At 55.6% G+C, this 114,628-nt stretch carries 107 protein-coding genes, 1 tRNA gene and 2 pseudogenes (2 of these 110 cut by a window edge); 56 read left to right on the top strand and 54 right to left on the bottom strand.

Annotation, left to right across the window (positions count from 1 at the left end; all coding sequences use genetic code 11):
• On the bottom strand, positions 1-414 hold the 5' portion of the coding sequence (locus JT51_RS01060; RefSeq protein WP_037309201.1) for a MarC family protein. The gene continues 225 nt to the left of window position 1, outside the view; only the first 414 of its 639 coding nucleotides appear in the window; the start codon lies at positions 412-414; its stop codon lies beyond the left edge, outside the window.
• 59 nt (positions 415-473) lie between these two features.
• Positions 474-926, bottom strand: coding sequence for an iron-sulfur cluster assembly scaffold protein (locus JT51_RS01055; protein ID WP_037306915.1), 453 nt, complete (start codon positions 924-926; stop codon positions 474-476).
• Positions 927-974: 48 nt separating this feature from the next.
• Between JT51_RS01055 and hisI the strand changes: the two genes are divergently transcribed.
• Complete coding sequence (gene hisI, locus JT51_RS01050) at positions 975-1,364, top strand: phosphoribosyl-AMP cyclohydrolase (protein WP_037306913.1); 390 nt, start codon at positions 975-977, stop codon at positions 1,362-1,364.
• Between the two features lie 5 nt (positions 1,365-1,369).
• Here hisI and gluQRS read toward each other — a convergent pair whose 3' ends face one another.
• The 4 genes from gluQRS to JT51_RS01030 all read right to left on the bottom strand — a co-directional run bounded on the left by gluQRS (position 1,370) and on the right by JT51_RS01030 (position 5,304).
• Positions 1,370-2,266 carry a tRNA glutamyl-Q(34) synthetase GluQRS gene (gene gluQRS / locus JT51_RS01045; protein WP_037306911.1) on the bottom strand — a complete coding sequence of 299 codons (897 nt, stop codon included), beginning with the start codon at positions 2,264-2,266 and terminating at the stop codon, positions 1,370-1,372.
• Positions 2,263-2,877 (bottom strand): class I SAM-dependent DNA methyltransferase, encoded by a 615-nt coding sequence (locus tag JT51_RS01040; protein WP_037306908.1) that lies wholly within the window; start codon positions 2,875-2,877, stop codon positions 2,263-2,265. The genes gluQRS and JT51_RS01040 overlap by 4 nt, the downstream gene beginning before the upstream one ends.
• Positions 2,878-2,913: 36 nt before the next feature.
• The gene (trmFO, locus tag JT51_RS01035) at positions 2,914-4,254 is read right to left on the bottom strand and encodes a methylenetetrahydrofolate--tRNA-(uracil(54)-C(5))-methyltransferase (FADH(2)-oxidizing) TrmFO (protein ID WP_037306906.1); all 1,341 of its coding nucleotides are present in this window, start codon (positions 4,252-4,254) and stop codon (positions 2,914-2,916) included.
• 264 nt (positions 4,255-4,518) lie between these two features.
• Entirely contained in the window at positions 4,519-5,304 is a 786-nt protein-coding gene (locus JT51_RS01030) for an enoyl-CoA hydratase (protein WP_037306904.1), read from the bottom strand.
• Positions 5,305-5,362: 58 nt separating this feature from the next.
• Here JT51_RS01030 and JT51_RS01025 point away from each other — a divergent pair, with 58 nt between their 5' ends.
• Positions 5,363-5,806 (top strand): PaaI family thioesterase, encoded by a 444-nt coding sequence (locus JT51_RS01025; protein ID WP_037306901.1) that lies wholly within the window; start codon positions 5,363-5,365, stop codon positions 5,804-5,806.
• Positions 5,807-5,866: 60 nt separating this feature from the next.
• Here the strand turns inward: JT51_RS01025 and JT51_RS01020 are convergent, their stop codons facing one another.
• Positions 5,867-6,094, bottom strand: coding sequence for a DUF1127 domain-containing protein (locus JT51_RS01020; RefSeq protein ID WP_037306899.1), 228 nt, complete (start codon positions 6,092-6,094; stop codon positions 5,867-5,869).
• Between the two features lie 99 nt (positions 6,095-6,193).
• On the opposite strand from JT51_RS01020, the gene JT51_RS01015 reads away from it, so the two are divergent.
• From JT51_RS01015 to JT51_RS01000, 4 genes are all read left to right on the top strand, one after another.
• The gene (locus JT51_RS01015; RefSeq protein WP_037306897.1) at positions 6,194-7,597 is read left to right on the top strand and encodes a PLP-dependent aminotransferase family protein; all 1,404 of its coding nucleotides are present in this window, start codon (positions 6,194-6,196) and stop codon (positions 7,595-7,597) included.
• 164 nt (positions 7,598-7,761) lie between these two features.
• On the top strand, positions 7,762-8,220 hold the full coding sequence (gene rplM, locus JT51_RS01010; protein WP_037309199.1) for a 50S ribosomal protein L13: 459 nt from the start codon (positions 7,762-7,764) through the stop codon (positions 8,218-8,220).
• Between the two features lie 5 nt (positions 8,221-8,225).
• Positions 8,226-8,711, top strand: coding sequence for a 30S ribosomal protein S9 (gene rpsI, locus JT51_RS01005; protein ID WP_037309196.1), 486 nt, complete (start codon positions 8,226-8,228; stop codon positions 8,709-8,711).
• A 163-nt stretch (positions 8,712-8,874) separates the two neighbouring features.
• Positions 8,875-10,368: a tyrosine-type recombinase/integrase gene (locus JT51_RS01000; RefSeq protein WP_037306895.1), complete on the top strand. Its 1,494-nt coding sequence runs from the start codon at positions 8,875-8,877 to the stop codon at positions 10,366-10,368.
• On the opposite strand, the gene JT51_RS00995 is transcribed toward JT51_RS01000, so the two are convergent.
• The 3 genes from JT51_RS00995 to JT51_RS00985 all read right to left on the bottom strand — a co-directional run bounded on the left by JT51_RS00995 (position 10,365) and on the right by JT51_RS00985 (position 12,340).
• Positions 10,365-10,835: a hypothetical protein gene (locus JT51_RS00995; protein WP_152563279.1), complete on the bottom strand. Its 471-nt coding sequence runs from the start codon at positions 10,833-10,835 to the stop codon at positions 10,365-10,367. The two genes, JT51_RS01000 and JT51_RS00995, sit on opposite strands and share 4 nt — an antisense overlap.
• Before the next feature lie 127 nt (positions 10,836-10,962).
• Positions 10,963-11,397 carry a hypothetical protein gene (locus tag JT51_RS00990; protein WP_037306893.1) on the bottom strand — a complete coding sequence of 145 codons (435 nt, stop codon included), beginning with the start codon at positions 11,395-11,397 and terminating at the stop codon, positions 10,963-10,965.
• A gap of 379 nt (positions 11,398-11,776) precedes the next feature.
• The gene (locus JT51_RS00985) at positions 11,777-12,340 is read right to left on the bottom strand and encodes a hypothetical protein (RefSeq protein ID WP_037306892.1); all 564 of its coding nucleotides are present in this window, start codon (positions 12,338-12,340) and stop codon (positions 11,777-11,779) included.
• Positions 12,341-12,801: 461 nt separating this feature from the next.
• Between JT51_RS00985 and JT51_RS00975 the strand changes: the two genes are divergently transcribed.
• Positions 12,802-13,614: a heparin lyase I family protein gene (locus JT51_RS00975; RefSeq protein ID WP_152563278.1), complete on the top strand. Its 813-nt coding sequence runs from the start codon at positions 12,802-12,804 to the stop codon at positions 13,612-13,614.
• Positions 13,615-13,643: 29 nt separating this feature from the next.
• On the opposite strand, the gene JT51_RS00970 is transcribed toward JT51_RS00975, so the two are convergent.
• From JT51_RS00970 to JT51_RS00955, 4 genes are all read right to left on the bottom strand, one after another.
• Positions 13,644-14,213 carry a tyrosine-type recombinase/integrase gene (locus JT51_RS00970; protein ID WP_037306889.1) on the bottom strand — a complete coding sequence of 190 codons (570 nt, stop codon included), beginning with the start codon at positions 14,211-14,213 and terminating at the stop codon, positions 13,644-13,646.
• Between the two features lie 148 nt (positions 14,214-14,361).
• A complete protein-coding gene (locus JT51_RS00965; RefSeq protein ID WP_037306888.1) occupies positions 14,362-14,658 on the bottom strand; it encodes a hypothetical protein in 297 nt (98 codons plus the stop codon).
• A 134-nt stretch (positions 14,659-14,792) separates the two neighbouring features.
• Entirely contained in the window at positions 14,793-15,404 is a 612-nt protein-coding gene (locus JT51_RS00960; RefSeq protein WP_037306887.1) for a hypothetical protein, read from the bottom strand.
• Positions 15,385-15,702 (bottom strand): hypothetical protein, encoded by a 318-nt coding sequence (locus tag JT51_RS00955; RefSeq protein ID WP_037306886.1) that lies wholly within the window; start codon positions 15,700-15,702, stop codon positions 15,385-15,387. The genes JT51_RS00960 and JT51_RS00955 overlap by 20 nt, the downstream gene beginning before the upstream one ends.
• Positions 15,703-15,825: 123 nt before the next feature.
• On the opposite strand from JT51_RS00955, the gene JT51_RS00950 reads away from it, so the two are divergent.
• From JT51_RS00950 to JT51_RS00930, 5 genes are all read left to right on the top strand, one after another.
• On the top strand, positions 15,826-20,676 hold the full coding sequence (locus JT51_RS00950; RefSeq protein ID WP_235216096.1) for a DEAD/DEAH box helicase: 4,851 nt from the start codon (positions 15,826-15,828) through the stop codon (positions 20,674-20,676).
• Between the two features lie 41 nt (positions 20,677-20,717).
• Positions 20,718-21,188, top strand: coding sequence for a GNAT family N-acetyltransferase (locus JT51_RS00945; RefSeq protein ID WP_037306884.1), 471 nt, complete (start codon positions 20,718-20,720; stop codon positions 21,186-21,188).
• Positions 21,189-21,290: 102 nt separating this feature from the next.
• A complete protein-coding gene (locus JT51_RS00940; protein WP_037306883.1) occupies positions 21,291-21,656 on the top strand; it encodes a hypothetical protein in 366 nt (121 codons plus the stop codon).
• The gene (locus tag JT51_RS00935; protein WP_037306882.1) at positions 21,653-21,838 is read left to right on the top strand and encodes a hypothetical protein; all 186 of its coding nucleotides are present in this window, start codon (positions 21,653-21,655) and stop codon (positions 21,836-21,838) included. Before JT51_RS00940 ends, JT51_RS00935 begins: the two co-directional genes overlap by 4 nt.
• A gap of 139 nt (positions 21,839-21,977) precedes the next feature.
• On the top strand, positions 21,978-23,018 hold the full coding sequence (locus JT51_RS00930; RefSeq protein WP_037306881.1) for an IS481 family transposase: 1,041 nt from the start codon (positions 21,978-21,980) through the stop codon (positions 23,016-23,018).
• A 178-nt stretch (positions 23,019-23,196) separates the two neighbouring features.
• Here the strand turns inward: JT51_RS00930 and JT51_RS00925 are convergent, their stop codons facing one another.
• Entirely contained in the window at positions 23,197-23,802 is a 606-nt protein-coding gene (locus JT51_RS00925; RefSeq protein ID WP_037306880.1) for a hypothetical protein, read from the bottom strand.
• Positions 23,803-23,925: 123 nt separating this feature from the next.
• Here JT51_RS00925 and JT51_RS22165 point away from each other — a divergent pair, with 123 nt between their 5' ends.
• Positions 23,926-24,354 (top strand): hypothetical protein, encoded by a 429-nt coding sequence (locus JT51_RS22165; protein WP_037306878.1) that lies wholly within the window; start codon positions 23,926-23,928, stop codon positions 24,352-24,354.
• A gap of 273 nt (positions 24,355-24,627) precedes the next feature.
• Here the strand turns inward: JT51_RS22165 and JT51_RS00915 are convergent, their stop codons facing one another.
• From JT51_RS00915 to JT51_RS00885, 6 genes are all read right to left on the bottom strand, one after another.
• Positions 24,628-25,296, bottom strand: coding sequence for a YrbL family protein (locus JT51_RS00915; RefSeq protein WP_037306876.1), 669 nt, complete (start codon positions 25,294-25,296; stop codon positions 24,628-24,630).
• A 333-nt stretch (positions 25,297-25,629) separates the two neighbouring features.
• Positions 25,630-26,658, bottom strand: coding sequence for an alcohol dehydrogenase catalytic domain-containing protein (locus JT51_RS00905; protein ID WP_037306873.1), 1,029 nt, complete (start codon positions 26,656-26,658; stop codon positions 25,630-25,632).
• Positions 26,659-26,889: 231 nt separating this feature from the next.
• Positions 26,890-27,414, bottom strand: a complete 525-nt coding sequence (locus JT51_RS00900; protein WP_037306871.1) for a hypothetical protein — start codon at positions 27,412-27,414, stop codon at positions 26,890-26,892.
• Between the two features lie 274 nt (positions 27,415-27,688).
• A complete protein-coding gene (locus tag JT51_RS00895) occupies positions 27,689-28,711 on the bottom strand; it encodes a HupE/UreJ family protein (RefSeq protein ID WP_235216095.1) in 1,023 nt (340 codons plus the stop codon).
• Entirely contained in the window at positions 28,711-29,547 is an 837-nt protein-coding gene (locus tag JT51_RS21130; RefSeq protein ID WP_051927378.1) for a peptidyl-prolyl cis-trans isomerase, read from the bottom strand. The genes JT51_RS00895 and JT51_RS21130 overlap by 1 nt, the downstream gene beginning before the upstream one ends.
• Positions 29,548-29,799: 252 nt before the next feature.
• A tRNA-Ser gene (locus JT51_RS00885) sits at positions 29,800-29,889 on the bottom strand.
• A gap of 123 nt (positions 29,890-30,012) precedes the next feature.
• Between JT51_RS00885 and JT51_RS00880 the strand changes: the two genes are divergently transcribed.
• From JT51_RS00880 to JT51_RS00845, 8 genes are all read left to right on the top strand, one after another.
• Positions 30,013-30,855, top strand: a complete 843-nt coding sequence (locus JT51_RS00880) for a DUF2059 domain-containing protein (RefSeq protein ID WP_037306867.1) — start codon at positions 30,013-30,015, stop codon at positions 30,853-30,855.
• A complete protein-coding gene (locus JT51_RS00875) occupies positions 30,855-31,655 on the top strand; it encodes a DUF2059 domain-containing protein (RefSeq protein WP_037306865.1) in 801 nt (266 codons plus the stop codon). The genes JT51_RS00880 and JT51_RS00875 overlap by 1 nt, the downstream gene beginning before the upstream one ends.
• A gap of 210 nt (positions 31,656-31,865) precedes the next feature.
• Entirely contained in the window at positions 31,866-32,474 is a 609-nt protein-coding gene (locus JT51_RS00870) for a 50S ribosomal protein L21 (RefSeq protein WP_037306863.1), read from the top strand.
• An 11-nt stretch (positions 32,475-32,485) separates the two neighbouring features.
• Entirely contained in the window at positions 32,486-32,755 is a 270-nt protein-coding gene (gene rpmA / locus JT51_RS00865; RefSeq protein ID WP_037306861.1) for a 50S ribosomal protein L27, read from the top strand.
• Positions 32,756-33,002: 247 nt separating this feature from the next.
• On the top strand, positions 33,003-33,539 hold the full coding sequence (locus JT51_RS00860) for a GNAT family N-acetyltransferase (RefSeq protein ID WP_037306859.1): 537 nt from the start codon (positions 33,003-33,005) through the stop codon (positions 33,537-33,539).
• A gap of 37 nt (positions 33,540-33,576) precedes the next feature.
• Positions 33,577-34,611 (top strand): GTPase ObgE, encoded by a 1,035-nt coding sequence (gene obgE, locus JT51_RS00855; protein ID WP_037306857.1) that lies wholly within the window; start codon positions 33,577-33,579, stop codon positions 34,609-34,611.
• Positions 34,599-35,705: a glutamate 5-kinase gene (proB, locus tag JT51_RS00850; protein ID WP_037306854.1), complete on the top strand. Its 1,107-nt coding sequence runs from the start codon at positions 34,599-34,601 to the stop codon at positions 35,703-35,705. Before obgE ends, proB begins: the two co-directional genes overlap by 13 nt.
• 45 nt (positions 35,706-35,750) lie before the next feature.
• Entirely contained in the window at positions 35,751-37,013 is a 1,263-nt protein-coding gene (locus JT51_RS00845; RefSeq protein WP_037306852.1) for a glutamate-5-semialdehyde dehydrogenase, read from the top strand.
• Here JT51_RS00845 and JT51_RS00840 read toward each other — a convergent pair.
• Complete coding sequence (locus JT51_RS00840; RefSeq protein ID WP_037309191.1) at positions 37,010-37,606, bottom strand: histidine phosphotransferase family protein; 597 nt, start codon at positions 37,604-37,606, stop codon at positions 37,010-37,012. The two genes, JT51_RS00845 and JT51_RS00840, sit on opposite strands and share 4 nt — an antisense overlap.
• Positions 37,607-37,648: 42 nt before the next feature.
• On the opposite strand from JT51_RS00840, the gene JT51_RS00835 reads away from it, so the two are divergent.
• From JT51_RS00835 to tsf, 5 genes are all read left to right on the top strand, one after another.
• The gene (locus JT51_RS00835) at positions 37,649-37,831 is read left to right on the top strand and encodes a DUF3553 domain-containing protein (protein WP_037306850.1); all 183 of its coding nucleotides are present in this window, start codon (positions 37,649-37,651) and stop codon (positions 37,829-37,831) included.
• 98 nt (positions 37,832-37,929) lie between these two features.
• A complete protein-coding gene (locus JT51_RS00830) occupies positions 37,930-38,685 on the top strand; it encodes a GNAT family N-acetyltransferase (RefSeq protein ID WP_037306848.1) in 756 nt (251 codons plus the stop codon).
• Positions 38,672-39,526 carry a lysophospholipid acyltransferase family protein gene (locus JT51_RS00825; RefSeq protein ID WP_037306846.1) on the top strand — a complete coding sequence of 285 codons (855 nt, stop codon included), beginning with the start codon at positions 38,672-38,674 and terminating at the stop codon, positions 39,524-39,526. The genes JT51_RS00830 and JT51_RS00825 overlap by 14 nt, the downstream gene beginning before the upstream one ends.
• Before the next feature lie 166 nt (positions 39,527-39,692).
• Positions 39,693-40,490 (top strand): 30S ribosomal protein S2, encoded by a 798-nt coding sequence (gene rpsB, locus JT51_RS00820; protein ID WP_037306844.1) that lies wholly within the window; start codon positions 39,693-39,695, stop codon positions 40,488-40,490.
• A gap of 76 nt (positions 40,491-40,566) precedes the next feature.
• On the top strand, positions 40,567-41,442 hold the full coding sequence (gene tsf / locus JT51_RS00815; RefSeq protein WP_037306841.1) for a translation elongation factor Ts: 876 nt from the start codon (positions 40,567-40,569) through the stop codon (positions 41,440-41,442).
• A 357-nt stretch (positions 41,443-41,799) separates the two neighbouring features.
• Here the strand turns inward: tsf and JT51_RS00810 are convergent, their stop codons facing one another.
• From JT51_RS00810 to JT51_RS00800, 3 genes are all read right to left on the bottom strand, one after another.
• A complete protein-coding gene (locus JT51_RS00810; protein ID WP_037306839.1) occupies positions 41,800-42,555 on the bottom strand; it encodes an autoinducer binding domain-containing protein in 756 nt (251 codons plus the stop codon).
• Positions 42,552-43,001: a type II 3-dehydroquinate dehydratase gene (aroQ, locus tag JT51_RS00805; protein WP_037306837.1), complete on the bottom strand. Its 450-nt coding sequence runs from the start codon at positions 42,999-43,001 to the stop codon at positions 42,552-42,554. The genes JT51_RS00810 and aroQ overlap by 4 nt, the downstream gene beginning before the upstream one ends.
• A 118-nt stretch (positions 43,002-43,119) precedes the next feature.
• Entirely contained in the window at positions 43,120-44,121 is a 1,002-nt protein-coding gene (locus JT51_RS00800) for an NADPH:quinone oxidoreductase family protein (RefSeq protein WP_037306835.1), read from the bottom strand.
• Positions 44,122-44,277: 156 nt separating this feature from the next.
• Between JT51_RS00800 and JT51_RS00795 the strand changes: the two genes are divergently transcribed.
• Entirely contained in the window at positions 44,278-45,096 is an 819-nt protein-coding gene (locus JT51_RS00795; RefSeq protein WP_037309188.1) for an SDR family oxidoreductase, read from the top strand.
• Between the two features lie 22 nt (positions 45,097-45,118).
• Positions 45,119-46,147, top strand: a complete 1,029-nt coding sequence (locus JT51_RS00790) for a phosphotransferase family protein (protein ID WP_037306833.1) — start codon at positions 45,119-45,121, stop codon at positions 46,145-46,147.
• A gap of 23 nt (positions 46,148-46,170) precedes the next feature.
• Here JT51_RS00790 and JT51_RS00785 read toward each other — a convergent pair whose 3' ends face one another.
• Complete coding sequence (locus JT51_RS00785; protein WP_037306831.1) at positions 46,171-46,776, bottom strand: 2-hydroxychromene-2-carboxylate isomerase; 606 nt, start codon at positions 46,774-46,776, stop codon at positions 46,171-46,173.
• A gap of 182 nt (positions 46,777-46,958) precedes the next feature.
• Here JT51_RS00785 and JT51_RS00780 point away from each other — a divergent pair, with 182 nt between their 5' ends.
• Both JT51_RS00780 and JT51_RS00775 read left to right on the top strand, forming a co-directional pair.
• Positions 46,959-48,188, top strand: a complete 1,230-nt coding sequence (locus JT51_RS00780; RefSeq protein WP_081894575.1) for a serine hydrolase domain-containing protein — start codon at positions 46,959-46,961, stop codon at positions 48,186-48,188.
• A gap of 50 nt (positions 48,189-48,238) precedes the next feature.
• Positions 48,239-49,102, top strand: coding sequence for an acyl-CoA thioesterase (locus JT51_RS00775; RefSeq protein ID WP_037306829.1), 864 nt, complete (start codon positions 48,239-48,241; stop codon positions 49,100-49,102).
• 1 nt (position 49,103) lies between these two features.
• Here the strand turns inward: JT51_RS00775 and JT51_RS00770 are convergent, their stop codons facing one another.
• Positions 49,104-49,871, bottom strand: coding sequence for an SDR family oxidoreductase (locus JT51_RS00770; RefSeq protein WP_037306828.1), 768 nt, complete (start codon positions 49,869-49,871; stop codon positions 49,104-49,106).
• Positions 49,872-50,066: 195 nt separating this feature from the next.
• Here JT51_RS00770 and JT51_RS00765 point away from each other — a divergent pair, with 195 nt between their 5' ends.
• From JT51_RS00765 to JT51_RS00755, 3 genes and pseudogenes are all read left to right on the top strand, one after another.
• A complete protein-coding gene (locus JT51_RS00765; RefSeq protein ID WP_037309183.1) occupies positions 50,067-51,428 on the top strand; it encodes an ISNCY family transposase in 1,362 nt (453 codons plus the stop codon).
• Positions 51,429-51,597: 169 nt separating this feature from the next.
• Entirely contained in the window at positions 51,598-52,554 is a 957-nt protein-coding gene (locus JT51_RS00760) for an IS30 family transposase (protein WP_037306826.1), read from the top strand.
• A gap of 136 nt (positions 52,555-52,690) precedes the next feature.
• Positions 52,691-53,670 (top strand): annotated as a pseudogene (locus JT51_RS00755) (IS30 family transposase); the annotation flags it as partial.
• Between the two features lie 43 nt (positions 53,671-53,713).
• Here the strand turns inward: JT51_RS00755 and phoB are convergent.
• The 10 genes from phoB to JT51_RS00705 all read right to left on the bottom strand — a co-directional run bounded on the left by phoB (position 53,714) and on the right by JT51_RS00705 (position 63,223).
• Positions 53,714-54,403, bottom strand: coding sequence for a phosphate regulon transcriptional regulator PhoB (gene phoB, locus JT51_RS00750; RefSeq protein ID WP_037306824.1), 690 nt, complete (start codon positions 54,401-54,403; stop codon positions 53,714-53,716).
• Between the two features lie 12 nt (positions 54,404-54,415).
• Entirely contained in the window at positions 54,416-55,117 is a 702-nt protein-coding gene (gene phoU / locus JT51_RS00745) for a phosphate signaling complex protein PhoU (RefSeq protein ID WP_037306823.1), read from the bottom strand.
• Between the two features lie 16 nt (positions 55,118-55,133).
• The gene (pstB, locus tag JT51_RS00740) at positions 55,134-55,931 is read right to left on the bottom strand and encodes a phosphate ABC transporter ATP-binding protein PstB (protein WP_037306821.1); all 798 of its coding nucleotides are present in this window, start codon (positions 55,929-55,931) and stop codon (positions 55,134-55,136) included.
• Between the two features lie 14 nt (positions 55,932-55,945).
• Positions 55,946-57,280, bottom strand: coding sequence for a phosphate ABC transporter permease PstA (gene pstA, locus JT51_RS00735; protein ID WP_037306819.1), 1,335 nt, complete (start codon positions 57,278-57,280; stop codon positions 55,946-55,948).
• Complete coding sequence (gene pstC, locus JT51_RS00730) at positions 57,277-58,749, bottom strand: phosphate ABC transporter permease subunit PstC (protein ID WP_037306818.1); 1,473 nt, start codon at positions 58,747-58,749, stop codon at positions 57,277-57,279. The genes pstA and pstC overlap by 4 nt, the downstream gene beginning before the upstream one ends.
• Before the next feature lie 90 nt (positions 58,750-58,839).
• Complete coding sequence (locus JT51_RS00725) at positions 58,840-59,880, bottom strand: PstS family phosphate ABC transporter substrate-binding protein (protein WP_037309179.1); 1,041 nt, start codon at positions 59,878-59,880, stop codon at positions 58,840-58,842.
• Positions 59,881-60,074: 194 nt separating this feature from the next.
• Positions 60,075-61,121, bottom strand: coding sequence for a sensor histidine kinase (locus JT51_RS00720; protein WP_037306816.1), 1,047 nt, complete (start codon positions 61,119-61,121; stop codon positions 60,075-60,077).
• Between the two features lie 31 nt (positions 61,122-61,152).
• Positions 61,153-61,677, bottom strand: coding sequence for a gamma carbonic anhydrase family protein (locus JT51_RS00715; RefSeq protein ID WP_037306814.1), 525 nt, complete (start codon positions 61,675-61,677; stop codon positions 61,153-61,155).
• Positions 61,674-62,315 carry a guanylate kinase gene (gene gmk, locus JT51_RS00710; protein WP_037306812.1) on the bottom strand — a complete coding sequence of 214 codons (642 nt, stop codon included), beginning with the start codon at positions 62,313-62,315 and terminating at the stop codon, positions 61,674-61,676. Before gmk ends, JT51_RS00715 begins: the two co-directional genes overlap by 4 nt.
• 17 nt (positions 62,316-62,332) lie before the next feature.
• A complete protein-coding gene (locus JT51_RS00705) occupies positions 62,333-63,223 on the bottom strand; it encodes a YicC/YloC family endoribonuclease (protein ID WP_037306810.1) in 891 nt (296 codons plus the stop codon).
• Between the two features lie 243 nt (positions 63,224-63,466).
• On the opposite strand from JT51_RS00705, the gene JT51_RS00700 reads away from it, so the two are divergent.
• Positions 63,467-64,141, top strand: a complete 675-nt coding sequence (locus JT51_RS00700; protein ID WP_037309176.1) for a PAS domain-containing protein — start codon at positions 63,467-63,469, stop codon at positions 64,139-64,141.
• A 66-nt stretch (positions 64,142-64,207) separates the two neighbouring features.
• Here the strand turns inward: JT51_RS00700 and JT51_RS00695 are convergent, their stop codons facing one another.
• Positions 64,208-65,578 carry a class II 3-deoxy-7-phosphoheptulonate synthase gene (locus tag JT51_RS00695; protein WP_037306808.1) on the bottom strand — a complete coding sequence of 457 codons (1,371 nt, stop codon included), beginning with the start codon at positions 65,576-65,578 and terminating at the stop codon, positions 64,208-64,210.
• 169 nt (positions 65,579-65,747) lie between these two features.
• Here JT51_RS00695 and JT51_RS00690 point away from each other — a divergent pair, with 169 nt between their 5' ends.
• Entirely contained in the window at positions 65,748-66,752 is a 1,005-nt protein-coding gene (locus JT51_RS00690; RefSeq protein ID WP_037306806.1) for a GlxA family transcriptional regulator, read from the top strand.
• A gap of 16 nt (positions 66,753-66,768) precedes the next feature.
• Here the strand turns inward: JT51_RS00690 and JT51_RS00685 are convergent, their stop codons facing one another.
• Positions 66,769-67,860, bottom strand: coding sequence for a PQQ-dependent sugar dehydrogenase (locus tag JT51_RS00685; RefSeq protein WP_037309173.1), 1,092 nt, complete (start codon positions 67,858-67,860; stop codon positions 66,769-66,771).
• 166 nt (positions 67,861-68,026) lie between these two features.
• On the opposite strand from JT51_RS00685, the gene JT51_RS00680 reads away from it, so the two are divergent.
• The 8 genes from JT51_RS00680 (at position 68,027) to JT51_RS00645 (ending at position 75,166) form a co-directional block, all read left to right on the top strand.
• Complete coding sequence (locus JT51_RS00680; protein ID WP_037306804.1) at positions 68,027-69,208, top strand: ABC transporter substrate-binding protein; 1,182 nt, start codon at positions 68,027-68,029, stop codon at positions 69,206-69,208.
• Between the two features lie 128 nt (positions 69,209-69,336).
• Positions 69,337-70,125 (top strand): ABC transporter ATP-binding protein, encoded by a 789-nt coding sequence (locus JT51_RS00675; protein ID WP_037306802.1) that lies wholly within the window; start codon positions 69,337-69,339, stop codon positions 70,123-70,125.
• Between the two features lie 108 nt (positions 70,126-70,233).
• Positions 70,234-70,947: an ABC transporter ATP-binding protein gene (locus tag JT51_RS00670; RefSeq protein WP_037306799.1), complete on the top strand. Its 714-nt coding sequence runs from the start codon at positions 70,234-70,236 to the stop codon at positions 70,945-70,947.
• A 445-nt stretch (positions 70,948-71,392) separates the two neighbouring features.
• A complete protein-coding gene (locus JT51_RS00665) occupies positions 71,393-71,716 on the top strand; it encodes a hypothetical protein (RefSeq protein WP_037306796.1) in 324 nt (107 codons plus the stop codon).
• Positions 71,717-71,937: 221 nt separating this feature from the next.
• Positions 71,938-72,291, top strand: coding sequence for a hypothetical protein (locus JT51_RS00660; protein ID WP_037306794.1), 354 nt, complete (start codon positions 71,938-71,940; stop codon positions 72,289-72,291).
• Between the two features lie 116 nt (positions 72,292-72,407).
• A complete protein-coding gene (locus tag JT51_RS00655; protein ID WP_037306792.1) occupies positions 72,408-73,418 on the top strand; it encodes a branched-chain amino acid ABC transporter permease in 1,011 nt (336 codons plus the stop codon).
• Positions 73,415-74,728: a branched-chain amino acid ABC transporter permease gene (locus JT51_RS00650; protein ID WP_037306790.1), complete on the top strand. Its 1,314-nt coding sequence runs from the start codon at positions 73,415-73,417 to the stop codon at positions 74,726-74,728. The genes JT51_RS00655 and JT51_RS00650 overlap by 4 nt, the downstream gene beginning before the upstream one ends.
• 186 nt (positions 74,729-74,914) lie before the next feature.
• Positions 74,915-75,166: a hypothetical protein gene (locus JT51_RS00645; protein ID WP_037306789.1), complete on the top strand. Its 252-nt coding sequence runs from the start codon at positions 74,915-74,917 to the stop codon at positions 75,164-75,166.
• 45 nt (positions 75,167-75,211) lie between these two features.
• On the opposite strand, the gene JT51_RS00640 is transcribed toward JT51_RS00645, so the two are convergent.
• Positions 75,212-76,753, bottom strand: coding sequence for a helicase HerA-like domain-containing protein (locus JT51_RS00640; protein ID WP_037306787.1), 1,542 nt, complete (start codon positions 76,751-76,753; stop codon positions 75,212-75,214).
• 431 nt (positions 76,754-77,184) lie between these two features.
• Here JT51_RS00640 and JT51_RS00635 point away from each other — a divergent pair, with 431 nt between their 5' ends.
• Complete coding sequence (locus JT51_RS00635; RefSeq protein ID WP_037306785.1) at positions 77,185-77,778, top strand: invasion associated locus B family protein; 594 nt, start codon at positions 77,185-77,187, stop codon at positions 77,776-77,778.
• A gap of 66 nt (positions 77,779-77,844) precedes the next feature.
• On the opposite strand, the gene JT51_RS00630 is transcribed toward JT51_RS00635, so the two are convergent.
• From JT51_RS00630 to JT51_RS00615, 4 genes are read right to left on the bottom strand one after another with little or no spacing between them, the layout of a single operon-like run.
• A complete protein-coding gene (locus tag JT51_RS00630) occupies positions 77,845-79,053 on the bottom strand; it encodes a beta-ketoacyl-[acyl-carrier-protein] synthase family protein (RefSeq protein WP_037306783.1) in 1,209 nt (402 codons plus the stop codon).
• Between the two features lie 8 nt (positions 79,054-79,061).
• Entirely contained in the window at positions 79,062-79,319 is a 258-nt protein-coding gene (locus JT51_RS00625; protein WP_037306781.1) for an acyl carrier protein, read from the bottom strand.
• Between the two features lie 32 nt (positions 79,320-79,351).
• Positions 79,352-80,443 carry a UDP-3-O-(3-hydroxymyristoyl)glucosamine N-acyltransferase gene (gene lpxD, locus JT51_RS00620; RefSeq protein WP_037306779.1) on the bottom strand — a complete coding sequence of 364 codons (1,092 nt, stop codon included), beginning with the start codon at positions 80,441-80,443 and terminating at the stop codon, positions 79,352-79,354.
• Between the two features lie 35 nt (positions 80,444-80,478).
• The gene (locus JT51_RS00615) at positions 80,479-82,083 is read right to left on the bottom strand and encodes a L,D-transpeptidase family protein (protein WP_037306777.1); all 1,605 of its coding nucleotides are present in this window, start codon (positions 82,081-82,083) and stop codon (positions 80,479-80,481) included.
• A gap of 3 nt (positions 82,084-82,086) precedes the next feature.
• On the opposite strand from JT51_RS00615, the gene JT51_RS00610 reads away from it, so the two are divergent.
• The 3 genes from JT51_RS00610 (at position 82,087) to JT51_RS00600 (ending at position 84,744) form a co-directional block, all read left to right on the top strand.
• Positions 82,087-82,305, top strand: a complete 219-nt coding sequence (locus tag JT51_RS00610) for a hypothetical protein (protein WP_037306775.1) — start codon at positions 82,087-82,089, stop codon at positions 82,303-82,305.
• A gap of 132 nt (positions 82,306-82,437) precedes the next feature.
• Positions 82,438-83,007, top strand: a complete 570-nt coding sequence (locus JT51_RS00605; RefSeq protein ID WP_037306772.1) for a YcbK family protein — start codon at positions 82,438-82,440, stop codon at positions 83,005-83,007.
• Positions 83,008-83,427: 420 nt separating this feature from the next.
• Complete coding sequence (locus JT51_RS00600) at positions 83,428-84,744, top strand: tyrosine-type recombinase/integrase (protein WP_037306771.1); 1,317 nt, start codon at positions 83,428-83,430, stop codon at positions 84,742-84,744.
• 173 nt (positions 84,745-84,917) lie between these two features.
• On the opposite strand, the gene tnpC is transcribed toward JT51_RS00600, so the two are convergent.
• From tnpC to JT51_RS00575, 5 genes are all read right to left on the bottom strand, one after another.
• Positions 84,918-86,468 (bottom strand): IS66 family transposase, encoded by a 1,551-nt coding sequence (tnpC, locus tag JT51_RS00595; RefSeq protein WP_037306768.1) that lies wholly within the window; start codon positions 86,466-86,468, stop codon positions 84,918-84,920.
• 55 nt (positions 86,469-86,523) lie between these two features.
• A complete protein-coding gene (tnpB, locus tag JT51_RS00590; RefSeq protein ID WP_037306766.1) occupies positions 86,524-86,877 on the bottom strand; it encodes an IS66 family insertion sequence element accessory protein TnpB in 354 nt (117 codons plus the stop codon).
• Entirely contained in the window at positions 86,874-87,269 is a 396-nt protein-coding gene (locus JT51_RS00585) for a transposase (protein WP_037306764.1), read from the bottom strand. The genes tnpB and JT51_RS00585 overlap by 4 nt, the downstream gene beginning before the upstream one ends.
• Before the next feature lie 428 nt (positions 87,270-87,697).
• Entirely contained in the window at positions 87,698-88,705 is a 1,008-nt protein-coding gene (locus JT51_RS00580; protein ID WP_037306762.1) for a nucleotidyltransferase family protein, read from the bottom strand.
• A gap of 23 nt (positions 88,706-88,728) precedes the next feature.
• Positions 88,729-89,790 (bottom strand): hypothetical protein, encoded by a 1,062-nt coding sequence (locus JT51_RS00575; RefSeq protein WP_037306760.1) that lies wholly within the window; start codon positions 89,788-89,790, stop codon positions 88,729-88,731.
• Positions 89,791-91,493: 1,703 nt separating this feature from the next.
• On the opposite strand from JT51_RS00575, the gene JT51_RS21125 reads away from it, so the two are divergent.
• From JT51_RS21125 to JT51_RS00545, 5 genes are all read left to right on the top strand, one after another.
• Positions 91,494-92,768: a sugar transferase gene (locus tag JT51_RS21125; RefSeq protein WP_051927376.1), complete on the top strand. Its 1,275-nt coding sequence runs from the start codon at positions 91,494-91,496 to the stop codon at positions 92,766-92,768.
• 76 nt (positions 92,769-92,844) lie between these two features.
• Positions 92,845-97,959: an Ig-like domain-containing protein gene (locus tag JT51_RS00560; RefSeq protein WP_037306756.1), complete on the top strand. Its 5,115-nt coding sequence runs from the start codon at positions 92,845-92,847 to the stop codon at positions 97,957-97,959.
• Positions 97,960-97,971: 12 nt separating this feature from the next.
• Positions 97,972-99,159, top strand: coding sequence for a glycosyltransferase family 4 protein (locus JT51_RS21120; protein ID WP_051927375.1), 1,188 nt, complete (start codon positions 97,972-97,974; stop codon positions 99,157-99,159).
• Complete coding sequence (locus JT51_RS00550; RefSeq protein WP_037306753.1) at positions 99,156-100,298, top strand: glycosyltransferase; 1,143 nt, start codon at positions 99,156-99,158, stop codon at positions 100,296-100,298. Before JT51_RS21120 ends, JT51_RS00550 begins: the two co-directional genes overlap by 4 nt.
• A gap of 23 nt (positions 100,299-100,321) precedes the next feature.
• Positions 100,322-101,488, top strand: a complete 1,167-nt coding sequence (locus tag JT51_RS00545; protein ID WP_037306751.1) for a polysaccharide biosynthesis/export family protein — start codon at positions 100,322-100,324, stop codon at positions 101,486-101,488.
• 32 nt (positions 101,489-101,520) lie between these two features.
• On the opposite strand, the gene JT51_RS00540 is transcribed toward JT51_RS00545, so the two are convergent.
• Positions 101,521-102,735, bottom strand: a complete 1,215-nt coding sequence (locus tag JT51_RS00540) for a glycosyltransferase (protein WP_037306749.1) — start codon at positions 102,733-102,735, stop codon at positions 101,521-101,523.
• An 81-nt stretch (positions 102,736-102,816) separates the two neighbouring features.
• Positions 102,817-103,917, bottom strand: coding sequence for a hypothetical protein (locus JT51_RS00535; RefSeq protein ID WP_152563277.1), 1,101 nt, complete (start codon positions 103,915-103,917; stop codon positions 102,817-102,819).
• Positions 103,918-104,252: 335 nt separating this feature from the next.
• On the opposite strand from JT51_RS00535, the gene JT51_RS00530 reads away from it, so the two are divergent.
• On the top strand, positions 104,253-105,731 hold the full coding sequence (locus tag JT51_RS00530) for an O-antigen ligase family protein (RefSeq protein ID WP_037306745.1): 1,479 nt from the start codon (positions 104,253-104,255) through the stop codon (positions 105,729-105,731).
• 57 nt (positions 105,732-105,788) lie between these two features.
• Here the strand turns inward: JT51_RS00530 and JT51_RS00525 are convergent, their stop codons facing one another.
• The gene (locus JT51_RS00525; RefSeq protein WP_037306743.1) at positions 105,789-108,203 is read right to left on the bottom strand and encodes a glycosyltransferase; all 2,415 of its coding nucleotides are present in this window, start codon (positions 108,201-108,203) and stop codon (positions 105,789-105,791) included.
• Between the two features lie 412 nt (positions 108,204-108,615).
• Here JT51_RS00525 and JT51_RS00520 point away from each other — a divergent pair, with 412 nt between their 5' ends.
• The gene (locus JT51_RS00520) at positions 108,616-110,865 is read left to right on the top strand and encodes a right-handed parallel beta-helix repeat-containing protein (RefSeq protein WP_037306741.1); all 2,250 of its coding nucleotides are present in this window, start codon (positions 108,616-108,618) and stop codon (positions 110,863-110,865) included.
• A gap of 54 nt (positions 110,866-110,919) precedes the next feature.
• Here JT51_RS00520 and JT51_RS00515 read toward each other — a convergent pair whose 3' ends face one another.
• Positions 110,920-112,383 carry a lipopolysaccharide biosynthesis protein gene (locus JT51_RS00515; RefSeq protein ID WP_037306738.1) on the bottom strand — a complete coding sequence of 488 codons (1,464 nt, stop codon included), beginning with the start codon at positions 112,381-112,383 and terminating at the stop codon, positions 110,920-110,922.
• Between the two features lie 339 nt (positions 112,384-112,722).
• On the opposite strand from JT51_RS00515, the pseudogene JT51_RS22160 reads away from it, so the two are divergent.
• Positions 112,723-112,840 (top strand): annotated as a pseudogene (locus JT51_RS22160) (IS5/IS1182 family transposase); the annotation flags it as partial.
• 253 nt (positions 112,841-113,093) lie between these two features.
• Here the strand turns inward: JT51_RS22160 and JT51_RS00510 are convergent.
• Positions 113,094-114,182 carry a TylF/MycF/NovP-related O-methyltransferase gene (locus tag JT51_RS00510; RefSeq protein ID WP_160175153.1) on the bottom strand — a complete coding sequence of 363 codons (1,089 nt, stop codon included), beginning with the start codon at positions 114,180-114,182 and terminating at the stop codon, positions 113,094-113,096.
• A gap of 366 nt (positions 114,183-114,548) precedes the next feature.
• Between JT51_RS00510 and JT51_RS00505 the strand changes: the two genes are divergently transcribed.
• On the top strand, positions 114,549-114,628 hold the beginning of the coding sequence (locus tag JT51_RS00505; RefSeq protein WP_037306733.1) for a hypothetical protein. The gene runs 376 nt beyond the window's last position; the window shows 80 of its 456 coding nt (coding positions 1-80); the start codon lies at positions 114,549-114,551; the stop codon falls past the right edge of the window.

Below are 114,628 nucleotides of genomic sequence, written 5' to 3'. Positions count from 1 at the left end.
GTCGGTCAGGATAACAACCGCCAGCATGGCACCGGGTGAGGCCAGTGATGGCACCGCCAGCGGGAAAATCGCCGGATTGTGCTGGTGAAGCTTGTCTTCCTGATCATCCTCGGCCTCACGTTGTTCGATGTCTTGTTTGCTTTCGCCAAAGATCATCGTCAGGGCAAACAGAAACAGGATAATCCCGCCCGCGACCTGAAATGAGTTGAGCCCGATGTCCAACGCCTCGATCAGCAATTGCCCGAAGACCAGAAAGAACAGCAGCACACCGGCGCTGATGGCAGAAGCCAATAGCGCCATCTTGCGCCGGGCGGCCATTTCCATCCCGGCAGTGACCGCTATGAATACGGGAATCGTACCGATGGGATCAATGACCACCCAAAGGGTCACGAAATGCTCTAGCAGATTGTTCAAACCGGTCACTCCCCCAAATTTCCCCAGAGGTTAGACGGGTTTGCGTCAGAAAGCCACGCTCAGGCGCAATTGGCTTGTTCGGCCTGTTCCATCGCATCGGCCGCAGCCTCAAGGGCCAGCAGGATCGAGGCATGACGGTTCTTGTATTCACGCGCGGGGATCAGAACCTCAAGCCCGTCAAATGGCGCGTCGGGGGCGGGGCCGTCTTTTTTCAGCATCGTCTTCAATTGATCACGCGCGGTTTCCACCTGCGCCCGGGTGGTACCGATGATGGCGCTTCCGACCACCGAAGCCGAGGCCTGACCCAATGCGCAGGCTTTCACGTCCTGACCGAAATCCGAGACCTTGTCGTCTTGCACACTGACATCAACAGTCACAGTCGACCCGCACAGCGGCGAGCGCTTTTTGACCGTAGCATCGGGGTTATCCAGCCGGGCCAGGTGCGGAATATCTGCGGCCAGTGCCAGAATGCGGCCGGAATAAAGCTTGATCAGGTCGTTCTCGCCGGACATGGCTTTCCCTCGTTGTCTGTTCCCAATACATAGTGGGCATCCACAGGGATGCAAAAGGTTTTTCTCATGTCCGCCACCACCGCATTTGATCCGTCCGCTTTGAAGTTCAACGAGGCTGGTTTGATCCCGGCCATTGCCCAGGATGAAAGCTCAGGCGAGGTATTGATGATGGCCTGGATGAATGTTCAAGCTATTGAAAAAACGTTGGAGACCGGGCGCGTCACCTATTGGTCGCGGTCCCGCCAAGCGTTCTGGATCAAAGGTGAATCCTCGGGTCACGTGCAAGAACTGGTGGATTTCCGCTTTGATTGCGACCGTGATTGCCTGCTGGTGATGGTGCGGCAGACGGGTGCGGCCTGTCACACGAACCGGCGCACTTGTTTCTATACGGCCGTGCGCGACGGGGCCGAGGTTGAACTGATGTCACCGATGGGATGACGCGGTCACAGACCAACCATCGCCCGGATATCGGCCGCTGAGACGCCCTCGGCGCGGTACTTCGCAATCGCCCTGGCGTCGTCGCGTTTGGCCAGACGCTTGCCCGCGCCATCCCGGATCAGCCGGTGATGAATATAGCGCGGCGTCGGTAATTCAAGCAGCGCTTGCAGGATGACGTGAATTCGTGTGGCTTCGAACAGATCCTGCCCCCGGACAACATGGGTGATATCCTGCGCGGCGTCGTCCAAGACCACCGACAGGTGATAAGAGGTGCCCATATCGCGGCGAGACAGAACGACGTCTCCGATGGTTTCCGTTACCTCGTCCAGAGTGAACGTGATGGTGCCCGTTTCGCCATTCGGTCCAGCTCCGGCCTCGTAAAACGCGCCCATTCGCGCAATGGGTTGGCCTGCCGTTCCAAGTGCCCGGCCCGCGGCGACCATATCCAACCGCAGCGGTACGTCCGTGGGGCGACGCTGTGCGTCGTCTGAGATGTGCTGTCGTTTTTCACGACAGGTGCCGGGATAAATGATCCCGTCCGGCCCGTGCATCGGTGCGCCTTCTTGCGGCGCGCTTGCCGCAGCGGCGATATCCTTGCGGTTACAGGTGCAGGGGTAAAGAAGACCGCGCGCCCAAAGATTATCCAGCGCCTTATCATAAACGGCCTGCCGCACGGACTGCCGCATCACAGGTTCGGGCCAGCGCAATCCCAGCCACGCCAGATCATCATAAATCTGGTCTTCCCATTGGGGTCGTGCGCGTGAACGGTCAATATCTTCGATCCTCAACAGGAACTGGCCGTTCTCGGACGTGGCCAGATCATGCGCCAGAATGGCCGAATACGCATGCCCCAGATGCAGCGGACCAGTGGGGGACGGTGCAAATCGAGTTCTAAATGTCACGCTTTTTCAACGATATATACTTCGGATTTAAGGTCCATACCGGGTAAATGAGGGCCGTATTCCCGAAACAGCAAGCGCGCGGTCCCCGATGCAAGACAATCATTCAGATGAGAAGTATAAGACACGTCCTCAAGCGTATGATCATTAAAGGAAAAAGCAAGAAACCCACCCTTGGGAAGGGCCTGTATCAGCATGTCGAATACATCGGGTGGCGCAGCGCCTGCACCAATGACGCCTATGGCTGTGATGGCCTTATATGCCCCTTGGTTCAGCGGCTCTGGGTCGGTGATTTCGAATGAGGACAAAGTACGGTAAACCCCTTTGGCCGCAGCACCTTCCAGCATCTTCGGTGTTGGGTCGACCCCGTCGATCACCTCAAACCCTGCGGCGCGCAGCGCCTGGCCGGAAAGGCCCGTACCGCAACCGTAATCAAGGATCGGTATCTGGGGCTTGGGCAGTTTTGACCACAACGCCTCGGCCACGCGTCCGGGCGTTGCATAGCCATGCGCACCAACCTCGGCATCATAAGATGCGGCCCACTTCTGATAGTGCGCGCGGGTGGCCTGTGGCGTATTCAGATCATAGACGTCTTTGAGGTACTTATCACTCATATCTGAATGTAAGCTGTCTGGCCCGTTCACGTCCAGTCAGCAATGCGCGAGCCAGCTTGTCCATTCGGCCTTGGCCCGATCCGTATAGGCTTTGTAACGATCCTTGCGACCACGCCGCCCGCCTTTCAGGCCATCGACAGGGCGGAAAAGGCCGAAATTGACGTTCATGGGTTGAAATGTCTTGGCCTCGGCACCGCCTGTGATGTGGTGGATCAGGGCACCCATGGCGCTGTCCTGCGGCACCTCGGGCAGCGCGCGGCCCAAAATCTCGGCCGCGGCCAGACGGCCTGCCAGCAGACCCATTGCGGCGCTTTCGACGTAACCCTCAACCCCGGTGATCTGACCGGCAAAGCGAATGTTCGGTTTGGATTTCAGCCGCATCTGTTCATCCAGCAACGTGGGAGAGTTGATGAATGTGTTGCGATGAATGCCGCCCAGACGCGCAAAGCTGGCGTTTTCCAACCCGGGGATCATGCGGAACACCTCGGTCTGGGCGCCGTATTTCATCTTGGTCTGAAAGCCCACGATATTGAACAGCGTCCCAAGGGCGTTGTCCCGACGCAATTGCACCACGGCATATGGTTTCACGTCAGGCTGGTGGGGGTTGGTCAGGCCAACCGGTTTCATCGGACCAAAACGCAACGTTTCGCGCCCGCGTTCCGACATGACCTCGATCGGTAGGCAGCCATCGAAATAGCCCGCCGTTTCGCCCTCGTGGAATTCGGCCTTATCAGCGGCCAGCAGGGCGTCGATGAACGCCTCGTACTGATCCCGGTCCATGGGGCAGTTCAGATATGCCGTGCGCTCTTCTTCGGTTTCGCCCTTGTCATAGCGCGACTGCATCCACGCTTTGCTCATGTCGATGCTGTCGGCATAGACGATCGGGGCAATGGCGTCGAAAAAGGCCAGCGATTCAGCGCCGGTTTCGGTGCGAATGGCCTGACCCAGAGACGCCGAGGTCAGCGGCCCGGTCGCAAAAATCCACTGGCCTTCCTCGGGCAGGGTGGTGACTTCTTCTCCGGTCACTTCGATCCGGGGATGCGCGTGCAGCTTTGCGGTCACCGCCTCGGCAAAGGGGTCGCGATCTACGGCCAACGCCCCACCAGCAGGCAGGCGGTGCGAATCTGCGGTTGTCATGATCAGACCGTCGGCCGCACGCATTTCCCAATGCAGCAGGCCAACCGCGTTCTGTTCATCATCATCCGAACGGAATGAGTTCGAGCACACCATTTCAGCCAGGTTGCCAGTCTGATGCGCAAAAGTGCCCACCTTGGGCCGCATTTCGTGGATCACAACATCCACGCCCATTTCCGCCGCCTGCCAGGCGGCCTCGGATCCGGCCATGCCGCCGCCCACGATATGCAATTTCTGTGTCATGCGTCGCCACATAGGGCAGAGCACCGCACAACGCAACACAGCCGCGCAATCATCATCAGAGGTACCAATGTAAAGGGGGGTCTTGGGGTCGCCGCTGCGGGAATATCTACGCCGGTGAGAGAAACCAGCTTGGAGGGACCTTCCGCCGACGGCGACCCAAAAGTGTAACCAGAGCCTTCGCTCTGTCCCAGCATTGCCACAGTGTCGCCGTTTTGAAAAGTGCTAAAATGAGAACAGTGGTGAAAAATTTTACACACAATCGCCTTATTGGTGCCAATCAGGCGGTCGTTTTTCGATAAATGCCGAAATTCCTTCTTCGGTATCTCGGTGCAACATATTCTGCGCCATTACCTCTCCGGCATAGGCGTAGGCTTGTTCAATCGGCAATTCCAGTTGCTGATAAAACGCCTGCTTGCCGATCTTCACAGCCGATCCCAGCTTGGCCGCCAATTGATCCGCCAGCGCAGAAGTTTCGGATTCCAGTTGCAGTTCTGGCACGACCCGATTGATCAAACCCAATTCGGCAGCCTTTTTCGCAGGGATGAAATCACCGGTTGTCAGCATCTCGAACGCCTGTTTGCGCGGGATATTCCGGCTGAGTGCAACCATGGGGGTCGAGCAGAACAGCCCAATATTCACACCGTTTACGCCAAAACGGGTGCCTTCGGCAGCCACGGCCAGATCGCAAGTCGCAACCAACTGGCAACCAGCAGCCGTTGCGATGCCATGGACCTGGGCGATCACAGGCTGGGGCAGGGACTGAATCGACAGCATCATGCGGGCACATCTGGCGAACAGATCCTGAAAGTAGGCTTTGCCACCATCCTCGGATTGACGTCCAGCCGTCATCTGCTTCAGATCATGCCCGGCGCAAAATGCCTTGCCTTCACCGGACAGAACAACCGCTCGGATCGTGCTGTCGTCACGCAGGGCGTCAAACTCTGCCTGTAACGCAGCGAGCATCTCATCGCTCAGGGCGTTCAGACGGTCAGGTGCATTCATCTTTAACTTGGCCACCGAGCCTGCGTCGTTACGTTCCAGAATTGCCATCTTGCCCTCCGATCTGATGTCGGGCCAACTCTAGGTCGCCAAATCGAGGAGGGGAAGTATGTCGTTGGCCATGAACAAAGAACAGCTGGCGGATTACATGAGGCAGGTCTTTCCGCAAGTGCATCGGGATTTTGTTGTCGATGAGCTGGAGGAAAACGTAATCACGATGCGTCTGGTGGTTGGGGAAAAGCACCTGCGTCCCGGCGGAACGGTGTCGGGGCCTTCGATGTTTGGTCTGGCTGACGTCAGTGTCTATGCCATCATCCTGGCGCGAAAGGGACGTAAATCACTTGCTGTAACAACGGGTTGTTCGATGGATTTCATGCGAAAACCCGACGGCGGAAAAGACATGATTGCGCGCTGCACGTTGCTGAAGCTTGGCAAGTCGCTAGCCGTGGGTGACGTGCTTATGTATTCGGACGGGTCTGACAAACCCGTTGCGCGCGCCACGATGACGTACTCCTTGCCGCCCGAAGGGTCGGCCGCAGAGGCGTTCGGGTAAAAAAATGGCCGGGTAAAAACCCGGCCAAGGAAGAGGTCCCTTGAGGGGACTGGGGATTACTTAACCCTGCCAGAATGGGCGTTCAATTTCCCGTCTGGCCTGATACCGGGTCAGACCGACATCTTTCAAAAGCCTGTCATCCAGATTCGACAAATTAATTCGACTGCGACGCTGACGTTCCCACTTCGTGACAACCGCCGCAAACCGCACGGCCAGCGCGGCGATCAGCGGCAGTCGGGGACTGTCGTTCAGCAGCATGAGGGCGGGGTTGTGCATTGCGCGTGTCATCTTGGGTATCCTTTCAAATTGTATTGACACAAAAGTAATATGTTCGGTATACGTGATTGATACATTCGACATTGTGTCAAAATCAAAGGAAGAATTGTAATGGATACAATTTGGCCAGAGGCGCTCCCGAAAACCAAGGGTTCGAAATACGGTCTGGTTGCTGACACAATCCGAAAAGCGATAGAAAACAAATCTCTGGATGTCGGGGCAAAGCTGCCACCGGTGCGCGAACTGGCGTATCGGTTACAAATCACGCCGGGTACAGTGGCGCGCGCCTATACAATCCTGACGGACGAGGGGTTGCTGGTGGCCGAAGTCGGCCGTGGTACATTTGTGGCCCCGCCCAAATCACCAATTCTGGATGATGTCTGGGCGCGGCAACTGCATCTGAGAGACGATAAATACAATGCCAACGTCAGCCTGTTCAGTCCGAGGTTGGCTGATGTCGGGCAGGTGGCGTTGATACGGGAATGCCTGCAAAAGGTAGCGCAGGCCGATCCGGGAATGTTCATGAACTATCCGACGCGCGATGCGTACAAACCCACGCGGCAAGCCGTGGTTGACTGGCTTTCGGACCTGCCGTTGGGGGCGTTGTCGCAAGATGATATCGTTCTGACGCATGGTGGGCAGAACGGTCTGTGCCTGGTATTCCAAACTATTCTGCGCGGGGCAAAACCGGTCGTTCTGGTCGAAGATCTGTCTTATGCCGGGTTCCGCAGAGCAGGAGAGTTGATGCGGGCCGATGTGGTCGGCGTGAAGATGGATAAATGGGGCATCGACCCAAACGCGATGGAACATATTCTGCGCCAGACGCCTGCGCAGATTGTCTGCGTCTCTCCGGAGGTTCAGAACCCAACCGGGTCGCACACCCCGCTGGAGCGTCGAAAAGAAATTGTCGACATAGCGCGTCGGCATGATGTGCAGATTGTCGAGGATGACTGCTATCGTATGGGTGAAGCGCGCGAGCCCAGCTATCGCGCTTTGGCACCGGAACGGGGCTGGCATGTGTCCTCCATCTCGAAAATACTCACGCCGTCGTTGCGCGTTGGCTTTGCGATTGCGCCGCGTGAACGCAGTGTGGAACTGCGGCGTTCAGCGGAATATGGGTATTTTGGCCTTGCGCAGCCGCTTGCGGAATTAACCAGATTGCTGTTGTCCGACGCCAGAACGCGTCAAGTGGCCAGAGACGTTCGGACACGCATGGGGGATTACGTGCGGGTCACGGTCAACGCTCTGGGCGGGTTTGACCTGAACTGGGCACCTGACGTGCCGTTTGTCTGGCTGAACCTGCCATCGGGTTGGCGCGCCGCGGCGTTCAGCCGTGCGGCCGAACGTGAGGGGATACAGCTGCGGTCGGCTGATGAGTTCGCCCTTCGCGACGGGCGCGCACCAAATGCGGTGCGTATTGCGATGAATGGGCACGTTTCGCTGGAACGGTTCGAGGACGCAATGCAGCGGCTGCGGGCGCTATTGGACAATCCGCCCGAGCAAATCAGCGTCTAAAGTTGGGGTAAAATAATACCTATTTCATAAGGCATTGAAAGCAAACAATTTTAATGCGCAAAGCGTTATTGACCTGCATCGCAAGCCTCTCTAAATACCCATTCATCGAATTCGGGCCGCTCCGTAAGGGGGCGGTCTTTCACATCAAACAGGACTATCCTGCCATGAAAACCTTTTCTGCAACACCTGCAGACATCGAAAAGAAGTGGATCCTGATCGACGCCGAGGGCGTTGTTCTGGGCCGTCTTGCTTCGATCGTCGCCATGCGCCTGCGTGGCAAGCACAAAGCGTCGTTCACCCCGAACATGGACATGGGCGACAATGTCATCGTGATCAACGCTGACAAAATCCAGATGACCGGCAAGAAGCGCGAAGAAAACTTCTACTGGCACACCGGTCACCCGGGCGGCATCAAGTCGCGCACCAAGCAGCAGATCCTTGAGGGCAAATACCCCGAGCGCGTTGTGACCCAAGCGGTCAAGCGCATGCTGCCGGGCAACCGCCTGTCGCGTCAGGTTATGACCAACCTGCGTGTTTATGCCGGCGCCGAGCATCCCCACGAGGCGCAAGCGCCCGAAGTTCTGGATGTTGCATCCATGAACAAGAAAAACACCCGGAGCTAATGACCATGGCTGATCAGATCAATACTCTCGAAGAGCTGAGCGCCGTTGCAGGCGTTGAAGTTGTGGCCGAAGAAATCATCGTGCGTGAACCCGTACGTGATGAACTGGGTCGCTCGTATGCTACCGGCAAACGTAAAGACGCTGTCGCGCGCGTTTGGATCAAGCCGGGCTCCGGCAAGGTCACCGTGAACGGCAAAGATCAGGACGTGTACTTCGCGCGTCCCGTTCTGCAGCTGATCCTGCGCCAGCCGTTCCAGGTTGCCGGTGTTGAAGGTGAATTCGACGTTGTCGCAACCGTCAAGGGCGGTGGCCTGACCGGTCAGGCCGGTGCGGTCAAGCACGGTATCTCGAAAGCGCTGCAACTGTACGATCCGTCCCTGCGTGGCGCGCTGAAAGCCGCTGGCTTCCTGACCCGCGACAGCCGCGTTGTGGAACGTAAGAAATACGGTAAGCGCAAAGCGCGTCGTTCGTTCCAGTTCTCGAAGCGCTAACGCAGAACGAGATAAAAACTCAATTAAATCAAACGGTCGCAAGAAATCGCGACCGTTTTTTCTTGTTAGCAGTTTACTAGCATTTTATTGATATCATTGACGTCTTGATTTAGCGAAATTAGCATGTTTTTAGCGTTCTCAGCATGTAAGAAACGGGCAGGACTTGGCGTATTACGAGAATAGGCAAGAACATTATGGTGGCGCACTCGTGCTATTTCAGCGCAACCTAGCCGTAGCTGTCCCAAACTCAAAATCTCATCGCAAACCAACTTGGTACATGCGACTGAAAGTGGCTGGGCACAAAGGCTATATCACCCGCAGTACAAAGCTGACGAAGTATGAAGACGCTTATGCGTTTGCACATGATGAGTATTTGCGGCTGCAACAAGCTGCAAGGTTGGGACACAGCCTAGACGAATACACTTTTGAACGGCACTGGAACGATTGGTATGAGCGCAACTTGCGCAACGGAACGTGGGCTGATGAGCGCGCGCGATGGCACAAAATGTACTTCAATCGCTACTTCAAAGACTATTTTTCCAACGCAGACAAAAGCTCAAAGCTGCTTAACGATGTTACCCCGCAGTTTGCGCATGGCTATTGGGACTGGCGGAAGGCGTACTGGACAACTGAGCAGGCGGCAAAGCTGCGGGAGTACAATCCAAAACGTCGCGGCAGTAAAACTCGCGGAACAGCAAACGCAAAAAGTTCGCCTGCGGTAAAGACGCTGCTCATGGAGCAAAGCGCACTTAATCAGATTTTTTATGATGCGTTTGAACGCGGACGGATGCAGCAAGTGTTTAAGATGCGTGTTGCTGCAAAGGAGCGAACGCCTAATAGGCGTGCAGGCTTTGACACTGGCAAAGAAAACACTGTGCTGGTGCGCAACTTGCGTAGCTACAGAGATTGTGTTGGACGTTTTGCAAGTACGGGCTTGAATGCGTGGCACAAGCTGCAACGCGCTCAACTTTCCTATTTTGTCATGTTCCTATTGCACAGCGGCTTGCGTGTTGGTGAAGCGCGCGAAATGAAGTGGAGCGATGTTAAGCTTGATGAAGTGGTTGAAGGCGAAGAAGATCGCATTGCGGAAATCCGCGTAAGTAAAGCGACCAAAAAAGGGCAGGCGCGCTTTGTACAGACACAACCAAGCGCAAACAGTGCTCTCAAAGAATGGCTGGAAATCACGCCACACGCTGCGCGAAATGACTGGGTTTGGTTTGGGCAACAAACTGACGCGGATGGTAAAGCCATGCAGATTGGCGACCTGAACAAAAGCTTTCAGCAATATCTGCGCGCGATTGATTTTGATGGCAGGCAACACGGATTGCTTTACGATAGAGATGGCGACAGGCGCAGTTTGTATAGCTTGCGGCACACATACGCGACGCTACGCTTGGAGAAGGGCGATGTGAGCGTCTACGACTTGGCGCTCAACATGGGCTGCAAGGTAAAGCAAATCGAAACGCATTATAGCCATGTCGTTTCAAAGCAGCGCAGACAGCAAATTACGCGCACAATCAGAAAGAAGAAAAGCAGCGCTGAGAATGGCACTGCTTTGCAGGATGATGTTTTTTTGGCTGAGGCAATGCGCCGTTACAAGGCAGGTGAGCTGAGTGACGAGGCATTTTTGGCAATAGCGAAGGGGAAAGCTAGTTAGCTGCCCATGTCGTTCAGCAAATCTTCCCAGTACTTGTAAACTTCATCAGCAGTGTTTTCAAAATCCACTTTTGTTCCACCGTCATCAATCACTACCACCCCACGCCCGTATTTCCCCCTTCCGTAAGCGCCTTTGCCATACCTGCTTTCTACCGCGCTTGTATCCGTAATATGCGCTGCTTGCGTTGAAGGAGAAGAGAGAAACACATGCTTGGACGCGTTTGCTAGGTCGCGCATGTGTTTGAACGCAGGGCATGCAGTTTGAACGTGGCTATTGAAATCACGTGCGCTGCCCAAATTTGCGCCAAGCGCATTCCCATATGTGTGCCACATCCACTCGTGCATGCTAAAAAGCGAGCTTGCTAGATTGAACGCTGCGGGCAGGCTGGTTGGCTGTGCTTTGTACTGCTGCACGTTGTAAGCAACTACCTGATCAAAATATTGTCGTGCCGTGCTTATCGTCGTCATAGCCATACCTTCGCCGCTTCGCTATCACAGTGCCGTTGCATGATAGTAGAAACGACGAAAGCAGCGCTGGAAAGGGCGCTGCTTACATAACGTTGATATGTACTACTGTGTAGGGCAAAGAGTCCGTTTACGCAGAGCGCGCGTAGTACTCTGCAACGCTGTAAGGTTTACCAAAGTAGTCAAAGCGGCACATTTTGCTAACTTGGAAATGCGCTTGCAGCACTTGTCTCAGTGACTTGTTGTCATTGCGAAAAATGCCGTATGCAAACTTCCCATTGAAATGGGTTTTGAAGTTGCTGGGCAGCGGTCCATGCTCTTTGCACCAAGTATCATTCCAATTTGCTGCTGTTGAAATTTTCCATACATCGTCTACGTTAAAATTGTTGATTTGCAGGCAAAGAAATGCGGCGAGCTGTAGCTGCAACTTCATTTGCTCGTAGTCAACGTCCTTTGTAGCCACATCAATATCAAATAAGATTTGTTCACGGCTGTTGAAGCTCACAATAAAATTCACGTTCATTTTGTTACTTTCATGTTGATTGAAGTTTGCAAGAGGATGCATTCCGCTTACTCAATAAACATACCACAAAACGCAATTTTTAGCAAATTTGACAGCGAGTAACTCATTGATAATAAATGATTAATCGGAACTTCTAGGCTTGGAGCTGTGAGTGTAAGCACTTGATTGCAAACCAAACTTTTTTAACTTTTTTTGCTTTTTTTAAGACAGCTCAATCGCGTTCCGCAGCTTGCTTTCGTTGTAGTCAATGCAACGCTGTGTCGTGCTCATGTCCTTGTGCTGCGCCAACGCTTTCTTCACACTTTGCCCACGAGTCCAGTCGAATTCCTTCTGTGACTGCTTTTTACACTTTAACGCTTCAAGTAGCGTGATCAATTAAAGAATAAGATGATTTCCTTTCAAATCATCCGTTATCATTGATTCAGCTTGTCTTTCTGGATGCACCACGTGTGATTTTGAACGCCAGCATTAGGATAAACATGCATGCGAACAAGCCTGTCACGTCACCAATAAAATAGCCAACAAGCGTATCTGTGTTGTGGTTGAAAGCGAAGCCCATACCAAAGGTGTTAATCACTGATGCAATGCCGCCAGCAATCATGACATCGCGCCAATTTGCTGTCTTGTCGGCAGTTATTCGAAAATCCATCCCCGCCTTTGCCAGCACCCAAAATGTTATGGCAGCGCAAACGACGCCTGAAAATGCGCCTGCTAAACCCAGTGCGGTAAACCCCTCCGCGCCAAAGTTCAGCCAATGGGTGAACATGGCGGTAGGTGCAATCAGCGGTATTGCTTTCCAACCCATCAGCCAGGCTGACAATATGCGAACACCATGCGGCAGAAACAGTAAGCTGGCGTATGGGGCAAGCTCAGGTGTGTATTGGGCTTGTAGTGGCAGAAGCAGATGAATTGAGATGCCAAATGCCGACAGGTTTGCAAGCGAGATAATCGCAAATGGTAAAATGAAGTCCGCGTACCGTATCATCTGAGCTGTGCTAACGGCTTAGCTTGTCTGACAAGACGTATGCTGAGCGCTTTCGCCCGTCTGTGTGTTGCAGATAGCCTGTATCTACAAGGTCCTTTAACGCCCGAAAAAATGCGCTGCGAGACACGCCGTCAAGTAGTTCATGGTGCCTTATGTCTTCTGTCGCGACTGCGCGTGACGTTTCTGACAAGAGCGTGGCAGCGTAAACGATATTTCTCTGTACGGTACTTAGGTCGTTAATGCCTAAGTCACGCTCCATGCCAAGCAGTAAGTGCTTCAGCCGCGCAATTTTCTCAATTCCCGTCATGTTTAAGCTCAATACTGCAAAGCCAGATACCCCTAATATAGGGCTTGACTGTCGCGCTCAACAAGTCCCAAGTTGGCACTTAAGGTTGATGCGTGAACCGTTTGAGCTTTGCGTGTACGAGAAAAGTTAGAGGATTGATGTGCTGAGGACTTTCGTGTCGAAAACAATGTTGGCGGCGGTCATCATTGTTGTGGCTTTCAATGACGCCGCCAGCGCTGATCGCTTGAAGTTTGAGCAAAATGGCTCGAATTTGCCAGATTCCTACAAGCAAGTGCGCAAAGTTGAAGGCATCAAAGCAAAGCGTGTCCATTCTTTTTCGATTTATGGCGGCGATTGTGTAACCGCTTCATATGGTGATGGGACAGGCAAAGGTGACTGTACTTACGGTTCCGTGCGCTCGTGGCTTAGGGAATCAAAAAGTGATGGTCGCTGGATTTTTCCGCAGCCGTCTGAGGCTTGGTATGGCTGGGATATGCTAATTCCTAGTTCATTTCCAACTGTTGGGCAGCAAACCAGCGGAAGTTACACATTTGTAGGATGGAAAGGCTTTGTCTGTTCGCACGCGTCAATAAATCATTCCACTCGCAAAGGGGAAGGCGGCACCATCTACTTGCGGTTACAAGCGCCCCGTGACCCTGCAAACCACGATTGTAGAGACATAGCCCGCATTCCGCTGATGAAAATGAGCGACTTCAAAGGGCAATGGAGGAACATCCAAGTTTATGCTAAATGGTCCCATCAGTCAGACGGGCAGATAATCGTTTACGTCGATGGTAAGCAGCATGCCAACTACAACGGTCCCACATTAAACATTGCGCCTGACTACCCTCACAAAAAAACAAAAATGAACCACTTCGATTTTGGTGTCTATTTGTGCTGCACGGCTGGGGTTAAGCATGTTCGCCCTGGCACAGTTTACTTCGCGAACGTTAAGCGTGCGGGGAGCCAAAAAAAGCTTGGCAGGTAAGGTCGTGTTGTTCGAAGATGTTGGTCATCTTACAATTCAATCGCGTTGCGCAGCTTGCTTTCGTTGTAGTCAATGTATCGCTGCGTCGTGCTTATGTCTTTGTGCCGCGCCAGCGCCTGTATCACCCGCACATTCACGCCCTTGTCTGCAAGCTCTGTCAAAAACTGCCGTCTGCCGCTATGTGAGCTTGCGCCTTTGATGCCTGCTGCTGAGTAAAACTTGGCAAACAAGTTCACAATTGTCTGCGGGCTGAATCCGCCGCGTTTTGCACTGAAAAACAATGGCGCCTGAGATTTGCTGGCGTGACGAGGGTAGGCGGCAGCATATGTAGTAAGAGCTTTGTTTAATCGCTTGCTCACAAGCACAGTTCCAGCCTCATCGCCCTTTGTCTGCGTAGCTGCCAAATACACAGTGTCGCGCACGTCGCCATCGTCTTCAAAAATGTCACCAACTTTCAGCGTCGCAATTTCGCAAGCACGCAAACCTGCAAAAAAGCTGAATGCGAAAATTGCACGGTTTCTGGATTTGTAGCGATGAGCGTCAATAACCGCGTAAACACGTTTCTGTTCTGCTTGCGTCAGTAGCTTTGCTTGCTTCATGTCTCACCTAAATGTGTGCCTTTGTCGTAAATCATTGTAAAGTCGCACATTTTACAAAACGATCAAAAAAGGCTGTGAAGTTAAGCCTTTGTTATCAAACGTAGTTCAGTGAAGATGTTAGATATTACGAAGATTATAACAAAACAGGTCATACATCTGCGTCTGCGATTTCAGCAATCTTGTGTTTGTGCAGCAAGTAGTCACTCAGCAGCCGTTCTACTTCTTCCAATCCCCGCTTGCCCTTGCTGTCGCTCCGCTCCGCAAGTCTAGCCCGCGTGCGCGCCAAGCAGTTAATCGCAGCGTCAACGCTAAAGTCATGTCCTGCGTGCTTTTGCCAAGCAAACCAGTTTCTGTTCTTTCTGCACCAAGTTCTGCTTAGCTCCTCTGCTGTTTCAATCTCATCAATCTCAATCAGCTTCATGTACGTATAATTCATCAATTTCATGTCTGTTTACCTTTGCTCGAAAACTTCGTTTGTTTTGAAATATTTGGATTTGGCAAAAACTTAGGATTAGCTACAAACAGCGTTTGTAACTTCCAGCGTTCCCGCCTGCACACATCAGTCCGCATCGCAGTTTTTCAGTGTGTTGCAGTTTGTCCTGCTATCTTCGCCCTGCGTGCTGCAACTGCTACTCGCATCAACGCAGTTTCTTTGGTCAGCTCGTTAGCTGCTTGTCGTTTGGTTAGACGACGAAATGTGTGAATGGGTTTGGGACTGGGCGGCAGCTTGGAAAAGTGCGTGGCAGGCAGATACAACGTATCAGCGCCCAACTTGTCAAATTCATGCAAGCCATAACGTGCCGTGTGCGCCGCGCTCCGCGCCTTCTCAATTATAGTATGCTCGTAGCCCATCGTAAAGCTGCTTGTTTCATCCCAAACGCAGCGTGCAGTCTCGCAAAAGTTCTCTATGTTTGCATTTGGCTTGGCAACGAAATGAAAATGCAAATTGCTGCCGCTGCTGCCAAGTTGCCTAAAGACAGCTCGTTCAATTCTGTGCCCATTATCTGCCAAGTTGCGCCCAATGTATGTCCTGTCCAGCTCATTAAAAAACCTGCGTACACATTGTCCTGCTTTGTGTTCGCTAGTGCTGTACCCATCAGTAAACTTCAGCGTGCCAAAAACTGTCCAGCCAGCTTGTGCCAGCCAATTCGTCAAAGCCTGCTTCTGTTTTTCATTTTCTACGTAGTTCATTTTTCTTCGTTACTTGTACTGACTTGATGGGGGCTTGTGGGCTGGCAGCGTTTGATTTGCGCACAAGCTTTCCGCGCGCTTTTTTAGCGTGTGATCGCTGCGTATGTTTGCCAGTTGTGCGCTTCGTGCCAGCTTCAAGCTCTGTTAGCTTCTGTCGCCTGCCACTCCTGTCACGCAGCATTTGGCGCAGCAAAAGCACCGTCATGTCAATCGCAGTGTCTTGCTCGTCGTCATCAAGCTCCAAGTAGCCCGCAAACAGCAGTTCAAGCTGTTTTCCAATGTTTTTGAGTTGTCCCATGTGTAAAGCCTTCAAGCTATTTATGCTTTGACGACAAAGGATTGGGCGACGTTGGCACGCTTTGGCGAAGTTTAGGTGAGGCAAGGTGTTTTGCTTACGGAGAATGGGCGCAAAGGAGCGATAATGCTGTGGCGCACTTCAACCACAAGCTATAGCCTGTTCCAAAACAAACACTTAGTGGCGAGCAATTATCCTATGTCAGCGTTAGACCGTATTCTACAATCTTACCGCAACGCAGCAGTAACTGAGCGCGAAAAAGGCACATATTTTGAACGCCTATCGCTTGCTTACTTGCGCAACGATCCAGTGCAAGCGCAACAGTTTAGTGACGTTTGGACGTACAGCGATTGGGCGAAAGACAACGGCTGGACTGCAAAAGACACTGGAATTGACTTGGTTGCAAAGCTTGCTGATGAAGACGGTCTTGCTGCCGTACAGTGCAAATTCTACTCAGCCCAGCATCGTGTGCAGAAAGGTGACGTTGATAAATTCCTCAGCGCATCTTCTAAAGCGCCGTTTCAACGCCGCGTGTTTATTGACACCACTGAAAGAGACTGGAGCGAGAACGCAGAAGAAACGATACGCGGGCAAAGCATTCCCGTTATACGCGTTGGTTTGGATGCGTTGCGTGAAAGTGCGATTGACTGGAGCGTTTTTGAAGCAAGCGAAGAAATTAAGCTGCATGACAAAAAGCAGCTGAGATCGCATCAGCAGCAGGCGCTTGATGCGGTAAAGAGCGGTTTTGAAGAACATGACAGGGGCAAGCTAATAATGGCTTGCGGCACTGGCAAAACATTTACAGCTTTGAAGATTGCAGAAGCGTTGGCTGGCAAAGGCAAGCGTGTTCTGTTTCTTGTCCCATCGCTTGCATTGATTGCGCAGACGGTGCGGGAATGGACTTTTGATACAGAAACTGAGTTGCGTTCGTTTGCTGTTTGCAGCGATGCACAAGTTGGGAAACGCAGAAAAGACAATGATGATATTGCTGAAATTGAAGTACACGAACTTGAATTTCCAGCGACGACGCAGCCTGCAAAAATAGTTGAAAAAGCTGGCGCAGATGATGCGGAACGTATGACTGTTGTGTTCAGCACCTATCAAAGTTTGCCAGTAATTACCGCAGCGCAAGAACAGGGTTTGCAGCAATTCGACCTAATAATTTGCGACGAGGCGCACAGAACAACGGGTGCAACTATTGACGGCGAAGAAGCCAGCAACTTTGTCAAAATACACGACAACGCATACGTGAATGGCGCCAAACGACTTTACATGACCGCGACACCACGAATCTTTGGCGATAGTGCACGAGCGAAAGCGGCTGATGCGGCTGTTGAACTTTGTGACATGGATGACGAAGCACTTTACGGACCAACGTTTTTTACGCGCGGCTTTAGTTGGGCTGTAGAGAATGGCATGCTGACTGATTACAAAGTGATCGTGCTTGCAATGGACGAGACGGTTGTAAGCAGATCAGTGCAAAGCAGGCTTGCGGAAGACAACGAGCTGAAGCTGGACGACGCAACTAAGATCATTGGTTGCTACAAGGCGCTGCAAAAGCACGGCGACAACCAGGAGTTTGCTGTAGATGCAGATCCCATGCGCCGTGCCATTGCGTTTTGTAAAGACATACGCTCAAGCAAATTGATTGCGCGCGAATTCGCGGCAGTTGTGGATGAATACAACGGCGCAAGCGTAGTTGATGACGAAACTGAAGACATGCTGAGCTGCGCGGTTGAGCATGTTGACGGCACATTTAACGCAAAAACACGTGGCGAATTGTTGCATTGGCTTGGCGACGACGTTGAGCACAACGGATGCAAAATTTTAAGCAACGCACGCTGTTTGAGCGAAGGCGTGGATGTACCTAGCTTAGACGCAATTTTGTTCCTGCATCCGCGCAAATCGCAAATTGATGTTGTGCAAAGTGTTGGGCGTGTGATGCGCAGGGCAGAGGGTAAAAAGCTTGGCTACGTAATTTTGCCAGTGGTTATTCCAGCGGGTGTAAGTCCAGAAGATGCGCTGAACGACAACGAGCGTTACAGGGTTGTTTGGCAGATTTTGAACGCGTTGCGTGCGCATGACGACAGGTTCGACGCGACGATCAACAAGCTTGAGTTGAACAACGATACAGGGGGGCAGATTGAAGTTATCGCTGTTGCTGAAAACCTCCCGCAAAAGCAAACAGGCGAGCAGGGCGCTGGTATTGGTGAAGGTGGAAGCGAGGACGACAACGATACAACGGCATCAGCACGCACGGAAGAACAGCTCAACTTTATCTTTGACGAGTTTCCAGCTGCTATACGTGCGAAAATCGTGCAGAAATGCGGGCGGCGCACGTATTGGGAAAACTGGGCGAAAGACATTGGTGAGATTGCGCAAAAGCACATTGAGCGAATCAAAGCGATACTTGAAACAGGTGACGCTGAGCGCGAAGTTTTTGACGAGTTTTTGGCTGAAATACGCGATGACTTGAACAGTGCGGTTACGGATGAAGAAGCGATTGAGATGCTAGCGCAGCATCTTATTACCAAACCTGTGTTTGATGCGCTGTTTGAGGACTACGATTTTGCCAGCTTAAACCCCGTTTCCCAAGCCATGCAAAATGTCATTTCTGTACTTGAGCCACAGAATTTGCAGAAAGAAGCGGAGGAGCTTGAAAGCTTTTACGCAAGCGTGAAACGACGCGCGAGTGGTATTGACAACGCTGAAGGCAAGCAGAAGATTATTGTTGAGCTATATGACAAATTCTTCAAAACTGCTTTCCCCAAACTCACTGAAAAACTGGGCATTGTTTATACGCCCGTTGAAGTCGTTGATTTTATCATCCACAGCGTCAACGACATTTTGAAACAGGAATTTGGGCAAACACTTGGTAGCAAGGGCGTGCACATTATTGATCCGTTTACTGGCACGGGAACGTTTATCACGCGCCTGCTGCAAAGCGGACTGATTGATGCGGATGAGCTAGAACACAAATTTAAGAACGAGATACACGCAAATGAAATTGTGCTGCTTGCCTACTACATTGCCGCAGTAAACATAGAAGCCGCTTATCACAGCTTGAGCGGCAACGACTATGCGCCGTTTGAAGGCATTTGTTTGACTGACACTTTTGAGATGTACGAAAGCGACGACATGGTTGCGGCGCTGATGGCGGACAACAGTGAGCGGCGCAGCAGGCAAAAAGCACTTGATATTAAAGTCATAATTGGAAATCCGCCCTACAATGTTGCGAACATTGGTGTTGAATACAAAGACTTGAATAAGCGCATTGCGGACACTTATGCGCGCCATACAAAAGCAACCAACAAAAATTCACTCTACGACAGCTATGTGCAAGCAATACGTTGGGCGAGTGATAGGGTTGGTGAAAGTGGCGTCGTTGGTTTTGTAACAAATGGTGGCTGGATAGACGGCAATGCAACTGACGGCATGCGCAAATGCTTGGAAGAAGAGTTTAGCAGCATCTACGTGTTCAATTTGCGCGGCAATCAGAGAACTAGCGGCGAACTTTCAAAACGCGAGGGTGGGAAGATTTTTGGCAGCGGTAGTCGCGCACCAGTTGCTATTTCCTTGCTCGTCAAAAACCCGCAAGCAGTTAAGCACGGTGAGATTAAGTACTACGACATTGGTGACTACTTAACGCGCGAGCAGAAGCTACAAAAAGTCAGCGCCTTAGGTTCCATAGACGGTTTAAGTGCAACTGATGCGTGGCTGGAAATTGAAACTGACGAGCATGGCGATTGGATAAATCAACGCGATACGACATTTGACAGGCACATTGCGTTTTTGGATGACGATGAAGGCTTGTTTCAGCTTGGCAGCAGGGGGGTTGAAACTGGAAGAGACTACTGGGTCTACAACGCAAGCCCCTCTAAGCTAGCCAAGAACTGCAAGGAAATGATTGAGCTCTACAACATGCTTGCAGAAGCAGGCGGTGAACCAATTGACGACGCTAAACGCATAAAGTGGACTTCATCTCTTAAGAGTAGTTTGGGTCGCGGCACAACTTCATTGCTTCACAATACGGCGTTTAGGATCGCTTCTTACAGACCATATTCAAAAGAGCATTTGTATTACGAAAGCCTTTGGGTACACAGAATGGGAAAACTGGAAAGAATTTTTCCAAGCAATTCATGTGGCAATCGTTCTATCGTCATTAAGCAAAGATGGAGAGGACACGGGCAAATTGCGCTTATGGCTGATGAGCTGATGGACTTGCAAAGTGACGGTGGTTCCCAGCATTTTCCGTTGAAGGTGTTTGATGCGGCAGTGCACGATGAAAGCGACTTGTTTGAAAGCAGCAATAGAGAAGAAGAACTAAGGGAGGCTAGCGGTGTAACGGAAAGTGGCTTGAAGCACTTCCTGACAGCATACGGTAACGCTGCGATCACAAAGGAAGATGTTTTTTACTACGTCTACGGTATGTTGCACAGCGAAGATTACAGAACACGCTTCGCTGACAATCTAAGCAAGCAATTGCCACGCATTCCAGCAGTAAACAAAGAAGACGATTTTTGGGCGTTTGCAGAAGCAGGGCGCAAGCTTGGGGATTTGCACGTGAACTACGAGCAAGTTGAAGCTTACCCAGTGACTATTGCGGAAGGCGATTTGCGGCTTGCGCAGTATGACGACGCAAAGGCGTTCTTCCGCGTTCAGCAAATGAAGTTTGCGGGCAAGCGACCAAACTTAGACAAGACGAAAGTGCACTACAACGCCAACGTCACAATCACAAGTATTCCGCTTGAAGCTTACGACTACGTAGTGAATGGCAAGAGCGCGCTTGAATGGGTAATGGAACGGCAAAGCGTGAAAACGGACGCAAAGAGCGGCATTGTGAACGACGCGAACGATTATGCGAACGAAACAATGGACAACCCAGCTTACCCGCTTGAACTTTTCCAGCGCGTCATAACTGTAAGCTTGGAAACGATGAAGATTGTCAATAGCTTGCCAAAGCTAGACATTGATTGATCAATTCTTTCCATCTGAACGTGCGGTTTGGGGATATATGTATGATTGAGATAGAGGAAATCTTTGAGCTTTCTGAAAAGCGGAGGTGGATGAAGAAATTCCTTAGTTCTTACAAGGGTGAGAGCGTCGCAATGAATGAGGAGATGTTTGGCAGCAATGTTCGGTTTTTTGTTGCGTGTGAGGACGGAAAGCAACTTGGTTTCATTCGAATAAACGACAAATCAGCTTTCTTTGAGCGCTATACCAGCGAGCCAGTTTGGAATGCGGCAGATGCATATGTTAAGACGGCATACAGAAGCAAGGGTGTAATGGGCGCACTGCTTCGACATGTTGTCGCCAACTGCAACGTTAAAATGACACACATCGAAACCGCGCGATTAGCTTCGAATGAAGAGTATTACCGCCAGCTTGGCTTTACGTATCACTATCCAGTAAAGGACGGTCGCTTAAGCTGGGCTTTCGTTGAAGGCATCAAAGAAACTGTGATTGAGATGAACCAGCAGGGAAATTAGTGATTTTTGGATGTTTGAGGGTGGCGATGGTTTTTTGCTATGTTGGAAACTGTTTGCTGGATACTCAGTTGCGAAAGTTTCTGGTAGGCAGGCGGGTTGACTATGAGCGACAACAAAAAGCGGAAAGCGCAACTTCAACATGTTTTGGAGCGGCTTAGGGGCGGCAAAACCGTGCAAAACCGTCAGCTGCGCACGCTACTTGGTGATGTTGCGTATGCACAGTTTGAATACGAGTGGCGCGAACAGGTAGAATTGCGTGAGACCCTGAAGAACAAACCAGCAGAAGTTGCTGAATATGAAAGGCTGCTGAAGCGGGCGACGTTTGCGTACAGCAAAGCGGATGCGGCGAGCAGGCGGGGCAGGCGCAAGGCGGCAGCTGAAATGTTTGCTGTTGCTGACACACAGTTTGAGCGGTTGGTGGATTACTTGGGAGAGCAAATTGCTGGCAAAGCTGACTTGGAAGCTTGATTACTTCGCGCGGCTTGCGCAACACTGGCGGCGGTTTGTTGAACGTGAAGAGAACAAAGCAGCAGATAAAAATTGATGCAGTTGAGCGTGAACTTGAAAAGCTGAACGATGATGCTGACGAAAGCTGGATTGCGCAGAGATTGGAAGCTGGACGCAGGTTGCGTGGGCTTGCAGCAGACTAAAATTGAATTAGTCTCGATGTGATCTGACACCGCCCCCTTCTCAGCAAGCTGAAACGGGGGCGGCGCATCTCTTGAAGGAGATGATGGTTGTCCGTTTTGATGGTGGTGCCAACCAACCCATCGAAACGAGGAAACCACGATGTTGAATACTACCGACAAGATCATCAAACACAAAACCGGCTTGCTGAACCTGGCCGAGGAACTGGGCAATGTCTCGAAAGCCTGTCAGGTGATGGGCTATAGCCGGGACACGTTCTACCGCTACAAGGCGGCGGTTGACGAAGGCGGGGTGGAGGCGCTTTTCGAGCGCACCCGGCGCAAGCCCAACCTTGCTAACCGGGTCGACGATGCGACCGAGCAGGCCGTGATCAAATCCGCCACCGAATTTCCGGCCTATGGTCAAGCCCGCACCTCCAATGAATTGCGCAAACAGGGCGTCTTCGTCTCGCCCTCCGGTGTCAGGTCGATCTGGCTGCGGCACGATCTGGCCAACTTCAAAGCCCGGCTGAAGGCCCTGGAAGCCAAGGTCGCCGAAGAGGGTTGCATCCTGACCGAAGCGCAGGTGCAGGCGCTGGAAAAGAAGAAGCTCGACGATGAAGCCTGCGGCGAGGTGGAAACAGCCCATCCCGGCTATCTGGGCTCACAGGACACCTTCTATGTCGGCACCCTCAAGGGCGTCGGGCGGGTCTATCAGCAGACTTACGTGGACACCTATTGCAAGGTGGCGCATGCCAAGCTCTACACCACCAAGACACCGATCACCGCTGCCGACCTGCTCAATGACCGGGTGCTGCCCTTCCACGATGAGCACGATCTGCCGGTGCTGCGGATCATGACCGACCGGGGCACCGAGTTCTGCGGACGTGCCGACAAGCATGATTTCCAGCTCTTCCTGGCAATCAATGACATCGACCACACCAGGACCAAGGTCAAATCGCCCCAGACGAACGGCATCTGCGAGCGGTTCCACAAGACGGTGTTGCAGGAGTTTTATCAGGTCGCGTTCCGCAAGAAGCTCTACGACAGCATCGACACGCTGCAAGCCGATCTGGACGAATGGCTGCACCACTACAACCACGAGCGCACTCATCAGGGCAAAATGTGTTGCGGCAGAACGCCGTTCCAGACCATGATCGAGGGCAAAGAGATCTGGAAGGAAAAGTTCCTGAACCAAACTTGACCTGACAGACGCCGCCGGAAAAACGGCCAACTGTCAGATCACATCTGAACCACTACACTAAAATAGTACGCAATACGTCTTGCCGCGCTCAACGAAGCTCAACTAGCGCCCGCATACATTTTTCATGTAGTCTTGCTGGCTTTGCCTACAAAGCTGTGCTGTCTGCTTCGCTGAAGTGCTAGTTGATTTGTTCGTCGTCCCAATTTTTCAAATAATCGTAGTAAGGCGTAAAATCATCTGTAAGTTTGCACATAGTCAAAACCTGCAAAACCTCGTTCGCTGCTCTTTCCGCCGTCGCATCCAGTTTCCCCAATTGTTCCAAAGTCTCATCAAACAAACGAAGTTCTACCTTTTCCAGTCGTTCAAAAAGCTCTTCACATATCCATTCACCATCGTTCATGTCGCGTACATATGCCATTGAGAAAGAGCAAATTGCTTGGTTTTTAGAAAGTATTTTAGAGGCGATAAGCGGACCACTTTCATTGCAGCTTGTGATAGCTACCCTTAACGCCTCCGTATCTGTTGTTATTTTCGCCTCCGCAGCCACTAAACGAATGCCAAAAATTTGTTGAGTGGTTGTGCTTAGGTTCCTGTTAAAACTCAGCGTGTTGCTTCCAAGTTCAGCCTGTTTCTGAAAGCGAAATTCGCCCCCACTGTCGTGCCAATCAAATTCGATTGCTGCATGCACGATCGTTTTCAGGTGTCCCTGGATTGATTGAACAGCAGAGTCAAATCTCAGTTGCTCAGCTGTGCTAGCAGGCTTTGAAAATGATTCCTCACTCATGTTGTGCTTTCTTTAGTTTATGTAGCGCGTCGTCATGCTTATCAATCTGATATTATGGCAAAAAATGATCGACTTTCTGAAACTTGATTGCAGACTTGTGCTTGCAACGCAAGGAGCGAAAACATGTCTGTACTATCAAAACTGACCGTAAAAACCATTACTCGCGCCAGCAAGCAAGACCCTGTTCAACTGCGCCGCCGCAAGCTTGTTGCTGCGATTGAAGAACAGATGAACGTGGCGGCTGCTGCGTCAAACGGCGAAAGCTATGAGATGACGCGTAAGACATGGGTCAAGAATGAGCAGGGCGAAAAAGTGCTGGTGGACAAGCTGCGCAAAGTACGCCCGTGGTTTTTTGAACAGGATGGCGGCTGGTACGTTCAGTGCAAGTACGGAAACAAGGCGCTGACGATTAGCGGTGGAAACGCAGTATTTGTGAAGGCGTTGAAAGATGTTGCTGGCGCGTTGGACACGTTGAAGGCGGCTACGGAAGCTGGAGAACTGGACGAAGCTATTGAAAACATAATGAAAAATAGGGGTAAGAAGGTTGCATGAGTTGCTTGCTTAAGTTAGCAGGAAGTTAGCAGATAATTTTTAGTATACGTAACATATTGATATATAATCTAATATTTGACGTTACGAATAGCGAAGCGTTAATTCGTTTCGCGCTGAAAGTTTCGAAAAATCAAACGGTCGCAAGGAATTGCGGCCGTTTTTCTTTGTGATGTCTCAGGTTATGGCTTTGAGAACCGCCCATGTCAGCGGTCTATGGCAACAGTTCAGGGGCCAACCTTTGGGTCGGCCCGCAAACGCCCGCTCATTTGTTGGTCAATTGCTGTTGTTCTGTGGCAGGGAAGCATGGGCGATGCCCAGAAATTTCAGCCGCACACGCTCTAACTTGCGCGCGTTCAGACGGCGTGACCACCGGCGCACGGGGATCGTCTGTTTGCAGCCAAAGCTGTCGATCCAGACCCAGCGACCCGTTCCATCAGGCCGCGTCTGATAAACGACGTTTCCCGGGTTTCCGTTGCTGATAATCACGTTCTCGGTCACCAACAGCTCAAAGTGCCGCTCAAGATCGTCCACATGCTGCTGGGTCAGGCGACCAGTGCTGGCAAGAAGATGCAGGCTGGGTGAAAGCTGACCATCGGGGTCCGAGATACGTTCATACACCAAGGCCAGACCGAGGTCCGTCAGAATAGCACCGCGAACCTCGCAGACGGGTAGGTCTACCCCGTCGGTCTGATGGCGGGCCATCAGCTCAAAGGACTCGTGAAATTCACGCAAAAAACCCTTGAAGGCCGTCGAGCGGCGAAAAATCCGATCAAACCATGTGTCGGTCAAAAGGTTTGCGTTTGCATCCATGGTGTCAGGCTGAGGAACCTTCAGCAACGTGCCAGGCACATCCGGATGTTCATAGACAAATTGGCGGTTTCCCTTTGCGATGATGGCTTTATCCGCCAGTCGCAGAAGGTGATTTGAATCTTTGGTTTCCATCTCGGCAATTTATGAAAAATTTATGACAATGCAAGCTGGTACCCCCTGCCGATACGGCCGTGTACCCCACTTTCTGCGTTGACGCGATCAAACACCACATTTGCACCCTTGGCGGCAGGGACGCCGACGGCCGTCTGACTTTGGTCCAACACTATGCGGGCGATCAGGCGATCTTGCAGGCAACTCAATGGAGTCCCAGTGAGATCAGCAGGGCACGCCAAAAACGGCAGCCCGCTGATCAACAGCTGCACGCTGCCCAATTTCACTCACCGATGTCGGTTTACCCAGCGCGTTTGGCGCCTGGGTCTCGTCCTTGATCTGGGCTTTGGTCCACTATGGCGTGATAATGACCTTTCCGTCACTCTTTTGCAGGGCGCTTGCCAGGTTTGCCACCACATCCTTTAGCGCAAGCCGTTCGGAAACGTCGGTTTTCCACTGACCGTCAGCAAATCGGGCCTGAACTTCACCCACGACCCGTGCCTGATCGGCGGGCGGGGTATCTGTCATCCAGTCGGTCAACCAGAACCCTTCGATCCGCTTGCCCATAAAGATCAACTGGCCGGGCTGCGTCAGCTTTGGCAGCTCGGGGCTGAGCTTGCCGTAACACACCCACCGCGCGCCTTTGGGCATCGCGCAAAACACCTGTTCGGTCTGCTGGTCCATAATGGCGTCCAGAAAGACCCGAGGTTTCAGTTCACGGCTTAGCGTCGTGAATTTCTGCAACATGTCCGGATCAGAGGTGATCAGCACATCATGGGCACCCAAGGCCTTGAGCGCATCCGTGGTTTCGGCCCGCCGGGCCATTGCGATGGGCTTCAGGCCAAGGTCGCCGCCAAGGCTGCAAACAAGTTTACCCAGCTGGCTTGTAGCCGCAGAAACAATGAATGTGTCACCGGCGCTGCGCGCTATGTCGACCATTGCCATCGCGGTCAACGGGTTCACAATTTGGGCAGCGCCGTCTTCGTCCGAAATCTCGGGGCGAAGCGGGATACACAATGGTGCCGGTGTCACCACATATTCGGCCCAAGCCCCGGCCCCCACAGCGATGAACGCGACGCGCTGACCTTGCAGCCTTTCGGCCCCGTCGCCAGTGTCGACAACGTCGCCGCACCCTTCGAAACCGACAGCGGCACCTTTGACGCGCGGCTGCCCGTATTCGCCTTTGACAAAATGAAGGTCCGACGGGTTCACCGATGCGGCCCGCATACGGATCAGAACCTCACCGGGGCCGGGTTTGGGAACAGGCATCTGCGCGTCGGCCACCCAGTCGGCGGCATTTTCAATGGCTGGTCCGGTCGCGTTTTCCGAATATCCGTCGTGTTTTTGAACCACGGCAAACATCGTTGAGGGCAGGGCGGTCATATATGATCCTCTTGTTAGAACAGTTTATGCGCCAAACGCTGGCGTCTTGCGGACGGGGCGATACTTTGATCGCCAGCGCAGCAAAAGTGCATTTTAGAGTCCGCATATTTGTGAAATCGAACCAATCAAATGGCCAGAACCGCGTCAACCAAACTATGATCTGACGCAGCGAAAATAGGATTTTGCAAAGAGAAACGGGCCGCCCTTAATAACCGGGCGGCCCGACGGGTTTTACTGCCCTGTCAGCAGTTTGCGAAGTTCGTCGATCTTTACGGCGATCGTTTCCGGAGACGCCTTGATCTCATCCAGGATCTGGATGGCTTGGGTCTTGATGTTCTGCGCCAAAGTGCTGTCCTGAACCGACGCAACCATCGCGTCATAGTCAAAGTTCTGAGCCGTCAATGCGCCGTCCTGAACCCATGAATTCAACAGCTCTTGTCCCTGATTGGCCAATGAGGCCACCTGATCGCCCGCCTGGTTCGCCAGATCCGTGGCTGTTTCGCCAGCCTGCTGGGCGGCATCACTTGCCTGATCGGAAATGGACGATGCAGCCTCGTTTACTTGTTCAGTAATGGACGAGGCGGCCTCGCTTGCCTGTTCGGTTGCGGCGTCGACCGCTTCGTTGACCGCGTCACCGGCATCTTGTGCTGCCGATTGCAGTTGTTCGGCCGGGGTGGGTTCAGGTTGATTCAGATAATAATAAGCGCCCGCGCCCAGACCGGCTATGACTACAGCTAATAAGATAGTACGCGACATGTGTCTCTCCTTTGGAAAATGTGTCGCCGAGATGGGGGAAAGCTAGCGGAATTCAAAGGGGAAATCCCAGAAATTCATTTCAAAACGGGGGATTGAGCCAGCCTACGCCTATCCACCCAGCGAGAAAGGCGATTTCACGCCACCGGGTCTTAGGCTTTGGCAAAAGGGGCGGCAAGACCAGCAGATGCCACCCTTTCGATGCGTTCCAAAGCAAGGGGTTTTGCACGCGCCGAACGTCCACATCCCGATCCGCCGGTCGTTTCCGGTTGGCGGTTCAGGCCCAGAAACCGATCACCCGCTGGACCAGCCAGTAAGACGCGATTGCGCCGATGGCATAACTGACCATGATGTTCCGCGCCGCGCCATCCCTGAAGACCCTTTGGAACGATCTGAGCGGAAGGCGTTTCAATGCCCACCCAACCATCACAACGGCGGCAACGAAAAGAAGTTGGCCAACTTCCACCCCGATATTGAACCCCAGCAGCGCGACAAAGATATCCCCTTGCGGCAAGCCGATCTCACTTAATGCGCCTGCAAAGCCAAGCCCGTGCAACAACCCGAAAGTGAATGACACTATCCATGGCCATCGCTCGGACAGACGCGGCGCGACCGTGTCCCGTTTGGCGATCTCAACGGCAAGAAACACGATGGACAGGGCAATGACGGCCTCGACCGGGGGGCCAGGAACATGCAGCGCGCCCAGAGAAGCCAGCGCCAGCGTAATACTGTGTGCGACAGTAAAGGCAGTGATCGCACCGACCAGCCGCCAGACATCGCGGACCAGAAATAGCAGCGCAAAGACGAAAAGCAGGTGATCGAACCCTTCAAGGATATGTTCGGTCCCAAGCTCGGCGTAGGTCAACAGAACCGACAGGCGGGTGGTTTCAGCTGGGACGACGAATGTGGTTTCCGTTGGCGTCAGCCGTACACTTGTTGCAGGTGTATCCAAAAGTTGCACCCGCACCAGAACATCCGTCCGGGTGTCTTCCAGACCGGGTATTTCCAGCGTTGCACCGGCCATGCCACCGGCGCAGCGCGTGTGCCAGTTGGAAACCCAGGCGGCACCGTCAAAATACGGGGCCGGGGGGTGCGTATCCCCACATCCGGAGGGCAGGCGGACATCAATGGCCATTGGCTGCTGCTGAACGTCCGGCTTGCGCCAGAAAATGCGATAGGCACCCGGCTCTGTTTCCGTGATCTCAAGATATCCCGGCTCCAACGCGTGGGCTTGCGCGTCCATGGCAGGGCCGAAAGCCAGCAAGCCAAAACAGGTAAAGAAAACAAACAGGCGCCGCATCAGTTTGCGCCCTGTTCGTCACCAGCGACGGTGATCTGGTATTTGTCCTGCAACCGTTGGCCGAACTCTACTTTGGCTTGCGATTGCGAAACCTCGCGCCACCGGGCGAGCACTTGGTTTTCAATGTCTTCCAGCTTGGGGAGGTCGGATGGAATGCGGTCGACCACCTGCACCAGATGCACCCCATACCCGCTTTGCACCGGCCCGGCCCAAGTTCCAACCGGCAGATCCTGAATACCGGCGGCAAATCCGGACCCGAATACGCCGTCCACCCGCGATGCTGATGTAAGGGGTATTTGTGCTGGCAAAAGCGAGACCTGCAGCAGATCCTGTGGCAACTGCCCCTTGTTAAGTGCATCCAAGGCACCTTCGGCCTGCCCAAGGTTGGCCGGCTCCAGCATCACCTGTTCAAACGCTATCTGGGGCGGTGTCCTGAAGTCTTCGGTGTGGGCGCGATAAAATTCCGCCAGTTCCCCCTCAGCGGGCACCCTTGCACTAGCGGCCGAGGTTGCGATGAATTCCATCTTTTGCCGCAGGCGGTTGCGAATGACGGGGTCTTTCTCATCCATGCGCAGCGCGCGCGCCTCGCGAACCATAACCTCTTCGCGCACCAGATTGGTGATCAGATTGTCCAACTCCTTGGGACTTGGCCTGCGCTTCCAGGTGCTCTCGAATTGACGTTCCAATGTCTCAATATCGCTTTGGGTGATATCAAAACCTTGGGGTTCCGGACGGTTGTTTTCGAATTGCCCATACAGGACGAAGATACCCGCCCCGAGCAACAGAAAGTGAAGGAATGGCTCACCCAAGATACGTTTGAAGGCGGAATTGTGCATAGCAATGAAACTCTAATTAAAATCGGATGTGTCTATGTTTTGCTGTGAAACTACCCTGAATTTTTTTGAAAAGCACGAATAACCTGACTGTACGCATGGAAAATTTGTTGGCTCGCCTGCCTGCGGTTCAACTAGCGCAAAGCGGGAACTCTGAGGTGGCCGATCGCTTTTGAATGGAATTCATGGGTTTGAAATGCGGTTCCAAACCTCAGCCCGTATTGGGCATGCATTACCGATATCCAAGAAAGATAATGGCGGAGAGACAGGGATTCGAACCCTGGGTGGGCTTGCACCCACAACGGTTTTCGAGACCGCCCCGTTCGACCACTCCGGCACCTCTCCGCGGGGGTCTGTGAGGGGGGGATTTAGTGAGGAACGCGCGAGGGTGCAAGCAGAAAATTCGCGAAATTCACCAAGACGGTATTTTCCATTGCCAGACGCCATAAATCGCCTAGGCTTCTGGATATGACAAATCTTACACATCGTATCATCTTGCCGTTTTCCCTGTTGTTTGTAGCGCTATTGTTGCTGCCCCAGCCATCCTCGGCCGCCGGGCGTGAACGGGTCGAGGCTTTTTTGACCACAACCGGGTTTGATGTCGCGTTGGAGAGCATCGCGCTTGCCTCGGGTTCCGCGCCACAGATGTTGGGAATCGACGCTGACGAGTTTGGGTCGGACTGGACGCGGTTGACCGAAGAAGTGTTCGACACCGAAGACATGCATGAAACCGCTGTGTCGATCCTTGAGCAAACGCTTAGCGACGAGGCGCTGACCCATGCTGTGGAATTCTATGCCTCGGATCTTGGTCAGCGGTTGGTTCAGGCGGAAAACGCGTCGCACATGGCTAAGGACGATGATGCAAAGCAGCAGCAGGGCCAAGAGATCGTCGCGGATCTGATTCAGAAAGGCTCGCTGCGGGTTGAAGGCCTGAAGCGGATGAATCGCGCAATCGACGCCAGCGGAACCTCTTTGCGGGCCTTACAAGAAATCCAATTGCGATTTCTTTTGGCGGCCAGCGCATCGGGCGTGATCGAATTGCAGATGAACGCGGATGAACTGCGTGAAGTGATGCGGCGGAACGAAGCCGGGATGCGGCAGACCCTGCAACTGTCAGCCTTGGCCAGCGCCGCCTATACCTATCAGGATTTTTCCGACGACGATGTCATTGCTTATGCCCAAGCCCTTGAGCAGCCGCTGATGCAAGAGGTTTATGAGCTTTTGAACGCAATTCAGTATGAGATCATGGCGATGAAATTTGAGGTTCTGGCGGCCCGCATGGCCGATCTTCACCCGGCTCAGGATATCTGATGCGCCTTACTGCCGCCCTTCTGATTGTCGTGTGCTGGGTCGGGCCGTCGATGGCCGCGGACAAGATCGACCGTCTGATGTCGGCGATGCACCTGCGGCAGGTCGTCGATACCCTGCGGCAGGAAGGGCAGGTGCAGGGGAAAGAACTGGATGAAACACTGTTGGGAAACGCAGGTGGTGCCCTGTTCCAGGCGCAAGTTGACGAGATATTCGAGCCGCTTTGGATGCATGATCTGATTACGGAAACGATTGCTCAAAACCTGACGGACAGTGAACTGGATCGCGCCATCATGTTTTTCGAAAGCGATCTTGGGCAGACATTGGTCTCGCTTGAGAATTCGGCCCGGCAGGCCATCTCAGATGAAACCATCCGAGACATGGCGCAAGAACGCTATTTGGAGAGCCGCCGGGACACCCCGCATTTCAAGCTGGTTGATGAATACATTCAGGTCAACGATCTGATCGAACTGAATGTGCAAAATTCGCTGAGCGCCGACTTCAATTTTTTCCGTGGACTGGGCAACGACACCAATCTGGACGAGGGAGAGTTGCTGGCCCAATTACTGTCAGAAAAAGACAGCGTCAGGGATGAGGCCGAGATCTGGTTGTATTCCTTCTTGTTGTTGGCCTATCACCCGCTGAGTGACGCGCAGATGCGTGAAAATATCGCGTTTTCCCGCACCGAAGCCGGTCAGGCAGTCAATCAGGCGTTATTCGAAAGCTTCGATAGCATGTATGACCAGATGTATTTCAAGCTGGGGCAAGCGGTTTCCGGCGTTCTCAGCGGATCAGACCTTTAGGCCTGTATTTCGTGTTGACTTTCGGTGGCAATCTGTTGATAAGCGCGCATCCCGGCCGGATTTTCTGTGCCGGGTCTCATTTTTATTGACCCAAAGGGATGTTTCCCGGGGTCGTCACACAGCCCGAAAAGGGCGCGCTGTTCGAGGTGGCGAAAGCCGCAAACGCCCAAATGGGGACCACAGAACGCGGGTTAGATAAAGGAAAGACGCATGTTTGCGGTCCTCAAGACTGGCGGCAAGCAGTACAAGGTTCAGGCGGGTGATATCCTCCGCGTTGAAAAGCTGGCTGCCGATGCAGGTGAAACAATTCAATTCAACGACGTTCTGATGCTGGGCGGTGACGCACCGGTTGTTGGCGCGCCGTTTGTCGCAGGTGCGGGCGTTCAGGCCGAAGTGATCGAACAGATCAAAGGTGACAAGGTCATCAAGTTCGTCAAGCGCCGTCGTAAGCACAGCTCGAAGCGTACTGTTGGCCACCGTCAAAAGCTGACCCTGGTCAAGATCACCGACATTCTGGCGTCGGGCGCTGACAAGTCTGGTGTCAAGGTTGCAACCGGCTCGGCTCCGGCTGGCGAAGCTGCTCCTGCGGCGAAACCGGCCAAGAAAGCGGCTGCGAAAGCAGAAGCACCGGCAGTTGCTGCAGACGATCTGACCGCGCTGACTGGTGTAGGTCCCGCCGCCGCCAAAAAGCTGAATGAGGCCGGTATCGAGAGCTTTGCCGCTCTGGCCGCCTTGTCGGACGAACAGATTGCTGCTATCGAAACGGTCAAAGTGAAACCCGAATGGGTTGAGCAGGCCAAAGAGTTGGCTAAAGGCTAAGGAGAGAGAGAATGGCACATAAAAAAGCTGGCGGTTCCTCCCGTAATGGTCGCGACTCAGCAGGTCGCCGCCTTGGCGTGAAACTGTATGGTGGTCAGGCTGCCATCGCAGGCAACATCATCGTACGTCAGCGCGGCACCAAGTTTTGGCCGGGCGAAGGCGTAGGCATTGGCAAAGATCACACCATCTTTGCAACCACAGATGGCGCCGTGAAGTTCCACAAGGGACTCAAGAACCGCACCTTTATTTCGGTCCTGCCAGTGGCGGAGGCCGCAGAGTAAGCCGAAACCCATAAGGTTTGAAAATTCTTGGGGGACCGGCAGATAAGCCGGTCCCCTTTCTCGTTTTAACGCAATTTTGATCGAATGCCCCGATGACCGTCACATCAAGCAACAATCCGACCTTTGACCAAGGCAGGATTGTGCCGGTGGTTGAAGATCGGCGGGCCCGAAAATATCTGATGGGGACGTTAGTCAGTTTCACTGTTGCGTTCATATTTACTGTGTTGTTCGGAGGAGGAACGCACCCATGAAACTTGAGGCAATAATAAACCAGCCGGTCATCGAAACCGAGCGGTTCGACCTGCGCCCGCTGCGTCGGTCGGATTTGGGTCTCATTGAGCATTATGCAGGCGATGAGCGCGTGGCGCGTATGACAACAAGCATTGCGCATCCGCTGGCACCGGGCGCGACCGAAGCGTTCATCACCCGGTCAATGGCCGAGGATCGTGATGAGGACGTCTGGGTCATGGACGCCACCAAGGACGGTGGGCCCGAGCTGATTGGTGTTATCTCGTTGGTACGGTTGGACCGCAACCAGTCCGAGGTCGGCTATTGGGTCGCGCCGATCTATTGGAACACCGGCATCGCATCAATGGCAGTCGAGGCGTTGGTCAACGCCAACCCGCTGGAGAACGCCAACATGTTCGCCAGCGTGTTTCAGGACAATCCGGCCTCGGCCCGGGTTCTGACCCATTGCGGGTTTGAATACCTTGGTGATGCCGAAAGCTATTCGGTGGCGCGTGATGCAAACGTGCCTACCTGGACATACAGTAAAAAACTCTGACTTGTGGCCGATGGGGCCTTTGCATTAGGGGACAGTCATGAAATTTCTCGATCTTGCAAAGGTCTACATCCGGTCCGGGGCCGGCGGTGGCGGGTGCGTCAGCTTTCGGCGCGAAAAATACATTGAATACGGCGGTCCCGATGGCGGTGACGGCGGTAAAGGCGGTTCTGTCTGGGCCGAAGTGGTCGACGGGCTGAATACGCTTATTGATTTCCGTTACCAGCAGCATTTCTTTGCCAAAAACGGTCAGCCCGGTCGCGGTCAGCAACGCACCGGTAAGGATGGCGATGACATCATCCTGCGTGTTCCGGTCGGCACCCAGATTCTGGATGAAGACGAAGAAACCGTCATCTGTGACCTGACTGAAGTCGGAGAGCGGGTCTTGCTGGCCAAAGGCGGCAATGGCGGCTTTGGCAACCTGCATTTCAAATCGGCCACCAACCAGGCACCGCGCCGAGCCAATCCAGGGCAGGGATGCATTGATCGCACCATTTGGTTGCGGTTGAAGTTGATCGCCGATGTGGGCCTTTTGGGTATGCCCAATGCCGGAAAATCGACCTTTCTGGCCGCCACGTCCAATGCACGCCCAAAAATCGCCGATTATCCTTTCACGACACTACACCCCAATCTGGGTGTTGTTGGTGTCGACAATGTGGAATTCGTGGTAGCCGATATTCCCGGCCTGATCGAAGGCGCCCACGAAGGGCGCGGCATCGGCGACCGTTTCCTGGGCCATGTCGAACGCTGTGCCGTCTTGTTACATTTGGTTGACGGGACGTCCGAGACCGTGGCCGAAGACTATCGGACTATCATTCACGAGCTTGAAGCCTATGGCGGTGAGCTGGCCGAAAAGCCCCGCATCACGGTGCTGAACAAGATCGATGCGCTTGATGACGAGGAACGCGATCTGGCCAAGTCCGAGTTGGAAGAAGCCGTCGGCGGCCCTGTCATGACCATGTCCGGTGTTGCCCATCTTGGGGTGACCGACGTTCTGCGTGCCTTGCGTGCGCAAATTGACGAAAACCGCCTACGCCAAAAGCCCGTTGAGGAGACGAAGACTTGGCAACCCTGACTTCGGCCAAACGACTGGTTGTCAAAATTGGGTCTGCCTTGCTGGTGGATCGTGACACCGGTCTGTTGCGTTCCGATTGGCTGGTTTCGCTGGCACAGGATGTGGCCTGGCTCAAGGCGCAGGGCACGGGTGTGATCCTGGTTTCCTCTGGTTCCATCGCGTTGGGGCGCGGTGTGTTGGGCCTGCCGATGGCGGATTTGCCGCTCGAACAATCACAGGCTGCTGCCGCAGTCGGTCAGATCCGGCTGGCCCGTGCCTACGAGGAGGCGTTGACCCCGCATAAAATCACCACCGCGCAGGTTCTGGTAACCCTTGAGGACAGTGAAGACCGCCGCCGCTATCTGAATTCGCGCGCGACGTTGGAAACGCTGCTTAGCTTGGGCGTTGTGCCGATCGTCAATGAAAATGATACGGTGGCCACGGATGAGATCCGGTACGGGGATAACGACCGTCTGGCCGCACAGATCGCCGTCACCGTGGGCGCGGATCAGCTGATCTTGCTGTCGGATGTGGATGGGTTCTATACTGGCAACCCGAACGAAGATGCCTCGGCAACACGGTACGACGTGATCAAGGACATCACCCCCGAGATCGAAGAGATGGCAGGCGATGCCGGATCGGGTCTGTCCAAGGGCGGAATGAAAACCAAACTGCTGGCGGCCAAGATGGCAACGGCAGCGGGGTGCGATATGGCGATCACCGAAGGTTCGCCTCTGAACCCCTTGAAAGCGCTTGAAAATGGCGCGAACTGCACCTGGTTCTCTGCCACGCTTGACCCACATGCGGCGCGCAAACGCTGGATTTCGGCGATGAAGCCGCGCGGCGAAATTGTTGTGGACGCGGGCGCGGCACGGGCGCTTGGCAATGGCAAAAGCCTGCTGCCCGCCGGGATTGTCGAGGTCACCGGAGATTTCGGTCGCGGCGATCCGGTGGCCATTCTGGACCCGACCGCCCGGCGTTTGGCGCAGGGCCTCAGCCGCTATACCGCGCAAGAGGCTGATGCGATCAAAGGCCGCAAATCGTCAGAGATCGAGGCGACGCTCGGTTACCCGGGGCGAGCCGTATTGATCCACCGGGACGATTTGGCGCTGTAAATGCGTGATGTTAAAACTGAACTGACAGACTGAAAGGCACATGAGATGAAGGATTTCGACAGCATTCCCACCCTGATGGCCGATCTTGGAAAACGCGCCAAGGCGGCCTCGGCCGATCTGGCCTTTGCCAGTGCCGAGCGTAAGCACGCCGCGCTGATCGCAGCCGCTGACGCTGTCTGGGCGAACCGTGCGACCATCATCGAAGCCAACCAGAAAGATCTGGAGTTTGGCCGCGACAAGGGCCTGAGCCCCGCGATGATGGACCGTCTGATGTTGGATGAAGCGCGCATTCAGGGCATGGTTGACGGTCTGCGCACAGTCGCCGATCAGACCGATCCGGTGGGCGAAGTGCTGACGGAATGGGACATGCCCTCGGGCCTGAATATCCAACGGGTGCGCACGCCTTTGGGTGTGATCGGGGTGATCTACGAAAGTCGCCCAAATGTGACATCGGACGCTGGCGCGCTATGCCTGATGGCCGGCAATGCGGTGATCCTGCGTGGCGGGTCCGAAAGCTTTCATTCTTCGGGGGCTATTCATGCCTGTCTGGTCGAAGGGCTGAAGGCCGCGAACCTGTCTGAAGATGCTATTCAACTGGTGCCCACACGCGATCGCGCGGCGGTTCAGGAACTGCTGACGATGACCGATTATGTCGACGTCATCGTGCCCCGTGGCGGCAAAGGATTGGTCGGTCTTGTACAACGCGAGGCCCGCGTGCCGGTGTTCGCGCATCTGGAGGGCATCGTCCATATCTATGTCGACAAATCCGCCGATCCGCAGAAGACGCTCGAAGTGGTGTTGAACGCCAAAACCCGCCGCACCGGAATCTGCGGTGCCGCCGAATGCCTGCTGGTCCATCAGGACGTGGCCGAAACGCTGGGGCGGGACATCATCGCAGCGTTGCAAGCCACAGGCGTCGAGGTTCACGCCGAGGGTTCTCTGGCCATCGACGGGACCGTAGCGGCCACCGAAGAGGATTGGGGCAAGGAATTTCTCGACAGCATCATTGCTGCCAAACCGGTTGCAGATATCGACGCGGCCATCGCGCATATCCGTCAGTATGGGTCAAATCATACCGACTGCATCATGACCGAGGATGCAGATGCCACCGACCGGTTCTTTGAACGGCTGGACAGTGCGATCCTGATGCACAATGCCTCGACCCAATTCGCCGATGGTGGTGAATTCGGCATGGGGGCTGAGATCGGTATCGCCACGGGCAAGATGCATGCGCGCGGCCCGGTGGGGGCGGCGCAGCTGACCAGCTTCAAGTATCTTGTGCGCGGAAACGGGACGACCCGGTCTTAAAATCGGATCACAACGCGGGTTGAGGTGGTTTCCGCCGCAATCCGCCGCCCCATCGACGCCGCCGTTTCCGGCAGCAGGGCGAATTGCACCTGCGCGGGCTTTACGCTGTTGGCAAAACGCCCCGATGGCAGGTTTTTCCAAAGATCGTTGTCCAGGTTCAACTTGTCGGCCATCCCGCTGACCGTCCAGCTGTCGCCGGTGTTTTCGATGGTGACATCGCCGCCGAACGGCATTGCGCTTTCGCAGCACATCATGGCCAGAAAGGCCAATTTGACCTGATTGCGCGGCACCGCCTCGGTCAGGTGCCAGTTCAGGCGCACGCGGCCTGCACGTTCGACGTCATTCAGCAGTTCAGTCACCTCAGCCCGCCCCAGCGGCTGATCACCGGCCGAGCCGAAGGCCACACGGAAAAACCGGATCCGCGCCCCGGCGCTGCCGACACTGCCAGAAATCAGTTCCATCTCGGGGCCCTGGACCGCGCCAACCATCTCCAACAGCTCCAGCCCATTGGTGATTGCCCCGATCGGGCTGATCAGATCGTGACAGATCCGCGAGCCGATCAATTCGGCCAGGTTGACGTTGGTGTCGCTCATGCGTACCTCCTGCTGCATCTGCCGTCGGACCGGAGCCCTTGCATGACAGACCTTAATGCCATTCTTGCACCGGGCATGTATGTCCGCCACCCCGATTTCCCCGAATGGGGCGTTGGACAGGTTCAGTCCAACATCGGGGGCAAAGTCACCGTTAACTTTCGCGAGCAGGGGAAAGTGGTGATTGACGGAACACACATCGCCCTGATGCCGGTCTTTGATCCGTGAAACTGGTTTAGGAATGGTTAACGCATCCGCAAATCCGCCTATGTTGCCATCCCCCCGAAAACTGCGGTATCAGCGCGCAAACAAGAACGGAACCATCAATGCCGGACGCAGGCCCTTCCTTTACTGTCAAACTTGCCGAGACCGAGGCCGAGCTGCGCGCGGCTCAGCGGTTGCGCTATGACGTATTTGTGCGCGAATTGGGCGGCGGCGGTGAGATGGTCGACCATGACGCCGGGCTTGAACAGGACAAGTTCGATCAGCACTTTGATCACATGCTGGCGATTGATGACCTGAGTGGAGAAGTTGTGGGCGTTTACAGGCTGTTACCCGGTGAACGTGCGGCAGAATTAGGACAGTTTTATTCGGAAGACGAATATGATTTGACTGTGCTGAAACAGAGCAATCGCAAGCTGCTGGAACTTGGCCGATCCTGCCTGCATCCCGATTTTCGGGGCGGCATGGCCATGTATCACCTGTGGAACGGATTGGCGGCCTATGTCATCGAACGCCAAATCGAGGTGCTGTTCGGAGTGGCCAGTTTTCACGGTACAAATGTGCGGGACCTGGCACAGCCTTTGTCGATGCTGCATCACAACCACCTTGCCCCCCCGGATCTGCGTGTGCGCGCGCAACCGGATGTGTTTGAATCGATGGATCTGGTCGCGCCCGAAGCTCTGGAGCGTCGCGCCGCGATGGTGCAGGTGCCTGCGCTGATCAAAGCTTACCTGCGTCTGGGCGGCTTCGTAGGCGAGGGGGCGTTTATCGACCATACGTTCAATACTACGGACGTCTGCCTGATCCTCGACACGACACGCATGAACGACCGCCAACGGCGCATTTATGGCGGAGCCTGAACAGGTGAATACACCCTCATGGCACAGCGATAACGCACCGGACCCGATCAACCTGGGATTTCTCGGCTGGATACTGGTTGTCCTGCGCGGCCTGCCACTGGCCATTCTGGTATTCGGCGGTCTGATCGTTCTGCTGGCCGTTCGGCTGATCGAACAGCCACTTTATGGTGTGCGCCGGCCAATCACGCCGTTCATCACGCAGTTTGTTTGCCGAAATGCCTTTCGTATTCTGGGGATGAAATTCCGCACATCGGGCACATTGATGCAACAACACGGGGCAGTGGTGGCGAACCATACCTCGTGGCTGGATATTTTTGCGCTGAATTCCCGCAAGCGCATCTATTTCGTATCCAAGGCCGAAGTAGCAAGCTGGCCGGGCATCGGCTGGCTGGCCCGCGCGACCGGCACAATGTTCATCGAACGCAACCCCAAGAAGGCACGCGAGCAAACCCTGATGTTTCAGGAACGGTTGAAAACCGGGCATAAGCTGTTGTTCTTCCCCGAAGGGACATCAACCGACGGATTGCAGGTTTTACCTTTTAAAACAACACTGTTTGCGGCGTTCTTTGCTGATGAACTGCGGGATTTCATGTCTGTTCAGCCGGTCTCGGTGATCTATCACGCCCCTAAAGGGCAGCCGGACAGATTCTATGGCTGGTGGGGCGACATGGACTTTGGCACGCATCTTCTAAAGACATTGGGCGCGCGCAGGCAGGGTGTGGTCGAACTGATTTACCATACCCCGGCCAAAGTCAGTGATTTTGAAAACCGCAAAGCGCTGGCTGCACATTGCGAACAGGCCGTGCGCCACGCCCATGCGCTGGCGCGGCTTGAAAAATAAGGGGCAAAACCCCTTGCGCTGCTGCAAATCCTGCCGTATACGCGCGCCATTCAAACCCGCAGGCGGGGTTTGGGCTTTGTAGGGGAGACATCCTTATCTGGCCCGCCGGTTGGAGCATCCGCTTCTTTCACCCCCGCCGAGGCGTAAACCGGAAAAGGAAAATAGCATGGCTCTTCCCGAGTTCACCATGCGTCAGCTGCTGGAAGCTGGCGTTCACTTTGGTCACCAGACACAGCGTTGGAATCCCCGCATGGGCCCGTTCATCTACGGCTCGCGCAATGGCATCCACATCATGGACCTGACCCAGACCGTTCCGATGCTGGATCAAGCGCTGCAGGCTGTTCGTGACACTGTTGCTAAAGGTGGCCGGGTTCTGTTCGTTGGCACCAAGCGTCAGGCTGCACAGCCGATCGCAGACGCCGCTGAAAAGTCGGCTCAGTACTACATGAACCATCGTTGGCTGGGCGGCACACTGACCAACTGGAAAACCGTTTCCCAGTCGATCAACCGTCTGAACCAGATCGACGAAGCGATGGAAACCGGCGCCGAAGGCCTGACCAAGAAAGAGCGTCTGGGCATGGAGCGTGACCAGACCAAACTGCAGGCATCGCTGGGCGGTATCCGCGAGATGGGCGGCGTTCCTGACCTGCTGTTCGTCATCGACGTCAAAAAAGAAGCGCTGGCCATCGCCGAAGCCAACAAGCTGGGTATCCCGGTTGTGGCTATTGTCGACACCAACTGCTCGCCTGATGGTGTGGATTACATCATCCCCGGCAACGATGACGCAGCCCGCGCAATCGCGCTGTACTGTGATCTGGTTGCACGCGCCGCGCTGGACGGCATGACCGCACAGATGGGTGCAGCAGGCGTTGACCTGGGTGCCTTCGAAGAAGCGCCGGTTGAAGAAGTTGTTGCAGAAGAAGCACCCGCAGAAGCCGCGCCGGAAGTCAAAGCCGAAGCGTAAGCTGCCCGTCACGTAAATGACATGTGGGGCAGGGTATGACCTGCCCCAATTCCGTTTGAATTGAGGAGAGCCAAAGATGGCAATCACAGCAGCAATGGTGAAAGAACTGCGCGACACAACCGGCGCAGGCATGATGGACGCAAAAAAGGCGCTGACCGAAACCGGTGGCAACATGGATGAAGCCGTTGACTGGCTGCGTACCAAAGGTCTGGCCAAGGCGGCCAAGAAATCGGGCCGTACCGCAGCAGAAGGTCTGGTTGCAGTGCACGTCAACGGCGGCAATGGTGTTGCTGTCGAAGTGAACTCGGAAACCGACTTTGTCGGTAAGAACGCCGAATTCCAGGAAATGGTCGGCAAAATCGCATATGCAGCCGAAGGCGTCGATGATATCGAAGCTCTGCTTGCGGCTGATCTGGGTGGCAAGTCTGTTGCAGACACGCTGACCGACAAGATCGCAACCATCGGTGAAAACATGTCGGTGCGCCGCATGTCCAAACTGTCAGGCGACATCGTTGTGTCCTATGTCCACAACGCGGCCACCAACGGTATGGGCAAAATCGGTGTTCTGGTTGCTTTGTCGGGTGGTGACGAAACCATCGGCAAGCAGATTGCAATGCACATCGCAGCTGTGAACCCGGCAGCCCTGTCCGAAGCCGACATGGACCCGGCGGTTGTTGAAAAAGAAAAGCAGGTTCAGATGGACATCGCCCGCGAATCCGGCAAGCCGGAGCAGGTGATCGAAAAGATGATCGTTGGCCGTATGAAGAAATTCGTGGCTGAAGCGACCCTGCTGAATCAGGCGTTTGTTGTGAACCCCGACCTGACCGTCGAAGCAGCCGCTAAAGAAGCGGGCGCAACCATCACCGGCTTCGTCCGCTTGGAAGTTGGCGAAGGTATCGTGGTCGAAAAAGAAGACTTCGCAGCCGAAGTTGCCAAGGCCGCTCAGGGCTAAGTTCTACGGAAGAGGCCCCAAAGGGGCCTCTGATCCGAATGATTTCAAACCGGTTACGCCACGCGTAGCCGGTTTTTTCGTTGCCAAATATGCGCGGATAGAAGTTGAGGGGCCCCGCAAAATGGGGATGGTCGAGGCCCCCCAACGATTCCAACAAAGGTACGCGGATAAATAAACGCCCCAGTGCTAGATCGGTCAGAGAGCTTTGGTATTGCAAAGTTCTGACCACATGTTCCCTGGCTAAAGCCACCACTCACGGAACACTATCACTTTGCAACCTTGCACCCGGATTTGAAAAGTCATGATTTCCTTACCTAGGGTAAATTGACGCAGTTCGGCGTCAAAAATCCCACAAGGTCAGGCTTCCATTACGAACATCTGATTTTGCAAAGATGCCTTCAATACCGCTTGTGCGGTAGTTTCCACGGCCAGCGACTCTCGGGCTAACCTCAGGTGCTTTTCCACGGTCGCAGACGTAAGGCCCATCAACAAGGCGATGTCCTGCGTTGTCTTTCCGTCGCCGACCCATTGCAGCGCCTCGCGCTGTCGTTTGGTCAAGGCCCGGTTCGGCGCATTATAGGGCAGGGTAAGGATCTTCAGGTGGGCCACATTGTTCATCAGCAAGATGTCATCACCATGCTCGGACCAGATCGCGTCGATATCGTCCTGCGTGTGCGTGTCGCTGGCAGAAAGGGAAATTGCCCCCTTGGATCGCATCGACACCGAATTGAAACTGACCGTATAACCCGCGACTACGCCTTTTGCCCGGTTGAATTCGATGACCCGGCGTTCTTGCGGGGTCAAGGTGCCACCTGACATCAAGTCCTGCGCAATTTTCCAGCTGGCCGCGCCTTCGTTCTGAAGCGCCCATTTCAACATCGGAGCATGGAAATACAGCCCGTCGCGTAGAAAACCATCCAGATATGCTTTGCCGTGATTGGTCAGGATCACGAAATCCTCGGGATCACCCAACGATGTTTCTGTCCGATACTGGGTAAATCCGTATAAAAGCCGGTCAAAACCATATTCCGCCATCTGGCGGCAATGCGCATCCCAAAGCTCCTCCAACGTCTTTGCGTAGCTAAGGAAATGAAGATACGCGTCCAGCTTCATTCAGACACTCGGTCCTTCAAATGCGCGGTCAGCGCGTCCAGAGCCAGCACATACCCTTGGGCACCAAAACCGCAAATCTGCCCGACCGCAACGTGCGCTATGTAAGAAGTATGTCGGAACTCCTCACGTGCGTGGATGTTGGACAGATGAACCTCGACAACCGGAAGCTCGACCGAGGCGATCGCATCCATCAACGCGATCGAAGTATGAGTATAGGCCCCAGCGTTCAGAACTATTCCGTCCTGAACCCCTTTGGCCGCATGAATGGCGTCTATCAGCGCACCTTCGTGGTTGGATTGAAAGCAAGCCACTTCAAGCCCGATGGACTTGCCGTGATTCAGGCACAGATCCTCGACCATCTTCAGTGTGGTGCTGCCGTAAACCTCGGGTTGCCGTGTACCCAAAAGGTTCAGGTTTGGGCCGTTCAAAATCAAAGCTTTTTGCATTACTTCACAATTCCCATAACAAGTTCATAAACACGAATTGGTGAGGATGTCCACCAGCCAAAGTGCTTACGTCGTGACGGCACCGATCAGGCACGCTTGGTTTCACTGTGCGAATGGCTTAACCGTCGTCCATTGTCACCACGATTTTTCCAAGTGCTGAGCGGTCCGCAAGATGGGTCAGAGCCTGAGCTGCTTGGGCAAGCGAAAAGGTCTTGCTGATCTGAGGTTTGATCTTACCTTTGGCGTATAACCCGAACAATTCACTGATATTTTTTGCGTGCCCCGCAGGATCGCGAAACACCGATGCACCCCAAAAAACACCTACGATCTGACAGCCCTTGAGCAAAGGTAGGTTCAGCGGAATCTTGGGGATACCGGCGGGGAAACCAACGACCAGATACCGGCCGTTCCATGCCGTACTGCGCAGCGCGGGTTCAGCATAGGACCCGCCAACCGCATCGTACACGATATCCACGCCTTCACCGCCAGCCAAAGCCTTGATTTCCGCGGAAAATGCCTTTTGACCGGCCTTATCCATGTCCCGCGTGTAAACAATGGTGTCGTCAGCACCGATCTGGCGGCAAAAATCGGCCTTCTCGGGCGTGGAAACGGCGGCAATCACACGGGCGCCCTTGGTCTTGGCCAGTTCGATGGCTGCTGTTCCGACCCCTCCGGCGGCCCCAAGGATCAGCAAGGTTTCCCCCGATTGAATCGCCGCGCGATCCTTGAGCGCGTGGTAGGACGTTCCATATGTAAAGATGAAACACGCTGCGTCTTCGAACGGCATCGTATTGGGGAATTTGACGGCAGTTGCCGCCTTGATCGCCAGATGCGTGGCAAAGCCACCATGACCCGTCAGCGCCAGCACCCGGTCGCCGATTTCAAATCCACTGACACCTTCACCGATTGCCGTGACTTCACCCGCGATTTCGCCGCCCGGGGCAAACGGACGGGGTGGCTTGATTTGATACAAGTCCTGAATCATCAAAGTATCCGGAAAATTGACCCCGGCGGCCTTAACCGCAACCAAAATCTCGCCTTTTCCCGGAACAGGATCGGGCAGGGCGGTCAGTTCCAGTGTTTCCGGCCCGCCCGGGGCGACGCTGAGTAAAGCTTGCATATTGGCCCTGTTGTCCTTGTTATTCAATCAGGAGGAGCTTTGGCACAGCAGCAGGTGTTGTCAAGAAAACAGCGGGATGCAAATCTTGTGACTGACAGACATTTCGCTGGCATCCCAGATGTTCACGCGCCAATCCAAAACACCGAGGAGCAGACCATGACCCCTGAAACGCTATTCTCATTGCAGGGAAAGACCGCAGTTGTGACCGGAGGAGCCACCGGCATTGGCCGCATGGCCGCAGAGGCGCTGATCTGGGCAGGTGCGCGCGTACTGATCGCCTCGCGCAAGGGGGACGCGTGCGAGGCAGTCGCGGCTGAACTGAACGCTTTGGGCGCGCCCGGGCACGCCGAAGGGTTCGGCGGCGATGTCAGCACCAAAGAAGGGATTGAGGCTCTGGCGTCCGAGGTTCAAAGTCGCACCGACCGCCTTGATATCCTTATGAATAACGCCGGGGTGTCCTGGGGTGCCTCGATGGGAGAATTTCCGTATGACGCCTGGGACAGGGTCATGTCCGTCAATGTCGCGGGCCTGTTTGATCTGACCCAAAAGCTGCTGCCAATGCTCAAGAAATCAGGCACGCCCAACGATCCGGCCCGTGTGGTCAATGTCGGCTCGGTGATGGGCGAGGTGCCGATGGGTGACGGCGCCTACAGCTATTCCGCATCTAAAGCCGCCGTTTTGCATCTTACCAAAATCATGGCCAAGGAGTTTTCGCGGCACCACATCACGGTCAATGCTTTGGCACCTGGGCCGTTCGTGTCGCGCATGACCGCGTTTGCAACGGCAGATGCAGATAACCGTGATAAAGTTGGCAAATCGGTCCCGTTAAAGCGCGTTGGCCGGGACGAGGATATTGCCGGTTGCCTGCTGTTTCTGTGCGGTCGCGGCGGCAGCTATGTTACGGGGGCGGTAATTCCTGTTTCAGGCGGTCTGAATGTGGTCACGGCCGGAGATATCTTTGGCGAGACTCACTAGGTGCAGGGCGCGGAGCAACCTTATGAATGATAATACTAATCTGGATCTAAAGACCGTCGGTGCATACCTTGACGCGAACCTTCCGGGGTACCGGGGGCCTTTGGAGGCGCGCAAGTTCACGGTCGGTCAATCCAACCCAACGTATGAGCTGAAGACGCCCGAGAAATCTTATGTTCTGCGTCGAAAACCACCTGGCGTTCTGCTGAAATCCGCCCATGCGGTGGATCGTGAGTTCAGGGTCCAAACCGCGCTTGCCGGCAGCAATGTGCCTGTGCCGGAAATGTATCTGTTGTGTCAGGATGACAGCATCATCGGCTCGGACTTTTACGTCATGGAACGCCTCGACGGTCGCACATTTCTGGAACCGACCATGGAAGAGGAAACAAATGAGGTCCGCACAAACGTTCTGAGTGAGATGAACCGAGTGCTGGCCGAGTTGCATATGGTCGATATCGACGCCGTTGGCTTGTCGGATTACGGCCCGCCGGGCAATTACTTCGAACGTCAAATCTCTCGCTGGACAAAGCAGTATCGCGCATCAGAGACCACCCGGATACCTGAGATGGACGCGCTGATCACCAGTCTGGAAAACTCGGTTCCCGCAGATGATGGGCAGAGAACACTTGTGCATGGCGACTATCGCATCGACAACATGATGTTCGAAAAAGACGGAACCCGCTGTATCGGCGTGCTGGATTGGGAGTTGTCAACGATCGGGCATCCCTATGCCGATCTTGCTGCTGTCGTCATGCAATGGCAAATGCCGACCGGGAAAGAAGGCCGGGGACTGGCCGGGATTGACCGGGCAGAGCTTGGCCTGCCGTCAGATCAGGCGTTCATCAATCAGTATTGCCAGCGGCGAGACCTGCCCGGAATTGATAACTTCGGTTTTTACCTGGCCTTCAACTTCTTCAGAATGGCCGGTATCCTGCAGGGCGTTTATAAACGCGCGCTGGACGGCAACGCATCAGATCCCAAGCGGGCGCAGGTGTTTGGTGCCTATGTTCCGATGTTCGCGCAACATGGGTTGGCGGCAATTGAACAATCTTGAAAAGCAAGTGAGGGCCGACCCACCTAGATGGCCCGAGACAACTCCAGCTCCAGATTCCCAAGGCTGTTTTTCCCAAAGAACATCTCGGGGCCCGCAAACATACTGGGAACGCCAAAAACCCCTTTTTTAACAGCGGCTTTTGTCTGATCCTTGAGCTTTTGCTTGACGTCTACACTGGTCATTGCCTCGCGCATTTTGCGCGCGGGCAGATCATTTTCCAGTAAGATATCGGTCAGAACGCCAAGTTCATCAACTTTTTGGCCATGCACCCAGATCGCATCGAATACCGCGTCGACATATTTGGCCGCCCACGGTTTTCCCGAGGCAAAAACCGCCCCGCGCATGGCGAATTTGGTGTTTACGGGAAAATGGGGGCTCATATGAAAGCTTATCCCTCTGGCGCGGGCAAAGCGGTGCAGGTCGTGGGTAAGATAGGCGGTTTTCTGGCGATTTTCAGAGAACGCCTGAAATGGGTTTTGATTGTTGGTTACCTTGAAAACAATCGACAGCAAGACCGGAACATATTTGACGCGCAGGCCATGCTTCTCGGCTATTGCTGGCAGTGCCCTATGCGCCAGATATGCATTTGGACTGCAAAAATCATAAACAAAATCTATATGTTGCGCCATGTTTCTCCTCCGAAGAGTGTATCAAACAATGATCAGCGAATCTGTTACCACGACAGTGTAACAGGGCATTCGGGCAAAACTTACCGGTGCTGCTGATATTGGGGAATTCAAAGTCGATTTTTCTGTCATTTCGGCGCACAAGCGCCCAAAATCCGCACAGACAACCAAAGAGTTAATAGATTATGAGCAATCCTTTGAAAATCAACCCTAAGCAGTTTAATCACGTTACCGATTGGATGCATCGGTATGTCGATGAACGAAAATACCCGGGCAGTTCACTGCTTTTGATGCACAAAGGGTCCGAGGTCTTCTTTCACGCCTGCGGCAGCAGAAGCGTCGAGCGGAACCTGCCGTTTCAAAGGGACACAATCACGCGCATCTATTCGATGACCAAACCCGTGACGTCCGTTGCATTGATGATGCTGGTCGAGCGGGGCCTGGTTCATCTGGATGCGCCGCTGTCGGAATACATTCCGGAATTTCGCGAAATGCAGGCACTGATACCGGGCGCCACGCAATTGGATCAGACAGAACACGCCCCGATACCGACGCTTCATCAGTTGCTGACCCACACAAGCGGTCTGAGTTATCCTTTCAACCCCGGGGTTCTGCCTCAAGCGATGGATGAGCAGGGTCTTATTTTCAAGCCTGATCAGGGGCTTTTAGCTGACAGGGTAAGTGATCTGGCAAAGCTTCCACTGGCGTTTCAACCGGGAACCCGGTGGGAATATTCGGTCGGAATTGACGTCATCGGCCGTGTGATCGAGGTTGTGTCTGGTCGGACCCTGGATCAGTTCTTTGATCAGGAAATCTTTGAACCACTTGGAATGCATGAAACAAGTTTCTCGGTACCAGCGGGGGCAGGGGATCGGTTTGCATCGCTTTACACACCGCTGGCGTCTGGCGCGATGACATTGAATTCCGCCGACTTCGGTAGTGATACATTGCGCCTTGTAGATCAGTCTGGGCTTTCCCCGTTCGAGCATGCCACGACGTTTTCTGGCGGGGGCGGTCTGGTCGGCACAATAGATGATTACTCCAAGTTTGCCGAGATGCTGCGCACCCGGGGGCAGGGCCATGGGCAACGCCTGCTTGGGACCAGAACCGTAGAATTCATGCTGCGCAACCACTTACCGGGTGACATTGCATCAATGGGTCCAAAAAGTTTTGCAGAAAGACCGATGGAAGGAATTGGGTTTGGCATCGGGGGTGCGATTGTGACTAACCCCGGTCGAACATGTGCCCCGTGCGCTGAGGGCGAGTTCAGTTGGGGCGGAATGGCGTCCACGTTCTTTTGGGTCGATCCTGTCAACGACCTGACCGCAGTGTTCTTCACACAATTGTCGCCGTCCGACTCTTATCCATCCCGATCGGAACTATTGGCTTTGGTTCACGGGGCAATGATTGAATGACCCTCATTGCGCTGTTATCCAAGCCCTGAACCAGAACCGGAGAGCGGAACATGACCGAAGCAGAACGCATTCTTCTGGACCTTTTGAATATCGAAAGGCTTGAAATTGATTTGTTTCGGGGCACCGGATCAGGTGGTGAGACACCAACACGGATCTTTGGCGGGCAAGTCATCGCCCAGGCCCTTGCTGCCGCATATAGAACGGTTGATGATCGTCTGTGCCATTCACTTCACGCCTATTTCATTCGCCCAGGTGATCCATCAATTCCGGTTATCTATCAGGTAGATAGGGCAAGGGACGGGGGGTCCTTCACGACAAGGCGCGTTGTCGCGATTCAACATGGCAAGCAAATCCTGAACATGTCGGCCTCGTTCCACATTCAGGACGAAGGCTGGGATCACCACCACGCAATGCCGCAGATTAACCCGCCCGAGTCATACCCTTCGCGCGACGAGTTGCGGCAGAGGTATCTGGATCAGGTTCCGGAAGACCTGCATGGGGAATTGACGCGCGAGCGTCCCATCGAAGTTCGGGAAGCAAGCCACCTGAATCCATTCGATCCTGAAAAATCGGATGATCGTAACCAAATCTGGTTTCGCATGGGGGCCGCAGCAAATGCAGACCCCGCGACGCAACATATCCTTTTGGCATACGCGTCCGATATGTACCTGATGAGCTCTGGGATGCGCCCGCACGGGCTGAGCTGGTTTACCGGCGAAGTTAACGGTGCCAGCCTTGACCACACAATTTGGTTCCACGCACCAGTGCATTTTGAAAACTGGCATCTGTACACGATGGATTCGCCCTGGAGCGGGCGAGGGCGGAACTTTAACCGCGGATCAATATATACAGAAGACGGAACTTTGGTCGCCTCGGTTGCGCAAGAAGGGCTTATGCGCAAAGCCAAGGGTTGAATTATGTGTCTTCGATAAACCTTTGATTTAACTTCCGCATTCCACCCAGCCAACGGTCATAGTCGCCAGCTTTGTGGCGTATGTATTCCAGCACCTCAGGATGCGGAAGCACCAGAAAACGTTCGTCTCTGATGGTTTCAACGCACGCCTGCGCCACGTCTTCAGGCTCTAACATGCCGTCAATCGAGGCCACAGAATCCTCAAATCCGCGCGTCATTTCTGATCGAACGGCCTGAGGACACAGAACAGAAACACGCAAGCCTTTTTGCCCGTAAGTCAAAGACAGCCATTCCGCAAACCCGATGGCCGCGTGTTTTGTGACCCCATATGGCGCCGCGCCAGGTTGGTTCAACAAACCGGCCGCCGAGGCTGTTGTCATGATATAACCGCCACCACGTTCCAACATTCGCGGCACCAGATGGCGCGCTGTCCAGACATGCGACATCACGTTGATTTTCCAGATACGGTCCCAGTCGGCGTCCGGTACTTCGAAACCGCCAAAGGTCAGAATACCGGCATTGGCGCAAAACAGATCAATAGGCGCAATTGTGTCCTCGACAGTTTCAATCAAGGCTTTAACATTGTCTTCATGGGAAACGTCGCATTCCAACGCATGGCCGCCGATAGCCCGCGCTACCTGTTGCGCACCCGTCAGATCAATATCGGAACAGACAACCGTCGCGCCTTCGCTTGAGAACCGTTCCGCCAATCCTTCGCCGATACCCTGGGCAGCGCCGGTAACAACGACAGTTTTTCCGTTTAATTCCATCGGTCTTTCCAATCTAAGTATGTAAGCTCAGATCGTAAGGCAGTGAAGAAATTATAGAAGTGCTTTTTGAAGCTAAATTTAACCATAATACGGATTATGCGATTAAGGTTTGTACCCGCAAAGTTAAAGTGTCCCACATCTGCAAAGTAGAAGTGTCACACTCTGCCCCAATGAGAACAGGCAGAGAGTATGGGCATGGGATGGGTTTTGATGAGCGAGCGCGAGCTGAACCGGGTCGAGGTTTTGAGCCAGGTGAGCCAAGGCCGGATGACTGCCACGAATGCAGCCAATGTCTTGGGATTGAGTCGCAGGCAGGTTCATCGGCTTCTGAAGAAGTTTCAGACAGATGGACCGGCGGCGATCCGACACAAGGCGCGCGGCCGCGCTTCGAACAATCGGATCGATCCGGCGGTACGGGAGTTCGCGGTGACGTTGGTCCGGGAGAACTACAGCGACTTCGGGCCGACCTTTGCTGCTGAGAAGCTTGAGGAAGATCACGGGCTGAAGGTCTCTCGCGAGACACTGCGCAAATGGATGCAGGACGCTGGTATCTGGCTTTCCCGCAAACAACGACGCACATTCCACCAGCCGCGCTTGCGCCGGGAATGCTTCGGTGAGCTGATCCAGATTGACGGGTCAGATCATCACTGGTTCGAGGATCGCGGGCCTGCTTGCACCCTGTTGGTGTTCATCGATGATGCGACCAGCACGTTGATGCATCTGGAGTTTGTGAAGTCCGAGAGCACATTCAGCTACTTCGGCGCGCTGGAGGCTTATCTACATACGCATGGACGCCCAGTGGCGTTCTACTCAGACAAGCACACGATGTTTCGCGTCCCGAACCAGGCTGCCAAGTCCGGCCACGGAATGACCCAATTTGGTAGGGCTTTGAATGAGCTGAACATCGAGATCCTCTGCGCGAACAGTTCTCAGGCCAAAGGCCGCGTCGAACGTGCCAACCGGACGCTTCAGGATCGGCTGGTGAAAGAACTGCGCCTTGCGGGTGTATCGGACATGGAGGCGGCCAACGCGTTTCTTCCGGGATTCATCGAGCGCTACAACACCAAGTTCGCCAAGGTCCCGCGCCGCCCGGACGATCTGCATCGCGCGCTGAATGTGGAACCTGACCGACTGGCAGATGTCCTTTGCTTCCGTGACGAGCGCTATGTCGGCAACCAACTGGCGTTCTCCTACGACCGGCAGCGGATCATCCTCGCAGAGAACGAGATCACGCGCGGGCTGCCCGGCAAGTATGTCGACAGCTACGAATATCCCGACGGCCGGCTCGAGTTCCGCTGGAAGGGCGTCTCGCTCCCCTACTCCGTCTTCGACAAGGACCAGCGCGTCACGCACGCCGCGATCACCGAGAACAAGCATCTGAGCGCGGTGCTGGAACACATCAAGGCCGAGCAGGACAAAACCCCGCCGAAGAAACGCCGCGCGGGCAAACAGCGCACCCGCTACAAACCCAACGGCCGCCGCAACGACGGCTGGAACTCCCTCGCCGCCCGGCGCGCCAAGGAGGCCCGCAAAGCCAGCCAGAGCTGCGATGTCTGAGGTCTCCGCCCTGTCAGGCTTTGCTCACCTCAGCGCCCTGTAGTGACATTTCTACTTTGCAGGCCGGGTGACATTTCAACTTGGTTGCAACAAAGTATCGCTCACGGGCACATTCTAAACTGGAAAGCGACTTTTCCTCTATCCTACTGGAAAGTCAGGAGAACAGTTTATGGAACGAACCGAGTTAAATCTAGCCGAACGGCGCACAATCGAGGACCTGTTGCTTAGAAAGATCAAAGTGGCTGAGATCGCCCGACAGATACACCGTCATCGTGCGACCGTGTACCGTGAGATCAAACGCAACTTCTTCAAGGACGACGAGCTTCCTCAGCTGAATGGTTATTACGGAATGCTGGCGCAGAAGTCCGCAGCCGAACGACGTGCGCGGCGACGCAAACTCGTTCGAATTCCTGAACTGCGAGAGGCAGTGATTGATCGCCTCCAAGAAGGTTGGTCACCTGAGCAGATTGCCGRCCGCCTGAAACTTGAAGGGCATGCAGTCTCTGTCAGCCACGAAACGATTTATGCCTATGTCTACAGTGCGGATGGTCAATCCCAGGCTTTGGCCCGCTACCTTCCTGAACGGCGGAAGAAGAGAAAACCGCGCTATGCCCGAACCCCGCGCGGTATGATGTTCCCGCCGGCACGCTCGATCCACAACAGGCCTAGTTACATCAAATCCCGAGAGACATTTGGTGAATGGGAAGGCGAGCTGATGATCTTCCGGCGGGAGCACGGAAAGACAAACGTTGCATCTTTGGTCGAGCGCAAGACCCGTTTTGCAGTCTTGTTCCGCAACAATGATCGCAGCTCGAAACACTTCATGGCGAAACTCATGAATGTAATGGAACCCCTGCCCCAGATCGCGCGCCAGTCTATTACGTTTGATCGCGGAATTGAGTTCTCGGGTTGGCGAAAGCTGGAAGCAGGAATTGGAACGAGTGCCTGGTTCTGTGATCCGCAGGCCCCCTGGCAAAAAGGATCGGTTGAGAACTTGAACAAACGCGCAAGAAGGTACTTGCCGCGCGATACCCCGATCGCGGTACTCTCAAATCGCGATATGAAGGCGATTTGTGACCGCCTTAACGGAACGCCTAGAAAGTGCCTCGGATGGCGAACACCGTAAGCGGCGCTCGCAGAAGAACTCAGAAACCTAGGGTGGAGAAATGTCGCAACCTAACTTGAGATCACAACGGTGCGCGCTACCTTCAAGTACGACTCCTATTAGAAAACAATGAGTTATCTAATGAGGAGATTGTGACATGAGAGCCGTTTACACGCAACTGAGCATTGAGGAACGCCGTAGAATCGAACGTTGGAGGCATGCGAAAGTCCCTGTTCGTGAGATGGCGCGTGTTCTGAGGCGCTCGAAAGCCACGATCCACCGCGAGTTGAAGCGGAACTACTTCAGCGACGAGTGCATGCCCAAATGTGACGGCTACTACGGTGCTGCTGCCCATCTGATGGCGGCCGATCGGCGTGCCCGTCAGCGCAAACTGATCCGATACCCGCAATTGCTCAAAAAAGTCGTCGAACGTCTCAAGCATGGTTGGACGCCTGAACAGATTGGCAACCGAATGATCTATGAAGGCACCAGGCTGCGGGTTTGCCAGGAAACTATCTACCGTTACATCTATTCGAAGGACGGCATGGCACAGAAGCTCTGATGGTATCTTCCAAACCACCGCAAGTACCGCCGGCCCCGCCGCGCCAGAAAGCGCCAGGCCCTTAAGTTCCACCGTGATGTCAGCATCCTGTTCCGCCCGGATGATGTGGCGCACCGCCGCCAGTTCGGCCACTGGGAGGGAGATTTGATGCTGTTCAAGCAGAGCCTTGGGAAATCGAACGTGACATCTCTCGTGGAACGGGTCAGTCGCTTCACGGTGTTGTTGAAGAACCCGAACAAGCGTACGAAACCGGTGATGGCAAGATCATGAAAGCGGTGCGCGACCTGCCCCATCTGGCGCGCAAACCCATCACCTTCGACCGCGGCACGGAGCTCGTCAGCTGGCCGCATTTGCAGGCTGAGATCGGAACGCAGACCTGGTTCTGCGATCCCTCCTCGCCCTGGCAGAAAGGCACCGTGGAAAACACTAACCGCCGTAGCCGAAGATGGCTGCCTCGAAAGAGCGACATAACGGCGGTCTCAGATCATGAATTGAACATGATCTGCGACCGCCTCAACGCAACACCCAGAAAGTGTCTGGGATGGAAGACACCGGCCGAGGTGTTCCGCGAAAAGACGGTCGCAGTTCAGGTATCGCTCACATTGTCCGGTTTTGCGATCACCCCAGCGCGTAGCCTGCGCCGCGGACCGTGCGTACGGGATCCGCGCCGCCGTGTTGCGTCAATGCCTTGCGCAGACGGCCGATGTGAACGTCGACTGTGCGGGTGTCTACATAGATGTCGCGACCCCATACCCGGTCCAGCAGCTGCTCGCGGCTCCAGACTCGGCCCGGTTTTTCCATGAACGTGCTTAGCAGACGGAACTCGGTCGGCCCCAGTTTCAGCGGTTTGCTGTTCCGGCTGACCTTATGTGTCTCGGAATCAAGTATGATATCGTCAAATTCCAATCGCAGGCCAACAGTTGCAGGACGTACCCGTCGCAACTGCGTACGCACCCGGGCCATCAGCTCGACGACGGAATAAGGTTTGATAACATAGTCATCTGCGCCGGTTTCCAACCCACGCACCTTGTCGACCTCTTCCGTGCGTGCGGACAACATGATGATCGGAATCGACCGTGTATCCGGGCGTGATTTCAGACGACGACAGACTTCGATACCGCTGAGGTGCGGCATCATCCAGTCCAGAACAATGATGTCAGGACAATCCTCGTCGACCAACAACATGGCTTCATCGCCGTCGGCAGCCTTGGACACGCGAAAACCTTCGGCTTCGAGGTTGTAGGCCAGCACTTCGCGCTGGGCCAATTCATCCTCGACAACCAGAACGGTCGGTTGATCAGCGGACATTCTTCAAATCTCCTAGAAGGACTGCGATGTCACATCAGCTTTGGGGCGTGCATCGGACGGGCGCTCACCCGTGACAAGATAAACGACTTGTTCGGCAATGGCGGTCACGTGGTCGCCCATCCGTTCGATGTTCTTGGCGATAAAGTGCAGGTGCATACAGGCCGAAATGTTGCGCGGATCTTCGGCCATAAAGGTCAGAAGCTCGCGGAACAGGCCGTTATACATCTGGTCTACTTCCTGATCGCGTTCGATCACATCAGTGGCCAGTTCGGCATCGCGCTGGATGTAGGCGTCCAATGCGTCACGCAGCATTCGCTCGACCTCGCGCGCCATACGGCGCAGGGCTGCGGCGCTTCCGTGGATCTCGCCGGCATTGACCAGAACGGTGGTCCGCTTGGCGATGTTCTTGGCATAATCGCCGATGCGCTCCAGATTGGCCGACACCTTCATCACCGACAGAACCAGCCGCAGATCGCTCGCAGTCGGAGACCGCAGCGCAATCAGCCGCGCGGTTTCTTCGTTGATCAGATCCTCAAGTGCGTCGACCGCCTTGTCGCCATTGCGCACTTGCTCGGCCAATTCGACGTCGCGGGTTTCCAAAGACCGGGCCGAGCTCATGATGGCGGCTTCGACCAGCCCGCCCATCTTCATGATATGGGCCTGGATCGCTTCGAGATCGCGATCGAAAACGGATGCAATATGTTGTTCGCTCATCGCAATATTCCTGTGCTCAGCCGATGCGGCCGGTGATGTAACTTTCGGTGCGGGGATCTTCGGGGTTGGTAAATATCTGACCGGTTTCGCCGAACTCGACCAGGTTACCCAGATGGAAGAACGCCGTTTTCTGACTGACCCGCGCGGCCTGCTGCATCGAGTGGGTCACGATCACCACAGAGTAGCGCGAGCGCAGCTCGTCGATCAGTTCCTCGACCTGTGCTGTCGCAATCGGATCCAGGGCCGAGCATGGCTCGTCCATCAGCAGAACCTCTGGCTCGGTCGCCACGGCGCGGGCGATACACAGGCGCTGCTGCTGCCCACCCGACAGACCGGTTCCGGGGGCATCCAGACGGTCCTTCACCTCATTCCAGATTGCGCCCCGTCGCAGCGATTTCTCGACAATTTCATCCAGCTCGGCCTTGTTCCGGGCCAGGCCGTGAATGCGTGGGCCATAGGCCACATTGTCATAGATCGACTTGGGAAACGGGTTCGGTTTCTGGAACACCATGCCCACCTTGGCACGCAGCTGAACCGGATCGACCCGTTTGTCATAGATGTCTTCACCATCCAGTTTGAACGAGCCTTTGACGCGGGCGACATCAATGGTGTCGTTCATCCGGTTCAGGCAGCGCAAAAAGGTGGACTTGCCGCAACCCGACGGACCAATAAACGCGGTGACGGTCTTGTCCTCGATGTCAACATTCACGTCTTTGATGGCGTGGGTTTCGCCGTAATAGACTTGACAGTCACGGCACTCCAGCTTGATTTTATTGGTGTCCACTTGTCTCTCCACTCGCGACATGTCGTTCATTGTACTGCTCCTATTTACCAGCGGCGTTCAAAGCGCCGGCGCAGGATGATTGCGATGATATTCATGGTTAGCAGGAAGACTAAGAGAATGATGATCCCGCCCCAAGCTTTCTCATAGAATGCGGCGTCAGCCCGTGAGGCCCAAGTGTAAATCTGGGCAGGCATGGCCGAGTTCGGTTCGGTGAACCCCGCCAGGAACCCATCGGGATAACCGCGCGCAACAAAGCCTACCATACCGATCAGCAACAACGGAGCAGTCTCTCCCAGCGCTTGTGCCAAGCCGATGATGGTGCCGGTCAGGATGCCCGGTGCGGCCAGCGGCAGCACGTGGTGGAAAACCGCCTGCATTTTCGAGGCCCCTACCCCCAACGCCGCGTCGCGGATCGACGGCGGAACCGCCTTTAGCGAGGCACGCGTCGAAATGATGATCGTCGGCAACGTCATCAGCGTCAGCACCAAACCACCAACCAAAGGTGCCGATTGCGGCAGATGCATGAACTGGATGAACACCGCCAGACCAAGGATGCCAAAGACAATCGACGGCACGGCAGCGAGGTTCGAAATGTTAACCTCGATCAGATCGGTGAACCGGTTCTGCGGTGCGAATTCCTCCAGATAGATCGACGCAGCCACGCCGATTGGCAGCGACAGACCAAGGACGACCAGCATCATAAAGAACGAGCCCACGACCGATGCGCCGATACCCGCACCACCGGGGTTGTCCACGCCGGAATCGGCACCGGTGATAAAGGGCCAGTTGAACGCCTGTTTGATAACGCCCGCCTCTTTCAGGGCATCGACAAGATCCAGATCGCTTTTTTCAAGGAACCGGCTGTCCTGCATGGTGTCACGCGACACACGCCCCTTGAAGTACCCGTCAACGCGGCTGGACGCGGCCAGATCAAACTCCACAGGCTCACCCAGTTTGCCTGGGTTTTCACTATAGAACGTCCGGATCGTTCCGCCAACTTTGCCCAAAAGGCGTTCGATGGCGTCTTCGTTGATCTCTACGTTCAGCCCACGTTCATCCAGCTCGGTCTTTAGCGCCGAGATAAACAGGTTGGAGTACGCCTTGGTCTTGAACAGCTCTGCTTCGGATTCTTCCCGCTGCTGTTCCGTCAGCGTGAATTCCACGCTTACAACCGTGCGGGTAAAAGCGGGTATCCCTTCCGACAGGATCGACGTGAACAGCACCACGAGGAAAAACAGGCCCGTTGCAACGGCCGCGATACCATAGGCGCGAAATCTGCGCTCGGCCTTTGCCCGTTTGCGCGTGCGCTCATTCGGGGCTGTCAACGAGACAGGATGCGGCGTCGCTTCGGGGTTCTCTTGCATACTTGCGTCGGTCATTCGTACTGCTCCCGATACTTGCGCACGATATAAAGGGCGAACACATTGAGGCCCAGTGTGAGGATGAAAAGGGTCATGCCAAGCGCGAAGGCAACAAGCGCTTCGGGGGATGCGAAATCGGCATCTCCGGTTAGCTGGCTGACAATTTTCGCGGTAACTGTTGTCATCGCTTCGAAGGGGTTCAGGCTGAGACGTGCCGCAGCCCCTGCCCCCATGACCACGATCATGGTCTCACCAATGGCGCGCGAGGCCGCCAGAAGAACGGCGCCGACAATCCCCGGCAAGGCTGCGGGCAGAACAACCTGCCGGATGGTTTCCGACTGGTTCGCACCAAGGCCATAGGATCCGTCGCGCATGGCTTGCGGAACCGCGTTGATAATGTCGTCCGACAGCGATGACACAAAGGGGATCAGCATGACGCCCATCACCAACCCTGCGGTCATCACCGCCGTACCGGCCTTCATCCATCCCAGCCCGTCGTCGCCGAACACTTCCAGCAACAAAGGGCCGACTGTCAGCAAGGCGAACAAGCCGTAAACAATGGTCGGGATACCGGCCAGCACCTCTAGCATCGGCTTGGCGAAAGAGCGGACCCGCGGCGAGGCGTATTCGCTTAGGTAAATCGCGGCGAACAGGCCAATCGGCACAGCCACCAAAAGCGCCACGATCGAGATATACAGCGTTCCCCATAGCAACGGCAGAACGCCAAGCGACGAGGAGCCGCCACGACCAGAGAAACTTGGCGACCAAGTGGTGCCAAAGAAAAAGTCGGATGCGGGATAAAGCTTGAAGAATTCCCAGGTGTTGAAGACCAGCGACAGGACAATTCCGACCGTCGTCAGAATGGCGATGGACGCGGCAGCCAGCAAAAGGACGCGCACGCCCTGCTCGACCACGTTGCGCGCACGGTATTCCGATTGGGTTTGACGCCAGCTAAAGACAGCACCGGCCAGCGCGATCAGGATCACGGCAATCGACATGACCGAGTAACCGCCCGAGTTCATGACACGATAGCTTTGAGCGGCCAAAAGGATCGGCTGCGTGATCTCAGAGGTCACAATCTGCCCGGCATCTTTCAGGCTTTGTGTCACCTCCGCAATGTCAGCATTCGCGTTGCTGGCAGCATCCTCGGTGATGTTCCCCTGTGCAACGGCGTTCTCCAGCCCGTATGCGGTCCGGCGAACCTCAGCCATGACCAGGCTGCGCGAGGAGCCCTCCTCGACTTCTGTATCAGGGATCATTCCCGAAATTTGGGAGTTTACGAAAATTGGCTGAACAAGCAGCCAGACGATCAGCAGACCAAACGCTGGCACAGCCGTTTTCAGGGCGACATTCGCGCCATAAAACGTCGGCAAAGAATGCAGGCCCCGACTGTCGCCTCCGGCGCTTTGAAGGGCGCGCGCGCGTCCAAGCACATAGCCGACTGCTGCGATCGCAACGACGATCAGGATTAGCCAAAGTAATGGCATGACACCCCCACTGGTCTGGTTTGGGATTTGGAAAAGAAAACTGGGGGCGACACAGCAGGCCGCCCCCGGCATTTCAGACCAATGTCCGGATTAGCTATCCGAACCCATGGTCACTTCGTTGGCAATCGCGTCCTGGGTTTTGGCCAGTTCCGGATCGGCCACCAGGCCATAGTTTGCCAGCGGGCTGGAACCACCGGCAATCTCGTCAGCAACGAAGAACTGAGCGTATTCTTTCAGACCGGGGATCACGCCGATATGCGCCTTTTTGACGTAGAAGAACAGCGGGCGCGAAACAGGGTACTGGCCCGACGCGATGGTCTCGGTCGAAGGCTCAATACCACCCATGGTCGCAACCTTCAGCTTATCGGTGTTGTTCTCGTAGAACGCCAGACCGAACACGCCGATGCCGTTGGGGTTGGTGTCGATACGCGCCAGCGTTTCGGTATAGTCGCCGTCAATGTCGACCGACTTGCCGTCGGTGCGCACATCCAGACATGCGTCTTCGGCGTCGTCTTCGCTCAGGCCGCCTTTGATCATGGCTTCCATTGCGCCGGTGGTTTCACACCCGGCCAGCAGAACCTTGTCTTCAAAGACTTCACGGGTGCCGTGCTTGGTGCCCGGGATGAACATGGCGATTTCAACATCAGGCAGGTCGCCGTTGAATTCGGCCCAGCTGTTAAAGCTGTTGTCGACCAGCGCGCCGTCTTTGATGACCTTTGCGCCGATTGCGTTGTAGATGTCCGCCGGCTGGAATGCGGTGAACGCGGGGCCAGACTGCTGGCTTGCAAATACGATACCGTCATAGCCGATGCGGACTTCCATGATGTCGGTCACGCCATTTTCGGCACAGGCTTTGATTTCTTTTTCACGAATGGCGCGCGATGCGTTGGCCACATCGATGGTGTTTTCGCCAACACCTTCGCAGAACCGCTTGAGACCTGCGGACGAGCCGCCGGATTCAACAACAGGTGTGGGGAAATCGGTGTTGTCACCGAACAATTCCGCGACGATCGAGGCATATGGCAACACGGTCGACGAGCCAGCAACTTGAACGTTGTCACGTGCCACAGCAGCGGTGGCCGATACAGCGGCGATAGCAAGTGCAGAAGCCGACAGTTTTACAAAGGACATTTCAGTCTCCCTGAAAAGATAGGTAATGATCACCCTCATGATGATCTTGCGCGAACCCCTATGGGCCGTGCGTAAGTCTTTTGTGACAAGTGTGTAACGCTTTTATGACAACCAACTGCATTTCAGCGTTACGTTAGGGGAATTTCGCCGATCCCCGAAAGCCATGTTGGGTTTTCGCCCCGTCGATTAACGGCTCAACGCGGTAAAATCACAGTGAAAACAGACCCTTTGCCCAGATCGCTTTCCACCCGCAGTCGGCCACGGTGCCGGTTTACAATATGTTTCACAATCGCAAGCCCCAACCCGGTGCCCCCCAATTGTCTGGAGCGGTGGCTGTCGGCGCGATAAAAACGCTCGGTCAGGCGCGGTAGGTGAAGGGCATCAATACCCGGCCCCTTGTCGACGATCTGAACCCTGACACCCGGCCCGCGACTTGCGGTGTCCCGCTCGGACGAAGTTACGCGAACTTCGACACTGCCGCCGCTGCCGCCATATTTGATCCCGTTTTCAATCAAATTCGTGAAGACCTGCCGCAGTTGGTCGCTATCCCCTATCAGCGATACCGGGCCTTGTGTGGCGTTCAGGATCAGTTCGACACTGGCGTCCTCGGCCAGGGGGCGCAGAGAATTGAGTGTCGATTGCAGCAAGCCCGTCAGTTCAAGCTGCTCTTTCGGGCGAACACGTTCTTCGCTTTCGACGCGGTTCAGGGACAGCAGATCGCCAACCAGCCGGTTCATGCGGTTGGCCTCTTCGTTCATGATGCCCAGAAACCGGTCCCGGGCGGCGACATCGTCACGCGCCGGACCGCGCAAAGTTTCGATGAACCCCATCAACGCCGTCAAAGGCGTGCGCAATTCGTGGCTGACATTGGCCACGAAATCGCGTCGCATCTGGCTGGCATGTTCCAGATGGGTCACATCCTGGAAGGTCGCCATCACCGCGCCACCTGAAACAGCCCCAACGCCGTTCATGTACCGGAACTGAACCTCGAACGTCGTATCCTGAGCGCCATCATTGGAAAGATGCCGGGTCGTCGCTGAACCTTTGGTGCGCAGGCTTTGTTCCATCGCTTCGATAACCTGCGGCTGCCTCAGGATCGTGGCAAAGTGCCGACCTATGATGTTCTGGTTCAAAAGGGTCTTTGCCTCGGTGTTCGCGGCAATGATCCTTTCCGTCTGATCAACCATCAGCGCAGGCATTGGAACGGCCGAGACAACTTCGGCAAGCAGATCATTAGACATGAATTCGGTCTCTTGGTGTTTTCGAATAACCCTATGGCACAGGCTTCATCGTGTCGCGGAATTTGCGCATGTTTTCCTGATAATGCAGGGCGCTGAGTGTAATTTTCTGGGCGGCGGCCTCATCCAGTTGTCGCACAACCTTGCCCGGCGTGCCCATGACCAGAGAGTTGTCGGGTACTTCCTTGCCTTCCGTAATCAGGGCCCCTGCCCCGATCAGGCAATTCTTGCCAATCTTCGCGCCGTTCAGAACAATCGCGCCCATGCCGATCAATGTATTTTCCCCGATCGTGCAGCCATGCAGCATGACCTTGTGCCCGATGGTGCAGTTCGGCCCAATCGTCAGCGGGAAACCGGTGTCGATGTGCATGACACAGTTTTCCTGCACGTTGCTGCCCGCGCCAATGCGTATTTCTTCATGGTCCGCACGGATTGTGCAGCCGAACCAGACCGACGCCCCCTGTTCCAGCACCACCTTGCCAATCAGATTGGCATCGGGCGCAACCCAGGTGTCATCGTGCAGTTGCGGTGCGTCGTCACCCAGCATGTAGATCGTCATGAGACATCCTCGAATTCGCTTTGCAGGGTTCGAACGTGGTTCTGCAATGTTGGTTGCTGTATCCGGCGCATCCGTTCGGCGCTGACGATGGTTTTCAACCTTTCCTCGGTGGCATCCAGATCGTCATTGACCAGCACATAGTCGTAATACCCCCAGTGGCTGATCTCATCCCAGCTTTTCAGCATCCGTTTGGCGATGACGTCCTCGCTGTCCTGCCCCCGGCTTTCCAGCCTGCGACGCAATTCGGGAATCGACGGCGGCAGGATGAAAATCGACAGCGCGTGTTTGCCCAGGTCCGAATTGCGGATCTGCACCTCGCCCTGCCAATCCACATCGAACAGAACATCCTTGCCCGAGTTGATCGAGTCGCGCACAGGCCCGGCAGGTGAGCCGTAGAAGTTACCGAATACATGCGCGTGTTCCAACATCTGCCCCTCTGAAACCTGCTGCCGAAAGGCATCTTCGCTCAGAAAGTAATACTCGCGCCCGTTTTCTTCACCCGGTCGCGGCGCGCGTGTTGTGGCCGATACCGAAAACTCCAGATCCGAGTCCCACTGCATCAACCTTTTGGCCAGCGTCGATTTCCCTGCCCCCGACGGCGAGGACAAAATGATTAAAAGGCCGCGTCGATCCGCCATTTGGGGCGCTCCTGTCTTTATTCCACGTTCTGCACTTGCTCGCGCATCTGGTCTATTACGGCCTTCAACTCAAGCCCTACCGACGTCAGATCGGCGCTTTGCGCTTTGGAGCAAAGGGTGTTGGCCTCGCGGTTGAACTCCTGCATCAGAAAATCCAGCTTGCGCCCGACAGCACCGTCCTGCGACAGCAATTCGCGTGCCGCAGCAACATGGGCCTTCAGGCGGTCGATTTCTTCGGTGATATCCGCCTTGACCGCAATCAGCGCCAATTCCTGCGCCACGCGTTCAGGCTCTGCGCCCTGGGCGTTGTCCAGCACACGCGCCAGATTGTCCCGCAACGCCTCGGCCATCTTGTCCTTGCGCTGTTCCGCCAGCTCTGCCGCCCGGACCGTCAAATCCGCCACCTGGGTCAGTTGCCCATCAAGGATGGTCGAAAGTGCCTGACCTTCGGCTTGCCGCATTTCAATGAAAGCCGCCAATAGGGATGGGAATTCTGATGTGAGCTGCCGAACCAGAGGCTCTGGGTCGTCAACGTCGCTTCCGGCGTCCAGCATCCCCTTCATGGCGATCAGATCAGCCGCAGAGGACGGTGCCAACGTGACCCCTTGCGCCGCGGCCATGTCCTGCGCGCGGGCAAGAGCACTAAGCGCGGCCTCCATCGCCCCTTCGTTCAGGACAATATCGGGCGCGGTTTCATCGCGGCTCAACCGTAGGGACAGCGTTACATTTCCCCGGCTCAAAGCTTTGGACAATTGCGCGCGCAATGCGGCTTCCAGCCCGGTCAGCCACTCGGGCACGCGCAAGCGCATATCCAGACCTTTGCCGTTCACACTCCGCAGTTCCCACGTCCAGCTATGTGAACCGAACGCCCCTTTGTCCGATGCGAAACCGGTCATGGATCTGATCATTCCTGCCCTTCCCCTGGCTACCCTTACATGCTCGCTTGCCGCACCTAATGCCATCGGCGTGCGCAGAGCAAGAGTTTGCTGAGAATGGGCCTGGCTGCCAGAAGTTAACCATTCATTAAGGAATTCCTCCAAAATTGATTTAACCCGTGTCAATCTGACCCCGCAAACACTGGTTGGACGCAGACGTCCTCGGTATCTGGCATTTTAGACAAATGATGGTCGGTTGACGGTAGGGTGATGAAAATGAAAACGTTTTTTGGGAACGGTTCCGGTTCAAAGTTTGGAAAGATCGTCGCTATGGATCGTTTTGACAGTGGGCGCAGCCTTTCGCCGATCCGACAGGCCGAAGCGTATTGGACCGCGTTGCTGGATGGAAACGGCGTCCCAAAACGCGCGCAGATTGATCCGCGTGGCCTTGAGAATGTTCTGGAATACACCTTTATTCTGGAACGTATCGCGCCCGGTTTGGCCAGATATCGCCTGGCGGGCAGTCACTTGAACGCTTTGGCCGGAATGGAGGTGCGCGGAATGCCGATCACCGCCTTTTTCGAATCCGGTGCCCGGCAAGAAATCACTGACGTGTTAGAGCAGGTGTTTGCCGGTCCTTCCATCGCGGAACTTGAACTGACCTCGGCCGGTAAGCGGGGGCGCATGCATATGCAGGCCCATATGATCCTGTTGCCCTTGAAAAGCGATCTGGGTGACGTCAGCCGCATTCTTGGTGTCATGGTCAGCGATGGCGCGATCGGTGCAACCCCAAGACGGTTTTCTGTTTCAGATAGCCGTGTACGTGCCGTATCCGACGTTCAGGCCCCGCAGACACCCGCCGCAAAACTGGCGGCAGGGTTCGCCGAAGAACAGGATGAATTCAAAAAGCCGGGCTCACACCTGCGGCTTGTCGCTTCCCGCGACAAGTGAACATCTGAGACAAAGAAAAAGGCGGGCCAGATAGCCCGCCTTTCTTTTTCGTCATTCTGTAAGGGATCAGCTAACCGCGCGTTTGCTGCGATCACGCCGCAGGTTGGTCAGTTCTTCTGCCACAAGGAATGCCAGTTCCAGCGATTGCGTTGCGTTCAAACGCGGGTCGCAGGCGGTGTGATAACGATCCGAGAGATCCTCTTCGGTCACAGCCCGCACGCCGCCGGTGCATTCGGTCACATCCAGGCCCGTCATCTCGAAATGCACACCGCCGGGGATGGTGCCCTCGGCCTGATGTACGCCGAAAAAGTCGCGCACCTCGCGCAGTACCGAATCAAACGGGCGGGTCTTGTAACCGGTCGCCGACTTGATGGTATTGCCATGCATCGGGTCACAGACCCAGGTGACATTGACGCCTTCTTCCTTCACGGCCTTGACCAGACGCGGCAGATGCTCGCCCACATTGCCTGCTCCAAATCGGGCGATCAGGGTCAGGCGGCCCTCTTCGTTCTCGGGGTTCAGCCTGGACATCAGCACCTTGAGGTCGTCAGCGGTGGTTGTCGGACCGCATTTCAGACCAATCGGGTTCAGCACACCGCGGCAGAATTCCACATGCGCACCGTCCGGCTGACGTGTACGGTCGCCGATCCAGATCATGTGGCCGGACCCGGCCAGCCAGTTTCCGGATGTCGAATCAAGACGGGTCAGCGCCTCTTCATACTCCAACAACAGGCTTTCATGGCTGGTGTAGAATTCCACGGTCGAGAATTCATGCGTGGTGTCCGCCGTGATCCCCGCCGCCCCCATAAAGTCGATGGTGTCCTGAATGCGGTCGGCGATTTCCGAATATTTCTGCACGTCCTGCTCATCCGTGAACCCCAGGGTCCAGGAATGCACCATGCTCATATCGGCGAAACCACCAGTCGAAAAGGCGCGCAACAGGTTCAGCGTTGCCGCGGCCTGGGTATAGGCCTGCAGCATCTTGCCGGGATTCGGAATACGGGACTCGGGCGTAAAGGCCAGCTCGTTGATGATATCACCACGGTAGCTGGGCAGTTCCACGCCGTCGATAACCTCGGTCGGGGCGCTGCGGGGTTTGGCGAACTGACCCGCCATACGGCCAACTTTGACCACTGGCACCTTGGCACCATAGGTCAGAACCATCGCCATCTGCAGCATCACCTTGAACGTGTCACGGATGGCATCCGCGCTGAATTGTTCAAAGCTTTCAGCGCAATCCCCACCCTGAAGCAAAAAGGCTTCGCCACGGCCGGCGGCACCCAGATGCTGTTTTAGACGCCGCGCTTCGCCAGCAAAGACCAGCGGGGGATACTGCGAAAGCTGAGCCTCGACTTTGGCCAGCGCGGCTGCGTCGGTATAGTCTGGCATCTGAACCCGGGGCTTGTTGCGCCAGTTCGATTTTTGCCATTCGGTCATAGCTTTGATCTCCGCAGAAGTAATCAGGTCGTCTCTATACAAAATGCATCGAAGACTGACCATATACGATTTGAACCTCTTGACGTGGGAAACAAGCTTTGGTCATGGTGGCTGCTAACTCTGTCGCTGGACGCAACGTCACAAAGCGCCGAATCAAGGACACCTCGCCATGCAAGAGCAACGCCAAGTTGTCACGGTGGAAGACACTGCGGCTAACCCCCGCAATTTCGTGTTTGTCCTGCTGGACAAATTCTCTTTGCTGTCCTTTGCCTCGGCGTTGGACAGCCTGCGTATCGCCAACCGTATGGCCGACAAGAATCTATATTCCTGGCGCCTTATGGGTGAAGGCGGTGAATCGGTCAGTTGTTCGGCCGGAACAACCTTTGCATTGGATTCCGATCTGGTCGAGCTTCAGCGCGACGACGTTGTGTTGATCTGCGGCGGCGTGGACGTCCAGGCGGCGACCACCAAAAAGGTACTGAATTGGGTCCGTCGCGAGGCGCGGCGGGGCCTGCGCATCGGCGGCCTGTGCACGGCGGGCTACACTCTGGCCAAAGCCGGGCTTCTGGACGGTAAACGCGCCACCATTCACTGGGAAAACTCGGACAGTTTCGTGGAAGAATTCGATGAGGTCGAACTGACCAAATCCGTATTCCAGATCGACGGCAACCGGATGACCACGGCAGGCGGCACCTCGTCCATCGACCTGATGCTGAAGATCATCGCAGATGACTACGGCGAGGATCTGGCGAATGCGGTGGCCGATCAGATGATCTATTCCTCGATCCGCACCGATCAGGACACACAGCGCCTGTCGACCCCAACCCGGATCGGCGTGCGCCACCCCAAGCTAAGCCAGGTCATCCTGATGATGGAAAAGAACATCGAAGAGCCGATCTCGCCTTCGATTCTGGCGAAGGATGTCGGTATGTCGACCCGGCAGCTTGAACGTCTGTTCCGCCGCTACCTCAGCCGCTCGCCCAAACGCTATTACATGGAACTGCGCCTGCACAAGGCGCGCAACCTGCTGATGCAAACGGATATGAGTGTGATCAACGTCGCGCTGGCCTGCGGCTTTGCCAGTCCCTCGCATTTCTCAAAATGTTACCGGGCGCATTACAACACGACACCCTACCGTGAGCGTGGCGCGCAAAGCGGCCGGTTGTCCGTTTAACGGTGAAACGGTGGCCCTACCGGGCCATTCTGTAAACTTCTCCCTGCCCGACCGAGATGAACCAAATCGCGCCATCAGGTGCTTCGACAATATCGCGCACACGCTCGGTTTCGGGGCCTGTGATCTTTTCGACCTCGCGCAAGGGCGCCCCCTCTAACCGCGATATGTAGTCGAACTTGAGTGACCCGACAAAAACGTCGCCCTCCCATTCCGGCCAGAGCTTTCCGGAATAGACCATCAACCCGGACGGCGCGATGGATGGGTCCCAATAGTGCTGCGGCTGTTCCATCCCCTCTTTGGCGGAGCCTTCGCCGATTTTTTCGCCCGAGTAATGCACGCCATAAGAAATGACCGGCCAACCATAGTTCAGGCCCGGTTGGACCAGGTTCACCTCGTCACCGCCCCTGGCGCCATGTTCCGAAACCCAAAGGCGACCCCGGGCATCCAGACCGGCCCCTTGCGGGTTACGATGCCCAAACGACCAGATTTCGGGCCGTATCTCCGACTGGCCAATAAACGGATTATCCGCAGGCACGGTTCCATCCCGGTTTATGCGAATGACGGTCCCCATATGGTTGGAGCGGTCCTGCGCCAGCGGACGATCCCCCCGATCGCCGATTGTCACAAACAGGGTTCCGTCGGCCGCTTCGACAACCCGAGAGCCGAAATGCCGCCCGGTCGAGCCACCGGGGTTTGCCTCAAAAATCACCCGCAGATTGGTCAGGCGATTGCCGTTTTCCGACAACCGGGCGACCGCAACGGCGGTCCCTGCCCCGCCGCGCTGCGGTTTGGCAAAGGTCAGAAAAATCTCGCGAGTTTGCGCAAAGTTGCGTGCGACCGTGACATCCAACAGCCCACCCTGTCCTTTCGCGGCCACTTTGGGTGCCCCTTTGACAGGTTTCGCTTGCCCGTCGGTGACAAACAAAAGCTGGCCTTCACGCTCTGTGACCAGAAACGAACCATCCGGCAGAACACCAATGGCCCAGGGCGTATCCAGCCCGTCGACCATCGAGGTGATGCTGGCGGGCCCCGCGCTGGTCTCAAGCACATCAGCGCTGACCAACCCGGCGCTGCCGGTCAAAGCCAGAATCGCGAAAGCCTTTAACATCTTATTCCCTCCGATTGATTCAGGGCTGCACATCAGCGCGACAAACCTTACAAAATAAATAGATTTTTCCACGGCAAAAACACGATTGCGTTAGGACTTTTCTTTTTCTGACAGCTTGCCTAGGGTCGTCCGCAGAACGAAGACGTTCCAATATGGGAGTAACCTTATGAAAAAGCTGCTTACTGCAACCGCAGCAACCGCTCTGTTGGCTGGCACCGCAATGGCCGAAGACGTAACGCTGGGCGTTCTGTTCGGCTTCACCGGCCCGATTGAATCGCTGGCGCCCTCGATGGGTTCAGGCGCTGAACTGGCGATGGCCGAAGTCACTGAATCCGGCAAGTTGCTGGACGGCACCAAAGTCACTTCGTCGCGCGCCGACACAGGCTGTATCGATAACGGTCTGGCCACATCGAATGGCGAGCGTATGATTGCGGATGGCGTTGCCGGTATCATCGGCGGTGACTGCTCGGGCGTGACCGGTGCAATTCTGCAGAACGTTGCGATCCCGAATGGTATGGTCATGATCTCACCGTCGGCCACGTCGCCCGGTTTGTCGTCCATGGAAGACAACGGCCTGTTCTTCCGCACCGCCCCGTCGGATGCGCGTGAAGGTGAAGTTATGGCCGATATCCTGAAGGATCGCGGCATCGAGTCAATCGCGCTGACCTATACCAACAACGACTTTGGCAAGGGTCTGGCGGATTCGATCCAATCCTCGTTCGAGGCCAACGGTGGTGAAGTCACGATCGTTGCCGCGCATGAAGACGGCAAGGCCGACTATTCGGCCGAAGTTGGCGCGCTGGCCTCGGCCGGTGGCGATCTTTTGGTCGTTGCGGGTTATCTGGATCAAGGTGGCCTGGGCATCATCCAATCGTCGTTGGACAGCGGTGCGTTTGACACATTTGGCCTGCCGGGTGGCATGATCGGGGATTCCCTGCCTGCCAATGTCGGTCCCGACCTGAACGGATCGTTCGGTCAGATCGCGGGTTCCGGCGGTGAAGGTGCCGATAAGTACTTTGCCCTGGCCGAGGCCGCGGGTTTTGACGGATCGTCGCCCTATTCGCCTGAATCCTATGACGCAGCAGCGCTGTTCATGCTGGCGATGCAGGCCGCAGGTTCGACCAACCCGGCCGAGTATGGCGCTAAGATCATGGACGTGGCCAACGAGCCCGGTGAAAAGATCTATCCCGGTGAGCTGGCCAAAGGGCTGGAGCTTTTGGCCGCAGGTCAGGACATCGACTATGTCGGCGCGTCCGGCGTAGAGCTGATCGGCCCCGGTGAAAGCGCAGGCTCTTACCGCGAGATCGAAGTTATCGACGGCGAAAACAAGACCGTCAAATTCCGTTGATCCGGCGTAAAAAGTCATGAAAACAAGCAGCCCGGGCCTTGTGTCCGGGCTGTTTCAGTGAAAAAAGGCCGCACCTCTTTTAAAGGGCCGGGAAACAAGAACGCCGACAACGGCGGCTAGGGGATAAGATGATCGTCGTCGAAGACGTGCATAAGCATTTCGGCGGTTTTCACGCGGTGGACGGGGCATCGCTGGAAATCCAAAAGGGTTCGATCACAGGGTTGATCGGACCGAACGGAGCGGGAAAAACCACTCTGTTCAACGTGATCGCGGGCGTTCTGCCAACGACCAGCGGCAAGGTTTGGATGGATGGTGAGGATATCACCGGCCTGCCCCCGCATGAGTTGTTTCACAAAGGTCTGCTGCGCACCTTCCAGATCGCGCATGAGTTTTCGTCGATGACCTGCCGCGAAAACCTAATGATGGTGCCCGGCGCGCAATCCGGTGAATCGCTGTGGAACACCTGGTTCGGTCGCAAGCGCATTGCCGACGAAGAACGCGCCCTTGCGGCCCGCGCCGACGAGGTTCTGGAGTTCCTGACCATCGAACACCTGGCCGACCACAAGGCCGGTCAGGTTTCGGGTGGGCAAAAGAAACTGCTGGAGCTTGGCCGGACCATGATGGTCGACGCCAAGATCGTGTTTCTGGATGAGGTCGGCGCCGGCGTGAACCGCACCTTGCTGATGACCATCGCCGACACCATCCTGCGCCTGAACAAGGAACGCGGCTATACTTTTGTCGTGATCGAGCACGACATGGATTTCATCGGCAAGATTTGCGACCCGGTCATCTGTATGGCCGAAGGCAAGGTTCTGGCCGAGGGTACGCTGGACGAGATCAAGGCCAATGAGCATGTGATCGAGGCGTATCTGGGCACCGGCCTGAAAAACAAAGACAAGCTGGAGGCCGGAGCTTGAGCTTTGTGATCCAAATGCGCGCCTGTGGCGCAACCTATTTATCAGGCTGGGGGCGCTGCCCCCAGACCCCCGGGATATTTGCTGGCCAGATGAAAGAAGGACCTATCGATGGGTGAGCCGTTTCTGATTGGGGACACGATGACCGGCGGTTACGGCAAGGGGCCAGACATTCTGCATGAATGCACCATTGCTGTCGAAAAAGGTGAAATCGCCGTTATCGTGGGGCCTAATGGTGCCGGTAAATCCACGGCAATGAAGGCCGTTTTCGGGATGCTGGACGTACGTTCCGGCGCAGTGCGGCTGGATGGTGAGGATATTACCGGTCTTTCCCCGCAGGATCGTGTGATCCGGGGAATGGGGTTTGTGCCGCAGACGCAGAACATCTTTACCTCGATGACGGTCGAAGAGAACCTTGAGATGGGCGCGTTTATTCGACGCGACGATATCAGCCAGACGATGGAACAGGTCTATGACTTATTCCCCATCCTGCGCGACAAGCGCAATCAGGCGGCGGGCGAGTTGTCGGGCGGTCAACGCCAGCAGGTCGCCGTGGGTCGTGCGTTGATGACCCAGCCGAAGGTGTTGATGCTGGACGAACCCACCGCTGGTGTTTCACCCATCGTGATGGATGAGCTATTTGATCGGATTATCGAAGTGTCCCGCACCGGGTTGCCGATCCTGATGGTAGAACAGAATGCCCGTCAGGCGTTGGAAATCGCGGACAAGGGGTATGTTCTGGTTCAGGGACGGAACGCCTATACCGGGACGGGCAAGGAATTGCTGGCCGATCCCGAAGTTCGAAAGAGCTTTTTGGGAGGATAAGATTGTCGTCACCCAAACGGTGACTTCCTTCGGTCACCTTAGTTAGCCCCTCTCTCTTAACTTTGATGCCACCGTCCAAAGGAAACCGCAAGAATTCCGGTCACGTGGTCGAAAGTTCGTACAAGTTTGAGGGGTGCTGAGGAACCAGCCTGTCAGTTGTCACGTGATGCTTGCGGTTAATTTGACAGTATTGTGGCAGGGCTCTGTGAGGCCCGATTGCGACCGACTGAAGCACTTCACTTAAACTATTGTTTTATATATATTTCACCCCTCTCGACACCTTCCTTTGGCATTACACAGCACCCTAAAGATTGCCTTTGATGGGCTGCAATGCGGTCACATTCCACTTTTATCGCTTGCCCAACAGAACGTACCGGCACATGGGAAAAATTTTGGACCTGCACCGTTGTTCTGAAACAGAAAAAACAGAAATCAGGACATCAAAATGAAAATTTGGATTTGCGCGGCAGCCGCAGCTTTCTTTGCTTCGGCCGCAGCAGCAGAAGAACGTCATTTCGTTTGCGTCTCGGATCGTGACGGAAGCGAAGTGCGCCTGAACCGTGCGCCCGAAGGCGACAAAGGCAACATCAATTACAAGGAAATTACCGGTGATGCTTTGGTGTTCAAGGGCGTTGGTAATATGACGTTTGTTCATATTGAAGATCAGGATGTCATGACCTTTGTCGTGCATTATGACGACATGTCCTATGATCTTTCCGTTAAAGGCCCACACGCTGCCACCGATCATGGAACTTGCAAGGAAGTATAGGCTGCACAAGCAATTATAACCGAACTTTTCTTGTCATCTGGAAAGAATATCGCAAGATATATCAAGAGGATGTGAGCAGCGGCTCGCACCTCTTTTTTTTCACCAAACCTTGGCTACCTGTATTGAGGCGAACGGGAAACATCGGTCGCTTACCACTCTCAAAATCCCGTATTTCGGCTGAGGTACAGTTTGGAATGCGGAGCGAACCACCAAGGGACACTATGAAAAATCTGACTGCACTGACGCTTGCCCTTCTCGCCCCTTCACTTGGCTTGGCAGCTGATGCCGGACCGTTGGACGGGGCCGACTTTGTTGTGACCTGCGTTTCGGACGCTGATGGCGGTACCGTTACATTGGCCCGGTCGGGGGCGACTGACACTGGTTTTATCGTAACCGACGCCATTCGGGGCGAGGCCAAGATTCTTTCAGGCATCAATTCTCTGACGTTTCTGCACATCATGGATAAGGACGTCGTTACATTTGTCGTTGATTTTGACGACCTGAACTATGACATGTCGGTCAAAGGCCAGCACACTGCAAATGATCGCGGCAAGTGTGACGCCCCAGTCAGCTGACAACGGTAAAAAACTCTCACTTTCCGACCTATTCGGGTCAAAAAAGAAGACGCAAATTGTTGTGTCTTTTGTCGACGTCGTGCCATAAAGCCGCACCCGGACAGTGAGAAGAATTGATGGATTTACTGAACGCGCTTGTTGCGCTTGCAAACTTTGTGATCGTGCCAGCGGTTGCCTATGGCAGCCAGTTGGCGCTTGGGGCGCTGGGGGTCACGCTGATCTATGGCATCCTGCGGTTTTCAAACTTTGCCCATGGCGACACGATGGCCTTTGGCGCGATGATCGCCGTGCTGGTCACTTGGGGATTGCAGGCCGCCGGGGTCAGCTTTGGACCGTTGCCAACCGCCCTGTTGGCGCTGCCTTTTGCTATTCTGGGCTGTATCGTTTTGGTGCTGGTTACCGACAGGCTGGTTTATCGGTTCTATCGCGAACAAAAGGCCAAGCCGGTCATATTGGTGATCGTCTCAATGGGCGTGATGTTCATCATGAACGGTCTGGTGCGGTTCATCATCGGCCCGGACGACCAAAGGTTTTCCGACGGTGCGCGTTTTTTGATTTCCGCGCGCGATTTCAAGGAATTGACCGGCTTGCGCGAGGGCTTGGCGATCAAAACCTCGCAAGGCATTACCGTTGTGGTGGCGATCGTCGCCGTAGCGTTGCTGTTCTGGTTCCTCAACAAAACCCGCACTGGCAAGTCGATGCGCGCCTATTCCGACAATGAGGATCTGGCGCTGCTGTCCGGCATCAATCCCGAACGTGTGGTGATGATCACCTGGATCCTTGTTGCTGCTCTGGCGACAACGGCGGGTGTGCTGTACGGGCTGGACAAAAGCTTCAAACCTTTTGTCTATTTCCAGCTGCTGCTACCGATCTTTGCCTCGGCCATCGTGGGTGGGCTGGGCAGCCCTCTGGGTGCCATCGCCGGTGGGTTCATCATCGCATTTTCTGAGGTTACGATCACTTATGCCTGGAAAAAAGTGCTGACTTATCTAGCCCCGGAAAACCTTGAACCATCAGGGTTGGTGCAACTCTTGTCTACCGATTACAAATTCGCCGTCAGCTTTGTGATCCTGCTGATTGTGCTTTTGTTCAAACCTACGGGTCTGTTTAAGGGGAAATCGGTATGACCGAAGCTGTCAAAAACACTCTGCTTTTCCTGGTTGTTGGCGGGCTGATCCTGCTGACCGGATTCACACAAAGCTGGAACGCGGCAATCTTGATCCTGAACATGGGGCTGATCTCGGCCATCATGGCGATTGGGGTGAACCTGCAATGGGGCTTTGCCGGCCTGTTCAACGTGGGTGTCATGGGCTTTGTCGCGCTGGGCGGGCTGGCGGTTGTGCTGGTCTCCACCCCTCCGACGCAGGGTGCGTGGTCTGCCGGGGGGTATGGAATTGTTCTGGCCCTGTTACTGGGGGCGGCCACCGTGGTCGGCGCCGTTCTTGTGGCGCAGAAGTTTCCCAAAGGGCGTATGCGGACCCTGTCGATTGTCGGCATTCTGATTGCGGGTTTCTTTATCTATCGCGCGGTCTTTGATCCCAGTGCTGCCGCTGTCGAGGCGATCGACCCTGCCGTCGCTGGCAACCTTGGGGGGCTGAACCTGCCGGTTTTGCTGGCCTGGCCTGCCGGTGGCCTGCTGGCTGCGGGTGCCGCGTGGTTGATTGGCAAAACCGCGCTGGGGCTGCGATCGGATTATCTGGCGATCGCCACATTGGGCATTGCCGAAATCATTATCGCATTCATGAAGAACGAGGACTGGCTAGCGCGCGGCGTCAAGAACGTCTACGGCATCCCGCGCCCGGCCCCGGTGGTCGGGTATGAGGTCGAATTGCAAAATGACCCCAGTTTCCTTGCCCGTGCCGAATGGCTGGGCCTGGACCCGGTCACGGCGTCGACCTTGTCGGTCAAGCTGGGCTATTCGCTGCTGTTCCTGATCGTGTTGCTGGTGCTGCTGTGGATGGCGCAGATGGCACTGCGCAGCCCTTGGGGCCGTATGATGCGCGCCATTCGCGACAACGAAGTCGCGGCCGAGGCGATGGGCAAGAACGTCACCCGCCGCCATCTGCAAATTTTTGTTCTGGGTTCCGCGGTCTGCGGCATAGCCGGCGCGATGATGACCACTTTGGACGGTCAGTTGACCCCCAGCGCGTATCAGCCCCTGCGGTTTACTTTCCTTGTCTGGGTTATGGTGATCGTGGGTGGATCGGGCAACAACTTTGGCGCAGTTCTGGGTGCCTTCCTGATCTGGTTCCTTTGGGTACAGGTCGAACCTATCGGTCTGTGGCTGATGAACCTGATCACAATCGGCCTGCCTGACGGTAGCGCGCTAAAGTCGCATCTGATCGACAGCGCCGCGCATATGCGTCTGTTCACCATGGGGCTGATCCTGTTGATTGTCCTCAGATTCAGCCCAAGGGGTCTGATCCCTGAGAAATAGATGTAGATCATCCCAAAAAGTTGAACCGCGTCGAATATTCGGCGCGGTTTCTTGATTCCAGCCCCGATCCTTAATACACGAAACTATCGCTCGGCTAATTCAGGATCATCACCAGATCGCATTCATGCATAATTAGTCAATCGACGCTGATACTACAGGTCACCTTTAAGAGTAAGAAGACGTCACATGAAAACATCGCTTGTCACCAAGATACTTATGCTGCCTCTCGTCGCCAGTTTGGCCGCATGTATCCCGTCGCCAGAAGATCTGGAAACCACACCTGTCAAAGTTCAGACCCCAAAGGGTGAGGTGACCTGCCAACTGTATCGCCAAGACCGCGTAACCTGGGATCGCGCGATCAATTTCCCGGCGGCCAAAATGTCGGTTCCCGAGGCAGACGCCTTTTGCCGGCAAGAAGGCCAGCGCCGGTTGAAGTAACAGAATTGGCGCCGAGCTTCGAATTCGCAGCTCGGTGCCACGATCCTATCTGTTCTTGAACAGCCCACCTAGAATCCCGCGAACAATACGGCGGCCTGTTGTCCCTTTGAGCTCTTTGATGACGGCCTCGCTCATGGCAGTTGCAAAGGTGTCCTTTCGGCGGGTGACACGCGACGATGACCGTCCGACCCTGCTGCCGGAAAATCGCCGTGCCGTTGCAAATTCCCGTTCCGCCACGGATTGGGTTTCCATTTCTTCTTCGGCCTCGGCGGCGGCCTTTGCTGCGTCATTCGCACGGGATTGCAGAATTTCAAACGCGGATTTCCGGTCTACCAGCTTGTCGTATTTGGCCTGCATGGGGGACACCTGCATCACGGCTTGGCGTTCGGCATCTGAAATCGGGCCAAGCTGCGATCCTGGCGGGCGAATAAGGGTCCGCTCGACAATGCCCGGCACTCCTTTCTTTTGCAGCATCGAAGTGACAGCCTCACCAACGCCGACTTCGCGAATTGCCGCCTCGGTATCGAAAGCAGGATTTTCCCGATAGGTTTCCGCGGCAAGACGCAGGTTTTTCCGGTCCCGCGCCGTGAATGCACGCAGGGCATGTTGAACCCGGTTGCCCAGCTGCCCAAGGATGTCTTCGGGAATATCTGCCGGATTTTGCGAGATAAAATAGACCCCGACCCCCTTGGACCGGATCAACCGCGCAACCTGTTCGACCTTGTCCACCAGAATTTTGGGGGCATCTTCAAACAGCAAGTGCGCCTCATCGAAAAAGAAGACCAGCTTGGGTTTGTCGGGATCGCCGACCTCGGGCAGTTCTTCGAACAATTCGCTCAGCAGCCACAACAGAAAAGTTGCATACAGACGGGGGGCGCCCATCAGCTTGTCGGACGCAAGGATATTCACCATCCCCCGCCCGTTTTCGTCTTTTCGCATCAGGTCGGAAAGCTCCAGAGCAGGCTCTCCAAACAGGTTTGTCGCCCCCTGATTTTCCAACACAAGCAGCCGCCTTTGGATCGCACCAATCGACGCGGTTGAGACATTGCCGTATCGCAAAGACAATTGCGCCCGGTTCTCACCGATCCAAACCAACAAGGACTGCAGATCCTTGAGATCCAGCAGCGGCATTCCTTCCTCGTCCGCGACACGGAACGCGATGTTCAGAATGCCTTCCTGCGCCTCGCTCAGGCCCATCAAACGGGAAAAAAGCAAAGGCCCCATCTCGGTCACGGTTGTCCGAACCGGGTGGCCTTGTTCACCAAACAGATCCCAGAAGGTGACCGGACAGGCCCGATAGGAATAACCCGGGAATCCAATTTGTTGGGCGCGGTCCTGAAATGCCTGATGCAACTTGTGATCATCCCGGCCCGCCTTTGCCAGGCCGGACAAATCCCCTTTGACGTCCGACAGGAACACAGGAACCCCAGCCTGCGAAAACCCCTCGGCCAGGATTTGCAGCGTCACGGTTTTACCCGTTCCAGTCGCGCCCGCGATCAAGCCATGACGGTTGGCATACTTCAGCGCCAGGTTCTGCGGCTGGCTATAGTCGTCACCCCCACCGCCCAGAAAGATGTTATTTTCCATGAATGTAAGGCCTTAATGTTCATCGGTCCGGGACCAGCATACAAAGTTAATCTTTGACTGCGATAGTCTATTCGCTGCCTTCGCCCCGAAAGGTGCAGGGCGGCAAACTTCCTCCCTGTCGACTGACCGCGCCCTCGGGCGCGGTTTTTTTGAAGAAACACTGGCGAGATCATTAAAATTTCAGGTTACCAGTTGACCAGTCCGCCTGCCTTTCGTAACGTCTGCGCATAAATAAGTCGGCCAGTCCGACGGGGAGAAAATTATATGAAAGGGAGCCGCTCCACCGGCTCCCTTTTTGCTTTCCCTCTTGTTCCGTGGGCAAGGTGGCAAGATTCCGATCACTTAGTACTATTTGCGCGGCTTAATGCCTGACACCGTGATCCAAGGATGATAGACCGAGCAAAAAGTTCACTCTCTCTACCGAGGCATTCATGATCAAGAAACTCCTCCCGTTCAACGTTATGGCAGCCGCGCTTTTGTGCGGGGCGGTAAACGCACAAGAAGCACAAAATTCCGAAACCCCGGCTGTACCCGCAGACAACGGTCTGGATCTGGGTGAATCCGGTCCGCGTGTCGGAGAGCAATTCGTCAAAGAGAAATCCGGCGATTGGGAAGTATCCTGCATTAAGACCGAAACAGATAACGACCCTTGTGCCATGGTTCAGATTGTGAACGGTCAGCAGGGTGAGCCCATCGCTGAAGTGACCATTGGTAAATTGCCCGAAGGCGGTGCCGCGGTCGCATGGGCCAATGTGATCGTTCCGCTGGAAACCCTGCTGCAAGCGCAGCTGGCATTGTCGATCGACGGTGCGCCGCGCAAGCTCTACAACTACCACCACTGTGTCCCGATTGGATGTGTTGCACAACTTGGTCTGAGCCAAGGCGACCTTGACGCAATGAAAGCAGGCAGCGAAGCCGTTATTTCGATTGTCCCGGCGCGCGCGCCTGATCAGGTGCTTCAGATGAACATGTCCTTGTCCGGGTTCACCGGCGCGTTTGGCGGGCTGACCGTTAATCGGAACTAAGCAATGCTCCAATAAGAAACGCCGCCAGTTTTGACCGGCGGCGTTTTCATTTTCCAGCTGGTGGTTTTATGCCCGTCTAAGGGCCAGAACCGCGTTCAACCCACCAAAGGCAAATGCGTTGCTTAGTACGACGTCAACCTTGGCATCGCGGGCATCATTGGGCACCACATCCAGCGCGCATTCCGGGTCGGGTTCTTCATAGCCAATGGTCGGGGCAATCACCCCGTCGCGCAGGGCCATGATGCAAGCCAACAGCTCAACCGCGCCAGTGCCGCCAATCAGATGACCATGCATGGATTTCGTGGATGAGATCATCAGATCATCCGCATGAGGTCCAAACACATCGGCCACCGCCGCGCATTCGGTTTTGTCATTTGCCGCAGTGCCTGTGCCGTGGGCGTTGATATAGCCGACCTGATCCGCGTTTAAGCCTGCATCAGACAAAGCGCCTGACATGGCACGGGCCGCCCCTTGCTTGCTGGGCATCACAATATCCGCCGCATCAGACGTCATTGCGTATCCGACGACTTCGCATAGAATGTTGGCCCCTCGGGCGCGCGCATTCTCGTATTCTTCGAAAACGAATATTCCGGCGCCCTCGCCCTGAACCATACCGTTGCGGTTTGCGCTGAACGGGCGACAAGCGTCCTTGGACATGACCCGCAAGCCTTCCCAGGCTTTGACGCCGCCAAAGCACAGCATCGATTCCGAACCGCCGGTGATCATCGCCGGGGCTGCCCCGCTGCGTACCATCTGGAACGCCAATGCCATGGCATGGTTTGACGACGCACAGGCAGTGGATACAGTAAAGCTGGGCCCTTTGAGGTTATGTTCCATCGAAAGGTGGCTGGCTGCCGCATTGTTCATCAGTTTGGGCACGACAAAGGGATGAACGCGATTCTTACCGTCTTCGTAAACTGAACGATAGTTGTCGTCCCAGGTCGAAACACCACCACCAGCAGTTCCCAGCACAACACCAGAGCGCGCGGCCAGTTCTCCGTGAAACTCGATACCCGACTGATCAATCGCCTCTTTCGCCGCAGTCAGGGTGAACTGGGTAAAGCGATCATACAGCGTCATTTGTTGGCGATTGAAACGGCCTTCGGCCTCGAATCCGCGCACCTGGCCGCCGATTTTGATGGCCAGCCGTTCGACATCCCGAAACTCAAGATCGGAAATACCGCATCGGCCTTCTCGCATGGCTTCAAGTGTATCGGGAACGGAATGGCCCAGCGAGTTGATCGTCCCGGCCCCGGTAATGACAACGCGTTTCATGCTCGTTTTCAGACCTTTTCCGACACGAGCTTTTCAATCCCGGCGATGATGGCGGCCACGTTTGAAATATCAAAATCGCTAGCCGTCGGTTCATTGGCATTGAACGGGATTGAGATGTCGAACTCTTCCTCGATGGCAAAGATGCTCTCGACCAGTCCCAGGCTGTCGATTCCCAGATCCTCGAGCGTACTTTCGGGCGTCACATCCGAAGGCTCCAACACGGCCTGTTCGGCGATGATGGCGATGACGCGGTCGGTGATGCTCATGTCGATCCTCTGATTATCACGTTGAGGGTGATTTAATCGCTTGATGGCTGTTTGAAAACAGCCTTTTTCAACGCCTCTACGTCACGCGCCATGCGCGGCAACCGGCGCTGGGCCTTGTAGACATCCGTATGGGTTTCCATTTTGATGCCGGGATACCCCATCATCACGCGCCCGGCAGGCACGTTCGACAGGATTTTTGTCCCCCCGCCCGAGATAACACCGTCGCCGATGAAGATGTTATCCACCACACCCGTCTGCCCACCCAGAACGACGTTGTTCCCGATCTCAACCGATCCGGAAACGCCGGTCTGGCCACACAGCAGGCAATCCTGCCCCACGCGGGTGTTGTGACCAACATGTACCAGATTATCCAGTTTTGATCCGTTGCCGATACAGGTGTTGCGGATCGTACCGTTGTCGATGGTGCAGTTCGAACCGATCTCGACATCATCTCCGATCTCGACCGCGCCCAGCGAGTGAATACGCAGCCAGCTTTGCGCCCGCGCCTCGCCTTTGTCGCCCATTGTTTTGCGAACATTTTCCACGTCCGACACCTCGGGCGTTACAAAGCTGAACCCGTCTCCGCCGATCCGGGCACCCGGCTGCGCGATAAACCGATCGCCAATCTGCGCCCGTGCGCCAATGCTGACCATCTCGCGCAGCGTGGCGTCTTCACCAAGCACCGCATCCATTCCGATTACACAATGCGCGCCGATGACCGCGCCTTTGCCGATGCGAGCGCGGGCACCAATTACTGTCAGCGGGCCAATGGCCACATCTTCGGCCAGAACAGCGCTTGGGTCGACCACCGCGGATGGGTGAATTCCGGCCTCAACCCCCTGACCACGGTCCAGCATCTCTGTGATGCCGGCCATCGCCATACGGGGACGCGGCACAAAAATCGCGGCGTCCAGTCCCAGCGCCTTCCAATCAGCATCTACCCACAGTACCGCCGCCCGAGCCGAGCCACCGCTCAGCGCCTCTGCGTATTTGGGGGACATTGCCATAGCCAATTCCGCAGGCCCCGCGTCCGAAGGTTCTGCGGCCCCTTCTATGATCAAGCCGGTTTCACCCTGGCTTTCTGCACCCAGGGCGTCTGCGATTTGCTGAATGGTATACTGCATGTCGGGCTTTCCAGTATTAAGACCTGCCCCGGTGATTACCCCTGAACGTCCGGCAGGGCCACCCCTGCTTTCTGCAGAGCCTCCCAGATTTTGCGATCCCGGTCGTACACATCCCGGCGATACTGGACCTGCCCTTTGGTGCCGATATAGGCGGTGCGATAGATCAGGTGTACGGGGACATGCTCTTTCAACTGAACAGTGGTTTCTTTGCCGCTGGCCAGAACGCGGTGGAAGAACGTCTTTGGATCTTCTTCCTGCTTGGCCAAAAGCGCATAGGCAAAATCGAAGGGCTGCGCCAGTCGGATACACCCATGCGAGAACGCCCGCACCTCACGCGCGAACAGGCTTTTCTGAGGCGTATCATGCAGATAGATATTGTACTTGTTGGGGAACATGAACTTCACCAGCCCCAATGCGTTGCTTTTGCTTGGCGGCTGTCGCATCGCAAACGGGAAAGTCCGCGCGGTGAACTGGGTGAAATCAACGGCACCCCGATTGACCTGACGGCCCCTGCGGTCCGTGATTTCGATATGACCCACGGCATTCGGGTTTGATTGCAGTTTCGGCAGATATTCCTTGGTGATGATCGAGCGCGGGACATACCAGCTGGGATTGATGACCATATGCTCCATCTTGTCCGAAAACTCGGGGCTGCGGCGGTCATGTGTGTTTTTTCCGATTACGGCGCGTGTTTCAAAGGTCACCAGCCCATCATCAACGATCTTTGCGGAAAAATCGGCCTGATTCACCAGGATATGCCGTTCACCACGTTCGCGCGGCAGCCAGCGTTCACGCTCCAGTGCGACATGGACGGCTTTTAGACGGTCAATGGCGCTGCGGTTCAGTTCGGTGATCGTGCCCTGCCCGGCAACGCCGTCCGGTGCCAGGCCGTGGTCGGATTGAAATTCCTGCACGGCAGCCAGCAGTGCATCGTCAAACGCGGGGCTTGCAGTCGGTTTCAGATACCCCATCGAAACCAACCGGTTACGCAGCTTGATTACATTCGGGCCAGTGTCACCATATTCCAGTTTTGACACCGGAACCGCAGGCCCCCAACCGCCCTGTCGCACCAGATGCTCCAGGGCAATCTTTTGCTTCATCAACGCGCGGTACTGTGTTGACTGCGGCGCAAGCGCGTCGAAATACGCGCCGTTTTCCGCCGAGGTCACCCCCTTCAGGTGATCCTGTGTCGACACACGTTCGACCTTGCGAACAAGGCCCTCGTCTATTGTCGCAGGACGCAGCGCACCGGATTGCAGCTTGTTGGCATATTCGGCAAAGGCACGGCTAAATGCGATCTCGACCGCACCCAGATCGCGCATCGAGCGGGCCTCTTGCGCCATCTCCAAAAGATCCTGAACGCTGTAGGATCCAACCGGCAACCCGTGCAAGTCGGTCGTCGACAAGGCCCGGATCAATCTTTCGCGTCGAACCGCATGTTCAGGGGTCTGGCCCACCCAAATTGGAACAAACCCGTTTGCCCGATAGTATTCCGCAATGTCCGATCCGGACGGGGCGAATTCGGCTACGGCCATCTGAAACGCAGTCGCGGGCTGCGTTTCGGCAGTGGCTGCAGCCGCCGATGCAAGAAAACATGCGGTGAAAAGGAAACTCGTACGCGTTCGAAAAACAGAAAGCATGGGATGGCCTTGATTATTCAGTATTTTATGTCGCTTGGGATTGCGCCGACCAACTATGGTTTCGCGCCGGGTAAATTGTCTATTCACAAATGCTTCAATCCGCTGCATCTGTCTGCGCGTGATGCTTGTTTGCATCGGCAGTCTCTGGCTGGCGGCCAATTGCCTAAACAGTATACCGATTTGCATCATCTGCGCAAAAAATTGCCGAAATTTCCCCCTTGAAAAGGTGATTATGAAAGACTTCTTGGCTGTGAATTCCGACTGTGCCATAAATCCCGCATCTGGGATGGGAAAATATTAAGAACGCGCGCGTAACATCGTGTGCAGGCAGGAACAGTACGGGACGAAACTAAAATGACCATGAGCAGTTCCTCGGGCTTGACCCGGCGTGCCCTATTGGGCGCATTCGCAGCTACGGCAGTCGTAGCGGCACCCACTTTTTCCAACGCAGCAGGGTTCCTTCGCGGTGGCGGTGATATCCGTCGCATCCGCATGTATTCCGGCCGCACGGGTGAGCGGATTGATATGATCTATTGGGTCGATGGCAAATACATCAAAGATGCCGTGAAAGAAGTGAACCATTTCATGCGCGACTGGCGGACCGATCAGGTTAAGTCCGTTGATCTGCGCACGATTGATATCATGGCGGCCTCTCATAACCTTCTCGATGTCAACGAGCCTTATATGCTGTTGTCCGGCTATCGATCCCCGAAAACCAACGCAATGCTGCGGTCCCGGTCACGTCGCGTGGCCAAGAACTCACTGCATATGAAGGGGCAAGCCGCTGACCTGCGACTGTCTTCGCGGTCGGTTTCCCAAATGGCCAAGGCAGCCATGTCTTGCCGTGCCGGTGGTGTTGGCAAATATTCCGGCTCAAACTTCGTGCATATGGATTGCGGCGTCGTCCGTTCGTGGGGCGGTTAAGCCCCCGATTTCTACCAAACACTCTGGCAGGGCATCACTTAGGGTGCCTGCGATTCAGTAGTGCCGCCAAACATTGCGTTTCTGGCATCTTTCTCTTGGTTTTCTATGAATGCAATCATGCACCAGGTTAAACCGGTGTCTTGGTGCGTGGTCGCTGTCAGATTCAAGAAATCTAGGCGACAATCTTAGAACAAAAATTCAGAAAATATGGCGCACCTGAGAGGATTCGAACCTCTGGCCTCTGCCTTCGGAGGATCTAATAACACCTTTCCGAAACATGCGATAGAGCACGTCTTTTTTCGATAGAGCGTTGAAAGACATTGTTTTTCTGAAGCGCTCCACCGAAGTTTCTATCCGAACACAGGTCGCGATTTCCGCCCTACTGCTTACGCGGGACCGGCCGGAAAGGTGCGACTTCTCATGCCAAAACTCACCAAGCGCGTCGTCGACGCGGCCGAACTCCGAGAAAAAGACTACGTCATCTGGGACGACGAACTGCCCGGCTTCGGACTGCGCGTCTTCAAATCTGGAAAACGCAGCTACGTTCTCCAATACCGGGCTGCCGGTCGATCGCGACGCTACAGCATCGGTCTTCATGGTATCTGGACCCCGGACACAGCGCGGAAGGAAGCTAGGGTTCAACTGGGCAAGATCGCGCAGGGCGAGAACCCAGCTGAAGAACGCTTGATACAGCGTAACGCCATCACGATTGAAGAACTCGCCGCTCAGTACATCGATGCGATGAATGCTGGTCTCATTCTCGGCAAGGGCGGGCGGCCCAAGAAGCCGGATACGATCTACACAGATGTCGGTCGCATCAACGGCCACATCGTCCCATTGATCGGTAAACGGCGCGTCCAAGATCTGACGAAGGCCAATGTCACCACGATGATGAATGATATCGTCTCGGGCAAAACCAAGGCGGTGCGTAAGACTGCCAACAAGCGAGGCAAATCGATCCTACGCGGTGGGCGCGGTACGGCGAGCCGCTGTGTCGGTCTTGTTGGCTCGATGCTTACCTATGCGATAAGCATGGGTGTTATCGAACAGATTGTCGCGCACGGCATTCGAAAGCCGAAAGACCGGGTACGTGACCGCCGATTGAGCAGTTCGGAATACAATACACTCGGAGAGATTCTCACCAAGGCCGAACAGATAATTGAGTTTGCGCCGACGGTTGCAATCACACGCCTCCTGGCCCTGACCGGTTGCCGTCGGAGTGAGATCATCAAGCTAAGATGGTGTGAGGTCGATTTCGAAAATAGTTGCCTCCGCTTGACTGATTCCAAGGAAGGTGCATCTGTACGGCCTATCGGCCTTGCGGTAATCGAGATTCTTGAAGAGCGCCGAAAGACAACACCCGGCGATTTCGTCTTCCCGGGCACACGCGGTGCGGAGGTGTTCGGCAGCTTTCCCAACCATTGGAACAGAATCTTCGGCGACGCAGATATCCCAGACTTCACTGCTCACGTTCTGAGGCACAGCTTTGCGAGCCTGGCCAACGATCTCGGTTTCACTGAAAGCACTGTTGCAGCATTGGTCGGCCACTCCACCAATTCGATGACGAGCAAATACATCCACTCACTCGACAACGTACTGATTACCGCTGCCGATACCGTCGCAGGATATGTCCAAGGCCTACTGGATGGTGCGGAGTTCAGGCAGACCGCCCTTGCCTGTGACAGGGCCTCGCGTCGGGCAGCCCTTGATCAGTTCATCGAACAAGCTGCGCAATAACCCGAAAGAAGCCTAGCTGGCATAGGCCTGAATTCTCGACGTTGCAGCGTCTCGCAGCCATGCATTCAAGTCGGCAGATCAGGATAGACGTCGGTCCGGCCAGCATCACAAAGGCTCAAATTGTGATTTTCTGCTTCGATCAAGGTAAGCGGCGTCTGAAGACCGTCTGCTATTCAGCTTGACGGCTTGAAGTTCCACGGGAGCAGATCGTCGATCTTGTTTTTGGGGTGACCAGTTGCGATGGCTTCGAGCGTGGCCTTGAGATATGCGAAGGGCTCAACACCGTTGATTTTGGCGGTTTCGATCAGGGAGGCTATGCGACCCCAGGCTTTGCCACCTTCGTCATGGCCTGCAAATAGTGCATTTTTGCGATTTAGGGCAATCGGGCGGATCAGATTCTCGACATTGTTGCTGTCGATCTCGACGCACCCGTCATTGAGGAAGGTTTGCAGGCCATCCCAGTGACGGTGGATATATGCCAGTTTTTCGCCGAGGCGAGACTTGGCCGAGACGCGGATGCGTTGAGTTTGCAGCCAGACGCCGAAGACCGCGACCAGGGGCGCAGATCGGGTCTTGCGTGCCGAGAGACGCTGGCCGGGGGATGTGCCTCGGATGTCTTTTTCGATAGCATAGATTTCGGCGATCTGGCGCAGGCCTTCGGCGGCGATCTCGGACTTGTCGCGGTCGTGGATTTCCTTGAGCTTGCGGCGGGCGTGCGCCCAGCAATGGGCCACGACGATGGGCTCGCCGCCCTTGCGCGTGGTGCGGGTCAGACGATTGTATCCGGGGTAGCCATCCAGTTGCAGGATGCCGTCGAAGCCTGTGAGGAACTTTTCCGCATTCTCGCCCCGCCGGTCGGGGGCGTAGAAGTACACGACGCCGGGCGGGTCATCGCCGCCCCAATTCCGGTCATCGCGCGCCAGTGCCCAGAGGTATCCGGTTTTGGTCTTCTTGCGGCCGGGGTCGAGGATCGGGGCTGTCGTTTCGTCCATGAAGAGCTTCGTGGAGGTCTTCAGGTGCTCGGCCAGCCGGTCCACGACCGGGCCCAGATGGAAGGCTGCCTTGCCGACCCAATCCGCCAGAGTGGATCGGTGAATGTCGATGCCTGTACGACCCAGGATTTGGGATTGCCTGTAAAGCGGACAGTGATCGGCATATTTTGACACCAACACATGCGCGATGGTGCCCTCTGTTGGCAGCGCTCTTTCGATCAGGCGCGCTGGCACCGGGGCCTGGGTCACGCCATCGGTGCAATGGCGGCAGGCGTATTTTGGACGCACGGTGACAATCACGCGCAGTTTGGCGGGCACGATATCCAGCCGCTCGGATCGGTCTTCGCCGATCTTGTGCATCTCCCCGCAACCGCAGGGGCAGGTCAGGCTATCGGGTTCGACAATCTGCTCGATGCGTTCCAGATGCTCTGGCAGGGTGCCCAGATTGCGGCGCGCCACCTGTTTGCGTTTTGGCCCATCTTCGCCCGTGACCTGAGTGTCCTTGCGCTCCTGCACACAGGCGACAGCAACTTCGAGTTCTTCGAACAGGAGCTGGCGTTCGTCCTCATCCAGCTTCTCGGACTTCTTGCCATGCACCGCATGGTTCAGTTCCGCCACCAGATGCTCAAGCCGTTTGTTGACCTCCTTGAGTTCCGCGACCTGCGCCTCGAACAGCACCCGGAACTCGGGCGGCAGCAGGCTCAAATCAAGGTCTTTGGCAGCGTCGGACATGGCTTCCGCATAGCACGAAAGCCCAGGTTTGACGCGGCCAAAACAAGCCCCTGATTCACTCAGCCGCAGCCGGAGGGCGGCTTTCCAAAGCCTTCACCTTACGCCAGTCCAACCCCGCAAAAAGCGCCTCAAACTGGGCATGGTTCAGCGCCATCGCACCGTCCCGAATGGCGGGCCAGGTGAAACTCGTGTCTTCCAGCCGCTTGTACGCCATCACAAGGCCCGTCCCATCCCAGTAAAGCAGCTTGAGCCTGTCAGCACGTTTGGAACGGAACACAAAGACAGTGCCTGTGAAAGGATCCTTGCGCAGAACAGATTGCACCAGCGCTGACAACCCGTCATGGCCCTTTCTAAAATCCACCGGATTGGTCGCCACCAGGATCCGCACCCGGTTCGAGGGGAAGATCATGACCCAACCCCAAGCGCCCGGACAATCTCAGCAATCCGTACCGCCGGAGTGGCCCCATCCAGCTTGATCAAGAGGTCTCCAGCCGCGATCTCGATGGGCTGGGTAGAAGGCATAACTTCCAGAGCAGGCGGCTCCTCAAAAACCACCAGCGGCGCAAACGCAGCTTCCTCCTCCAAAACCGGAAGAACAAGATCACCATCTTTGGCCATCCGCCGCCACGACGAGACGTGGTTCGGCTTCAAGCCATATTTGGCAGCAACATCATTCACTGCCGCACCCGTCAGCAGCGTCTCAGCCACAATCCGCGCCTTCAAATCATCCGGCCACCGCCGCCTCCCATCAGATGAGAAGATAACGCCAAGCCCAATGAGATACTCTCTTGTRCTCTCCATGGAGAAACTCACCTCAAAAAAACACTCCAAGGCGGAATCTCAGATCAACCGAAGGGCTGGAAGGTGATCGTCACGCACCGCTTACGGAATATCCATGTATTGCCTTACCCTTTGTGACGGCTTTGTTGTACAAATCCGATGAAGGATGTGTTTTGCCTTTCCCCGGACAGACTTACCCTATGGCCACAGTGACAGGTATGCCAAGAACTGTGTCACAGTTCAGAACGGTGACGCAGGTTCGGCGTTGGTATCCGCTCCACCGTCGCCAGAGTGGTCGGCAAAGATTTCGCCATTGAGCAGCTCGCCCCGCAGCCGGCCATTGAAGCTTTCTCAGTATCTGTGCTCACAATGGTATTCTGGCGCGATGCGGGGTGTCTGAAATGCGGGGGCCGGGTTCTGTCCAATCAACCTCACCCAACCGGTTCGGATTAGCTGCCAGGTCCTGCGCCGCGGGTGCGCAATTTGGTGCGTGTTCCGATGAATTGCGATGTTCTCAGCCCATAGCGGACGACCGTCCATTCAATCTGGCCCAGGCGCGGGTTCCGGAACTTGAGCTGTCGCCGCCAGTGCAGCAGTCGCACCACCTGGCTTGGTGGCTCTGCGACGGGCAGCGTCACCGCAAACAGGTGCTCGAGCATCGCAATCTGCAGATCGAAAGCCAGCCGAAAACGCCAGTTCTGCCGTTTGCTGTGAAGCCATTCCCAGTCGATCCCGGATTGCGGATCCTCAACTTGTTCAATCAGGCTCAGCAGATAGCGCAGGCTGGTTGAGCCGCTGGCAAGGGTAGAGTGGTGCAGCATGTCATGTGCGATGTTGATGAGAAAGCGCAGGCTGTCGTCCGGAACCAGAAAGTGGATGCCGTCCTGTTCCTGCTTGATCAGGCGCGTTTCAAGGTCCTTTTCGGTCAAAAGCACCGCAATGCTGGGCGGCAGGGAATTGTGCAGATCAATAGTGGCGACCGCTCCGGGGCGCCAGTAGCTGCCGGGAGAGTGCCCATATTGGCTGTTTTCAATAGCTTTGAACCCGTCCTCCTCAAAAGCGGCCTGGACCGCTGGTATGTCGGTCGGAGAGACGAGCAGGTCGATATCAATGAGAAGGCGTGAATACTCTGAAGGCTTAGCGAGCAGAGCCATCTCGCTCGCCCCTTTGATAAGGGTTGGTGTTATGCCCACCGCATTGACGTCTGCAACTGCAGTGCGAGCGAGCTCCCAAAGCTGGCGATTGCGTATTGTGTTGGCGCGTTCAAGTTCTGCCAGATATTCCCGCGCCTCGGGTTCAGCCTGGTCAGCTGTACCCGAGGCGATGAGGCTTCGGTACAATGCGGTTGCGACGAATTCGTCAGTTGCGACCGAAATCAATTCGAACCAATCGGGGTCGCCCCCGAAATCTCCGTTCAGGCAACCGGCCAGCCGTTCGAAAGGGGAGGGGGCAATCATATTCGGCTCCTGGGTCAGAGAGATCAGTTGTCCCTGACCGGTTCGGTACAGAAATCACCAAGTGCCGCTACTGCCTTGGTCAAATCGGAATAGCGCAGCCGGAAACATGTCGCGTCATTCACACACGCGGCAAGGGCGCCGAATTCATCGGTGGTCAGGTCGGTGCTGCCCGACCATGCCTGACTGATGAGTTCGGATATCGTCTGAGGGACCGGTTGCGGAGACAGGGTCGGGCTTTCATCGTTCTGACGATCGAGAAACACAATCCAGCCGACCGGGCACGGGGTGAGTGCCGTTTCTTTGTCGACCGCCAGATATCTTACATATTGCCCATCCGGCCTCAGATGAGTGTCGGCCTCGGAAATCTCGTCCTTTTTGGCGTCCAAAAGCCCCCATGCACCCGTTTTCAATGTTGACGGAAAGGGTATGGCAAAGACAGACCCGTCATTCTTCAGAACTGCAATGTCGTCCCCTGCAAGAGTGAAGCCTGCGGTATCCAGGGCCGTCGCCAGAGTACTTTTGCCCGCGCCAGGGCCCCCGACCAGCAGCATCGCACGTCCGCTGTCATGCACTGCAACCGCAGCGTGAAGCAACAGGTGGTCGGCATAGTCGAGAATGGCCTCGGTGATTGCGAGTTTCAGTTGTGGGACCAGCATGTCATCCCCGACGGGAACCGGCGGTTCGCCCCGGGGTGCGATCCCGGTCTTGTCAGACTGGCGTTGTACCAGCACATACGCATCGCAGGCAGGGCCGGCAGGCACAGCCATGTGGCTGAAGGCGGCCATCACTGAATCCGGGATGTCACCGTCAAAGCCAATAAGAACTCGGGAAATACCGGTATCGACCAGCAGCGTTTCCTTGATCGGAACAGCACCCTCTTGACTTGAGAGTGGTTCAATCGCTCCGACAGACCTGAGGCCCGCAACAACCGAAGGGGTGCAAATGGAAGCATCGCAAGGGGTGTCATCTTTACAGATCACACCCGTCTGGAACTGTGGCCATGCCTTGGCCGCTTCGCCGTTCAGAACTGAAAGGGACTGCTGTTCCTCGAGAAAAAGGTAGGCCTCGTCGCCAATCCATTCCAACTGGCTCGGGCCGGTTGGGATAAGGAGATGAGTGAAAATGCTAAACCCCTTCTTGCTTCGAAACTGGCAGACAACACCGTGATGCGGAAACCAAAATTGTTTCCTGGGCGACAGTTACGAAGTTCCCACGGCCTGACCTGGAAGTGATCTTTATTCGCAACTATTGCGCCCTCTGAATGGGCCGAAGCCCTGAACAGAGGGTGCCTAAACACAACGCGTGTTGCGTCAGCATATTTGTCGCCCAGAGGGTCTTAGTGAAATTAGTTATGAGCCGTTTCTGCCCTTCCAGTGCTTCCGGTATTTTTTGCCGCGGTACTTGCGCTTATGCCGGTGTCCGCCGGATCTGAAAATGCCCCCGGCATCTACACTTTTGGTCGTAGACAACAGAACCAAAGCCGCAGCGGAAGTTGCTCCGGCATACCGGCCCGCTTTCGCGAGAAGTTCGCGGCGTTCCGGAGATTCTGGGGTTTCAGTCTTGTCTTCATTTAAATGTGACACGTCAATTACTCCCTTCCAACTCGTAAGTTCACAATGAAGCTTTATCTTTGACCAAATGGGTGATTCTCTCAAGGGCTGTTTCGCACTGATAACGTTAACCTTTTCGCGTTCATGTAATTTTTAAGGCAATTTTGGGGCCAAATACGGTACGCAAACGACCGCAAATGAAGCGACTGTGGCTGTCCCGGTAACACGTTGATTTGTAAGGTCGCGCAAGCCCCTGCACCCCGAAATCCGTACCCCGTAGGCATGTGCTTGTTGATGGCAGGGACACGGTCATGGGCGGTATCTTACTAAAAACGGCATAATTGGAGCTTTGGAGGTGTACATCTGGCATTATTGTACTAAATTTGCCCAAACGAGCAGGTTGAAATAACCAGTACAAGCCAACAGGCGCCCTTATCGATTTCGTTCAGCCATGCCCAATTTTGGGCAAACTCTCGTGGTATTTTTACGGCGTGCTTCGGTTTGTGCGCCAGGCGGAACAGAGTATCGAGGGCGAAGTAAAATGGTAGGATACTTGGCAATCGGAGTTTTTGTGGGATGCCTTGCAGGCGGCATTTCATTGTACTTCGGCTCTGGTTTTCTGCTGGCATTCGGGGTCATTTTTCCGCTGTTTGGGTCTGTTGCCGTATTAAGCGCCGCCATTGCAGCATATTACGCCCTGCCTATCCTGAGAGAGAAAGTGCGCGGGCAGAACTGATTGGCAGGCCGCATGCCGGTTCATTGCCCCTGACATACCTTGCCGTATCTCTGAACCCCCAGTTGCAGGAAGATGGCGTGCCTGAGGTGCGTCGCGATTCGGCCATGCGAGTTCAACAAGATGAATCTTAACTTTTGACTGTCTTGTGAGAAGAAATCTCAGCGTTTTATTGGGGGCCGAAATGTTTGCCAAAAAAGGCTCAAGTTCAGAAAATTGTTTGCAGAATCGCTATTGGAATCATTAGTTAGCTTCATGGGCGATGCACCCACAGAACATGCGGCTGAGCGTGTCTGGACATCAACTTTCTTGCTTTTAGGCGTATTGTTGATAAGCTTGCACATAGAAATATCCGGGGGGGTTGTTGACTACTATCTGGTAGTTGATAGCTAATTTGTTTGAATTTTATTCTTTTGACGTTGCAATTTTTTTTGTGCAACGACTCCTCGGCGTGAAGATGTACGACCGTAAACAGTGATAGCGTTAAACGAGGAAAGATTGTCCAATGAAAAGTAATTTTCGGCATTTGGATTCTATCGCCACGACGACAAGTGATACGAGGCGCGAAGGGCAATCGCGGATCCAGCAAGTCGAACCGATTGCGCAGCGTTCAGAATTCCAGCAAAAACCCGTTTCGCCCGGCACCCCCGGTCCGACGCACAAAGGCGGGAATCCCGGCGCCTCCTCTATCCGCCCAATCGCGCGGAGCACACGAGGGCGGGCCATCGGATTCCTGCCCCGCTCTGAATTTCTGCATCGTGTATACAATGCATCAATTTCGGCGCTGCTGCTGTTTATGGTTCTGCCGCTGCTCGTCTTGATCAGCCTGGCCCTGATAGCGACGCAGAGCCGACCGATCTTTTATCGCGGCAAGCGTGTTGGCCGGGACGGTAAACTGTTCGATATTTACAAGTTCAGAACGCTGGACACGGCCAAGGCAGCCCAATTGACCAAGGACAAGGTTCTTCCCGCAGGATCCGGGCTTGAGACTCCCTTGGGTGCCTTCCTAAGGGAAACGCGGCTGGATGAGCTTCCGCAACTGTTCAATGTGCTCAAGGGCGATATGAATATCTGCGGCCCGCGTCCTTTGCGCCCCGAGATCGCGGATTTGCTGGGCTCTGAGGTGCGGGGGTTCTCTGCGCGCCTTAATGTCAAGCCCGGGTTGCTGGGCCCGACGCAAGCCCTCATGAGCCACGGAACGTCAAAAGCGATCCGGGGCCGTCTGAACGCCGCAATGTGCTCAAAACCGGTCAGCTACAAATGCGAGTTTGAGATGATCGTTTTGGTGGGTGCCTGTGTCATGGCCAGATCCGTTTCCAAGCTGGTATCGCGGCTTTTCCGGCGGAAGGCGGCAGCGGCAACACCCGGGCGCGCGCGTGACCGTGCGGCCAAAGCCGGCGTTGCAGTGTCCTATCGCTGTGCGGAATCTGTGGCGTATCCGGTTCTTCGGATTGACGACGAATGCCTGATTGTTCCCGATACCTGCGCGGAAGGCGCGGGGAAGCTGGTCATCGCACTTCCTGACGGAACCCGGCGTGTGGCCAGCATCATGTCCGAGAAACAGGACTCGCTGGCACCGGGACAGATTGTGATGCGGTACCGGCCTGGCAGTGATTATTCCCACCACATTCTGGAGCGCTACCTGAAGCAATCCGTGGTGGTGCCACATCGCTCGCATTTTCTTTTTCAGAATGTCGCCCGTTCAGTGAAAGGTCGTTTCCGACCGATTGCGCGGGTGGCTGACCATCCGGCGTCTTCGGCAGTTCACGCCAAAAGCTAATTCGACGACTATCTATTTTTTAGTTCAATAAGATTTTTAATAATTGGTGTTATGTTAATATGGGGGCAAAAGGACCATGGAACCGGTATCGTTCGGCGTAGTAGGGCTGACGGGAAGCGTTTCGAATAATCCTACGGCCATTGATTTCAGCAAGACTGGCAATCCGATCCTGTTCGTCGCGCAGCAAAACGGCGACATTTACCGATATGAGGTCGAAAGACAGCCTGACGGTCCGGATGCGGACACGATGGACGAATTTGTCGCCACCAGTACGCTTCAGATTGATGTCATTCCCGAGGATACACAGAATTTTGACGATGACGGCGATCTGAACGGGAACGAGAAACGCCAGGTCACCGGCATGGTCGTGACCAAGGATGACGACGGCAATGACGTGCTGTATGTTTCTTCGTCGGACTGGCGGATCGCTGTGGGTGAAGATAGCGGTTTGGACACGAACTCTGGTCAGGTCCACCGGATTACGCTGGACCCGGACACCGGGGCTGTGTTGTCGAATGTCGCCGTGCTGCGCGGCCTGCCACGTTCCGAGGAAAACCACGCAAATAACGGTCTCGATCTGGCCATCGACCCGGCCACGGGCGATGTCGTCATGTATGTCGCAGTGGGTGGGATCACCAACAAGGGCGCGCCGGGCAACAATTTCGCCGGCACCACCGATTTCGCCTGGTCGGGTTCAATCATCAAAATCAATCTGACCGAGCTGGAATCCTATGACATCAGAACCGATGCCAATGGCAATCAGTTCATTCTGGATCTTCCAACTTTGGACGATCCGACGCGCTCCAACATCGACCTGACGACTTTGTCCATTCAGGACCTCAATCTGGACCCCAATTTTACGCTTGATGACAACGGTGAGGTAGGAGGCGTTCTGCAACCCGATTGGGCCGGTGGTAACAACGGTTTGAATCAGGCCAAGATCACCGATTATGTTCTGGTCAGCGAACAGGGGCAGCTAAAGCTGGTGGACAATCCCATCGAGCTTTTCGCACCCGGATATCGCAATCCCTACGACGTCATCGTGATGAACAACGGCGAGGTGTTCACCTGGGACAACGGGCCGAACGGGGGTTGGGGCGGGCAGCCGCTGTCGTTCTCTGATGGCGCCATCGTCGATGACTGGACCACGGAATATGCAACCAACGAGTTCAACGAAGCCGGCAGCAGTGGCTTTGGCGATCAGCTGCATTATCTGGGGAATGTGACTGACCCCTATGGCACCTATGGCGGCCACGCCAGCCCGCTGAGGGCGGCACAGATCGCATTGCAGGCGGCGTTCAATTCCGATGGTACCTATGCGGGTGCCACATCTTCGGACCCGATCATCGTCAACGGTATCCAGATTTTTGATAACGAGGCTGACGCCCGCGACTATCTGGAACAACTTCTGATCATCTATGAACAGGACGGATCAGGAAGCTGGGTGGATGTCACATCGGACTCTGGTCTGCCCGCGGATCTGTTTGACGTGCTGTCCGGCTATGATTGGAGCCACCCCGGCAGTTCCATCGACAACCCGCTGGACTTTTTTGACGGCACCAGTGTCATGGATGGAACGCCGTATTCGCCGGAATCGCAACTTCTGAACCCAACCGAGGACGGATCGCTGGTGGTCACGCCGGAATCGACCAACGGGCTGACCGAATTCACGGCGAGCTACTTCGGAGGGCAGCTCCAGGGCACTATCGTTGCGGCCAGCTTCGACGAAACGCTTTATTTCACGCGGCTCATTGACACCGATGGCGACGGCCGGACCGACAGTGCCATGATCGTCCATACTGAATCACTGAACGGGTCGAACCCGCTTGCCCTTGTGGCCCTGCCGGATCAGGGGCTTTCACCGACATTGATCGACAATAACGGCGATGGGATCGATGATTTCTCGGGCCTGATCGCGGTGGCGACCTATGGGGCCGACACGGTCAGCTTCCTGATTCCGGGCGGGATGCCGGTCGATCCCGGCGACGATCTGGACGAGGACGGGTTGAACGACATTGTGGACACCCATGTCGGCGACCCGCTGGATGGCCTTGGCGTAACGATTGCGCAAGGTGAGACGGCGCGCTGGGGCTTTGAACTCAGCAATCCATCCTCGACGCCCATCGGTGCGGTTCCGCCGGGCAACAGCATCGCGGGTGACATTGGCGTCAATGCCGTGTTCCGCGACGGCGTTCTGGCGGCCACCGACAACGGCGGGGACGAAACCCAGGGTCTGTACAACGGTGGTGTGTTCAATCTGGGCGGCGCCTCCAGTTTCGTAAGCCTGGATGTTGCGCATGACGGAACCGCCGAAGGCGCTGTGAACACGCAACAAGATGTCCTGGGGATCGGTTTTGGTGCCCCGGATGCATTGCAACTGACCATCAGCACAGAGATGGTGAATATCTTTACCTATTCGCTTAATACCGACCCGCCAGCCAGGGTCTGGGACGGCGGAGAAAAGATCGGTTTGGTTGTTGGCCCGGGCGATCAGTCCAACTATGCCGAGGCAACCATAGCCGTTGTCGATGATAACGGGACGATCAAATACGGCGTCCAACTGATCGTCGAGACTGATGACAGCGCCCTGACCACTTTTGTCGAAATCCCCGGCATCGAGGCCCCGGTGATTGCCGGGGTAGGGGACCCGAATTTTCAGGTGGCGATTGATCTGGACCTGGCCGCGGGCAGTGAAAGCGCGACAGCGCGTGCGCGCTATGTCGATGATGGCACATATACGGACTGGGTGGCGACGTCCCCTCTGGCACTTCCGCCCGATGTGGTTGATGCGGTCAAAGGCCAGTATGACAATCTGGGCACCACAACCGGTGCCTTTGTCGGCATGATGGCCTCGGCACCCGACGGAGACGATTCCTTTGCGGCATCCTGGGATTGGATCGATGTCCAAAACGTCGACGTTCCTGTTGGCGCAGCGCGCATAGGAGTCACTGAAACCTCTGACGACATAAACAAATCGACCTTTGACACTGGCTCTTTCGTGATCACCAATACCGGTGAAAAGATTATTACCCAGGTCGAATTCGATATGACCAACGCCATTTTGCCGGATGCGGTCTTCGACCCGTTTGGTCTGGCAGGTGACACCGTTTCCAAGGGCCTGACCATCGACTCGGCTGGCGGAACCGGTGTCGATACGACACCTGATGGCTCCAACTATGTCGGCATTGGCGGAACCTCGGGATATGAAGGGCTTATTGTGACCTTCGACCCCGCATTGAATGGTGGTTTCGAACCCGGAGAGACCGTCACTTTCTCGGTCGACGTGAACCCGAATTCGGTCGCTGGCGCAGGCAATTCGCTGCTTGATGCCGGTGCCAGTCTCGGTTGGGATACGGGGGGTATCTCGGGGGCCGAAATTATCGGCACAACGGTAACCGTCACCTATGCAGATGGGTCTACCAGCACCGGCGAATTGATCAGCGCGGGAAATGATGCCGGCGCGAATACCGTGTCTTCGCAAGCCGAACCGGGGTTAGAGCCGACCCTGACTGTCAATGGTCTGGGCGACGGGGGAACAGGGACGTACAACAGCAGCGGCCCCGCAGTGATCCTGAACGGACCGGCCGGTTCTGTCGCACGCGTCACCCTGGCGAAGGGGGTCGTTCAGCCCGAAACGAACGAATTCTATAATGGCGACGCCGATGATCAGGCCTATGCTCCGCAACTCGACGCGCAGCTGGCGGCTTTGGCGACGACGGATTTCCCGGCCAACAATATCGTTGAGTTCCAGACATTCGACATCGTTCTGGACGGCTCGGATCAGGACATTTCGGCCTTGTTCGATTTTTCGGGCGTTGCCGATTACGATTTCGTTGGAGAGGACGAGGTCCCGCTTGCGTTCGTGGCGTCCATTGTCGATCCGAATGATGCAAATGCCCCGCTTGGGCCAACAACGCAGCCTATATTCCTGACTTTCGATCCGACACCACCCCCGCCACCGCCGTCCGATCCGTTCCGGGTCGAGGCCGAGACGTTTGATATCGTCAGTGGTTTTGTCGTGCAGAACAATGGCGGCGCGTCGGGGGATCAGCTGTTGCAGGCTGGCAGCAGCGGCGAACAGCGGGCGTCCTATACCTTCACCGAGGCGGCGGGTGTCTACAATCTGACGCTTGGGTATTTCGACGAATCCGACGGCCAATCGCAGCTGAGCGTTCTGGTGAACGGGGTCGAGGTCGACAATTTCATCTGGAACGTCGATGCGGGCGACGCGTTTGCCAATGCAAGCTCGTTTGCCGAGCGTGACATCACCGGCGTGGAACTGAACGCGGGCGATGTGATCGAGATCGTCGGAACCTCGGACGGCGGCGAACCGCTGCGCACCGATTACTTTGATTTCACATTTGTCGGCGCGGCCGGTCCGGATACGACCGATCCGTTTGTGCAAGCCTTCTCGGCGCCGGATATCGGGCAGGGGGATGTGGGCGCGGCCAGCACGCAGATTGTTGCGACTTTTGCCGACAATGTCTCGATCGACGTCTCCAGCATCGACGCGGGCGACATTATCGTGACCGGGCCGGGCGGTCCGCTTTCGGTGACGGGTGTGAGCGTGAATGATGGCGGCGACGGCACGCCACGGACGGCGACCTATACGGTTGCGACACCGGGCGGGACCTGGGATCTGGCGGACGAGGGCGACTATACGGTGGCGTTGAAGGCGGATGAGGTGCTGGATACCAGCGGCAACGCGGTGGCCGCCGATCCGGCGCTGGCCACCTTCACGGTCGACCTGTCAACACCGCCACCACCGCCGTCCGATCCGTTCCGGGTCGAGGCCGAGACGTTTGATATCGTCAGTGGTTTTGTCGTGCAGAACAATGGCGGCGCGTCGGGGGATCAGCTGTTGCAGGCTGGCAGCAGCGGCGAACAGCGGGCGTCCTATACCTTCACCGAGGCGGCGGGTGTCTACAATCTGACGCTTGGGTATTTCGACGAATCCGACGGCCAATCGCAGCTGAGCGTTCTGGTGAACGGGGTCGAGGTCGACAATTTCATCTGGAACGTCGATGCGGGCGACGCGTTTGCCAATGCAAGCTCGTTTGCCGAGCGTGACATCACCGGCGTGGAACTGAACGCGGGCGATGTGATCGAGATCGTCGGAACCTCGGACGGCGGCGAACCGCTGCGCACCGATTACTTTGATTTCACATTTGTGGATGACCAGATTGCGTAACGGATATGGCACATGCGAGATACATTGAACGCCCTTGACGACGGCGCGCGCCGGAGTTCTGGCCCCCGGGCGCTTTTCGCCACATACGGAAGCTTTTCGCATGTCAATGCACAGCTGTTGAACGCACTGGGGGTGGAGTTTCCCGAGGTGACGTTCGAAGCTTTCAACGTTGGCGAGGCAATGCGATCCAATTATGCGGGCCTGCTTAGTAGCTTGGTGAACGTTCCACGGGAGTACGGGCTGGGAAGTTTCCGGTCGCGCGCTGTACTACGCTATCGGTTGTTTCGAAACAGGGCTTATTTCAGAGCCGCCGAGAAGCTTTTGCAACAGCGCTTCGGAAATCGGGGGTTTGATTTCACCGTGCAGACGCAATCGATGTTTTCGGCGGCCCTGCCGAATTGCCCGAATTTTGTCTATACCGATCATGCGGCGCGTGCGCGTCTTGCCGATGAAGATCAGGAAGGCACAGGCTATCCGTCAAATCCCTGGCTGGATTGCGAGCGTCAGATCTATGAAAAGGCTGCGCACGTCTTCACGTTTGGCCCTAAAATTCGGAACTTCCTGGTTGAGGATTACGGGATTGACCCTGGTAAGGTCTCGGCGATTGGAGCAGGGGCGTCGGTCAGGCCCGCCCGGCCGCTCAATACCTCACTGGACCGTTACGCGCATCGGAATATCCTGTTTGTCGGAGTTGAATGGGAGCGCAAGGGTGGTCCCGAGCTAATCGAAGCATTTGTGAAACTACGCCAACGCCTGCCTGATGTAACGCTCTCCATTGTCGGTTGTTCTCCTGAAATTGACGTCGATGGGTGCAAGGTGATCGGACGCCGACCGCTTTCAGAGATCGAAGATTACTTCCGCCGCGCTACCTGCTTTTGCATGCCGTCGCGGGTGGAACCTTTTGGCATTGTGTTTCTGGAAGCAATGCAATTCGGATTGCCTGTGGTCTCAACCACGGCGGGGGATATCGGTGCGATCGTCAAAGATGGCGAAACCGGGCGGCTGGTGCCGCCCAGGGACAGCGCAGGACTGGCCGAGGCCCTCTATCAGGTTCTGGCCAATGCAGAGACCTGCCGCAAAATGGGGCTTGCCGGGTTGGAGCGGGGTGAAAATTTTACATGGGAGGCCGTGGCGCGACGTTTGATGGCGCAGACACCGGCGGGCGGGGGCGATTGGGCCGCCGAGGAGTTGAATTGGTGAGTATCCGGTTGCTTTATATCATCGACAGCCTGCGCATCGGTGGGGCTGAAACGCTTCTTCTCGATTTGCTGGATGCAGCGCAAAAGCGAGGAGATCAGGTAAAAGTTGCCTATTTCACGCCAGGGCCGCTGGAGGCGGAGGTCGCCCGGCGCGGTGTCGAAGCGGTGCGGCTCAGCCAACACGGTCTGCGCGATCCCCGGGCGTTGTTGCGTGCCCTTCGCCTGACGCGCGACTGGGACCCACATATTGTGCACACCCACCTGATCAAGAGCGATCTGGTCGGGCAACTGGCTGCTCGGCTTCTGAGCCGTCGTCGGGTCATCACTTTGCACAACACCGACCCCTGGCGCAAAAAAAGGGTATTGTCCGGTATCTACAGGACGCTCACGTCTGGTGCCGACGCCTGTCTGGCGGTCACGGAAAATGTTGCGGATCATGTGGCACACTATGGCGGCTACGACCGCGATCAGATTGAGGTGGTGCAAAACGGTGTCGATCTGGACCGGTTCGCCGCCGGACAGGCGCAACCGATGGATCTGACGCAATTTGGTGTGCCTGAAAACGCCGTTGTGCTTGCGAAAATCGGGCGTGTGACGGCACAGAAAGATCACGAGAATTTCCTGCAAGCCATTTCCCTGCTGCGCGACCGTAATCTGAACTTGCATGTGCTGATCGTCGGAGACGGAGAGCTTTCGGGCGTTGTCCAGGAGCGAGCGCGCAGTCTGGGGCTGGGGGATGATCAATTGACCTTTACCGGCAACCTGCGCGACATGCCGGCGCTGCTTGCGGCAATCGACATCTTTGTCCTTGCCTCAAAGTGGGAGGGTCTGCCGATGGCGTTGCTTGAGGCCATGGCATCAGAAGTACCGGTCGTGTCAACCGCGGTCGGCGGCATACCGGATTTGATTAATGACGGGGTAAATGGCATGCTGGTTGCGCCGTCGGACCCATCGGCCCTGGCTGGCGCTCTGGAGCATATGATTGCGGATGCGGACGCCCGCAGGCTTTTGGGAGAGGTCGGGCGCGGCACAGTGGAGAGCCGGTTTTCCGGTGCGGCGATGATGGATCGGCTTTGGTCCATCTATAATGCGCCGACGGCGGGATCGGAATTAATTGGTGACGGATGCGGTTCAAAGTGAACCCAGCTGACGGAGACAGGTCTATGTTTAAAGGTGTTAGAATACTGGTTTGGGCTGCGGCCCTGTATCTTGGTCTGATCCACCCGGCTACTGCAGATAGCTACCTGGTGGCCCCCGGCGACAAACTGGATATTTCAATTCTCGGACGTACCGAGTTTTCAAGGATCGCCCAGGTCAGGGATGATGGGACCTTTCGGCTTCACATGCTGGGGGCGATTGACGCCGGGGGGCTGACCCTGTCCCAGGTCGAAGACAGGATCGTAAAGCGGGCGGCGGAATCCTTTGCGGGATCGGTTTCAGTCATCGTGGATATTGCCGAGTACCGCCCGGTGTCCGTGCTGGGCGTTGTTCAGACCCCCGGCTCTTATGCATATGCGCCAGGTATGACTGTCATCAAAGCGGTCGCGCAGGCCGGTGGATATGAGCGTGTGACAGCCGGAGGCATGAATGAGCGCGATGTTGTGAATGCGCAGCAGCGCGTGATGCAGGCCCGCATACGCCTGAGTTTTGCAGAGGATAATCGCAAAGCCATCCAGGCCGAATTGGACATAGTGGAATCTGGCCAGCCGTACGGCGAGGAGCTGACGGTAGAGGGCGCAAGCCCGGATCAGGTCTCACTTGTTCGTATGGGCCGTTCCATTTTGGACGAGTCGATTGAGGGTTTCAGCCGCCGAGAGGCGCTCGCAACTGCAGAGGCGGATTTGTATGCACAACGCCGTGCCCTAATCGGGCGTCAACTTGCGGCGACGGAAGAACAGCTTGAGGATGTCAACCAACTGGTGGCGCAGGGGCTGTCCCGGCGGGAAAGGCTGACAGACCTGAAAGTAGAAGCGGATCAATTCCGGTCAGATGATCTTGAGACAACGGCATTTGCGGCGGCCGCGGCTCAGACGGCGGCGAATGCCAAAAATGAAATCGATGTGGCGCGGACCCGGTATCACCGTGACTTGCTGGCCGCCAAGGTTACCGCCGACGAGAACATCGAACTGCTTCGCTCGCAGCTTAATGCCAGTATGGATTATTTGAGGATTGCGGCCCCGTCGCTGGCAATGTCTGTCGAGGAACAGGCTGAAACCGTGTTCGAGGTGTTCCGCGCCGCCGGTGGTTCACAGGCCGAACGCGTGACCCTGACCAGCGAATTGCGACCGGGCGATGTCCTGGTCGTGAAGTTCAAGGGCGTCACGAACTGAGCCGACCACGCCAACTTATCCTGCTGGCGTGCTTATGAGGCGCCATCACCGGAGCCTGCGGCAAGATGGGATGCCGTGCGTCGCCTGCGCAAGCTAAGGCGATCAGACCGGCGTCCGGAATCCGCATATATGTCAGCCAACTTGTCGACCCAGGCATCGACACCATAGTGTTCGACCACCCGCACCCGCGCGGTTTGCCCAATTTTTTCCCGGGCCGGATCGTCCTGCAAGAGAGCAAGAACCGATTTGGCCAGCGTGTCGGGTTGTCCAGGGGGCACGACCGGGGCACCCGTGCCGTCCAGAATAAGGGCATTGTCGCCGACATCGGTCACGACGCAGGGCACCCCGTTCGCCATGGCCTCCAGCACCGACACCGGTAATCCTTCCCAATGCGAGGCGCTGACAAACAGGTCAGCAGCAGACAACAAATCCGGTACATCCTGCCTAAGGCCCAGAAATCGAACCTGTTCGGTTATGCCAAGATTTTCGGCCTGTTTTTGCAGGTTTTCATAACGGTCCGCATCCGGTGCGTTTCCAACGATCAGCAGGATAGTGTCGGACATCTGCATGGAAATCTGTGAATAGGCCGCCAAAAGATTTTCATATGCTTTTTGCCCGATGATCGCCCCTACCGCGATCAGGACCTTGCGATCCTCCACACCCAACTGCGCGCGCATTGTCGCCCGCGCGCCCTGTGGTGCCACAGCTTCGGGCGAAACCGCATTGGGAACAACGATACAATCCCGCCCGCCGGTGTCGGTTCGCGCCGCCTCTGCGACGGCCTGGCCGACAGCAATTCTGACCGTTCCGGGCATCTTCAGGACACTGCGGTACAGGATCCCGCGCAGCTTGCTGACCCGAGCTGTGCTGGCCTTGACGTTATGAATCGTCGTGGCGAAGGGCAGGCGCAGAATTGCAGCGGCCCATCCCCCCAGCACGGTTGCGGAAATCAGGTGCGCGTGCACATAGTCAAATGATCCTTTTCGAAGCTCGGACACCAGTTTCATAAAGCGGCCGGGATCAATCAGGCTCTTTCCGGGAAGATAGACCACGTCGATCCCCATTTGCTCGAGCTCATCGCTGAACGGGGTGCCGCCACCGCTGAGAACAAACACGGTCAGATCAATGTCGGGGCGGTTTTTCGTCGCTTTCGCAAAAGTCACGACCAGACGTTCGGCCCCGCCGGTGACAAGGGTGTCCACGACATAAGCCAGCTTCAGTGGCGACGGTTCAAGGCTGTTCCGCACTATTATTCTCCTGCGATCCGTTCGCGTCAGGCCCGCGCGATCTCCGATCTGGCAAATCAGGGCAAGAGAGGGGATGGCGTGTCATCGCGTTGGCGCGCGCACCTTGGGTTCGCGTTTCGCATTCTGAGCACGCAGCTGTCTGAATATGGGTTGGTAGCTTGATGGCTTGGCACCACCTTTGCCTTGTTTTCCCGCCTCGTTGAGATCGAAGGACTCTTGCCGTCCGCCAGCCAAAAGCATGCTGAACCCGGCAACGGCAATGCCCGCAAGTATGGATACGACACCGACGAGCGCAAGCAGCACCTTCCGGGATGCGGAACTGGACCGCAGCGGGGGAACCGCGCGTTCGATCACGCGCACGTTTCCTTCAATGTTCGCGCCACTCAAGGCCAGGTTGTCGCGCAGTCGCATTTGCAGATCCGCAATCTGTTGGGCTTGCTGCTGCTGAAGGGCAATCAGGGGCCGCAGAACGGGAATGAGCGCCGAGAGGTATTGCACCTTTTCCTGGTTCTCGAGCATGGCGCGTTCGATATAATCGATCCTTGCCTGCTCTTCTTCGATCTCGGTTTCGGTGCGCAGTACCTGTTCTTCCATCCCCAGACGCATGGCATAAAGATCCCGACGCACCTTGAGGGCGGCCAGGGTTGTGCGCGACTGTCTAAGAAGACCTTCGAGGTTGGCCTGATCTACGGATGACCTGTCCAGATCGAAGGTGATGAATTGCGGGTCCAGCCCACCAAGCAGTTCATGCACTTGATTGTTGGTATCGGTCGCCTGACTGGTGGCGGCATCCAGGCGGGTCTGCAGCCGCGAGGTCTCGCGGGCGGTATAAAGTTCACGCCGCCGGTCCAGAAAGGCTGCGGTGAGGGAATTGGTTAATTCGGCCGCAATTTCCGGGTCCACATGCTGGACCGCGATCTTGACCACGTATGACCCGGTGATGAGTTCAACCGTTGTCGATTCCTGCATCCACAGGACGGCCTGGCTCAGGGCTTCTTCGTCAGGTGGCAGCCCGGGGAAAGCCCGGTCCACTCCGACGGCCTCCAGCGCAGCGAGGCTAAGCTCGGGATTGTCGAGCAAAAGCATCTCGGCGTTTACGACGCCCTGAAAATCACCGGGGTTCGGGGCCTCGCCGCCGACCGTGTCCGGGACGTAGATGTATTCCTGCCCCAGAGCGAACAAAATAAGCGACCTTGCCTCAAAAACCGGCGGTCTGATCAATACGTAAAATGCAAGTACTGGAAAAACACAAAAAAAGACGATCGCAGCAATTCTTACAAATTTCCTGGGAATCCCAAGTTGGTCATACAAAACCGTACTCCTGAAATCACTTCCAAAGCCACGATGTTAACTTAACACCCGCCATGAATATATCAATAAACTATGTTTCCTTGACCTTTCAGTTCGTCCATCATGATCGAAGCGGTCGGGGTAACGATTGACTAACAGTGTTTTGTCACTACCCTCGTCGCGGTCGAATTCGGTTGTTTCGGTGTGGATCGTGTGATGGAATCCAATTGGTTGACGAAGGGCCGGTCGTGATGGCCGAGGCGACAAGATCTCCACAGTCGACGAAGCTGGTATGGATCGGGTTCGCCGCCGTTCTGGTCGCGCTCGTCATTGGGGATTCTTCGATAGTGGAGCTGATGGCGCTGGCGGTTTTCGGGGTCGTCGGTCTGGCAACACTGCACTACCCGCAGGTAGGTCTGTCTATACTGATCGTTATGATCATTTCGAACCTTTCGCCCAATCTTATTGACGCTTTTGGCGCTCCATCCACCGCAAAACTTGCTGTTCCCGGTCTTTTGGCCTTGCTGGGCACGCGCTATTTCTTTTGGGGGGATCGCCCCTATATCGGCTGGCTTTCCCTGTGGCTGCTGTCTGGATTTGTCGCGCTTACACTGTTTGGCACTACCTATGCTGTCGACTGGCGCGTGACGCTGGATAACAGCGTCGATCTGGTCAAGGTGGTGATCGTGGCGCTGGTTGTGCTGGCTTTCATGCGGTATCGGAACGGCTTTGAAACCGTCATTGTGTCGTCGGTACTGACGGTCACTGCAATTTGCGGTATGGGCTTTGTTCAGGTGCTTGGGGTTGCATTGCCGCCCGGTCTGGAAATTTTTGCACATTTCAATGAATTCCACGGTCGTTTCGAAGGGCCGATCAATGACGCCAATTTCATGGCAATTGTTCTCGTTTTCAATGTTCCGCTGGCGCTGTTTCATTTTCTTCAGGCGGACAGAATCTACAAATCCATTTTCTGGGGCCTGGCCGTGGCGCTGTTGCTGTTCGGGATTCTGGTCACCGAATCCCGCGGGGGGATTTTGGCCCTCGCCGTCGCTTTGGGTGTTCTGTTTCTGCAACTGAGCCGACGTCAGAAGATCGCCGCGATCCTCGTGTTTGTTGTTTTGCTGACGGCGGCTTCGGTCTTTCTGGGGGCTGAGGCATTCGAAAGGCTTGCAACCCTTGGCAAGCTGGTGGATTCCGTCCAGATCGACAAAAGCGCGGAAGGGCGGCTTGCCAGCTATAAGGTGGCCTGGGAACTTTTTACCACCCACCCCTGGGGCGGGGTCGGCAGCGGCAACTTCAATATTCACTATCAGGACGTCGCCTTGGAAAAAGGTCTGATCTTCCGGGGCGAGGGGCGCTCGGCCCACAGCCTCTATCTGGAAGTTCTGGCTGAAAATGGCCTGGTCGGTTTGCTCTATTTCCTGTCGATCTTGTTTCTGGCGGCTCTGGGTCTTATCAGTGCCTATAAATATGCGCGGGCGCATGGGCAGGTTCGGTTCGCTTTGTTGTTTGTGGCATTTGGCGCGGGTCTTGCCGGTTATTTGACAGGAATGGTGCTGTTACATGACGCTTATCCGACGTTTCTGTGGATCGTCATTTTGCTTGCCGTCGAAGCCGGGCGCATCGCGGAGCTGAGGCTGAGGTCAGACGTGCCGTCGCTCAAACCGGCCACTTTGCGGCTGTCGCCCGAACTACGGACTGGATGAGGCAAAGGCGTTTCCAGCCGAACGCTGCCCGGCCTGCCGCATATGGGCGTTTTCGCGTTACTCTCGACCGGCATCGGTTCGGGCAACTTTGCCCAAGGTCGAATTCGGCGTGGGGGATTGGGGGCCGCCCGATGTGGCGTAGGCCAGAAGCAGGCGTTCTGCAGTCTGCCGAATGTCGAACCGCTGGCGGATCGTTTCAACCGCATGACCCCCGAGAGTCTGACGCAACCCGGCATCCAGGCCCAGATCGGTCAAAGCCCGGACCAGTTCGTCCAGATTATCGGGTGTGAACAATCGGCCATTGCGGCCATCTTCGATCAGGTCCTCGGTGCCGCCGACATTTGACGCCACCACGGCCAGCCCGGATGCGCAGGCTTCGAGCAAAGCATTGGACAGGCCCTCGCGTGCGGAGGGCAGCACAAAAACATCGCAGGCGCGCAGATAAGACGGCATGTCATCAACATGTCCCAGAAATCGGACGCCGTCCTGTTCCAGCAAGTGAGGCGGAACCTCTTCGGCTTCGCCACCAACGGCCTTGAAGCCTGACGTGGTGTCTCTGTTGGCGCCAGCGATCAGCAGGGTTGCTTCCGGGCAGTGCGCCCGAACCTGGGGCCAGGCCTCCAGCAACAGTGGCAACCGCTTTTGCCGCGCAAACCGTCCGGCGAACAGAAACAGCGATCCGTCGGGGAGGCCGAGTTCCTGTCTGAGAGCGGTTTTCTCCTCTGCTTTGTCGAAGGGGTGGAACCGTTCGGTATCGACGCCGTTGGGGATGCTCAGGATTTTTGAGGCCGGGAACCCGAATTGCTGCAGTTCCTTTTCAATCTCGCTGCTCACCGCGACAAAGCGGGTCACCCTGTGTTGCATGGCAAACCGCCGCAAACCGCCCCCCGTCTTATTCATGATCGACGTTACCTCGCCGCCGCACATGGGTTTCGCAAACAGCTGCCGTCCCGACAGACCGCCGCTGAGGATTCCGGCCAGCATCGGGCTGAAGGTCGAGTGACAGTGAACGACATCGGGGGCATAGCGGCGTATGGCGCGCGCGGCACCGGACAGGAACCGGATCGCGGCCAGCATCTTGGGCCCGTCGGCCCGAATGCGCTGTACTTCGACGCCATCGAGCCGCTCGAATGCGGATAATCCGGGATAGCGGCGCGTGATGACGCGCACCGCGTGCCCCCTGGCGATCATCAGGCGCGCCAGCTGTGCCACCTGTTTCTCGGCCCCGCCAACGATCGGGTGATAGGATGAGATCACCATGCATATCCGCAGCCCCGTCTGCTTGTCCGCGACGCCCGGACCCTGCGTGGTCACAGTCGGTGTCTGTGCAGGGATCGGCGCGGTCAAAGCGACTTGCCGGGTCAGGAACTCTTCCCATTCCCTGACCATCCGGCGGCGGTCGAACAGATCCAGCACCCGCTGCCGGGCTGCCAGAGCCATGGTTTGCCTGCGCTCAGCAGAGGACAGCAGAGTATCAAGAGCCGCTGCCATCTCATCGGGGGCGCCGGGCGCGACCAGCAGGCCACTGACCCCGGTCTCGATGGTTTCGGCGCATCCGTCGACGGTAGTCGACACCGGCACACAGCCGCTGGCCATCGCTTGCAGCAGGGTCAGGGGCAAGCCCTCCCAATGTGAACTCAGGGTAAAGATGTCCACCGCCTGAAAGGTGTTTTCGAGATCACTCTGCCAGGGCAAGAGGTGAACATTTTCCAGCCCCCGCAGGGCTTGTTCGATCTCTTTGCGCAGGCGGCCCTCGCCCGCCATGATAAACTGAACCTCCGGATGTGCCGGGGCGACCTGACGCAGCGCCGCAACATAGTCGAGCGGAGCCTTCTGCGCCTCGAGCCGGCCAAACCAGCCAACGATAGGGCGCGCAGGGTCCAGCCCCAGTTTCTTGGCCACAGCGTCCCGCCGCCCTGCGGGCTGAAACAGTTCCGTATCAACACCGGTGCGGATCACCTGGATGGCATCCGATGACAGCACCCGGTTCCTGATGGTTTCCTGACGGGCATAGTCTGTGATGGCGACCATCTTGCCGCCGAACCGGCCCCCGAGAACTTCAAGCGCCCAATACGCCGGGGCCTTGCGCCCCTGGACCCGTTTCAGGAAGGGCATAGATGCTTGCCGGTATATCGCCGGGCGCCTCAGGTATCGGCCCGCCGCGCGACCGATAAAGCCCGTCTTGCTGCCGTGGCAGATCAAAACATCCACCTCGCGCGCGCGGGCTACTTTAATCACATGACGCAGAACACGCAGATCGCCCAACGGGTCGACTTTGTAACGCGCCATCGAGAACACTTCGGCGCTTAGTCCCAAAGCATCGAGTTCACCTGCGTATGCTTCAGCGCCTTCCGACAGACAGATTGTATGGGATTCGAATCTTTCGTGATCCAACGTGGAAAGAAGCATCTTGTTGTAGAAAGCAATGCCGCCCGTGGCCTTCGTCAGAGCGAGAATCCTGATTTTCTTCATTCCAATACCCGTTGAACACTCGTAACCGATCAGAACACGCCAAACAAAAATCTTACATTTGTGCAGCTGGGGAATGTCAAAGCTGCATTGGGCCGTATTTGCACATTGTGACCTCGGCTTACTTTAGCCGAAATGGACTATTGCGCAGCAAAAATCTGCTCATAACACTATAAACCGCCCAGATGTGGCGGCAACCCGCACAAAAATGCCGCTTCCAAGACAAATTTCGCCGATATGCCGTTTGGAGTTATCGTACTGCCGGTTTTAAATCTGAGCCACGGCGTATAGGCAGCGCCGCGCATGTTGGGATGCATGCAATCCACGGGGCACCACTCAGCGCCCTAATGAAACCAATAGCGATGTGGCGGGCACAAATGATGTGTCCCCCAATTGAGATCGAGAAGGAATTCAGATGGACGGAGATCTGACCAACGCCGGTGCGGCGTTCGAAGGTGCGCAGGGCTTTGGCTCTGACACGACTGGCGGCCGAGGCGGTGAAATCGTCAAGGTCACGACCCTGGCGGATTCGGGACCCGGATCACTCAGATGGGCTCTGGAGGAGCTCGACGGACCACGGATCGTGGTCTTTGATGTAAGCGGCCAAATCCAGCTCAATGATTCAATCGAGATAAATGGCGATGTGACCATAGCCGGTCAAACCTCGCCCGAAGGCGTCACAATATCGGGTGCCAAACTGCGTGTTGTCGAAGACAACGTCATTATCCGCGGCCTGCAGTTCCGTCCGGGTGACGGCGAAGGCGACAAACCCTCGGAGAGGGACGGGATTTCGATCGGCAGCAGCAAACAGACCGTTGAAAATGTTGTCATCGACAGCAACTCGTTCAGCTGGTCGGTCGACGAGCTGATCACGCTCTGGTACGGCCCTAAGAACGTTACCATTTCGAACAATATCCTCGCCGAAGCGCTGGATGATTCGATCCACCCCGAAGGCGACCATTCGATGGGCCTGCTGATTGGTGACGGCAGTTCGAACGTCACAGTGGTCGGCAACCTGTTTGCGCATAACGAACATCGGAATGCCCAGGTGAAAGACGATGCCAAAAACATCGAGTTCATCAACAACCTGGTTTACAATCACGGGCCCAACGGCTTTGAAAGCTACTCGGGAACGACCGCTCATGTCATCGGCAATGTTTACATCAAGGGTGCGGACTCGGCGGATCGCGCACCCATCCGTCTGAATTCACCTGAGGATGGCACGGCCTACTATGTCGCTGACAACTTTGCGGAAGTTGGCGGTAATGCGGTTTCGAAGATTTCCAACGGCTATGTATTCGATCCCAGTAATGTCACGATCATGCCGACGTCCGAAGTCAAGGATCATGTCCTGTCGAATGCCGGGGCCCGCTATCCCGAGTTGAACGCGGTTGATCAGCGGATCGTCAAGTCGGTCGTCGACGGAACCGGCCGCATCATCGATTCCCCCGACGATGTAGGTGGGTATGTGCATGTGCCCAACACCAAAGCCCCAAGCGATCGCGACAATGATGGCATCCCCGATTACTTCGAAGAGCGGCTGGGTTCGAACCCGGATGCGTTCGACGCGCATGGCGATGCCGACGGCAATGGCGTGCATGATATCGAAGACTACATCAACGGTTTGCTGGGCGGGTACGCCGCAGACTCGCAGCCTGCGCCTGCGCCCACACCGGCACCAGCGCCTGAAACCCTGCCTGCGACGGACAATGGCACATCGGACAACAGCGATTCGAGCGTTGGCGATGCATCCGGATTTCGTTTCGAGGCCGAAGACTTCACTCTGAACAACGGATTTGTCACGAATACGCTCGCTCCCGCTTCCGGGGGGCAGGTGATTCGAGTCAAAGAAGGCCAGAGCGGTGAAGCCTCGACCGTGTTCAACGGCGAAAGCGGCACCTATGACCTGAATGTCGGATATTTTGATGAGGCGGACGGCGCATCAGACCTGTCGGTCCTTGTGAATGGCCAAGTTGTCCATAGCTGGACCTGGGATCAGGATCTGGGTTCGAACTATGCGGACAAAGCGACCGCGACCCAGATCACCATCGAAAACGTGAAGATCAATGCCGGAGATGTCATCACCTTCTCGGGAACCGCAGATGCAAAGGAACCGCTCCGGATCGACTATCTGGACGTCGTAAAGCAAGCGGCCGACGGTGGCGATGATGATGCCTCTCTGACAGTTCCGGTGGTGTCACCCCCTTCGAATCCGGATCAAAACACCCCGTCGAATCCGGGCAATGACGCTCAGAAGCATTACTTTGTCGAAGCGGAAACCTTCGATATCGAAAGCGGCTGGAAGGTCAAAAGCAACTCGATCGCTTCGGGCGATGCATATCTCAACGCTGTTGGAGACGGCCCGGCAAAGGCCTCGACAGCGTTCGAGGGCGAAACGGGCTACTACGATATCGTCGTCAATTATTATGACGAATCAGATGGCGAGAGCGATCTCAGCGTCAATGTTGGCGGAGAAACCGTCGACAGCTGGACCTGGGATCAGGAAACCAGCCAGAAACTCGCGACGCGGGACACCCTGACAGGCCGCGTGATCGAAGACGTCTGGATCGAAAAAGGCGAGCTGATCGCATTTGAAGGGACGCCGGATGGCAACGAACCCCTTCGCGTCGACAGCATCGAGTTCTATTCGGACCTTCTTGCGTAAGGCGGGCGTCCGGAGACGGACGTGATTTAACACTAAGCGGGCCGGGTTCTGTTTTCAGGCCCGGCCCGCTTTATGAATCCAGCGCTGTGCAATCTGCTGAAAGACTTCCGGCGCGGTTATGCGCACAGACACAAAAAATGCCGCACCAAAAGCTGCAGTAGCCACAACAAGCTGTATGAGGTTGCTGTCGGTACTCAAAAGGCTTTGCGCGATCATCGCCACCACAGAGGCGCTTACCGCACACACCGCACCGGGCATCAGGGCGCTGAATGTTCTGTGCGCCGAGATATCGAGCCTGCTTTTCAGAAACAGGTAGTGCGACAGAAACTGAATGATCGCCAAAATAACTTGAATGAAGGCCACGGCGACGATGCCATGCGGAACAGCAAGCCACAGCAAAACCAGGAAAAACGGCAGGTTTATCAGGGAAATCTTGAACATCAGGTCAGTTCTGCTGAGGGCCTTCAGAAGATTTCCGGGAACAATGTTTATTGTGCCCACCGCAAATGCAATGGCCAGAAGCTGCATCGGCACAATCATTGCGTACCATTTAGGCGGGTAGAGCACATACACCAGCGGCTCTGCGAGCACCGCAATGGCCGCGCCGGTTCCGAACATCAGAAGGGCACAGTATTTCAGGGCACCATAGTAATAGCTTTTGAGGGCTTCAGAGTCGGATTGAATTTTCGACATAACCGGATGCAGGACAAAGCCTGCTACGTTGATAAGGCTTTTGATCCCGAGTTCGGGAATGCGGTAAGCCAGCGAATAAAGCCCCAGCGCCGAGGCGCCCAGAACCTTGCCGACCAGCAGGTTGTCCAAAAGCCGCGGAGTCGCATTGATGGTTTCCGCGCCAATCAAATGCGCTCCGAAATGTGCGATGTATTTAAGTGTCGCCAGGTCGGGTCTGCGGGTCGGCCACCAGGGTCTGATGATCCACAAAGCGATGGCTCCGACGATGGCGCCACAGAGATAGCCCAGCACAAGCGACCAGACACCATAGCCCAGGACCGCCAGCAGGATCGAAACAAGCCCTTTGGTCAGACCCCGCAATACGTCCGGCACCAGCTTGGCCTTGAGACGCAATTCCCGAACCAGAAAATTTGCGTTCACATTGGTCAGCGCCTGCACCATCAGCGCAATGGCGATGACGGGCAGAAGGTCGCCCAAAAGCGGATCACCGTACCAGTCGGCGATCGACCGTGCGCTCAACCAGATTGACCCGGCCAGAATGCTTGAAAACAACATCCCGCATAGAAGAACTGCGCTGGCTGTCTCTTCCACCTTTTCACGGGTGGAAATAAGCGCAGTCCCCATGCCGAATTGCGAGAGGATCTCGAAATATCCCAGAATGGCCAGGCAAATGGCCATGGTTCCGAATTCTGCGGGTTCGAGATACCAGGCCAGAATGACAATCGATACAAGATTGAGGCCCTTGGTGCTGAAAAAGGAAAGGTAGGCCCATAAAACGTTCCTGACGCTGTCGCCTACGTTATCGGAACGCGCTTTCTCGACCATTGGAATACACTATTAACCTATGCGGTATGCCGCAAAGCACTCGCCTGAAATACAATTACACCGATATCTTTGATAGCATGGATCAGAGAGGTTTGTAAGCGCGCTGTGCAGTCGTGCATCGCCTGTATCACCCGCCTCGGGGGGGAGAATATGCGCACCCGATAAACGGGTGTCAGGGGTATGCCCCGGCAAAGCCGACCCGGAAAGCATAAGGGGCCCGACTTTTCGCAGCTTCTGCATATCTGTGCGGATGCTATCGTATGGCAGCGGTTTGCCGAACCTGCTGATCGAAAGTACAGGCGTCATGCCTAAGGGCGCTTACGACGCGCGCAAACACCGCGATACTGTGACCGGGCATTCTGGCGACGGTGGAGCGGATATCACCGCCGAAGCTGTGCCGAGCTACGCCCCCTCGGGACATTGTTTGAAATTAATGGGCCAAAGCCACATTGCGCGACAAAACACACTCTCTCTTAGATCACGTGGCCAACTGGCCAGGTCCCTGACGCCGCGCAACCTGCTCTCGATTGGTTTGAAAACATCAAGCACCAGGGAACGCGGTTTTGGCAGCCTCGGTCCAAAGTTCACGACAACATCCTTCACGGCAGAAGGGCCAAATTTTCTTTGAGAACTGCATCGGTTGACATGGCGGGTCAAACAACCCGCCATTTTTGCAAGCTTTAGGAAACTTCGTGACAGAGCCGTCGCTGCTATCTCTTCACAAGGAAGACCTGGCCGGATTCCATGAAGATTGGAACAAATCCCTTGGCAATGTCTGTTTTTAGAAAGCGTTCCAAAGCCAACCTGGCGCCGATCAAAATGGGAGTGTGCCCTGCATCTTCACAGATCAATATGCCACCCGGGACGATCTTGGGTGCCAATTTCATCAGTCCAACTTCAACCGCCTCAAGTATGTCCACATCAAGATTTGCGAGTGCAATCTTGTCTATCCCATCCAAGAAATCGTCCGTTATGACGTTGCTGACTTTCACGTTTACTACATTTTTGCCGTGTTTGGCTTCGAGACGCGCTTTTACAACCTCGTACCCGTCGCTTTTGTGCGTTCCCGCCCAAAGCGTATCAGTCGATGTCATCGCTTCTTCATAGTCGAAACCCGAAAAGACATCGAAGAAGTGGAAGGTGCGTTTGGGAAAGTCCTTGAAGTTGTAGTAGTCAAGCATCACGCCAGAGCTGGAGCCGTTGAAACAGCCGCATTCAACCACGTCTCCGTCCAGATGCGAAATTGTGGAAAGCGCCTGACACAGGTTGGCGTAGTCCCCGATCGTTCCAGGGTCTTCGACCTTCAGGTACCCGTTTTGACCCTGCTCATGAAAAGACTCTCTGAGGCTATGCATCACCATTGGGTCATCATACAGGAAACCGCCTACATCATAACCTCCCGTCGCCAGCCATTTCATGTCTTTTCGACTGCAGTAGTCCACAACCGGAAGTATGCTCTGGGCAAATTCCTCGATGAAAACAACAAATATCGAAGCGGGGCTTGATGCGGTGAGTAGGTCCTCTAATCCTGCGACAGCCTGGTCCATCGGAAATGCTGAAAATTCAAACTGGCTAAGGAATTCAGACCCCAAGTTTGAGTTTAGACCTTCAATATCTCCCGCCAGCACGATGTGCTCATACTCTGTCTTGGATGCGAAGACTTCGGATAAAGCGGACCTGACCTGACCCCAGTCCATTGAAGATTTAAGCAAAAGTGATTCCCCCATAAGTCGCTGGCCTCGACATAGCGTAGCCAATATATGTCTTTCGCATTCATTGAGTCGGTCGTCCAGCCACATTTGGCTGCTCTGCACCATCGTCAATGTAGTATCTTGATTATGGTTAAGGACTATTTACCACGCTTGCGTGGAAAACAACTTGGGGGCTTTGTGTTTCGTCCAACACGGGATTTGCCATGACGCTAGGACCCCGTTCAGGCGCTGACGAATAACTCTGCAGCCTTGGCATCCACGGAACACTGGTTCTTCAAGAGACATATATCGACACCCAGGTGGCTGATTGGCGCTCAAACGAGGGTTGCACAACGTTTTGCGATTGTGTGATAGTGCGCCCTGCGAATATATAGGTTTCTCGCTTTACCTAGTGGCCCATTTCCGAGTGTCTGCTAGGCCCATTTCAATTCGTCGACCTACCGGAGGCCAGCCATGCAAATTGCGGCTATCAGCTTGCACGATAAAGTATTGGCTTACGCATATGTCGAGAACGAGCAGATGTCGGAATCAGC

The organism is Ruegeria halocynthiae (assembly GCF_000743705.1).
Taxonomy (GTDB): Bacteria; Pseudomonadota; Alphaproteobacteria; order Rhodobacterales; family Rhodobacteraceae; genus Ruegeria; species Ruegeria halocynthiae_B.
The sequence above is the reverse complement of the archived record's forward strand: the minus strand, read 5'-3'. Positions and strand labels throughout refer to the sequence as shown.

Excerpts from the sequence above, each read along its gene's own strand:
- JT51_RS00950 (WP_235216096.1), top strand. The coding sequence starts at position 15,826 with ATGCTGTGGCGCACTTCAACCACAAGCTATAGCCTGTTCCAAAACAAA.
- JT51_RS00625 (WP_037306781.1), bottom strand. The coding sequence starts at position 79,319 with ATGAGCATCACCGACCGCGTCATCGCCATCATCGCCGAACAGGCCGTG.
- JT51_RS00545 (WP_037306751.1), top strand. The coding sequence starts at position 100,322 with ATGTTTAAAGGTGTTAGAATACTGGTTTGGGCTGCGGCCCTGTATCTT.
- JT51_RS00680 (WP_037306804.1), top strand. The coding sequence starts at position 68,027 with ATGAAAAAGCTGCTTACTGCAACCGCAGCAACCGCTCTGTTGGCTGGC.
- JT51_RS00830 (WP_037306848.1), top strand. The coding sequence starts at position 37,930 with ATGCCGGACGCAGGCCCTTCCTTTACTGTCAAACTTGCCGAGACCGAG.
- lpxD (WP_037306779.1), bottom strand. The coding sequence starts at position 80,443 with ATGCAGTATACCATTCAGCAAATCGCAGACGCCCTGGGTGCAGAAAGC.
- JT51_RS00690 (WP_037306806.1), top strand. The coding sequence starts at position 65,748 with ATGCAAGAGCAACGCCAAGTTGTCACGGTGGAAGACACTGCGGCTAAC.
- JT51_RS00945 (WP_037306884.1), top strand. The coding sequence starts at position 20,718 with ATGATTGAGATAGAGGAAATCTTTGAGCTTTCTGAAAAGCGGAGGTGG.
- JT51_RS00870 (WP_037306863.1), top strand. The coding sequence starts at position 31,866 with ATGTTTGCGGTCCTCAAGACTGGCGGCAAGCAGTACAAGGTTCAGGCG.
- JT51_RS01030 (WP_037306904.1), bottom strand. The coding sequence starts at position 5,304 with ATGGCAATTCTGGAACGTAACGACGCAGGCTCGGTGGCCAAGTTAAAG.
- JT51_RS21125 (WP_051927376.1), top strand. The coding sequence starts at position 91,494 with ATGAAAAGTAATTTTCGGCATTTGGATTCTATCGCCACGACGACAAGT.
- JT51_RS00985 (WP_037306892.1), bottom strand. The coding sequence starts at position 12,340 with ATGATACGGTACGCGGACTTCATTTTACCATTTGCGATTATCTCGCTT.
- JT51_RS00610 (WP_037306775.1), top strand. The coding sequence starts at position 82,087 with ATGGCCTTGATTATTCAGTATTTTATGTCGCTTGGGATTGCGCCGACC.
- JT51_RS00640 (WP_037306787.1), bottom strand. The coding sequence starts at position 76,753 with ATGGAAAATAACATCTTTCTGGGCGGTGGGGGTGACGACTATAGCCAG.
- JT51_RS22165 (WP_037306878.1), top strand. The coding sequence starts at position 23,926 with ATGTCTGTACTATCAAAACTGACCGTAAAAACCATTACTCGCGCCAGC.
- JT51_RS00700 (WP_037309176.1), top strand. The coding sequence starts at position 63,467 with ATGAAAACGTTTTTTGGGAACGGTTCCGGTTCAAAGTTTGGAAAGATC.
- JT51_RS21130 (WP_051927378.1), bottom strand. The coding sequence starts at position 29,547 with ATGCACAATTCCGCCTTCAAACGTATCTTGGGTGAGCCATTCCTTCAC.
- trmFO (WP_037306906.1), bottom strand. The coding sequence starts at position 4,254 with ATGACACAGAAATTGCATATCGTGGGCGGCGGCATGGCCGGATCCGAG.
- JT51_RS00725 (WP_037309179.1), bottom strand. The coding sequence starts at position 59,880 with ATGTCCTTTGTAAAACTGTCGGCTTCTGCACTTGCTATCGCCGCTGTA.
- JT51_RS00895 (WP_235216095.1), bottom strand. The coding sequence starts at position 28,711 with ATGCGGCGCCTGTTTGTTTTCTTTACCTGTTTTGGCTTGCTGGCTTTC.
- JT51_RS00840 (WP_037309191.1), bottom strand. The coding sequence starts at position 37,606 with ATGAGCGACACCAACGTCAACCTGGCCGAATTGATCGGCTCGCGGATC.
- JT51_RS00655 (WP_037306792.1), top strand. The coding sequence starts at position 72,408 with ATGGATTTACTGAACGCGCTTGTTGCGCTTGCAAACTTTGTGATCGTG.
- JT51_RS00635 (WP_037306785.1), top strand. The coding sequence starts at position 77,185 with ATGATCAAGAAACTCCTCCCGTTCAACGTTATGGCAGCCGCGCTTTTG.
- JT51_RS00695 (WP_037306808.1), bottom strand. The coding sequence starts at position 65,578 with ATGACCGAATGGCAAAAATCGAACTGGCGCAACAAGCCCCGGGTTCAG.
- tnpB (WP_037306766.1), bottom strand. The coding sequence starts at position 86,877 with ATGATCTTCCCCTCGAACCGGGTGCGGATCCTGGTGGCGACCAATCCG.
- JT51_RS00605 (WP_037306772.1), top strand. The coding sequence starts at position 82,438 with ATGACCATGAGCAGTTCCTCGGGCTTGACCCGGCGTGCCCTATTGGGC.
- JT51_RS00675 (WP_037306802.1), top strand. The coding sequence starts at position 69,337 with ATGATCGTCGTCGAAGACGTGCATAAGCATTTCGGCGGTTTTCACGCG.
- JT51_RS00845 (WP_037306852.1), top strand. The coding sequence starts at position 35,751 with ATGAAGGATTTCGACAGCATTCCCACCCTGATGGCCGATCTTGGAAAA.
- JT51_RS00800 (WP_037306835.1), bottom strand. The coding sequence starts at position 44,121 with ATGCAAGCTTTACTCAGCGTCGCCCCGGGCGGGCCGGAAACACTGGAA.
- gmk (WP_037306812.1), bottom strand. The coding sequence starts at position 62,315 with ATGGCGGATCGACGCGGCCTTTTAATCATTTTGTCCTCGCCGTCGGGG.
- JT51_RS00705 (WP_037306810.1), bottom strand. The coding sequence starts at position 63,223 with ATGATCAGATCCATGACCGGTTTCGCATCGGACAAAGGGGCGTTCGGT.
- rplM (WP_037309199.1), top strand. The coding sequence starts at position 7,762 with ATGAAAACCTTTTCTGCAACACCTGCAGACATCGAAAAGAAGTGGATC.
- JT51_RS00560 (WP_037306756.1), top strand. The coding sequence starts at position 92,845 with ATGGAACCGGTATCGTTCGGCGTAGTAGGGCTGACGGGAAGCGTTTCG.
- JT51_RS00835 (WP_037306850.1), top strand. The coding sequence starts at position 37,649 with ATGACAGACCTTAATGCCATTCTTGCACCGGGCATGTATGTCCGCCAC.
- JT51_RS00860 (WP_037306859.1), top strand. The coding sequence starts at position 33,003 with ATGAAACTTGAGGCAATAATAAACCAGCCGGTCATCGAAACCGAGCGG.
- JT51_RS00965 (WP_037306888.1), bottom strand. The coding sequence starts at position 14,658 with ATGAAATTGATGAATTATACGTACATGAAGCTGATTGAGATTGATGAG.
- JT51_RS21120 (WP_051927375.1), top strand. The coding sequence starts at position 97,972 with ATGCGAGATACATTGAACGCCCTTGACGACGGCGCGCGCCGGAGTTCT.
- JT51_RS00905 (WP_037306873.1), bottom strand. The coding sequence starts at position 26,658 with ATGACCGCCCTGCCCTCAACGATGTTTGCCGTGGTTCAAAAACACGAC.
- JT51_RS00995 (WP_152563279.1), bottom strand. The coding sequence starts at position 10,835 with ATGACGACGATAAGCACGGCACGACAATATTTTGATCAGGTAGTTGCT.
- rpmA (WP_037306861.1), top strand. The coding sequence starts at position 32,486 with ATGGCACATAAAAAAGCTGGCGGTTCCTCCCGTAATGGTCGCGACTCA.
- JT51_RS00510 (WP_160175153.1), bottom strand. The coding sequence starts at position 114,182 with ATGTGGCTGGACGACCGACTCAATGAATGCGAAAGACATATATTGGCT.
- JT51_RS00900 (WP_037306871.1), bottom strand. The coding sequence starts at position 27,414 with ATGTCGCGTACTATCTTATTAGCTGTAGTCATAGCCGGTCTGGGCGCG.
- JT51_RS00940 (WP_037306883.1), top strand. The coding sequence starts at position 21,291 with ATGAGCGACAACAAAAAGCGGAAAGCGCAACTTCAACATGTTTTGGAG.
- pstC (WP_037306818.1), bottom strand. The coding sequence starts at position 58,749 with ATGCCATTACTTTGGCTAATCCTGATCGTCGTTGCGATCGCAGCAGTC.
- JT51_RS00670 (WP_037306799.1), top strand. The coding sequence starts at position 70,234 with ATGGGTGAGCCGTTTCTGATTGGGGACACGATGACCGGCGGTTACGGC.
- obgE (WP_037306857.1), top strand. The coding sequence starts at position 33,577 with ATGAAATTTCTCGATCTTGCAAAGGTCTACATCCGGTCCGGGGCCGGC.
- JT51_RS01020 (WP_037306899.1), bottom strand. The coding sequence starts at position 6,094 with ATGACACGCGCAATGCACAACCCCGCCCTCATGCTGCTGAACGACAGT.
- JT51_RS00780 (WP_081894575.1), top strand. The coding sequence starts at position 46,959 with ATGAGCAATCCTTTGAAAATCAACCCTAAGCAGTTTAATCACGTTACC.
- JT51_RS00880 (WP_037306867.1), top strand. The coding sequence starts at position 30,013 with ATGACAAATCTTACACATCGTATCATCTTGCCGTTTTCCCTGTTGTTT.
- JT51_RS00825 (WP_037306846.1), top strand. The coding sequence starts at position 38,672 with ATGGCGGAGCCTGAACAGGTGAATACACCCTCATGGCACAGCGATAAC.
- JT51_RS01015 (WP_037306897.1), top strand. The coding sequence starts at position 6,194 with ATGGATACAATTTGGCCAGAGGCGCTCCCGAAAACCAAGGGTTCGAAA.
- JT51_RS00925 (WP_037306880.1), bottom strand. The coding sequence starts at position 23,802 with ATGAGTGAGGAATCATTTTCAAAGCCTGCTAGCACAGCTGAGCAACTG.
- rpsI (WP_037309196.1), top strand. The coding sequence starts at position 8,226 with ATGGCTGATCAGATCAATACTCTCGAAGAGCTGAGCGCCGTTGCAGGC.
- JT51_RS00720 (WP_037306816.1), bottom strand. The coding sequence starts at position 61,121 with ATGTCTAATGATCTGCTTGCCGAAGTTGTCTCGGCCGTTCCAATGCCT.
- phoB (WP_037306824.1), bottom strand. The coding sequence starts at position 54,403 with ATGTCCGCTGATCAACCGACCGTTCTGGTTGTCGAGGATGAATTGGCC.
- JT51_RS00685 (WP_037309173.1), bottom strand. The coding sequence starts at position 67,860 with ATGTTAAAGGCTTTCGCGATTCTGGCTTTGACCGGCAGCGCCGGGTTG.
- JT51_RS00630 (WP_037306783.1), bottom strand. The coding sequence starts at position 79,053 with ATGAAACGCGTTGTCATTACCGGGGCCGGGACGATCAACTCGCTGGGC.
- JT51_RS00660 (WP_037306794.1), top strand. The coding sequence starts at position 71,938 with ATGAAAAATCTGACTGCACTGACGCTTGCCCTTCTCGCCCCTTCACTT.
- JT51_RS00960 (WP_037306887.1), bottom strand. The coding sequence starts at position 15,404 with ATGAACTACGTAGAAAATGAAAAACAGAAGCAGGCTTTGACGAATTGG.
- rpsB (WP_037306844.1), top strand. The coding sequence starts at position 39,693 with ATGGCTCTTCCCGAGTTCACCATGCGTCAGCTGCTGGAAGCTGGCGTT.
- JT51_RS00970 (WP_037306889.1), bottom strand. The coding sequence starts at position 14,213 with ATGAAGCAAGCAAAGCTACTGACGCAAGCAGAACAGAAACGTGTTTAC.
- JT51_RS00600 (WP_037306771.1), top strand. The coding sequence starts at position 83,428 with ATGCCAAAACTCACCAAGCGCGTCGTCGACGCGGCCGAACTCCGAGAA.
- JT51_RS01055 (WP_037306915.1), bottom strand. The coding sequence starts at position 926 with ATGTCCGGCGAGAACGACCTGATCAAGCTTTATTCCGGCCGCATTCTG.
- aroQ (WP_037306837.1), bottom strand. The coding sequence starts at position 43,001 with ATGCAAAAAGCTTTGATTTTGAACGGCCCAAACCTGAACCTTTTGGGT.
- JT51_RS00930 (WP_037306881.1), top strand. The coding sequence starts at position 21,978 with ATGTTGAATACTACCGACAAGATCATCAAACACAAAACCGGCTTGCTG.
- JT51_RS01040 (WP_037306908.1), bottom strand. The coding sequence starts at position 2,877 with ATGAGTGATAAGTACCTCAAAGACGTCTATGATCTGAATACGCCACAG.
- pstA (WP_037306819.1), bottom strand. The coding sequence starts at position 57,280 with ATGACCGACGCAAGTATGCAAGAGAACCCCGAAGCGACGCCGCATCCT.
- JT51_RS00915 (WP_037306876.1), bottom strand. The coding sequence starts at position 25,296 with ATGGAAACCAAAGATTCAAATCACCTTCTGCGACTGGCGGATAAAGCC.
- hisI (WP_037306913.1), top strand. The coding sequence starts at position 975 with ATGCAAAAGGTTTTTCTCATGTCCGCCACCACCGCATTTGATCCGTCC.
- JT51_RS00580 (WP_037306762.1), bottom strand. The coding sequence starts at position 88,705 with ATGATTGCCCCCTCCCCTTTCGAACGGCTGGCCGGTTGCCTGAACGGA.
- JT51_RS00650 (WP_037306790.1), top strand. The coding sequence starts at position 73,415 with ATGACCGAAGCTGTCAAAAACACTCTGCTTTTCCTGGTTGTTGGCGGG.
- JT51_RS00795 (WP_037309188.1), top strand. The coding sequence starts at position 44,278 with ATGACCCCTGAAACGCTATTCTCATTGCAGGGAAAGACCGCAGTTGTG.
- JT51_RS00810 (WP_037306839.1), bottom strand. The coding sequence starts at position 42,555 with ATGAAGCTGGACGCGTATCTTCATTTCCTTAGCTACGCAAAGACGTTG.
- JT51_RS01025 (WP_037306901.1), top strand. The coding sequence starts at position 5,363 with ATGTCGTTGGCCATGAACAAAGAACAGCTGGCGGATTACATGAGGCAG.
- JT51_RS00665 (WP_037306796.1), top strand. The coding sequence starts at position 71,393 with ATGAAAATTTGGATTTGCGCGGCAGCCGCAGCTTTCTTTGCTTCGGCC.
- JT51_RS00785 (WP_037306831.1), bottom strand. The coding sequence starts at position 46,776 with ATGGCGCAACATATAGATTTTGTTTATGATTTTTGCAGTCCAAATGCA.
- JT51_RS00955 (WP_037306886.1), bottom strand. The coding sequence starts at position 15,702 with ATGGGACAACTCAAAAACATTGGAAAACAGCTTGAACTGCTGTTTGCG.
- JT51_RS00515 (WP_037306738.1), bottom strand. The coding sequence starts at position 112,383 with ATGGTCGAGAAAGCGCGTTCCGATAACGTAGGCGACAGCGTCAGGAAC.
- pstB (WP_037306821.1), bottom strand. The coding sequence starts at position 55,931 with ATGAACGACATGTCGCGAGTGGAGAGACAAGTGGACACCAATAAAATC.
- JT51_RS00875 (WP_037306865.1), top strand. The coding sequence starts at position 30,855 with ATGCGCCTTACTGCCGCCCTTCTGATTGTCGTGTGCTGGGTCGGGCCG.
- JT51_RS00525 (WP_037306743.1), bottom strand. The coding sequence starts at position 108,203 with ATGAAGAAAATCAGGATTCTCGCTCTGACGAAGGCCACGGGCGGCATT.
- JT51_RS00615 (WP_037306777.1), bottom strand. The coding sequence starts at position 82,083 with ATGCTTTCTGTTTTTCGAACGCGTACGAGTTTCCTTTTCACCGCATGT.
- JT51_RS00715 (WP_037306814.1), bottom strand. The coding sequence starts at position 61,677 with ATGACGATCTACATGCTGGGTGACGACGCACCGCAACTGCACGATGAC.
- JT51_RS00520 (WP_037306741.1), top strand. The coding sequence starts at position 108,616 with ATGGACGGAGATCTGACCAACGCCGGTGCGGCGTTCGAAGGTGCGCAG.
- JT51_RS00790 (WP_037306833.1), top strand. The coding sequence starts at position 45,119 with ATGAATGATAATACTAATCTGGATCTAAAGACCGTCGGTGCATACCTT.
- JT51_RS00990 (WP_037306893.1), bottom strand. The coding sequence starts at position 11,397 with ATGCATCCTCTTGCAAACTTCAATCAACATGAAAGTAACAAAATGAAC.
- JT51_RS00775 (WP_037306829.1), top strand. The coding sequence starts at position 48,239 with ATGACCGAAGCAGAACGCATTCTTCTGGACCTTTTGAATATCGAAAGG.
- tnpC (WP_037306768.1), bottom strand. The coding sequence starts at position 86,468 with ATGTCCGACGCTGCCAAAGACCTTGATTTGAGCCTGCTGCCGCCCGAG.
- phoU (WP_037306823.1), bottom strand. The coding sequence starts at position 55,117 with ATGAGCGAACAACATATTGCATCCGTTTTCGATCGCGATCTCGAAGCG.
- tsf (WP_037306841.1), top strand. The coding sequence starts at position 40,567 with ATGGCAATCACAGCAGCAATGGTGAAAGAACTGCGCGACACAACCGGC.
- JT51_RS00645 (WP_037306789.1), top strand. The coding sequence starts at position 74,915 with ATGAAAACATCGCTTGTCACCAAGATACTTATGCTGCCTCTCGTCGCC.
- JT51_RS00765 (WP_037309183.1), top strand. The coding sequence starts at position 50,067 with ATGGGATGGGTTTTGATGAGCGAGCGCGAGCTGAACCGGGTCGAGGTT.
- JT51_RS00770 (WP_037306828.1), bottom strand. The coding sequence starts at position 49,871 with ATGGAATTAAACGGAAAAACTGTCGTTGTTACCGGCGCTGCCCAGGGT.